Origin of the sequence: Actinomadura chokoriensis (genome assembly GCF_039529475.1) — a bacterium.
Classification (GTDB): Bacteria; Actinomycetota; Actinomycetes; order Streptosporangiales; family Streptosporangiaceae; genus Spirillospora; species Spirillospora bangladeshensis.
This window is the reverse complement of sequence record NZ_BAAAMW010000003.1, coordinates 221,806-337,148: the sequence shown is the minus strand read 5'-3', so window position 1 is coordinate 337,148 and position 115,343 is coordinate 221,806. Positions and strand designations below refer to the sequence as shown.

Sequence of the window (115,343 nt, the reverse complement as noted above, 5' to 3'; positions counted from 1 at the left end):
CCTCCCGCAGGCGCCGGACGAGCACCTGCGCAGGTTCGTCGGCGCCGCGGCGGGTGACGGCGGCGCGCAGGTCGGCGACGTGCAGGCGGCTGTAGTGCTCGTGCTCCTCCGGCGGATACGCCGCCCGGACGAACGGGTCGGTGAACCACCGCCAGATGATGTTGCGGTCCGGCCCCTCGACCGTGCAGACGCACCCGAAAAGGGATTCGGCCATCGCGTTCTGCGCGAGGAGGTCACCGAGGTCGCCGATGATCTGCGCGGGCGTCTCGTCCAGCCGGTCCAGGAGGTAGAGCAGTCCCGGCCGGACGTGCTCGCCGGCGAAGGGGCCGACGGGCGGCCGGTGCCCGGCGAGGACGTACAGGTGGTCGCGCTCGTCCCCGGTCAGCCGCAGCGCGCGGGCGAGCGCGGCCAGCACCTGGACGGACGGCTGCGGGCTCCGCGCCTGCTCGAGCCGCATGTAGTAGTCGGCGGACATGCCCGCGAGCTGCGACACCTCCTCGCGGCGCAGCCCCGGCGTCCGGCGCCGCGGGCCCGGCGCGAGGCCCACGTCCGCCGGGCGCAGCCGCTCCCGCGAGCGGCGGAGGAAGTCGGCGAGATCGCGGCGGTTCATCTCCATGCCCTCATGATCCGTGCTCGGTCCCGGGTTGAGACTAGGACCGTTCGTCCTAGTAAGAGCGGTCCGCTCCTCATGCCGTCCGCGCGCTGGCAGCGTCGGTGGCATGACGAACCTGACCATTGGAAACACCCGGATCGGCTACCGGACGGAGGGCTCGGGGCCCGCGCTCGTCCTCGTCCACGGCGTCGGCCCCGGCGCCGGCATGTGGGACGCGCTCGTCGACCGGTTCAGCGACCGGTACACCGTGATCCTGCCGGACCTCGGCGGCTCCGACGCCGCCGAGGACGACGGCGCGCCGCTGACCATCGAAGCCCTCGCCACCCAGGTCAACGCCGTGATCGAGGACGTCGGCGGCGGCCCGGCGGACCTGGTCGGCTTCTCGATGGGCGCGCCGACGGCCGCCGCGGCCGCCGCGCTGCGTCCCGGCCTCGTCCGGCGCCTGGTCACCGTCGCGGGCCTCGCGCACGGCGGCGACGAGTACCTCCGGCAGCTGGTCGACGCGTGGCTCGGCCTCACCGGCAGCCCCGAGGGATTCGGCCGCCTCGGGACCCTGACGTCCTTCACCCCGCCCTTCCTGGCCGGCCTCGGGCACGAGGCGGTCGAGCAGTTGCACGGCTTCATGAGCCCCACGGACGCCCGGCTGCGCCAGCTCGACCTCCTCCGGCGGCTCGACATCCGCGAGCTGCTCCGCAAGATCGAGGCGCCGACGCTGGTCATCGGCTGCACGCAGGACAGGACGGTCCCGGTCGCCAACCACCGGGAGCTGGCCGCGGGCATCGCCGGCAGCGAGTACGTCGAGCTGGACGCCGGGCACGTCGTGCCGATGGAGCGGCCGGACGAGTTCGTCGACCTCATCCGGGACTTCCTCGCTCGTCCTTGATCGGCACTGTCGGTCGGGGCGCGCGCCGAGCACGATGGAGGACATGCGTCCCATCGATCAGCAGACGATTCTCATCACGGGCGCGACCGACGGCCTCGGTCGCGCCCTGGCCGCGCGACTGGCCGCCGAAGGCGCGACGGTCCTCGTCCACGGACGGGACGACCGGCGCGGCAAGGCGGCCCTCCAGGAGATCGGCGGCCGGGCGGCCTGGTACCGCGCCGACCTGGCGTCGCTGGCCGAGACCCGCGCGCTCGCCGAGGCCGTCCGCGCCGACCATCCGCGGCTGGACGTGCTGGTCAACAACGCGGGCATCGGCGGGCCGGACGACTGGACCGCGAGCGCGGACGGCCACGAGCTGACGTTCGCCGTGAACTACCTGTCCGGATATCTGCTGACACGGCTGCTGCTGCCGACCCTGATCTCCTCGGCCCCGGCCCGGATCGTCAACGTCAGCAGCCTCGGCCAGCAGGCGATCGACTTCGACGACGTGATGCTCGAACACCGTTACCGCGGCTTCGGCGCCTACTGCCAGAGCAAGCTCGCGCAGGTGCTGTTCACGATCGATCTGGCCGACGAGCTGGCCGGGACGGGCGTCACCGCGAACGCCCTGCACCCGGCCACCTTCATGCCGACCAAGATGGTGTCCACTCCGGCCAGCACCCTCGAAGAGGGCGTCGAGGCCACGCACCGCCTCGTCACCGACCCGGCCTTGGACGACGTCTCCGGCCGCTTCTTCAACGGCCTTCGGGAGGCCCGCGCCGACGACCAGGCCTACGACCCCGCAGCCCGAGCCCGCCTGCACGCTCTGTCCGAGACGCTCACGTCGCCGTGACCCGCCCGGCGGCGTTCGCCACCTCCCAGACCGGACGCGCCTGGATCCGGGAGAGGCGCCAGCCGTCCGGCGTCCGGGCGGCCCGCAGGTCGTAGCGTTCGCCGAGCAGGCGCGGCCCCTCCTCGTGCGCGAAGACGACGAGGAGGTTCGCGCTGATCGCGGCCTCGTCGCCGTCCACGTCGATGAGCGGGCCGGTGATGAAGTGCTGGGTCGGCACCGTGTGGTTGCGGCGCGCCTGCTCGATGAGGGCGTCGGCGCCCTTAGAGACGCCACCGGGGGTGTGCGCCTCGGCGTCCTCGGTGAACAGGGCGCGTCCGTCGCCGAAGTCCTTGTCGTCCAGCCACCGCCCGAGGCGGCTGACGAGCGCGGACAGCTGCTGACGATCGTCCATGACCACTCCTTCATTGGCTCAACCAACATTGGTGCAACCAACATTAGCTGTTCGTTGGCCATGCCAACAAGCCCGTAGACTGAGCGGCATGATGACGGCCGACGCCCGGACGCCCGCGCGCCTCCGGCATGCCCCGAGCTGGCTGATCGGTCTCGTCTCGGCGCACAGCCACCGCCTGGTCGGCGCCGGCTTCGCCGCGGCGGGCGCCCGCGGCTACCACTACCGGCTGCTCGCCGCCCTCGCCGAGTACGGCCCGTCCAGCCAGGCGGACCTCGGCCGCACCACCGGAGTCGACCGCAGCGACGTCGTCGCCGCCCTGAACGAACTCGCCGCCAAGGGCCTGGTCGACCGCTCGCCCGACCCGTCCGACCGGCGCCGCAACATCATCACCCTCACCCCGGACGGCACCCGCCACCTCCAGGAACTGGACGGGGTCCTGACCGGCATCCAGGACGAGCTGCTCGCGCCGCTCTCCCCGGCCGAACGCGAGCAGCTCACCGGCCTGCTGGCCCGCCTCGCCGACCACCACGCGAAGAGCCGGTAAATCGCTCGCCCCCGCCGAACACCCGGCCGTAGGCTCGGCTCCCCCTCGAAAGGAGCCGCCTATGCCTCCCGCGATCAGGCTCGCAGAACTCCCGCCCGCCGCGATGACCGCCCTCCTGGACGCCGACCTGCCGCGCGCCAGCGCCGCAGCCGGAATCCCCCTCACCGGCTACTTCACGACCGACGAGGCGAAGTCGCTCTGGGCCTTCCGCCTCGCCCAGCTCGGCCGGGACCCGTCCCACGCGCCCTGGATCGTCCGGGCCGCCGTCGCGGAACCGGACGGGCACGTCGTCGGCCACGCCGGCTTCCACGGCGCACCGGAGAACGGCACGCTGACGATCGCCTACTCCGTCGACCCGGCCCACCGCCGCAAGGGCTACGCCCGCGCCATGCTCGCCGCCCTCCTGGACCGCGCCGCCGCCGAGCCCACCGTCACGACCGTCCGCGCCACGATCAGCCCGGACAACCGGGCGTCCCTCGCCACGATCGCGGGCCAGGGCTTCACCTACATGGGCGAGCAATGGGACGAGGACGACGGCCGCGAACTGATCTTCGACCGCCCCGCCCGCTGACCCCCGAGTGAGACTTACTACGGCTCCGCCACCGCCTCCTGTGCGCCGGACGCCTCACGTTCGATCTGGTCGAACTGGGCGCCCATGGCCTCGGCGAGGGCCTTGGCGGCCGAGAGCGGGCGCACCATCACGGTGAGGTCGTCGATCAGGCCGTCCTCGTCGAGGTGCAGGAAGTCGCAGCCCTGCACCTGGAGGCCGTTCACCGTCGCCTGGAACATGAGCGCGTGGTCGCGGCCGTCCGCGCTGACGATCTCCCGCACGTAATGGATGTCCTGGAACACCCTCGCCGCGCCCCGCACGATCGCCGCGGTGATCGCCTTCCCCTCGTACGGCCTGAACACCACCGGGCTCGTGAACACGGCGTCCTCCGCGAACAGCCCCTCCAGGGCCGCGACGTCGCCGGCCTCCACCGCTCGGCGGAACGGATGCATGGGAGCCCCCCGATATGAAACTAGTTGACTAGGTGCGGATAACACTAGTCGCGGTCGGGCCCGGCGGTCCAGCGCGCTGTAGTCACAAAATTGATTAATGGCCGAAGCACCCATCGCCGCCGCTAGGCTCGGAGCCATGTCGCTGCGCAACGCGGTCCTGGCCACGCTCCTGGAGGGCGAGGCATCGGGGTACGACCTGGCGAAGAGCTTCGACGCCGGGGTCGCCAACTTCTGGATGGCCACCCCGCAGCAGCTCTACCGGGAACTGGACAAGATGGCGGTCGAGGGCCTCATCCAGGCCCGCGTCGTCCAGCAGGAACGCCGCCCCAACAAGCGCCTGTACTCGCTCACCGTCGCCGGCCGCCGCGCCCTGCACGACTTCACCGCCACGCCGCCCCGGCCGGGCGCGATCCGCGAAGAGCTCATGGTGCAGGTGCAGGCCGTGGACGCGGGCGACGCCCGCGCGGTCATGAACGCCATCCGCGAGCGCATGACGTGGGCCGAGTCCAAGGTCGCCCGCTTCGAACGCCTCCGCGCCCGCCTCCTGGACGGCCGCACCGAGGACGAGTACCTCGCCACCGCCGACCGCATCGGCCCCTACCTGACCCTGATGCGCGGCCTGGCCTTCGAACGCGAGAACCTCCGCTGGTGCGAGCAGGCCCTCGCGATCCTGGCCCGCCGCAGCCCCACGACCTGCCCGTCCGGCCTCGACACCTAGCCCCCGGCCCCGGGCCTGCCCGCGCACGCCTACCCACGGCCCCGCCTGCCCGCGCACGCCTGCCCGCGGCCCCGCCTACCCGCGCACGCCTGCCCGCGGCCCCGCCTGCCGCGGGGCCGCGAACGCTCGCTCAGCGGCCGGCCCCTCGCTCAGCCGCCGGGCCCCTCGCCTAGCGGCGCTGCCGCTCGCTCAAGGGCGCTGGCCCGACTTCCCGACGACCCCGATGGCGACGCGGACCATGAGGCGCTGCAGCGTCCCCGCCTTCACCGTGACCGTGGGGTCGCCGTCCGACACGAACGTGCGGGTCTTGACCGCGATCGCGCGTTCCCCGAGGTAGGCGAACGTCTCCGGGTCGAGCAGCACCTCCTCGTGCAGCCACCCTTCCACCGTCAGGCCCAGGGCGATCGCCGGCCGGCCGGCGATCTCGACCTCGCCCTCCACCGGCGTCACACCGGGGATCAGCTTGATCGCCTGGAAGGTCGCCGCTCCGTCTCCGGGGCGTGCAGGCTGTCCCGCAGGATGGTGACCAGCGTCTCGTAGGCCATCTGGTCACCGCCCCCGCCCCTGGGCCCCCTGCGGATCTTCCGCAGCAGCGCTCCCGGATCACTGGGCAGCGGCTCGAACCCGCTCGCGACGGCGGAGGACACCACTTCGTGCCCGGCCCGCGGCCGTCCGTTCTCGTAGGCGGTGTACTGCTTGCCGTCGCCGCACCGCCACACCACCCAGGTCTCCGTCCTGTACGGGCCTCCGGTGACGAGCCCGGCGGGCTTCGCCGACGACGTCAGCCGCATCTTCGTGTACACCCACTGGCGCGGCTCGGCCCCGGCGGACGGCCTGGTCGCGGCGACCGCGGCGGCCCGGTCGAGGACGTGCGCCGCCTCGGCGGGAGTACCGAGCGCGATGTCCGCGGGCGGTCCGGCGTCGTCCGCCCCGCGCAGGGCGACGCCGGCCACGGCGACCGCCGCCAGCGCCCCGACGGCGGCGAGCCGCACGCCCAGCCGGAAGCGCGCCGGCCTCGCCACCCGGACCGGGGACCCGGTCCCGGTGCCGGTCCGGACGATGTCCTCCCTCAGGTCCCGCGCGGCGGGCCGGTCGGCGAATCCCGCCAGGGACTCGTCGCGGACGCGCGCCATCGACCGCACAGCTCATCGGTGGAATGGGACTTCATGTCAGGGACCTCCGTTCGGTGATGGGACGCTGGGCGGCCGCGGGCCTGGCATCGGAGCGCAGCGCGCGGTCGAGGCGCTTGCGCGCGCGATGCAGCCGGACGCGGGCGGCGCCCACCGAGCAGCCGAGGACCGCCGCGATGGCGGCATGGTCCAGCCCCTCCCACGCGACCAGCCCGAGCAGCTCGCGGTCGTCGTCGGACAGCCGGCGGAACGCCGCGGCGATCGCCGACGCCTCCACGGGGTCGGTCTCGACCGCCGCGATCTCGTCGCGCAGGCGCGTCGTGCGCCGCCGGTGCCGCTCCTCACCCCGCCGGTGATCGGCCGGCACCCGGCGCGCGACGCCGTACAGCCACAGCCGCGCCCTTCCCCCGGGCGGGATCTCCTCCAGCCGCCTCCACGCGATCGTGAACGTCTCCGCGACCACGTCGGCGGCATCGTCCGGGGACGCGCAGCGCCGCAGCACATACCCCAGGATCGGCTCGTAGGCCGCGGCGTAGATCGCCTCGAACCTGGCCTCGCGATCATCCATCGAAGCCCCGATGGCGAGGTCTCTCATGACGCACGGGTCTCCCCTTCACTGGGTGACACCCCATACGTGTCGAGACCCCCGCCACCGTTACCGCCGCCGACGAAGTGCGGACGTGCGGCCCGAGGCGGTTACTGCGCCATGTCGACGAAGCGGCTGTAGTGGCCCTGGAAGGCGACGGTGACGGTGGCCGTCGGACCGTTGCGGTGCTTGGCGACGATCAGGTCGGCCTCACCGGCGCGCGGCGACTCCTTCTCATAGGCGTCCTCGCGATGCAGCAGAATCACCATGTCCGCATCCTGCTCGATACTGTTATGGAGAGAGATTCCGTTCGCCACGAAATTATGAAGGCCGAGCACCGTGGCATCGTAGACGTCCTGTTCACCGATGCTCTCGATCTCTACTATCTCATCCCAGAACACGTCGTTGGTGCATAGCAGTTCCAGTTCGGCGCTGCCCAGTACAGTCGCAACGCGCCCAAGCCGCTCACGGCTCGGTGCACGCTTCCACAGTGCACTGCCACAGAACTGGGTGCCGATTGCGGCAGAGAACTCCCTATGGGTCATGCCACGATCGGCGAGAATACTCCGGACGTCGTCCCACACTTCTCGGGGAACGGTGTCACGATTGGTGTTCGATCGGATTCCTCGGAGCAGGTCGGCGGCGGACGCGGCTACGACACCACGCGCCCCATGGACCCCGACGGACTCGAAGAACGCGAGTTGGTTCTCCGCGCCGTACAGGTGGAGCTGATACCCGCGGCGATGGGAACCCTTCGTGACGCTCTTGATGCGCGAGAGAATGCCGAATCGCAGCAGCAAGGTGGAGACGTCTTCCACGAGTTGTCTGCTCGTGGAGGCGTAGTAGACACGGCATTGGCCGTTCTTTGCATCCCAGTGCACGCAGCCGTCCGTGGCCCAGAGATGCTTGAGGAAAAGCGCCACCTGCTCCTTGGGAAGGCTGAAGACCGGCGCCGGGACGAACTTCTCATGCGAACGCCTTCCGAAGAGTCCGAGTTCGTCAAGCCACTCGGCGATCGGATTCCGGCGACCGTGGGTCAGGCGGTACGGCGCCGGCAACCGGAGCGTGGTGACCCGTGCTGCCTCGTAGTCGTCCCGGACGGCGGTGATGCCGAAGTGCCCGGCCGCTTCGGTGACGGCCCGGAGACACGCCTCGTCCTTACTGGCGTAGCGGATCGGTTGACGCCTGACGAAAGATCCGTCGCCGATGAGGTGCGCCAACATGACCACGCGCGCCTCGGGCCATGCCGTTGGCTCCAGCGGCGGTGGCACGTGCCTGGAGGTTGCGACGCGCGAACCGGGCGCGAGCTCACCGAGCGGCTGCCAGCCGTGATAGGTGAGGAAGGGATGGTTGGCGGTGGCCTCGACCTCCTTACCGGAGGCGAGCGTGACGCGGAAGACTTCTCGACGTCCACTGGAAAACGCGTGGGTCATGGTGCGGGGCACGTACTTCAGGCGCTCATCAAGCGCCCACACGGGCACGTCCCTCGCGCCGCTCGCCACGAGCTCGCCAATGGTGACCTGCTCATTGGTGTCCGCGCGCATGATCCGCGTGGAAGCCGTGACACATCCCGATTCGCGTAGGTCGGACACCATGGGCTTTTTGTCCGTTCGCTGCTCGGGGCCTCGGTTGAGCTGGGAGAGGGCGATGACCGGGACGCCCAGTTCCTTGGCGAGGAGCTTCAGTGAGCGGGAGAACTCCGAGACCTCGACCTGGCGGCTCTCGACCCGCTTGCCGGACGTCATCAGCTGCAGGTAGTCGATGATGACGAGGCGCAGGTCGTGCTGCTGCTTGAGCCGCCGGCACTTCGCGCGGATCTCCATCATCGACATGTTGGGCGAGTCGTCGATGAACAGCGGCGCCTCGGCGACCTCGCTCATGCGGCGGGCGAGGCGGGTCCAGTCCTCGTCCTGCATGGTGCCGGACCGCATCGCGTGCAGCGCCACCCGCGCCTCGGCGGACAGCAGCCGCATCGTGATCTCGTTGCGGCCCATCTCCAGGCTGAAGAACGCCGAGGTCAGGCCGTGCTTGATGGACGCGGCGCGGGCGAAGTCGAGGGCGAGCGTCGAGTTGTGCGTCGGCACGCAGTGCCGCCCCGCGAGGTACATGTGGTCGTCGTTGTCGACCTGGACGCACCGCACCGGCACGCTCTCGATGGGACGGACGCCGACGATGTACCGGACACCGGCGTCTGAGGGGACGGCCGCGCGCTGCCGGGCCGCTTTGCGCGGCAGCCGGAACACCGTCTCGGTAGGGGTGAAGGCGACCTCGTGCACCGGCTCGTCGTCGGCGTCCCCTGCGGGGCCGGTCGTCAGTTCGGTGCGGTGGCCGAGGCTGAGGACGAGTTCGTGCACTCCTTCGGCGAGCCGCGCGGAGGAGAAGAGGAGGTCGACGCGTCCGTCGGCGGAGACGTGCCCGCGGATGTCGAGCAGGCCGGCGAGCAGCGCCCGCCGCTGAGCCGTGGACGCCCGTAGGTATCCGGCCGGGACGTGCGCGTCTGACAGCAAATCGAGAGAGCCCAGGTGGTCGCGCACTCCGGGGAGGAGATAGCAGCCCGGAAGCAGTTCGGGAGCGACCTGCTGGCCGGTCGCCTCGATCTGGGCGATGACGTCGGCGTCCAGGCACGTGATCTGATCGGCGCCGGGTTCTCCCGCGCCGAGCCACACGCCGAGGACGTAGGGGTCGATGGGGAGATCGGCCTCGGGGAGGTCGAAGGCGGCGGCGACCTCCACGGCGTGGAGGAGACGTTCCCCCTGCCGCAGCATCGCGAAGATCTCCTCGGTCGTCCGGATGGCGGCGCGGCCGTCGAACGCCGACCGGCCGCCTTGCGGCGGGCGGGCCATGGTGCCGTCGCGGCCCCGGATCAGGAAATGATGCGCGTCGGCCGACCTGGTTCGGGACGCGCCGGACGCGCGGGTCGTGCTCTCCGCCTCCACAGCGATGCAGGTGGACCGCCCGTGCCCCTGTCCGAGATCCGTACACGTCCCAGCCGCGCCGGTGGAACCAGGTGAGCCGTGAGGGCGGTGCACCCCGCCGGGCGGCAGTGGGCGGCGCCCGCTCGCCCTCCCGGCCTGGGCATTGTTCTCATCCGTCGCGCGGGCGGCCCTGATCTCCCTGGTCGGCCAGAGACCCGCGCTCCTGGTGGTGCCGAAGAAGTCAGTGAAGTCCGAGCCGTTCAGCACTGATTTGTACCCGAGCCCGAATCGTCCGAGCTGCCTGTTCCGCTCCGTGGAGAACGCCATGCGGAGGATCTCGACGAAGCCCCCCGGTATCTCGCCGTCGAACTCGCCTTCACGGACACGACCGGAGCCGAGCCCGATCTCGTCCGCGCGTGGTGACGGGGTCGTGGTGGTGCGCCACTGGTGCTCGGCGTCGGCGATGATGACCTCGCCGTCCGAGAACTCGATCTCGTAGCAGGGACGGCCGCGCATCACCTCGGTGGCGGCGACGACGCGGGTCGGCCGGCCGTCGGGGCCGAGCAGGTGATCGCCGACCGCCACGTCGCCCATCGTCGTCCAACCCGCGGGGGTCGGCAGGGGGGTGGCCAGTGCCAGCGCCTTGCCCATGGCGGGACGGGCGGCGACGACGATCATCTGGCCCGGGTGGAGGCCGTTGGTCAGGGCGTCGAGGTCGGCGAAGCCGGTGGGACAGCCGACCATCTGGCCGCCGCGGCTGCCGATGGCCTCGATCTCGTCCAGGGCGCCGGGCATGATCTCCGAGAGGGCGACGTAGTCCTCGCCGGCGCGCTTCTCGGCGATGGCGAAGACCTCGGCCTGGGCGCGGTCGAGGACGTCGTCGGCGTCGGCGCCGTCGGCGGCGTAGCCCATCTGGACGATGCGGGTGCCGGTCTCGACCAGCCGGCGCAGGATCGAGCGCTCGTGGACGATCTTCGCGTAGTACCCGGCGTTGGCCGCCGTGGGCACCAGGGAGATGAGGGTGTGCAGGTAGGGGGCGCCGCCGATGCGGGCGATCTCGCCGTTCTTGGTCAGCTCGCCGGCGACGGTGACGGCGTCGGCCGGGTCGCCGCGGCCGTACAGGTCGAGGATGACGTCGTAGATGATCTGGTGCGCGGGACGGTAGAAGTCGGGCGTGCGCAGCAGTTCGACGACCTCGGCGATGGCGTCCTGGGAGAGCAGCATGCCGCCGAGCACGCCCTGCTCCGCCGAGATGTCGTGCGGTGGGGTGCGCTCGAACTCGTGCTCCTGCGGTCCGATGTCGGCCACGCTCACCGTCGCACCCCCTTCATCTCGGCCCGCCGACGGCCCCGTCCGCCCATCGCCGACCGTTCACCACACGTCTATCCGACGCGTCGGACATTCTCGCGAGCCCGCGCCTCCCTGAGCAAAGCCGCCTGTGGACAACCCTGTGGACTCCCTGTGCAGACACGCCGCATAGGTTGTGCACGACCTGTGGACAACTCTGTGGATTCTCCGTGGACGACGCGCACGACCACTGCCTGACCTGCGGTAACGTCATCCACCGGCTGTGTGGGAAAGAAAGTCGGCCCGGCGGGGCGATGTAAGGCTTGAAGTCATGAGGACAGTTACGCCGGTGATAGCCTCGACGCGGTGACGACATCCCGGCGGCTCGCGACCGCGCAGGACCGCGAGATCCTTCGCCTGGCCGTGCCGGCCTTCGGCGCGCTCGTCGCCGAACCCCTGTTCCTGCTGTCCGACTCGGCCATCGTCGGGCACCTCGGCACCGCCCAGCTCGGCGGGCTCGGCGTCGCGGGACAGGCCCTCAACACCCTCGTCTACCTCTGCGTCTTCCTCGCCTACGGGACGACCGCCGGGGTCGCGCGGCAGATCGGCGCCGGGAACGTGCCGGCCGCGATCAGGCAGGGCATCGACGGGATGTGGCTCGCGGTCGCCATCGGCGCGGCGCTGATCGTCGCCGGCTGGCCGCTCGTTCCCGGGATCGTGGACGCGTTCGGCGCGTCCCCCACCGTGACGCCGTACGCCGAGACCTACCTCAGGGTGAGCCTCTTCGGCATCCCGTCGATGCTGCTCGTGCTCGCCGGCACCGGCGTCCTGCGCGGCCTGCAGGACACGCGCACGCCGCTCCTCGTCGCCGTCGGCGGGTTCTCGGCGAACCTGCTGCTCACCGCGGTGTTCGTGATCGTCCTGAACTGGGGGATCGCGGGTTCGGCCTGGGGCACCGTGATCGCCCAGACGGGAAGCGCGGCCGTCTACGCGGCCGTCGTCCTGCGCGCGGCGCGCCGACACGGGGCCTCGGTCCGCCCCGATCTGGACGGGTTGCGGACGTCGGCCAAGGCGGGCTTCGGCCTCCTCGTCCGGACGGCGGCGCTCCGCATCGTCCTCATCGTCGGGACGTCCATCGCCGCCCGCATGGGGGACGCGGAGATCGCCGCCTACCAGGTCGGCTTCCAGGTGTGGACGCTGCTGGCGTTCGCGCTCGACGCCATCGCGATCGCCGGGCAGGCGATCACCGGCCGCTACCTGGGCGCGTCCGACATCACGGGCACGCGCGCCGTCACGCGCCGGATGGTGTGGTGGGGCATCGGCTGCGGCATCGTGTTCGGGCTGGGCATCCTCGCCGTGCGCCCCTGGTTGCCGGCCCTGTTCACCGCGGACGGCGACGTCCGGGACCTCCTGCTCGCCTCCCTGCTCCTCGTCGCGCTGCTGCAACCCCTCGCGGGCGTCGTGTTCGTCCTGGACGGCATCCTGATCGGCGCCGGAGACGGCGCCTACCTCGCCGTGACGACGCTCGTCGCGACCGTCGTCTTCCTGCCGGCCGCGATCGGCCTGTACCGGGCGGACGCCGGCCTCATCGGGCTCTGGTCCGCGATCGGCCTGTGGATGCTGACCCGCGGGATCACCCTCGGCCTGCGCGCCCGCGGCGACCGCTGGCTCGTCACCGGCGCCGTCCGCTAGCCCGATTCGGCGAAACCGCACCCGCACCGGCCGCCCCACCCGCTACTATTCGAACATGTGTTCCACACACGGCGAGCGGATGGCCCGGCTGACGCAGGCGATCGACGACCTGGCGGCCGAGGGCCTGGCCGGGCTGCCTCCGGAGACCCTCGTGGAACGGGTGGCGGGCATCTGGTCCCTGATCGAGGGCATCGACCCCGAGATCGCCCGCCGCCGGACCCGCTACACGACCCCGGACACCTGATCCCGTCGACCCCGGGTCAGGTCAGGTCGTCGAGGGACGGGAACAGCGACAGGCCCGGGTCCGTGGTGGCGCCGCTCGAACTCGGGGAGCCCTCCAGACGCGCGGCGACCGCCCGGCGCAGCTCGGGCAACCGGGCGTAGAGCCTGTCTCCCGGGCACGACGTCTTGTTGTAGTCGCGGTGCCCGACGATGGCCTCGGACGGGTCGAGGCCGTACTCCTGGCACAGCCACACGCACACTTCCAGCAGCGACTTCCACAGCCTCCCGGGTACGGCCCGGGACGTGTACGTCCCCTCGTTCTCGATGCCGATCGTGTGGTCGTTGTTGTGCAGGACCTGCGCCCCCACCGCCAGGTCGCCGGCCCGGATCGCCTTCAGGCTGCGGTTGCGCCCCTCCATCACGATGCCGCCGCGGCTGATGGTGAGCTGCTGGCCGGTGTCGTCCCAGCCGTTCTTGTTCATGTGGATGTTCTGGATGCTCCGCGACAGGGCGAACGCATGGGACAGGGACCGGTCGCTGGAGTTCGCCGTCGCGGTGTGGTGGACGATGATGTGGTCCGGTGCCCGGTTGAGGACCTTGGCAGGCCGCCTGGGCGGCCGCGCCTTCCACTGGGCGCGCGTGTAGATGTGCGGGGCCTCCGCCGTGAACAGGGTGCGGCCCGCGGCCGACTCGTCCGCCATGGCCTCATTCTGGAGGGGCGACGCCATGGACAGCATCTCCAGCAGGCCGGCCCCGGCCACCCCGCCGATGATCGCCCGGCGCGTCACCGGCCGGCCGGCACGCTCCCGGTCGTCCGCGCCGTCCCCCGAATGCGCGATCAACACCGTCCCCCCTCGTTCCGGCGATCGACTGATCACGGAACGTAATGGCCGCTCTGCCGATCCCCCAAACACAGGGCGGTTCAGGGACGTTTCACATGAAACCCAGCACGCGCCCCCCGGTTTTGGACAGCCGCCACCCCGCCCTTGTGCAAGTCATTAGGGAATCCAAAGCCGCCTCCCCCGCCCTGCGCACAGCCGAGTGGGCGGTTCGGCCGCAGGAGATGACCGGGACGGTGCTGGTCGCGAGGACGAGTCGCCACCGGCGCCGAGCACGGGCACCGGCGGGACACTCCCGGAGTTCGCGGACATGGAACGGCCCCCGCCCAAGAGAGGACGGGGGCCGTTCGGTGCCGCGTTGAGCGTCAGGCCTCGACGACGTTGACGTCGATCGTGGCGTTGACGTCGCTGTGCAGGCGGACGCTGACCCGGTGGGTGCCGACCGTCTTGATCGGGTTGCCGATCTCGATGCGGCGGCGGTCCAGGTCGGGACCGTCGGCGGCCTTGACGGCCTCGGCGATGTCGGCGGCGGTCACGGCGCCGAACAGGCGGCCGTTGCTGCCGGTCCGGGTGCGCAGCGTGACGCGCAGCCCGCCGAGCTGGTCGGCGACCTCCTTGGCGTGCTCGACGGTCGCGATCTCGCGGGCCGAACGCGCCTTCTTGATGGAGTCGATCTGCTTCTCGGCGCCCCGGGTCCACTGGATCGCGAACCCGCGGGGGACGAGGTAGTTGCGGCCGTAGCCGTCGCGGACCTCGATGACGTCACCGGGCTCGCCGAGCCCGGAGACCTGCTGGGTCAGGATGAGCTTCATGATCTATAACCCCCTGCCTCAGCGCGCGGTGCTGGTGTACGGCAGCAGCGCCATCTCGCGGGCGTTCTTGATCGCCGTGGCGACGTCCCGCTGGTGCTGGGTGCAGTTGCCGGTCACCCGCCGGGCACGGATCTTGCCGCGGTCGGAGATGAACTTCCGCAGCAGGCCCGTGTCCTTGTAGTCGACGTAGGAGATCTTCTCCTGGCAGAAAACGCAAACCTTCTTCTTCGGCTTGCGGGGAGGTGGCTTCGCCATCGTGGTGCTCCTTTGGGAGAGCCCCGCTCACGCGGGAATGGACGTGTACTGGATGGTGCCGTGGTCGTGCCGGAGCGGTGGTCGTTCCGGAGCGGCGCGACTAGAACGGCGGGTCGTCGGAGTATCCGCCGCCACCGCCGCCGGTGGCCCACGGGTCGGCGGGGGCGCCGCCCTGCTGGCCGCCGCCGAAGCCGCCGCCGCCCTGCTGGCCGCCGCCGCCTCCGCCGCCGAAGCCGCCGTCCTGGCCGCCGCCACCGAAACCGCCGCCGCCCTGGCCGCCACCGCCGCCGAAGCCGCCGCCACCGCCCTGCCGCTGGGTCTTGTTGACCTTCGCGGTGGCGCTGCGCAGCGACGGGCCGACCTCGTCGACCTCGATCTCGAAGACGGTGCGCTTCTCACCCTCGCGGGTCTCGTACGACCGCTGCTTGAGGCGTCCCTGGACGATGACCCGCATGCCGCGCTGCAGGGTCTCGGCCACGTTCTCGGCGGCCTGCCGCCAGACGTTGCAGGTCAGGAACAGCGCCTCGCCGTCCTTCCAGTCGCCCGACTGGCGGTCGAAGAACCGCGGGGTCGAGGCGATGCGGAAGGACGCGACCGCCTGGCCGCTGGGGGTGAAGCGGAGATTCGGGTCCTCGACGAGGTTCCCGACGATCGTGATTACGGTGTCGCCTGCCATGGGGCTCGCTCCGGCTGCTTAGAGGGCTGAGCCCGGGCTCAGTGGACCTCGGGGCGGATGACCTTGGTACGCAGGATCGACTCGCTCAGGTTGAGCTGCCGGTCGAGCTCCTTGACCGTGGCAGGCTCGGCCGACAGGTCGATCACCGCGTAGATGCCTTCGGACTTCTTCTGGATCTCGTACGCCAGGCGCTTGCGGCCCCAGACGTCGACCTTCTCCACGGTGCCGCCGCCGTCCCGGACGACCTTCAGAAACGGGTCGAGCGCCGCGTTCGCGGTGCGCTCGTCGATGGCGGGGTCGAGGATGGTCATGAGTTCGTAACGACGCATGCTGTGTCCCTACCTCCTCTGGACTCAGGCGGTCACGGTCTCTCCGTGACAGGAGGGCTGTTGCGTCCCTCGCGGCGGCGCCGGACCCGGATCGCCGGGCGCACCTGCCACGAGACCGGTACAGGCTACCAACAGTCGGCAGCGTACGGGCCGGTTCGCGGTGCGGGGCGCCGGCCGTGCCGGGCGCACCGCGCCGGCGGACGCCTTCCGCGGACGGCGGACGTCAGCGGCGTGCCCGCGCATGGCCGGCCGTCTTGCTGCAGCGGCGGCGTTCCAGCTCCGCCATGATGTCGGCCATGCGGGCGCGCATTCGGGCGGTCTGGGTCGTCAGCAGGGACAGCTCCTCCACGAGCTCGGCGTCCCCGATGAGCCCCAACTCCGCTTTCGTCACCACGGTGTGCACCTCCTGCTCTCCCCCGCTTCCCCTCGGGGGCCGGACCGAGCCGGTGTTCTCGAATCCATGTTCGACAGTACCGGGTGCCGCCGACATTTTCCGCCCGCCCGCGCCGGTTGATCTCCGCTCCGGCAGGGAATCCCTTTACGGGCATGGTCCGACCGGTCCCGCGTTCACCATGCGCCCCAAACGCGGGAGCCATGACCTGAGGAGGTTCCCGATGCCGCAGCAGGCAACCGGCGCGAGGCGGGCGCCCGCCCGCACCGAGCGCACCGAGGCCGCGCAGGAGTCCCATCGGCTGCAGGACGTGCTGGCCGTGGCCGCCATCACCATCGGGATCGCCGCCCTGATCCTGGGCTGGATCCCGGCGACCCACCTCCCCGGCGCCGTGCTCGGCGTGATCGGCCTGCCCCTCGCGCTGTACTCGCAGATGATCTCCGCGACGACCAACGAGCGCTGGCTGAACGTGATCGGCATGGTCGCCTCGTTCATCGGCGCCGGCTTCGCGCTCAGCAACGGAGGCTTCTCGATCTGACCCCCGTCACCTCCCGCCGCGCCGCCCCCGAGACCCCGGGCGCGGTCACGTTCCCCGCCCGCTCCGGCCGCGGCGCGGCGTGCCGGGTGTCGTAGGGCGCGGATAGGCTCGTGGGCATGCGCATCGGAGCCCACGTCGACCAGCACAATCCGCTCGACAACGCCCGCGCGGTCGGGGCGGACGTCGTCCAGTTCTTCCTGGGCGACCCGCAGGGCTGGAAGAAGCCCGTCCTGCCGGAGGGCGTCGAGGCGCTGGCGGGCTCCGGGGTGGACGTCTTCATCCACGCGCCGTACACGATCAACGTGGCGACGTCCAACAACCGGATCCGCATCCCGAGCCGCAAGAACCTCGCCCAGCAGTTGGAGGCGGCCGCGTCGATCGGGGCCAGGGCGCTGATCGTCCACGGCGGGCACGTGCTGAAGGACGACGACCCCGAGGCCGGCTTCGAGAACTGGCGCAAGGTGTTCGAGCGGATCGAGTGTCCGATTCCGGTCTACATCGAGAACACCGCGGGCGGCGGGAACGCCATGGCGCGCACGTTCGACCGGATCGCCCGGCTGTGGGAGGTGCTGTCCGGCGTCCCCGGGCTGGACTCCAAGCTCGGTTTCTGCCTCGACACCTGCCACGCGCACGCGGCGGGGGAGGAGCTCGTCGACGCCGTCGACCGGATCAAGGCCATAACCGGCCGCATCGACCTGGTGCACTGCAACGACAGCCGCGACGCGTTCGGGTCGGGCGCCGACCGGCACGCCAACCTGGGCAACGGCGAGATCGACCCGGAGCTGATCCTCGGCGTGGTGCGGGCCGCGGGCGCCCCCGTGGTGGTGGAGACGCCGGCGGCGGGGCAGGCCGACGACATCTCCTGGTTGCGCTCGAAGCTCTGACCGGGGAAAGTCGGGGGCGTCACTGGAACCCGCAGGGTGTGCGCGACATCTAACCCCCTAGACCCGGCCTGACGACAAAATCCGAAGGTCACGTCACACTGGCATAATCCGGAACCCAGCCCCCAGCGCACGCGCGTTCTCTCCGGCGGCGGGCGCGCGAACCGATCGGGAAGCACATGGCACAGCCCCCTTACGACCCCTACGGCTACGGCCAGCAGGACCCCTACGCCCAGTCGTACTCGCAGCCCCCGGCCGTGCAGCACCACTACTACGGGGCTTCGGTGCCGGTCGCCCCGCCGACGAACGGGATGGCGACCGCGTCGCTGGTGTGCGGGCTCATCGGTTTCTTCGCCTGCGGTGTCACGTCCATCCTGGCGATCATCTTCGGGCACGTCTCGCTGAGCCAGATCAAGCGGACCGGCGAGGGCGGCCACGGCATGGCCGTCACCGGCCTGATCCTCGGCTACCTGGTGAGCGCGGGCTGGCTGATCGTCTGGATCTTCTACATCCTCGGCATCGCGATGTTCGCGGCGAGCAGCGGCAGCACCTACTGACCGTCGCGTCCCGACCGTCGCCCACCGACCGTTCAGACGAGCCGGGGGACGCCCGCCACCTCCGCCCCGACGCCGGCCATCAGCACGACCATGGGGGTAGGGGTGTCCCGCCAGGCCTTGACCGCGTCCCCGAACACGCCGAGGACGACCCGCAGCGCCTTCTGGTCGGTGTCGGCCAGTTCGGCCCACGACTCGTACAGCACCACGTAGCCGTTCTTCGCGGGCGCCCACGACAGGTCGCGCAGGTAGTCGGCGAAGTCGTCCCAGCCGCCGTCCGCGAGCGCCGGCATCTCGAAGACGTCGGCGCACAGCCGCAGGAACGCGTCCTTGCCGCGGGCGCGGCGGCCGTCGAGGTGGAAGCCGCGCCATCCGGCCTCCTCCGCCCGCCGCGTCCAGCCCGTGTCGCCGACCGCGCCCGGCACCGGAGGCGTCCGCCACTGGTAGACGCCCGGCTTCAGCCGTCCCGCGAGCAGCTCGTTCAGTGCTTGGTTCGCGTCCACGTCCTCTCCCGGCAGTTTCCCGCGTCCCCGCGATCGGTTTCCCCGGTCCGCGGAGGGGCCGGCATCTCCCCGCCCGCAGCGATCACTTCCCGGACAGTCGCCACAAAATCCCCCAATACGGGCAGATTCCGGCCACGGACGATCCCGTGGGAGCGTGGGGATCGAATGCGGGGTTGAGTCTCCAGCGGGTGGAGGGCGCAGGGTGAGGGGCATGGACGGCGACACCTTGTTCACGATCGGGGAGCTGGCCCGGCGCACCGGGCTTCCGGTGCGGACGATCCGGTTCTACTCCGACGAGGGTGTCGTGCCGCCCACCTGCCGCACCGAAGCCGGGTACCGGCTGTACGACGCGGACGCCGCAGCGCGCCTCGATCTCGTCCGGACCCTGCGCGACCTCGGCGTCGACCTCGGCACGATCCAGCGGGTCCTGGCCCGCGAGATCGCCGTCGGGGACGTCGCGGCGGCGCACGCGGAGGCGCTGGACGTGCAGATCCGGACGCTCAGGCTGCGCCGGGCCGTGCTGCGGGCGGTGGCGAAACGCGGATCCGACCCCGAGGAGATCGAACTCATGCACAAGCTCGCCCGGCTGTCCGACGAGGAGCGCCGGCGGATCATCACCGACTTCATCGACGCGTCGTTCGCCGGACTCGACCTGAGCCCCGACTTCGAGGCGAAGATGCGGTCCGCGCTGCCGCAGCTGCCCGACGACCCCGAGCCCGAGCAGGTCGACGCCTGGGTGGAGCTGGCCGAGCTGGTCGGCGACCCCGACTTCCGGGCGTCGGTGCGGCGGATGGCCGAGCACCAGGCCGCCGACATCGAGAAGGGCACCTACCCCGAGGACCCCGCGGAGCTCGGCCGGCTCACCGGCGAGAAGGTCGCGGCGGCGATCGCGGACGGGATCGAGCCCGGCTCGGACGCGGCCCGCCCCATCGTCGACGAGCTGGTGGCCGCCTACGCGGCCGCCTTCGGCACGACGGACGGCGCCGAGTTCAGGCGCGAGCTGCGGAGGCGGACGGAGATCGGCACCGACCGACGCGCGGAGCGCTACTGGCAGCTGATCGCCATCATCAACGGCTGGCCGGTCTGGCCCGCGATGACCCCGTCGTTCGAGTGGTTCGCCGAGGCCCTGCGCGACTAGGACCGACGCGATCAGGACGGTGCCGGGACGCCGGCGCGGCGCGCGCCGCGCCAGCGTCCCAGCGAGATCACGTCGGCCGCGCCGTCGAGGAAGCCGCCCGCCGGATCGTCCTCGCCGTCCGAGCGGACGATGTCCGCGGACGGCCGCACGATGTCACGCACCACCAGCACCGCCAGCAGCAGCACGGTCACGAACCGGGCGAGCAGGGCCAGCGAGTAGACGTCCTGGCTGATGCCGCCCTCCGGCGCGTCGAAGCTCAGCACCGCCGACACCGTGCCGGACAGGTCCTGCCCCGGGGTCTGGCCGGACACCGACAGCAGGAACCACCAGATCCCGAAGAAGTAGACGATCTCCCCGAGCTGCCACGCGACGAACGCGGGCAGCTTCGGCCGGGCCATCACCGCGAGCGGCAGCAGCCACAGCACGTACTGCGGCGACCAGACCTTGTTCGGCAGCATGAACGCGACCAGCACCAGGAACAGCAGCTGCGCGAGGCGCGGCCGGCGCGGCGCGGCGAGCGCGAGGACGGCGATGCCGGCGGCGAGGACGAGGAACGTCCCGGTGCCGAGCATGTTGAGCAGGCCGGTGTCGGTCGCCGGTTCCTTCAGCCCGTGGTCCTGCAGGACGAAGAAGATCGAGCCCCAGTCGATGCCGCGCTGCTGGCTGAAGGTGTAGAACTCCTTCCAGCCGTCCCACGCGAAGACCATCACGGGCAGGTTCACGGCCAGCCAGGCCCCGGCCGTGCCGGCGAGCAGCCGTCCCATCGCGCGCCACTGCCCGGCGCGGACGCACAGCAGCACCAGCGGGCCGAGGAACAGCAGCGGGTAGAACTTCGCGGCGATCGCCAGCCCGAGCAGCGCGCCCGCGAGCGCCGGGCGGCGCGCCGACCACGCGGCGACCGCCAGCGCGGACAGCGCGACCGCGAGCAGGTCCCAGTTGATGTAGGCGGTGAGCAGCAGCGCGGGGGACAGGGCCACCATCAGCCCGACGCGCAGCGAGCGCCGTCCCGCCGCGTACGCCGCGGCGAGGACGGCCACGACCGCGAGGACGGCGAGGATCAGCGCGGTCACGTTGTAGAACGCGATCCCGCGCGCGTCCACCCCGAACGGCTGGACGAGCCACGCGACGAGCTGCATGAACCCGCCGCTGAGCACCGGGTACTCGACGTAGTGGATGTCGGATCCGGGGAGCGAGTCGAAGTAGGGGATCTTGCCGTCGCTCAGCCCGCGCACGTAGTAGAGCGGGTAGATGTCGGTGTAGCAGGCGTTCGCCGTCGTCTTGAGGAAGTCGAACCGCACCGACGCGCACGGCTGCTTCTGCAGCCAGCCGAGCAGGCACACCAGCGCGGTGAGCCCCGTCAGCACCGGTGCGAGCCGCATCAGCCGGCCGGGACGGTCCGCCGTGTCGCTGCCGGCGGACATCGCGACCCTCTCAGAAGACGACGACATGGACAGCAAGACTATTCGTCCCGCGGCACTCCGCGATCACAGGGCACTCCGCGATCACAGGGCGCCGCGACGGCCGCACGGGAACGGCCCGGAGCCGCCACGGGCTCCGGGCCGTCCTTCACCGTGCGCGTTCCGCTAGGCGCCCTGGTTCTGGCCCCCGGGCTCCTCGTTCCGGCAGGCGGGGTCGTTGCGGTGCTCGGGCTTCGCGCACCACCAGCTCTTGTCCCCTTCCGGCGGAAGGTTCGGGTTGCAGCCGATCGGCATGTTGATCTCGTTGCAGGGCTGGCCCTCCCCCGTCGGCGGCGACGGCGAGGGCGGCGTCGTCGGGGTCGTCGGCGTGCAGCCCGGCCGCTGCGGGTTCTGCTGCCCCGGGCGGCAGCTCGGCGACGTCGACGGGCTCGGCGTGGTGGACGGGCTCGGCTCCGGCTTCGCCTTGGCCCACGGGGCGACCTGCCCGCCGTTGACCGCCGGCGGGAACTGGCTGATCTCCTTGCCCTCCAGCGCCTTCAGCATGAAGCGCTTGAACAGCTCGGCCGGGACCGTACCACCGTAGACCTGGTTGTATCCGCCGACGCCGATCAGCGACTTGCGGTTGCCCGCCTTGTCCTCCCGCCACATCGCCGACGCCGTCGACAGCTGCGGCGTGTAGCCGACGAACCAGGCGGACTTGTTCTCGTCCGTGGTACCGGTCTTGCCGGCGACCGGACGGGTGCCGAGGCTCGCGCCCTTACCGGTACCGGACGTGACGACCGCCCGCATCGCGTCGGTGGCGTCCGCCGCCACGCCTTCGGAGAAGGCCGTGGTCGGACTCTGCCAGGGCAGCTTCTCCAGCGACTTGTGCTCGTTGTTCATGACCGGGTTGCCCCGGGCGTCGGTGATCTTGGCGATCACGTGCGCCTGGCGGTGCTTGCCGCCGGCCGCGAACGTCGAGTAGACCGACGCCATCGTGACCGGGCTGGCGTCGATGACACCGAGCGGCAGCGAGGTGTAGGTCGGGTTGAGGTTCTCGGTCTCCTTGGGGATGCCCATCTTCTTGGCCATGTCGATGACGTTGGTCAGCTGGACCTTCTGCCCCAGCTCGACGTACGCCGTGTTGATGGACATCGCCGTCATCTGCTTCAGGTTGTAGACGCCGTTCTCGGACGTGCTGTCGTTGGTGAACGTCGCACCGTTGATCGTCCGCTTGTAGCGGCCGTCCATCGTCGTCTTCAGGCTGATGCCCTGGTCGAGCGCGGTGGCCAGCACGATCGGCTTGAACGACGAACCGGGCTGCACGTTGCCCTGGAACGAGTTGTCGAACTGCTGCTTGCGGTAGTCCGCGCCGCCGTAGGCGGCCACCACCCCGCCCGTCCTGTTGTCGATGGCGGCGAGCCCGAACTTGATGTCGGACTTGAGGCCCTTCTCCTTGCGCATCTGCTTGACGAGCTTGTTGGTGTAGGACTGGAGCCCCTTGTCGAAGGTCGTCGTGATCTTCAACCCGCCGGTCTCCAGCTGTGACTCGTCGATGCCGAGGCCCTTCAGCTCCCGGAGCACGCGGTCCTGCAGGTAGCCGGTGTTCGGGTCGTCGGGGGCGTCGCTCCAGTTCTTCTGCGTCTGCGGGAACTTCGCCGACCCGCGCTTGGTCTGGTCGAGCCAGCCCTTCTCGACCATGCCGTCCAGGACGTAGTTCCAGCGGTTGATCAGCGCCTGCTTGGCCGGGTTGGACGCCGGGCCGTAGGTGGCGAAGTAGTTCGGCCGCTGGATCATCGCGGCGAGCATCGCCGCCTGCGACTCGTTGATCTCGGTGACGGGCTTGTGGAAGTAGGCGCGGGACGCCGCCTGGATGCCGTAGGACCGCCGTCCGAACGGGACGGTGTTGAGGTACAGCTCAAGGATCTTCTTCTTGTCCATCTCCTTGCCCATGCGGATGGAGATGAGGATTTCCTTGAACTTGCGGCTGACCGTGCGGTCCTGGCTGAGGTTGGCCCAGTAGTTGCGGGCCAGCTGCTGGGTGATCGTCGACGCGCCCGCGACCTCGCCGCCGGTCGCGGCGCGGAAGATCGCGCCGGCGATGCCGGTCGGCGAGATGCCCGGCTCGGTCCAGAAGTTGCGGTCCTCCGCGGCGAGCACCGCGTTCTGGACGAACTGCGGGACGTCCTTGAGTGCTATGTCCTCGCGGTGGGTGCCGATCCGGGCGAGGGTCGACCCGTCCGCGTAGGTGATCACCGACTCCTGCCGGAGCGCGTCCTGCTGCTTCTTCGTCGGCAGCGGGGTGTTGGCGTAGGCGACGACGACGAGCACCGCCATGCCGAGGATCAGCACGCTGACGGCCGCGACCGTGATCTTCCAGGACGGGACGTACCGCCGCCAGCCGGTCTTCTTGTCGGGGTCGTCGGAACGCTTCTCGCGGCGGCCGCGCCCTTCGGCGCCGCCCCAGAAGTCGTCCCCGCCACCGGGACCGCCCGGACCGCGGCCGCCCGGACCGCGCCCGCCGGGGCCACCCGGGCCTCCGGGGCCGGGGGGACGCCCGCCCGGTCCGCCTGGACCGCCCGGAACACCGGGACCGCCCTGCCCGCCCTGGCCGCGCCGCGGCGGCGGCCCGGACGGGCCCGATCGGGATGCCGTCGGGGCGCCGCGGCGGCGTCCGCCGCCGGCGCCGCCCATCCGCGCGGGCCCTCCGGCCCGTCCGCCGGCCCAGCAGCCGGGACGCGCCGCCCGGCCGGTAGGCGGCGAGCCGGAGGACGGCCCGCCGCGCTGCCCGCCGGACGGCATGCCCGCGGAGCCGGGGCGGGGGGAGCCCCGGCGGCCAGCACTCTCTCCGTAGTCCGGTCCGTATCGGTTACTCACGCGGCCTCATCAACTGGGGGACGGCTATGCGTCGTCCGAGCGTACTGCGCGCCCGTGGCAGGGGAGGCCGATGAGGCGGGGCTGCCCTTCCTCCGGCCGGGCGGGACCGCGCGAACGGTACCGCTGGCATGCGGATACTCGCGAACATGCTTCATGTCACACCCCCGGGTGGCACATGGACGGTACGGGTGGCGGCGGCGGTCCGCCGGTCGGACCGCCGGTTCGGCGCGCCGACCGGGCCGGCGCTGGTCGCGGAGGTCATTCCGGGGGCCTCGCCAACGGCAGCAGTGGCGACAGGCTCCGCGACTCGGTCTCGAAGCCCCGCCCTCCGCGGCGTCCGCGGCAGGCCTGGTCCCCGCGGTGGATCTGGCACCACCAGTCGGGCGGCGGGTTGCTCGGCGGCTTGTTCGGGTCGCAGCCGCCGTTGGAGAACGGCCCCGGGCACGGCGGGAGGTCGCCGGTCTCACCGCCGCCGCCCTGGCAGCGGGGGTCGTGCTGGCCGATCGGGTTGTTGCACCACGGCGGCCTGCGGTCGTCCTTCTTCTTCTCCGGCGGCTTCGCCCACTTCTGCACGATCCCGCCCCACGCGGGCGGCGGGAACGCCTTCGCGTCGATGCCCTGCAGCGCGTTCGACATGTAGGACCGCCAGATGCGGGCGGGGATCGTCCCGCCCTCGACCTGGCCGACCCCCGGCAGGATGACCGACTTCTTCTTCCCGTCCGGGCCGGTCGCGTCGTTGTAGATCGTCACCGCGGTCGAGATCTGCGGGACGTACCCGACGAACCACGACGAGACGTTCCGGTCGGTGGTACCGGTCTTGCCGGCGGCCTGGCGTCCGTCCGGCAGCGCCGCCGCCGTCGCGGTACCGGCCTTGATGACCTGCTGCATCGCATAGGTGGCGTCCGCCGCGACCTTCGGGCTGAAGACCCGGTGCGTCTCGACCTTCGGCTTGAGCCGGACCCGCTTGTTGTCGCTGTACCGGACGACGCGGATCACGTGCGGCTGGTGGTACACGCCGCCGCTCGCGAACACCGCGTAGCCCGCCGCCTGCTCGACCGGGCGGATGTTGTTGACGCCCAGCGCGAGGTTCAGGCAGCACTTGTGCGGTTCGAGCAGGTCGGGCGCGATGCCGGCGTCCGTCTCGGTCTTGATCACTTCCTCGATGCCGACCTTGCCCATCAGCTGGATGAACGCGGTGTTCACCGAGTCCTGCGTCGCCGTGATCAGGTTGATCGCCGGGCCGACGTCATGGCTGTTCGGGACGATCGTGGCCCTCGGGTCGTCCTTGGACACCACGCTGCCGTCCGGGCCGATCGGCGTCTTCGACCGCCCCTCGACCATGCTCTTCAGGCTGTAGTTCTGCTTCAGCGCCGTCGCCAGCACGTACGGCTTCATCGCCGACCCGGCCTGCGCCGAGCCCTGCCACACGTTGTTGAACGACTGGTCCAGGTAGTCCGGCCCGCCGTAGAACGCCACGACCTCGCCGTTCGCCGAGTTCACCGACACGAGCCCGACGCGGATCTTCTTCTTCGCGAGCTTCTTCGGGTTCACCTGCGGGACGGTCTTCTCCGCGGCCCGCTTGGCCATCGCCATCCGCTTGCGGTCGAACGTCGTGTAGACGCGCAGGCCCTCGGTCGTCAGCTCCTTGCGGTCGATGCCCTGCCGGCGCAGCTCCTCCATCGCGCGCGTCAGCATGTAGCCGCGCTGGCCGCCGTACAGCTGCTTGTCGCTGCCCGGCTTGCTGATCTTGGGCAGCCGCTGCATGTACTTGTCGGCGTCCGCCTGGCTCAGCTTGCCCATGGAGACCATGCCCCGGAGCGTGTACTGGTAGCGCGCGGTCACCCACGCCTTGTTCTTCTCGTCGCCCGCGTCCCGGTTCGGGTTCTGGATGATGCCGCCGAGGACGGCCGCCTCGTCGGGCTTCAGCTGCCAGACGTTCTTGCCGAAGTACTCGCGCGACGCCGCCTGGATCCCGTACGTGTCGCGGCCGAGGTAGATCGTGTTCAGGTAGAGCTTGAGGATCTCGTCCTTGGAGTACTTGTCCTCCAGCTTCACCGAGATGAACAGCTCTTTGAACTTCCGGTCCAGCGTCCGGTTGGTCGGGTCGGAGTAGTAGTTCTTCGCGAGCTGCTGCGTGATCGTGGAGCCGCCGCCGGACCCGCCGGTCAGGTTGTCCCACACGGCGCGCGTCGTGCCCTTGATCGAGAAGCCCGGGTCGGTGCGGAAGCTGCGGTTCTCCGCCGCCAGGACCGCGTCCTGGACGAACGGCGGGATCTGCTTCAGCTCGACGCTCTGCCGCTTCTTGCCGATCCGCCCGATCTCGGTGCCGTCGGTGTAGTAGAAGATCGACGCCTGGTCCTCGACGCCAGCGACGGTCGGCTCCGCCGGGGTCGGCGTGTTGGTGTAGGCGACCCAGATCAGCGTGACGAACGCGGCGATGCCGAGCCCGGAGACGCCGGCCACCACCTTCCAGGACGGGATGAACCGCCGCCAGCCGGTCTCCCGGGACCGCAGGTGCCCGAGCATCCCCTTCTTCTGCGGCGGCACCGGCGCCCCCCGCCGTCCAGGCCCACCAGGTCCACCGGGACCGCCGGGGCCGCCCGGCCCACCGGGACCGCCCGGCCCACCGGGTCCCGCGGGCCCGCCGGGCCCACCGGTCCGGTTCGCCACCCGCACGCCTTTGTTCTGGAACTTCGAGGTCACCTTCGACCCGAGCTCCTGCCCGGCCCTGCCGAGCTCGCTGAGCTTCGCCCGCACCCCCGGCTTGGGCACGGCCCCGGGCACACCGGCCGCCCCGAATCCGGCGGCGGCACCGGCCATCCCGGCACCGGCCATCCCAGGACCGGCCATGCCGGGTCCGGGCCTGCCCATCCCGCCCGCACCGGGCGCACCGCCCATGCCCGGCCCGCCAGGAACCCCCGGCCCGTTCAACGCCCGAGGCCCACCGGGCCCGCCGGGCATCCCGCCCATTCCAGACGCGTTCGGCCCTCCGGGCCCGAAACCGCCCCCAGGCCCACCGGGCGCCCCCCTCCCACTGGGAACGACCGCACCACCAGGCCCCGACGCCCCGGGAACACCTTGCCCGCCACCGACGCCGGATCCACCGGGTCCACCGACCGCGCCCTGCCCACCAGAACCGCCAAAGCCACCGGCCATGCCATGCGAGCCCGGACCACCATTACCAACAGGGCCACCCAGCGCACCCTGCCCGCCATGGGCGGCACCAGAAGCACCTTGCCCACCGCCCCCGGCAGGACCGCTCAACGGACCTTGCCCGCCGGTTCCGGAAAACCCGCTCAGCGCATCCTGACCGCCGAACCCAGCTCCCGGGGCGGCCTGCCCACCGGGTCCGGCAGGGCCGCCCAGCGCGCCTTGCCCGCCATGGGCGGCACCAGGAACACCTTGCCCACCGCTCCCGGCGGGACCGTTCAACGGGCCTTGCCCGCCGGTTCCGGGGAATCCGCTCAGTGCGTCCTGACCGCCGGGGCCGGCTCCTGGAGAGGCTTGCCCGCCGAGCGGGCCTTGTCCGCCCTGCGGCGCATGCGCGCCGGGCACGGGCTGCCCGCCGGACGCGGCCGGGCTGCTGGACGGGGCCTGTCCGCCGGGAGTCCAGGAGTCGGAGGCGCCCGGCGTGAACTGTCCGCCGCCGGGCGTGAAGGGGGAGCCCGGCGCGGCGTTTCCGCCGGCGCCCGACGGGGCCGACCAGCTCGATCCGCCGGGGCCGCTCCAGGCGCTGGGCCCCTCCGGGCCCGTCGCGTGGCGGCCGGGGGAGGCGGGGCCCGCGGGGATCGCGGGAGTCGGTGCCGTCGGTGCTGCGCCGCCCAGTGGGGCGGCCGGGCCGCTCGGGACCGCGTGGCCCCCCATGAAACCGGCGTCCGGTGTCCCCTGGGCGCCAGAGTTCTGTGACTCGCCGGGCAGGCCGGAGTCGGCCGGGCGTGCGGAGTCGCCGGGACGGGGGTTCTGCTGCCCGCCCGGCCCGTGCGACCCGGGTTCCGGTCGGGGCTGGCTTGGATTACTCACGCGACCTCATCAACAGGGACAACGGTGGTTGCCAGGGGCCCTGGGGCGGCCCTCCGGCCCTTGTTGCGACTCGTGCGCCGTCCGAAGAGTACTGTGCGGGCTGGTGAGCGGGGGGAGCGCGTGCACCGCGAAAGACCATCCGGGCCGGTCAACGCCCCCGCCGATGGAAACGGCCGGGTTGCTCCTCCTTGTTCGTCCGCCGTCCGGGGCGCCGCGCCCCGTGGCCGAGGACGCTCGACATGGCCGGGTGGTATCAGCCGCAACTTTGGCACACTTCGGCCATATACACCCTGAATTCTCCGCATTCGGCGTCCGACCTCGGCGGTCGTCCCGCCCGCGCGGCTGAAGATCGTCTTCGCGCGGGCCGGCGGCGCGGCTGGATGCGGTCACACCGTCCTGTACGAAGCGGCGCCCGGCCGCGGCTCGATCGCGCGGTGTTTCCGGGTTTGGACGGTCCACTTGCCATGAGGGGACGCCGTACGTATCTTGTCGATGTATCGAGTCGATACATTCACTCGATACATCAGATCGAGACATCGGCTTCTGCGGAAGAGGGAACCGGATGGCGGCCAGGAAGGGCGCGGGCGTGCTGGAGCTCGCCGTGCTCGGCCTGCTGCACGAGGCCCCGATGCACGGCTACGAGCTGCGCAAGCGGCTCAACGCCCTGCTGGGCATGTTCCGGGCGTTCTCCTACGGCTCCCTCTATCCGTGCCTGAAGCAGCTTCTCGCGGACGGCATGATCATCGAGGACCGTTCGGCCGAGGAGAACACGCCCCTGGCCCTGCAGAGCCGCCGGTCGAAGATCGTTTACAAGCTCACCGCCGACGGCAAGGAGCGCCTCCAGCGGCTCCTGACCGAGGCCGGACCGGCGGCGTGGGAGGACGAGGGGTTCGGCGTGCACTTCGCCTTCTTCTCGCACACCCGCGCCGACGTCCGGCTGCGCATCCTCGAAGGCCGGCGCAGCCGGCTGGAGGAGCGGCTGGAGAGCGTCCGGGCCGCATTGGCGCGGACCCGCGAGCGGGTCGACTCCTACACCCTGGAGCTGCAGAACCACGGGCTGGAGTCGGTCGAGCGCGAGGTCAGGTGGCTCAACGAGCTCATCGGGCGCGAGCGGGCCGAGCAGGAACAGCAAGCACTGTCAGCTAAGCGAATTGACCAGGACATGCCTCGGGACGAGGGCCGCTGAGCGGCGACCCGGCGCCCTCGGGGGCGGGTGAAACCACATGTTCCGCAAGAGAGAAGGAGCAACCGGATGGGTTCGGTGCGCGTAGCCATCGTGGGTGTGGGCAACTGCGCCTCTTCACTCGTCCAAGGTGTCGAGTTCTACAAGGACGCGGCCCTCGACACGCGAGTCCCCGGCCTGATGCACGTGCAGTTCGGTGAGTACCACGTGGGCGACGTGGAGTTCGTCGCGGCGTTCGACGTGGACGCCAAGAAGGTCGGGATGGACCTGTCCGAGGCCATCCACGCCAGCGAGAACAACACGATCAAGTTCGCCGACGTCCCGCCGACCGGCGTGACCGTCCAGCGCGGCCACACCTTCGACGGCCTCGGCCAGTACTACCTCGACATGGTCGAGGAGTCCGACGCCGAGCCGGTGGACGTCGTGCAGGTGCTGAAGGACGCCGAGGTCGACGTCCTGGTGTCGTACCTGCCGGTGGGCTCGGAGGAGGCCGACCGCTTCTACGCCCAGTGCGCGATCGACGCCAAGGTCGCGTTCGTGAACGCGCTGCCGGTGTTCATCGCCAGCGACCCCGAGTGGGCCCAGAAGTTCACCGACGCGGGCGTCCCGATCGTCGGCGACGACATCAAGTCGCAGGTCGGCGCGACCATCACGCACCGCGTCATGGCCCGCCTCTTCGAGGACCGCGGTGTCGAGCTGCTGCGCACGTACCAGCTCAACTTCGGCGGCAACATGGACTTCATGAACATGCTGGAGCGCAAGCGCCTCCAGTCGAAGAAGATCTCCAAGACGCAGTCGGTCACCTCGCAGATCCCGCACGAGATGGCGAAGGCCGACGTGCACATCGGCCCGTCCGACCACGTGCCGTGGCTGGACGACCGCAAGTGGGCCTACGTCCGGCTGGAGGGCAAGTCCTTCGGCGACACCCCCCTCAACCTGGAGTACAAGCTCGAGGTCTGGGACTCCCCGAACTCCGCCGGCGTCATCATCGACGCGGTGCGCGCCGCGAAGATCGCCAAGGACCGCGGCATCGGCGGCCCGATCCTGTCGGCGTCCTCCTACTTCATGAAGTCGCCCCCGGAGCAGTACACCGACGACCAGGCGCACGAGGCCGTGGAGAAGTTCATCCGCGGCGAGGTCGAGCGCTGACCCCCGTCCGGTGCTCGATCCTGGCTCGCTGAGAGTCTGATCACAAAGTCTCCAAGGGACGCCCTGACAGTGGACTTCCACTGTCAGGGCGTCCTTACTTCTAGAGAGAAAACGGTGATGTACCGGCCCTTTGTCACTCTGTGGCCCTACTGTGACACTGCCGGTGACTGCGCGCCAGGTTCGGAGTTCGAGGTGGGAACGTGACGGCACGCCAGATGTTCAAGGTGACGGTGGGGCTGACGGGGCTGATGGTGGGCCTCGCGGGATGCGCGGGGGGAGGTGACGACGCGTCCGCGTCGGGCGAGGGCCGCGACGGCGGGACGCTGCGGATCATCGGGTCGTCCGATGTCGAGCACCTCGACCCGGCGGCGGTGGCGAGCGTCGGCGCGTACGGTCTCGCGCGCACGTTCGCGCGGACGCTGTTCGGGACGCGGGCGTCCAACGACTTCCAGGAGACGGTCCCCGTCCGGCCGGACGTGGCGGAGCGGATCCCGACCCGCGAGAACGGCGGCGTCGGCAAGGACCGGCGCACCTACACGGTGCGGCTGCGCGAGGGCGTCCAGTGGAACACCACGCCGCCGCGGCCGGTCACCGCGCAGGACTTCGTCCGCGGCTTCGAGCGGCTGTGCAACCCGGCGGCGCCGTCCGCCGGCAAGGGCTACTTCATCTCCACCCTGAAGGGGATGGACGAGTTCTGCCGCGGCTACGGCGAGGTCGACGGCAAGGACCCGGCGGCCATGGCCGCCTACCAGCGCGACCACGACATCGAGGGCGTCCGCGCCAAGGACGACCGGACGCTCGTGTTCACGCTGCGCCGCCCCGCCAGCGACTTCCTGAACCTGCTGACGCTGCCGTACACCGCCGCCGCGCCGAAGGAGTACGACGCCTACGTCCCGGACGGCCCGGAACTCCGCCGCCACACGATCTCCGACGGCCCCTACCAGATCACCGAGTACCGCCCGGGGCTGTCGTACCTGCTCTCCCGCAACCCGGCCTGGCGGGCGGGCGGCGACCCGCTCCGCGAGCAGCATGTCGCGAAGATCCGGATCACCCTCGGGCAGGACTCGCCCGAGGCCGTCCAGCAGCAGATCGAGCAGGGCACCGCCGACCTCGCATGGGACCAGCCCGTCCCGACGTCGGCGATCCCCCGGCTGCGCGACGATCCCCGGTTCGCGATCAGGGAGACGCCGAACAACAGCCCCTACCTGGTGTTCAACACGCGCAGCCCGAACAACGGCGGCGCGCTCGGGAAGCGGGAGGTCCGGCAGGCGCTGGAGTACGCGATCGACCGCAGCGCGCTCATCAAGATCGTCGGCGGGCCGTCGGTGGCGCGGCCGCTGCACACGGTGATCCCGCCGGGGAACTCCGGATACTCGGCGACCGACCTCTACCCGACGCCCGGCGAGTCGGGCGATCCCGCCAAGTGCCGCGAACTGCTCGGGCGGGCGGGGCGGCCGAAGCTCACGCTGAAGTTCCCGTACCGGACGAACAGCGTCCACAAGCTCATCGCCCAGTCCATCGCGGAGAACCTGGACGCCTGCGGCGTCGAGACCGAGCTCGTCGCCGACTCCGGCGGCTCCTTCTACGCCGGCACCCTCGGCACGCCCGCCCGCGCCCGCGCCGGCGAGTGGGACATCGCCGCGCCCGGCTGGGTGCCCGACTGGTACGGCAACAACGGCCGCTCGATCATCCAGCCGCTGTTCGACGGCCGCACCTACGGGCAGAACTCCACCAACTACGGCGGCTACGACAACCCGCAGGTCAACGCACTGATCGACGCGGCCCTCACCGCGCCGGACGCCGAGCGCGCGGCCGGCTACTGGCAGCAGGCCGACCAGAAGATCATGGAGGACGCGGCGATCGTGCCGCTCCTCGACCGCGCGCAGACGCTCTTCCACTCGTCCCGCGTCCACGGCGCCGTCTACCTGCCGACCACCGCGGGCTACGACTACACGCGGCTGTGGCTGAGCGGCGGCTGACGGCGCATAAGGTGATCGCGTGAAGGCGGGACAGGTGCGGGAGATCCTGCGCGGGCGGGATTTCCGGCGGCTGTACGGCACGCGGCTCGCCTCGCAGTTCAGCGACGGCGTGTTCCAGGTCGCGCTCGCCGGCTACGTGTTCTTCTCGCCCGAGCGGCAGACGACGGCCGGCAAGGCCGCGGCGGCGTTCGCGGTGACGCTGCTGCCGTACTCGGTGCTCGGCCCGTTCGCCGGGGTGTTCATCGACCGGTGGCGGCGCCGGCAGATCCTCGTCTGGACGCCGGTGCTGCGGGCGCTGCTCGTCCTCGTCGTCGCGGGGCTCGTGGCCGCCGGGCAGGACGGCACGGTCTTCTTCCTCGGCGTCCTGGTCGTGCTGGGCGTCAACCGGTTCTTCCTCGCGGCGCTGTCGGCGGCGCTCCCGCATGTCGTGCGGCGCGACCAGCTGGTGACGGCGAACGCGTTCACGGTCACGTCCGGGACGATCATCGCGTTCGCGGGCGGCGGCGCCGGCTACCTGCTGCGCCTGCTCTTCGGCTCCGGGCACGAGGGGACGGCGCTGATCCTTGTGACGGCGGCGTCCCTGTACCTGCTCGCGGGCCTGGTCGCGACGACGCTGCCGAAGGGGCTGCTGGGGCCGGACGTGCCGGACATGTCGCGTGTCCGCGACACGCTGGGCGGCGTCGTGTCCGGCCTCGCGGACGGGGCGCGGCACCTCACCCGGCGGCCGCAGGCGGCGCTGGCGCTCGGCGCGATCTCGTTCCACCGGTTCCTGTACGGCGTCGTCCTGATCATGACGCTGCTGCTGTGCCGCAACCACTTCGCGGACGACCCCGACCGGGGGCTGGAGAAGTTCGCGCTCATGCTCGGGGTGTCCGGCGCCGGGTACTTCGCGGCGGCGCTGATCACCCCGGCGGTGGTGCGGCGGATCAGCAAGCAGGCGTGGACGGCGTGGCTGCTCGCCGCGGCGGCGCTGAGCCTGCTCCTGTTCGCAACGCCGTTCGCGGAGCGTCCCTGGGCGGCCGGCGCCTTCCTGCTCGGCGTCGTGTCGCAGGGCGTGAAGCTGTGCGTCGACACGACGCTGCAGGAGATCATCGACGACGGCTACCGGGGTCGGGTGTTCGCCGTCTACGACATGCTGTTCAACGCGACGTTCGCCGCCGCGGCGGCGGCCGCCGCGACCTGGCTCCCGGCGGACGGCCGCGCCGTCCCGACCCTGCTCGCGGTGATCGCCGCCTACGCCGCCGGCGCGCTCGCCTACCGCACCGCCGCGTCCCGCATCCGCAGCCCCGCCCCGGCCCTCCACTGACCCGCCACCGCACCGGGCACCACCCGGCCGCCGGGCACCCACCGGACTGGCAGGGCAGCCGCCGAATGGCCGGACGCCGCAGTCGGCGGTGCGCCGGACCGGAGGGCGGGCGCCCGCCCGGTCGCCGGGCGCGGGCGTCAGAGGGATTCGGCGATGGCGTGGAGGGCGGCGGCGATATGGAGGACCTCGTCCTCCGTGCAGACGTACGGCGGCATCGTGTAGACGAGCTTGCCGAACGGGCGCAGCCAGACGCCGTGCGCCATGGCGATCTCCTGGACGGACGCCACGTCCACCGGCTCCCGCGCCTCGATGACGCCGATCGCGCCGAGGACGCGGACGTCCGCCACCCCCGGGAACTCGGCGGCACCGTCGAGTTCGCTGGTGAGGATCGCCTCGATGGTGTCGACCTCGTCCCGCCAGTCGCGGGACAGCAGCAGGTCGATCGACGCGGACGCCACGGCGGCGGCCAGCGGGTTCGCCATGTACGTCGGCCCGTGCATCAGGACGCCCGCCTCGCCGGAGGAGATGCCCTCCGCGACGCGGTCGGTGCACAGGGTGGCGGCCATCGTCATGTATCCGCCGGTCAGGGCCTTGCCGAGGCACATGATGTCGGGCGTGACCTCGGCGTGGTCGCAGCCCCACAGCTCACCCGTCCGGCCGAACCCGGTGGCGATCTCGTCCAGGATCAGCAGGATGCCGTGCTCGTCGGCGATCTCGCGGAGCGCGGCCAGGTACTCGGGGGCGTAGAAGCGCATCCCGCCGGCGCCCTGGACGATCGGCTCGACGATGATCCCGGCCAGCTCGCCCGCGTGCGCGGCGGCGAGCCGGGACAGCCCGTCCAGGTAGGACTCGTCGGGGTCGGCGGCGTACCCGAGCGGGGGCGGCGGCGCGAACACGTGCTTCGCGAGGACGTCGGCGAACAGGTGGTGCATCCCGTTCACCGGGTCGCAGACCGCCATGTCGCCGAACGTGTCGCCGTGGTACCCGCCCCGGACGGTGAGCAGCCGGTGCCGCTCGGGCCGCCCCTGCGACCGCCAGAACTGCAGCGCCATCTTGATCGCGACCTCGACCGCCACGGACCCGGAGTCGGCGAAGAACACCTTCGTCAGCGGCTCCGGCGTGATCTCGATGAGCCGCTCGGCGAGCCGCACCGCCGGCGGGTGCGTGAGCCCGCCGAACATCACGTGCGCCATCTTGCCGAGCTGCCCGGTCACGGCCGCGTTCAGCTTCGGGTGGTCGTACCCGTGGACGGCCGCCCACCACGACGACATCCCGTCGATCAGCTCGCTGCCGTCCGCGAGCGTCAGCCGCACACCGCTCGCCGACACGACCGGCAGGACGGGCGCGGACGCGGGCATCGGCGCATACGGATGCCAGATGTGCTCCCGGTCGAACGCCAGCATCCGCTCGGCCTCCCGCGGACTCATCCGCCCGAGCTGCAGCGGAATCACACCGCACCCCCGCCCGCTCCCGCGCCGCCGCCGGCCGCGCCGCCCTCGTTCTTGCCGGGCTCGGCCGTGCCGCCTTCGCACTTGCCGACCTCGTCCGAGTCTGACTCGGCTGCGGCGCCCTCGCTTCCGCCGGGCTCGGCGGGGGCGGTGGGGAGGACGCCTTCGGCGGCGGCCCAGGCGCGGAGTTCGTCGGCGGCGGCCTCCTTGCCGATCATGCCGCGGTCCAGGCGGACGTCCAGGAGGAACTTGTACGCCTTGCCGACGAGGGGGCCGGGCCTGATGCCGAGGATCTCCTGGATCTCGTTGCCGTCGATCTCCGGGCGGATCGCGGCCAGCTCCTCCTCCTGCGCGAGGCGCTCGATGCGCAGTTCCAGGTCGTCGTAGGTGCGGCGCAGCCGGTCGGCCTTGCGCCGGTTGCGGGTCGTGCAGTCGGCGCGGGTCAGCTTGTGCAGCCGGGACAGCAGCGGTCCCGCGTCGCGGACGTAGCGGCGGACGGCCGAGTCCGTCCACTCGCCGGTGCCGTAGCCGTGGAAGCGCAGGTGCAGCTCCACCAGGCGGGACACGTCGTTGATGACGTCCTTCGGGTAGCGCAGGGCGGTCAGCCGCTTGCGGGTCATCTTCGCGCCGACGACCTCGTGGTGGTGGAACGACACCCGGCCGCCGTCCTCGAACCGGCGCGTCCGCGGCTTGCCGATGTCGTGCAGCAGCGCCGCCAGCCGCAGGACGAGGTCGGGCCCCTCCTGCTCCTGCGCGATGGCCTGCTCCAGGACGATCAGCGAGTGCTCGTAGACGTCCTTGTGCCGGTGGTGCTCGTCGATCTCCAGCCGCAGCTTCGGCAGCTCCGGCAGGACCTGCGCGGCGAGGCCCGTCTCGACCAGCAGCGCGAGGCCCTGCCGCGGGTACCGGCCGCAGATCAGCTTGGACAGCTCGTCCCGGATCCGCTCGGCGGAGACGATCTCGATGCGGGACGCCATGTCCTTCATCGCGCGGACGACGTCCGGCGCGACCGTGAAGCCGAGCTGCGAGGCGAACCGGGCGGCGCGCAGCATCCGCAGCGGGTCGTCGCTGAAGGAGTCCTCGGGTTTGCCGGGCGTCCGCAGGACCTTGCGCTGCAGGTCGGTGAGGCCGCCGAACGGGTCGACGAACTCGTGGCCGGGCAGCCGGGCCGCCATGGCGTTCACCGCGAAGTCGCGGCGGCGGAGGTCCTCGACGAGGGACGTCCCGTAGGAGACGTCCGGCTTGCGGGACTTCGGGTCGTAGGACTCGCTGCGGTAGGTGGTGATCTCCAGTTCGACGCCGTCCTTGCGGAGGCCGACGGTGCCGAACTCGATGCCGATCGTCCAGTGCGCGTCCGCCCAGTCGCGGATGATCTCCAGGGTGCGTTCTGGCGGCGCGTCGGTGGTCAGGTCGACGTCCTTGGTGCGGCGGCGCAGCAGCGCGTCCCGGACGGGCCCGCCGACCAGCGCCAGCTCGTGACCGGCCGCCGCGAACAGGGCGCCGAGGTCGTCGGCGACGGGGGCGATCCCGCGCAGCAGCTCGGCGATCGCGGTGCGCCGCGAGGACTCTGGGGTCACGTTCTGGTTGGGCACGGCCATCGAGCGTATTTCCTTGATTGACGGGCTGACAAAGGACTTTCTGGTGATCGCCGCGGCCCCGCGCGGAGCCTTTGCGGGGCCGGAGCCGGACGGGCCCCTTCACATGCCGCGATCTCCGGGTTACGTTCTGGACACCCCGATGACGCCAGCGCGACCGCCGGTGAGCCTCCCGCACGACAACGGTAGCGGGATCCAAAAGGGCCACGGTCCGCCGCACGTGCGGCTGAGGCGCATCGTGAGGGTTTACGTGACGTATGACGCGAGTTAGGCCAGTCGTTCCGGGTATGTGGGGATATCCCCCACAGAGTGCGAAGCACGGGGACTCAGCGAAACCAGTTCCGGGGGTGAGCGGGGAGACCCCCGCGGAATGGAGCCGAAGATGAAGGACGCTCTCGCCATCCACCGCGCGCTGCTCGAATGGGAGGCCGTGCACGAGATCGTGCGGCTGCCCGTCGCGATCTCCCACGCCGACGAACTCCCGAAGGCCCTCGGGCTCCCGGCGGAACGGTGCCTGGTGACGCGCGTCTACGCCTGCGACGGCGGGCGGCGCGGCCGCCGCTTCCTGACCGGCGTGATCGTCCCGGCGGGTGAGCGCCCCGTGGTGGAGGCGGTCCGGCGGACGGTCGGCGCCCGCACCGTCCGGCCCGCGCACCCCGACCTCGTGAACGCGGTCACCGAGTACGCGGCCGGCCTCGTCTGCCCGCTCCTGCTGCCCGACACGATGCCGCTGCTCATCGACCACCGCCTGGCGGACGGTTTGAACTCCGACGACGTCGTCTACACCGCGACCGGGGAGGCGTCCACGGCCCTCGGCATCAGGGGGAGCTCCCTCTACGCCCTCTGCCACGCCAAGCCCGTCGACCCTCTCGCCCCGCCCGCCGTCCCCGCTCCCGCCGCCACCCCCGAGACCACCCATTCCCGGACCTGACCCTCCGCGCTCGGGCACTCTCCATCAGCGTGACGGACTACCATCGACGCCGTGGTGCGGGAAATGTTCGCCCGCCGTCCCGAGGCGGCCGGTAAGGCGTGAGGACGGTCAAACGCGCGGTGGCGCTGGCCGCTCTGCTGCCCTGCATGGCGATGGCGGCGCCGACGACGCTGGCGTCCCCCGCCCGCGCGGGGAGCGCGCCCGTCCAGGCTCGGGCTCAGTCGCCGGCCCAAGCGCAGGCGCGGGCGAAGGCCCAGGTCGCCATGGCCCTCACCAAGGTCGATCCGAAGAGCGTGAACGAGAAGTCGCGCATCCAGATCGCCGGGCTCGCCAAGAACCGCACCGGCCACCAGATGCCCGGCCTCCACCTGCGGCTCCGGTACAGCACGACGCCCGTCCTCAGCCGCAGCCAGCTCGACCAGCTCGCGGCCACCCCGCCGAACGCGCTGCCCAACATCGGCCCGGAGAAGCAGATCCCCGGGGCGTCGGCGCCCGGAGTGAAGCAGAGCTGGCAGTTCCAGACCACGGTCAAGGACCTCGGGCTCCGCGCCCCGGCCGGCACGCCCGGCGTCTATCCGATCGGCGTCGAGGTGCTGAACTCGGCGCGGCAGGTCGTCGGCGGCATCACGACGTTCCTGACGTTCATGCCGAAGAAGGCGGCGTTCACGCCGGTCTCGGTCGGCTGGGTCTGGCCCCTGGTGGACGGGATGCACCGCACCAACGACCAGACCTTCCTCGACGACGACCTCACCGAGTCGGTGTCGGCCGGCGGCCGGCTCAACAGGCTCGTCAGCGCGGCGTCCGCGACCGACACGCCCATCACCTGGGCGATCGACCCGGCGCTGCTGGACGACGTGCGGCGGATGGCGTCCGGCGACTACACCGTCCGGGCGCCCGGCGTGAAGAAGGGCGTCCAGAAGAAGAAGAGCGCCGCCGCGGCCGCCTGGCTGACGGCGCTGAAGAACGCCTCGAAGAAGGACCCCTACTTCACCCTTCCCTACGCCGACCCGGACGTCGTCGCGCTCGTCCGCCGCAAGACGCCCCGCGACATCGGCGTCGCGTTCGACGCGCGGAACACCGGCGTCGCGACGCAGGTCCTCGGACGCGCCGCGGACGCGCAGGTCGCCTGGCCGCCGTCCGGCGCCGCCGGGCCCGGCACCGTCGACCAGCTGGCCAAGAACGCCCTGAAGGGCGGCGGGGCCTTCCTGATGAGCAGCTCGCAGTTCCAGAACCCGGCGGGCGGGGCGCTGCCGAACGCGACGACGACGCTGCAGACGCACTACGGCGCCAAGACGACGCTGCTGTACGACGACAAGCTCAACAAGATCGTCAGCGAGGGGTCGCGGTCGGCCTCCGGGGGGCTGCTGACCGAGCAGCGCTTCCTGGCCGAAACGGCGATCATCGCGGGCGAGGCGCCGAACCGTCCGCGCACCGTGGTCCTCGCCCCCGACCGGCACTGGGACCCGGCGGACGGCGTCGCCAAGAACCTGCTGAAGTACACCAAGGGCGCCAAGTGGCTGCACGAGGTGCCGCTGAGCAAGATCGAGTCGGCCGAGCCGCAGGGCCGGGTGTTCAACGGCTACTCCGACGACTACCAGCAGTACGAGCTCGGCGACGCGCACCTCGCGCAGGTGCAGGCGATCGCCCGGCAGGCCGGGGCGTTCGAGGCCGTGATGACCGGCTCGACCCGGATCTCCTACGAGCGGGCGCTGCTGCGCATGGAGTCGGCGGCGTGGCGGACGTCCCCGCGACACGCCAGGGCGGCGCGCAAGCAGCTGGAGGACGAGCTCACCGCGGACATGGACCTGGTCCGCATCGTCACCACCAAGAGCAAACGGGTGCTGATGGGGGGCAGCTCGGGCCGGCTGCCGGTGCTCGTGGAGAACACGCTGCCCCACCAGTCGGTCAAGGTCCGGCTCGTCGCCACGTCCGAGAACAGCGCGAAGCTGCGGCTCGGGACGCTGGCCCCCGAGGACGCCGTCATCGAGCTGGCGCCCGGGGAGCGGGCCCAGCGCTGGATCCCCGCGCAGGCGGCCGGCAACGGCAACTTCCACGTCTCGCTGGAGCTGGAGATCCCCGGCTCGGGCGGCCGGACGTACGGGGACGGAGAGTCCATCACCGTGACCGTCACCGGCTACGGACGTCTCGCGCTGCTCATCACCGGCGGCGGACTTGCCGTACTCTTCGTGGGCGTCGGAGTGCGGGCCATCAGAGCGAGGCGCCGCCGGAAAGCGGAGGCAGCCGGTGACGGGTCGACCGGAATGGGATCGGCGGGAGCAGGGGAACAGGGGACCGGATTCCCCGGCCCCGGGTTCCCAGGGGCCGGGATACCCGCCGCCGAACTCCCCGGGGTACCCGGGGCAGGGGCGTCCGGCGGGGGGCAACCCGCCGAACCAGGGATATCCGCCGGGCCAGGGATATCCGCAGGGTCCGCCGCCGCAGGGCCCGGGGCAGGGTCCGCCGCAGAGGCCGCAGGGACGTACCGGGCCCCCGCAGGGCCCGGGGCCGCAGGGTCCCCAGGGCCCGCCGCCCAGGAGACCTTCGCAGAGGCCGCCGGGTCCTCCGGGTCCTCCGCAGCGGAACGCGCCCAATCCGGCGGGATATCCGAGTCCGCCGCCGATGGGCAGGCCGGGCGGCGCGGCGAACATCGCCGCCGAGACGGCGATTGACCTCCCCGTCCCCGGCGGGAACGCGCCCGTAGCCGAGACGGTCGTCGACACGCCCATCCCCGCGTCCGGCGAAGGCGGGGACGAGACCGGGGGCGGCAAGGCGTCCGGCGGCATCCTGCGGTCCGGCGCGATCATGGCGGTGGGCACCCTCGCGTCCCGCGTCACCGGCTTCCTGCGCACCGCCGTCATCGTCGCCGCGCTCGGCACCGGGCTGCTCGCCAACGCCTACAACACCGCCAACACGATCCCCAACCAGATCTACGACCTGCTGCTCGGCGGCATCCTGACCAGCGTCATCGTCCCGCTGCTGGTGCGGGCGAAGCAGCGCGACCGCACCTACGGCGAGCAGTACGAGCAGCGCGTCTTCACCCTCGCGGTGATCGGCCTCGGCGTCCTCACCGCGATCGCCGTCCTGTGCGCGCCGCTCTTCATCGACATCCTCGCGGGCAGCTACACCGGCGACCAGCGCAAGGTCGCCATCCTGTTCGCGCAGTTCTTCCTGCCCCAGCTGTTCTTCTACGGCGTCGGCGCGTTCGCCGGGGCCATCCTGAACACGCGCGGCAGCTTCGCGGCGCCGATGTGGGCGCCGGTCCTGAACAACATCGTCGTGATCGCGATCGGCGGCGCGTTCCTGGCGATCACCACGGGCCGCGTCGACCCGTCCAGCATCTCCGACTCCCAGCTCATGCTGCTGTCCATCGGCACGACGGGCGGCATCGTCCTGCAGACGGTGGCGCTGTGGCCGTCGCTGCGCCGCGTCGGGTTCCGGTGGCGGCCGCGGCTCGACTTCAAGCGCGGCGAGATCGGCGAGGTCGGCCGGATGGCCGGCTGGACGCTGCTGTACGTCATCGCCACCCAGGCCGCGCTCGCCGTCGTCACCGCGCTGGCCAACGCGGCCGGCAACCTGGCCGTGGACGAGGGGCTCGGCGAGGGCTACGGCTACACCCCGTACTTCAACGCCTACCAGCTCTTCCAGCTGCCGTACGCGATCGTCGGCGTCTCGGTGATCACCGCGCTGCTGCCGCGGATGAGCCGGTTCGCCGCCGAGGGCAAGACCGCCGACGTGCGCGCCGCGTTCTCCAGCGGGCTGCGCCTCTCCTCACTGATCATCATGCCCGCGGCGGCGCTGATGCTCGTGCTCGGCCCGGAGATCACCACGGTGCTGTTCGCGCACGGCAACACCTCGCCGGACGACGCGCTGGTCATCGCGCGCGTCATGCAGATGTTCGCCATCGCGCTCGTGCCGTTCTCGGTCTACCAGCTCATGCTCCGCGTCTTCTACTCCCACGGGGACACGCGGACGCCCGCGCTGATCGGCCTCGTCGTCACCACGTCCAACATCGCGATGGCGTTCACCGTCTACAACCTCCTCGGCGTCAAGTGGATCGTGGTCGGCATCGCCGGCGGGTTCGCGATCGCCAACGTGGTCGGCACCGTCACCTGCTGGCTGGTGCTGCGCCGCAAGCTCGGCGGGATCGACGGCCGGCGCATCATCGGCGGCCACCTGAAGCTCCTCGTCGCCGTCTGGCCGCTGATCGGGTTCGCCTACGCCGCGCACACCGTCGCCGACGCCGTCGGGAACACCTCGGCGATGCTCCCCGCACTGGTCACCCTCGTCGTCGGGTCCGCCGGCGGCGGGCTCCTGTACGTGGTCTTCGCCAAGCTGATGCGGGTGGAGGAGATCCAGACGGCCATCTCCATGTTCGCGAGCCGGCTGCCCGGCAGGTGACGGCGGGTGCGGTGACGGCGGACGCGGCCCCGGCGGGCGGGGATCACATCGCAAAGTAAAAAGGACGCGCGGCGATAAGGCGGCCACTCAGGCGAGTAAGCACTACCATGTGGGGGACTACGGCTTGCGGGGCGACACCCTGGGGAACGCAAAGAGGAGGGTCGGAGGCGTAAGCTGCCACGCCACGAACATGGGATCTGACCACCTGTGCAGGACGTTGCCGTGAGCACGTCAGTCATCGAGCCCGGCACGCGTCTCGCCGGCCGCTACCGCCTCGAAGAGCGCATCAGCGATTCCGGTGGATCGTCGCTCTGGAAGGCCATCGACGAGATCCTCGCGCGGGCGGTCGCCGTCCGCACCTTCGATCCCGAGTTCCCCCGGATCGCCGAGGCCGTCACCTCCGCCCGGTCGGCCAGCCGGCTGACCGACCCCCGCTGCACCCAGGTGTTCGACGCCGACGACTCGGGCGAGAGCGCCTACGTCGTCAGCGAATGGGTGGCCGGCGAGACCCTCGAGGGCATGCTCGCCAAGGCCCCGCTGGAGCCGGGCCGCGCCGCCACGCTGCTGTACGAGGCGGCCGAGGCGGTCGCCGCCGCGCACGCCGCCGGGCTGTCGCACCTGTGCCTCACCCCCCGCGACCTCGTCTGGACGACCGGCGGCACCGTCAAGATCCTCGGCATCGCGACCGACGCAGTGCTGAACGACCGGCAGTCCGACGACCCCGCCGCCGAGGACGTCCGCGGCCTCGGCCGGATGCTGTACGCGGCGCTCACCGCGCACTGGCCCGGCGACGAGGATGCCTCCGACCTGCCCGCCGCGCCCGCCGCCGACGGGGTCCCGCACGCGCCGCGCCAGGTGCAGGCGGGCATCTCGCACGCGGTCGACGCGATCGTCTGCCGCTGCCTCGGGATCGGGCCGGGCGAGCCGCTCGCGTCCCCCGCCGACCTCGCCAGGGCGCTGCGCGGCGTCCCGCGCACCCCGCTGCCGCTGTTCGCCGGGCTCGGCCAGAGCACGCCGCCGCCGCCGCGTCCCGCGGCGCCCCAGCGTCCCGCCGCCCCCGGGCCGCCTCCGACGCGGCCGCACCGGCAGCCGGCGCACGAGCAGCCGGCGTCGTCGCACGTCCCGCCGCCGCGCACGCAGCACGGCGCGCCGCCACCGCCGTCCACGTCCACCCGGACGGCCCCGGCGCACAGCCCCGGCGCGCCCAAGCGCCCCGCGAACCGGGCGCTGCTCGGCGTCGCCGCCGCCGCGCTGACCGTCATCGTCGGCATCGGCGCGTGGGCGCTGACCGGCACCGGCGGCGACAACGGTTCCGGTAACGGAGGCGCCGTCGACCCGACGAAGTCGTCGGCGCCTCCGAAGCCGTCCGCCACCCCGATCACCGTCCAGGAGGCCGAGGGAGTCGACCCCGCCGGCGACGACGGGGGCAAGGGCAAGGAGAAGGGCCGGCTCGCCATCGACGGCAAGTCCGGCACCACATGGCGGAGCTCGTACTACACGTCGGCGGAGTTCGGCAACCTCAAGAAGGGTCTCGGCCTGCTGCTCGACCTGGGCACATCGGCCAAGATCAAGGAGGTCAAGGCCGATCTGCCCGAGTCCGCCGGAGCGACGATCCAGTTGAAGATCGGCGAGTCGCCCGACCCGGACGGGATGCGCAAGGTCCAGACGATCACCACGACCGGGTCCGGGACCACGTCGATCCAGCTGCCGCAGGCCGTCACCGGGCGGTACGTGCTGCTGTGGTTCACCAAGCTGTCACACGGGACGGACGGGCAGTTCCGCGCCGAGGTCAGCGAGGTGTCCGTCCTCGGCGCGGAGGGCTGATCTCGGCTCGGCGAGCCGATCCCGCGGGGCGTCCCGCAGGGTCAGATCAGGCCCAGTCCATGCACTTGCCGCCCAGGCCGCTGCCCGGCAGCCCCTGAGCGCACACCCGCATCTGGACGTACCGGGTGGGGTGCGTGGCGCGGTGGAGCGACAGGTGCCCGGTACCGCGCGCGGGCGTCACCTTCCCCAGGTTGGACCGGCTGTGCCAGCGCCACTTTCCACCGGTGTACACCTGGTACCTGATCTGCATGAAGGCGTAGGTGTCGGTGGACGTGTTCTTCACCGTCCCCTTGATGGCGACCTTTGTGCCGTTCCAGTAGATGGACAGCCAGGCCCGGCCTTCCTGCTGCTTGCTGTAGGCCGTCCGGGAGTGCTTCGCCTTGATCCCGCCCTTCGCCCAATCGTCCGCCGCCGCGGCGGGAACGGTGGCGAGACCGGAGGTGACGGCGAGCGTGGCCGTGACAACGAGAACGCGCTTCATCCGCGTATGCATGGGACCCCGATTCGAGTTTTTTGATCTTGAAAACGCCGATCATACTGACTCACGTTCTGACAAGAAATCAAGGACCAGTCCAGAAGCGGACGCCCCCGATCACGATGACGGTTCGACGCACGAAGGAGACCCGAAATCCTGCACCAGACCGGTGTCCAAGGGGCTTCAACCTGATGGGCACGGGGTTCTGGACGCCTGCGGTCACGGGGCAGTCGGCCCCGGCCACGACGTTTCGGCGCAGAGCTCGGACGCGAGCGGACGGGCGCTTGGGCGCCGGCGGACGGGCGCTCAGACCCGAGCGGATGGGCGCTCGGACGGTCGCGGGAGCGTGATCTCACGGGCGGGCAAGACGATCCGGACACCGGGTAACAACTTCGACGCGGTTGGAACGCTGCAGAAGTGCCTGTGACGTGGGGTGGCGCTTGTCGGTATCGTGCCTGTGAGCAAACGTCCCCTCTACCCAGGAATCTGTGGTGCTTACCCCAGCAGACGCGGCCGATGCGAGGCGCTCGGCGGCGACTGGGCATTTCGTGCATGGAAGCGGTCGCTCATGACGTCGGTGAGCATGCGGCGTGTGGACGAGGTACCCGACAAGGAGCTCCTGGCCCGGCATGCCCAGGGCGATCCGCACGCTTTCGCCGAGCTTGTCCACCGGCACCGCGATCGCATGTGGGCGGTCGCGCTGCGCACCCTCGGCGACCCGGAGGAGGCGGCCGACGCGCTCCAGGACGCGTGTCTTTCGGCGTTCCGCGCGGCCGGGCGGTTCCGCGGGGACGCCGCCGTCACCACCTGGCTGCACCGCATCGTGGTGAACGCGTGCCTCGACCGCATCAGGCGCAAGTCCGTCCGGCCGGCGACGCCGATGGGCGACGACGCCACGTTCGACGCCGTCGCGCCGAAGATGCCCGACCCGACGGACGCCCACGGCGTGTCCCTCGACGTCCGGACCGCGCTGGAGCAGCTGCCGTTCGAGCAGCGCGCCGCCCTCGTCCTCGTCGACATGATGGGCTATTCCGTCGACGACGCCGCCCGGGTCATGGAGGTCCCGGCCGGAACGATCAAGAGCCGCTGCGCCCGCGGACGCGCCCGGCTCGCGCCCCTTCTCACCCATCACCGGAACCGACGGGATCGCAAAAACGTCGGAGGTGTGGAAGGAGGTGGCATGCCCAAGTGAACCCCGCACACTACGACTACGACGTCCTGGCCGACTTGGCCGAGGGACTGCTCGAAGACGACGAAGCCGCCTCCGTCAACGCGCACCTGGACACCTGCGCCGAATGCCGTGACCTGTCCGCCGACCTTGCGGACGTCTCGCGGATCCTGGCGGAGGCACCCGTACCGTCCATGCCCGCCGAACTGGCCGAGCGCATCGACACCGCCATCGCCGCGGAATCGATGCACAGCGCCACCGTGGTGAGCATGGAGCAGCGGCGCGGAAGGCGGCATTGGCGGATACTGTCGGCGGCCGCGGCGGCGGTGATCGTCGTCGGCGGCGGCGCGACGGTCGGGACGATGGCCCTGGACGGCGTGTCCGGCGACCACGGCCGGGCGTCGACCCCGGCACAGGATAATCCCGACCAATCCGGTTCGGAACACGCGTTGGCACCGAACGCCGCCCCGGCCGCGGCGTTCACGGTCGCCAGCAGCGGCACCGACTACCGCGCCCGGACCCTGGGCACGCAGGTCGACCGGCTGCTCGCCGGCGGCCAGGAGGTCAAGCGCGTGTCCGGCGAACCGTCCGCGCAGCTCAAGGGCTGCGTCAACGGCGTCACCCACGGGCTGGCGCCCGCCCTCGTCGACAACGCGAAGTACGAGGGCCGGCCCGCGACCGTCATCGCCGTCCACGGCGACCAGTCCGGCAAATGGAACATCTGGGTCGTCGGAGCCGACTGCTCCGCCCGCGACCAGCACATCTTGAAGAAGCTGGAGAACGCCTGACGCAGCCGCCGCCGTTCTCGGCCCCGCCGAGAACGCCGCGCGGGCGGTGGGCGCCGGCGGGTCAGAGGGTGTCGAGGAAGGACAGGGCCGTCGCCCAGGCGCTTTCGGCCGCTTCGGCGTCGTAGTCGGGGAGGTCCGGGTCGGTGAACAGGTGGCCGGCGCCGCGGTACCGGTAGACCTCCACGTCCGCGCCCGCCTTGCGCATCTGCAGATACCAGGCGTTCAGCCAGTCGACCGGCTCCCACGTGTCCGGGTCGGCGACGTGCAACTGCACCGGGACCTCGGTGGACGCGTCCTCCGCGATGTCGGACGTGCCGTGCATCAGCAGCAGGCCGCCGGCCTTCTCGTCCGCGAACGCGAGGTTCTGCGCGATGGAGCCGCCGAGCGAGAACCCCGCGTAGACCAGGCCGCCGTCGCCGACCAGGGGCGCGGCCGCGGCGATGGCGCGGCGCAGCAGTTCGTCCCGGCCGATCTCCTCCTTGATCTCGATGCCGGCCTCGGCGTCGTCGACGACCCGCCCGTCGTACAGGTCGGGGACGTGGACGTCGTGGCCCGCCGCGCGCAGCCGGTCCGCCGCCTGGTGCACCGCCGGACGCAGCCCGTACATCGAGTGGAGAAGAAGAATGCGTGCCATGCACCACACCCTAGAGGGGGTAGACCCTGGTGGACGGCCGGTCGGGCTGTCGCGGGAATCCCCGGGGCCTAGGATCGGTTGACGCGACTGGCAGGCCGGGTCGTGCGGCACCGACGGCCAACGAGGAGAGGCGCAGAACAGTGAGCGACGTTCGCAACGTCATCGTGATCGGGTCCGGGCCCGCGGGCTACACGGCCGCCGTTTACGCGGCTCGCGGTGATCTGAAGCCGCTGGTGTTCGAGGGGTCGGTGACGGCCGGTGGCGCGTTGATGAACACCACCGACGTGGAGAACTTCCCCGGCTTCCCGGACGGGATCATGGGGCCTGACCTCATGGACAACCTGCGCAAGCAGGCCGAGCGGTTCGGCGCCGAACTGATCACCGACGACGTCACCGAGGTGGACCTGACCGCCGACCCCAAGGTCGTGAAGGTCGGGGACGAGACCTACCTGGCCAAGACGGTGATCGTGGCGACCGGCTCCGGGTACCGGGAGCTGGGGCTGCCGGACGAGAAGCGGCTGTCGGGACGCGGCGTGTCGTGGTGCGCGACCTGTGACGGGTTCTTCTTCCGCGAGCAGGACATCGCCGTCGTCGGCGGCGGCGACACCGCGATGGAGGAGGCGATCTTCCTGACCAAGTTCGCCCGGTCCGTGACCGTCGTCCACCGGCGGGACGAGCTGCGCGCGTCCAAGATCATGCAGGATCGGGCGTTCGCGAACGAGAAGATCAAGTTCCTGTGGGACAGCGAGGTCACCGCGATCCAGGGCGACGACCGGGTGACCGGGGTGACGGTCCGCAACACCAAGACCGGCGCGGAGTCGGCGCTGGAGATCACCGGGCTGTTCATCGCGATCGGCCACGACCCGCGCAGCGAGCTGTTCGCGGGCCAGCTGGAGACCGACACCGACGGCTACCTGCTGGTGGACGCCCCCACCACCCGGACCAAGATCCCCGGCGTGTTCGCGTGCGGTGACGTGGTGGACCACATCTACCGGCAGGCGATCACGGCGGCGGGGAGCGGCTGCTCGGCCGCCATCGACGCCGAGCGCTGGCTCCAGGACCAGGACGCCGCCGAGACCGTCCCGCAGGCCTGACCGCCCACCGCCGCCTCCCGGACGACCGCCCCCTCGGCGCCGGGGCCGGGCTTGCGCCGTCACGCGGCTCGTCCTGCGGGGCCCGGTTCCGTAGCTCGGCCGACAGCGTCGAAGCCCTGGACGACAGCACCGGGACCGGGACGCCAGAAGCCCGGCCCCGCAAAGTCCCCGCACCGCAGCCTGACCGACGGCGCGGAAACCCATACGACGACAGCACCGGGACCGGGCGCCAACGGCCCGGTCCCACAGGGTCCCCGGCGCCGCAGCCCAGCCCACGGCGCCGGAGCCCTGGACGACAGCACTGGAAGCGGAACACCAGCGGGCCCCGGTCCCGCAAGGTGCCCGCTCCACGGGCCGGGCGGGCGCCGGTGTGACCGCAGGTTCAGTACCCGAGGTCGCACGGGAGTTCCAGTCCGGTTGAACCGACCCGAGTGACGGACGCGAACGGATGATCGGCCGGGGGTCTGGCCGCGTAGAACAGAAGGAGAACCATGAAAGCCGTGACCGACGCCGACTTCGCGATCGAGGTCCTGAAGAGCGACAAGCCCGTCCTCGTCGACTTCTGGGCCGAGTGGTGCGGCCCGTGCCGGATGGTGTCGCCGATCCTGGAGGAGATCTCCAAGGAGCACGGCGACAAGATCGACATCGTGAAGATGAACATCGACGAGAACCCGAAGGTGCCGCAGCAGTACGGGATCATGCAGATCCCGACGATGAACATCTACCGGGACGGCGAGGTCGTCAAGCAGATCATGGGCGCCAAGCCGAAGGCCGCCCTGCTGCGGGACCTCGCCGAGTTCATCTGAGCGGATCCGCCGAGCCGCCTCCCGCCTCCCGCCTCCCGCGGCGAGCGCGAAAGTGTGTGGCCCGCACTCCACGCCGGAGTGCGGGCCACACGCGTCAAAGCGCCTCAGATCCCCTCAGACGGGTCGTAGCGCCCCCTCCGGGGTCATGGAGCCCAGCAGCCGTTCCAGGGCCACCTCGACGTCCTCACGCCACGACAGGGCCGACTTCAGCTCCAGCCGCAGCCGCGGGTACCGGTGATGCGGCCGGACGGTCTTGAACCCGACCGAGAGCAGGTAGTCGGCGGGCACCATGCACCCGCCCTCCTCGCCCTTCAGATCGCCGAACGCCTCGATCGCCTTCACCGCACGCCGGGTCAGGTCCTTCGCGACGCCCTGGACGAGCATCCGGCCGAGGCCGCCGCCCGCGAACTCCGGCAGGATGTGCGCGGTCATCAGCAGCACCGCGTCCGCGCTGACCGGACTCGTCGGGAAGGCCACCGAGCGCGGGACGTACAGCGGCGGCGCGTACATCACGAAGCCCGCCGGCACGTTGTCCACGTACGCGATCTTGCCGCAGCTGCCCCACTCCAGGAGCGTCGAGGAGATCCACGCCTCCTTCTCCAGCCCCGAGTCGCCGCTCTCCAGCGCGCGGTCCCGGCTGACCGGATCCAGCTCCCAGAACACGCAGCCGCGACAGCGGTGCGGCAGATCATCGAGATTGTCCAGCGTGATGTTGACGAGACGACGCGACACCGGGTCGGCACCCCCTGCCTCGATCCTCGCCCGCCCGGACTGGACCCGTGACGGCGGAACTTCCCCGGCAACAAACCGGGACCCGCGGGCATCGTATCGGACAGGAGTTTCCCCGACCGGGCGGCACGCCACACCCGGAACGGTCCAGCGCGGCCGCCATGCCGTAGTTTTCTGGGAAGCCATCACATCTCGGAGGTGCCCTGTGGAACAGCATTCGCGGACGGACGTCTACGCCGATCGCTACGCCGCCCGGGCCGCCGGGATGGTGCCGTCGGAGATCCGGGCCCTGTTCGCGATGGTCGCCCGTCCGGAGATCGTCTCCCTCGCGGGCGGTGCGCCCTACGTGTCGGCGCTCCCCCTCGACGCCGTCGGCCAGATGATCGGCGACCTCGTCGCCGGCAAGGGCGCCGAGGTGCTGCAGTACGGCTCCGCGCAGGGGGACGAACTGCTCCGCGAGCACATCTGCGAGGTCATGTCCCTCGAAGGCGTCCATGCGTCCCCGGACGACGTGGTCGTCACCGTCGGCGCACAGCAGGCGCTCGACCTCATCACCAAGATCTTCGTCGATCCGGGCGACGTCGTCCTGGCCGAGGCGCCGTCCTACGTGGGCGCGCTCGGCACTTTCGCGTCGTATCAGGCCGACGTCGTGCACGTACCGCTGGACGAGGGCGGGCTGATCCCGTCCGCGCTGCGCGAGACGCTGGCGTCGCTCCGCGCGCAGGGCCGCAGCGTCAAGTTCCTCTACACCGTGCCGACGTTCCAGAACCCGGCCGGGGTCACTCTCACGACGGCGCGCCGCGCCCAGATCCTGGAGATCTGCGCCGAGTACGACGTACTGATCGTCGAGGACAACCCCTACGGGCTCCTCGGCTTCGACGCCGAGCCCATGCGGGCGCTACGCGCGGACGACTCCGAGCGCGTCCTCTACCTCGGCTCGTTCTCCAAGACGATCGCTTCCGGTCTCCGCGTCGGCTGGGTGCTGGCGCCGCACGCGGTGCGCGCCAAGCTTGTCCTGGCGGCCGAGTCCGCGATCCTGTGCCCGTCGAACTTCTCCCAGCTCGCCGTCCGCGAGTACCTGGCAACCCAGCCGTGGCGGGAGCAGATCAAGGACTTCCGTGAGCTGTACAGGGAGCGCCGTGACGCGATGCTGGACTCTCTTGACCAGCTCATGCCGGACGGTTGCACGTGGACGCGTCCGGCGGGCGGCTTCTTCGTCTGGCTGACGCTGCCCGAGGGCCTCGATGCCAAGGCGATGGCGCCGCGTGCGATCGCCGAGCGGGTCGCCTACGTGCCGGGGACCGGCTTCTTCGCGGACGGCACCGGCCACCGGCACATGCGGCTGTCGTACTGCTTCCCGGAGCCGCACCGGATCCGTGAGGGCGTCCGGCGACTCGCGACAGTCGTCGAGAAGGAGATCCGCCTCCGGGACATGTTCGGCGGTTCCGTCGGCAGTGCCTCCACCGGCGTCCAGGCTCCCGGCCCGGATGTCGTCTGAAGGTTTCACGTGAAACGCGCGCCCGCCGGCGTTCATCGGCGGGCGCGCACCACACCAGCAAGAGGGGCAGCGCGGTGGAACTCGGACATGTCGTCGTCCTCGCCGGGGGCCTGTCGTACGAGCGCGAGGTGTCGCTCAGGTCCGGCCGACGCGTCACCGATGCGCTCCGCGCCCGCGACATCCCGGTCGAACTACGCGACACCGACGCGACACTCCTGGACTCCCTGACGGACGACCCGCCGGACATCGTCTTCCCCGTCCTGCATGGCGCCGCGGGGGAGGACGGCTCGATCCGCGAAGTCCTCGAGCTCCTCGACGTGCCGTATCTCGGCGCCCGTCCGGACGCCTGCCGTGTCGCATGGGACAAGCCGACCGCCAAGGCCGTCGTCCGCCGGGCCGGGCTGCGCACCCCCGAGTCCGTCGCCCTCCCGAAGGAGGTCTTCCACGACCTCGGTGCCGCGTCCGTCCTCGACCGCATCGTGAGCGCCCTCGGCCTCCCCCTGTTCGTCAAGCCGACCCGTGGCGGGTCGGCCCTGGGCGCGTCCGTCGTCCGCGAGCCGTCCGAACTCTCGGCCGCCATGGTCGGCTGCTTCGCCTACGGCGACGCGGCTCTCGTCGAGCGCTACATCTCCGGCACCGAGGTCTCCGTCAGCGTCATCGAACAGGACGGCGCTCCCGTCGCCCTCCCCGCCGTCGAGATCGTCGCTCCCGGCGGCCTGTACGACTACACGGCCCGCTACGACGCCGGCGACACCGAGTTCGTCACCCCGGCCCGCCTTGCCCCGGACGCGGCCGCCCGCGCCACCTCCGCCGCCATCACCGCCCACCGCGCCCTGGGCCTCCGCGACATCTCCCGGACCGACCTCATCGTCGCCCCCGACGGCGAGGTCCACTTCCTCGAAGTCAACGTCGCCCCCGGCATGACCGAGACAAGCCTCCTCCCCCGCGCCATCAGCGTCGCGGGCCTGGACCTAGGCGAAGTCTGCGAGTCCCTCCTCCAAACCCGCCTAACCTAACCCCGCGGCCCCAGCGCCGGCGCCCGTAGCCACCCGCCGTCGTGCCCCACAAACGCACCCCTGACGCACCAGGCAGCAGCCTCCGGGTTCTGCAGGCGCGGGCTTGCATGGTTGGCGGTGCCGTTCCCGACAGCCCGGCAACGACTAGACACAATCCGCCCCGCGTGCGTCCCCCAGCAGAACCGCACGGGAGCCCGCCCCGCATGCAACGGCACCCCCAACACAACCGCCCGGGACCCCCCTCGAATGCGGCCGCTCCTCCAACAGGAGGCCGCATCCCCCAGCAGAACCGCGAAGGCCGCCCCCACCAGGACCGCGGAGGCCACACCCTCCGACAGGCCGCGGAGACCGCATCCCCCGACAGGACACCGGGGGCGCGCCCCCAACAGAACCGCGGAGGCCACATCCCAGACATGGCCGGGGGGACCGCATCGCGTTCGACGGCACCCCCAACACGACCGCCCGAGGCGTCCCGAAATGCAGCCGCCCCCTCCAACAGGAGGCCGCATCCCCCAGCAGAACCCCGGAGACCGCATCCCCCTGACAAGACGCCCGGTGCGCGCCCCCGGCAGAACCGCGGAGGCCACATCCCAGGCAGGGCCGCGGAGGCCGCTTCCCGTGCGACGGCACCCCCGGCACGATCGCCCGAGGCGTCCCGAAATGCAGCCGCCCCCTCCAACAGGAGGCCGCATCCCCCAGCAGAACCCCGGAGACCGCATCCCCCTGACAAGACGCCCGGTGCGCGCCCCCGGCAGAACCGCGGAGGCCACATCCCAGGCAGGGCCGCGGGGACCGCCTCGCGTGCGACGGCACCCCCGGCATAGTCGCCCGGGGCGTCCCGAAATGCAGAGGCCTCCTCCAACAGAAGGCCGCATCCCCCGACAAGCCGCGGGGGCCCTTCGCGCGAGGCACCCCTGCGGAGTTGCGCAGCGCAGACAACGTCGGCCGGGCCATGGCAGAGGTAGGCGGAGCCCCGGGCAGGCCGTATCCTCCGGCAGGGCCGCGGGGCCCCTTCGCGCGCAACGGCACCCCTGCGGAGCCGCGCGGGGCAGACACCGTGGGCCGGACAGTGGGCAGTGGCAGGCCGGGCCTGGGGCGGCCGCAACACCAAGTCCATGTTTCACGTGAAACCAAGGCCATCCCAGGTATGCGTCGGCCCATCCCATACGGCTCGCGTGCGCGCTTCTGGGCGGTCAGGAACGCTACCCGGGGCGCGTTCGCGGGCCTGGACGTCCTACTGGGCACGCATTTCCCTACACAACGCTGCACCCGTCCTGACCCGCGGCAGAGTCGGCGCCCTCGGCGGCCATTGGCCCGCCGGGGTCGGCGGCACCGAGTGCTACGGACGCGGCCCCTTCAGGAGGGTTGCCCACGTCTCGGCCACTGGACGTCAAGATCTTTCCTCTCCTCCTGCAAGGCGGCCTGCAAACGGGCGGATCGCTGCCCCCCGTCTTGTTTCCATGCGTGGCCTGCTTCAGGGACGTCCTGTTGACTGACCAACTCGCAGAGTTCTCCCGCGAGCAAGACTGGCTTGAGGGCCGTCCAGTCATCGTGGTCGACGCGACAGGGACCGGGCGCGAGGCCGCTCGTTAGTCCGGGACACCGCTGAGCCGGCGCCGGCTGCTACATCGCCGTCTCGGCCCGGCCAAGGCGGGCCGCCAGGACGTCCATGCCGTCCCCCGAAAGATGGGGGAGGGCCGCAGCAACTCGTCCGGAGGTGAGAAGGACGATGGCCTTGAGCGGACCCTGGACAGGCGGCCCGTCACCGCGCGACCACGATGCATCCGTCGATGCGGAGACCGCGCAGGCGCCTCCTGGCGCCGAAGCCGAAGGGCGGCGGAATCTGCCAGATGCGGTCGGCAGCTACGAGAGCGGGGCGCTCTGGCATCGCGAACTCGCGCCCAAGCGGAACGAAGATGTCCTGCGCATGGACGAGAACGTCCAAGAGCGGCTCCCTGGTCGTGGTGCCGGGCACGAGTCGCCGAGAGGAGGCGGCTCTACGCAGGATGGCGATCAGTTCGTCGTTCGGAAGGGCGGCACGCTCGATCGCCGTCTCGCGAATGAACTTGTGGAAGCTCCCGCGCGCCCGCACGAACTCTCGGACTGCCGAACCCAAGGTGATCTCGGTGGCCAGGCCGACATGGGCGACAACGTCCCGGACACGCCAGCCCTCACACAATGAAGGCCGCTCCCATTCCTCCGGGCGAAGCTCGGTGAGGGCCTCCGCGATGGCCAGTCGCTGCTCGGCGATGTGCCACCACATCTCTTCGCGATCCACCAGAATCTCCTCAGCTCGAACCACCGGGAGCCACTCTGCGGAAGATATTGCCCGCCAAGCCCGAACGTCCACAGCCTCCGGACCGCGTCCAGGAGCCGCCCTCGGCATCTCCCACAACATGGGGCAGCAGAACGGTGCCCGCAGAACCACCGAGCGGTGGAAGTAAGGGACGCCCTCAGATTGCCGGTCGCTCGCAGGAGTAGCAGCGCGTTCGGGCAGCGGGCAGCAGTATCCGGCCGATGAGGATCACGCCGGCGGCGGCACTTGCCGCGTCTCCGGACTCGGACTCGCTCCTTGCCTGTAGGCCTCTTGTGAGGGTCGGCACGCTTAACCGGGCCAGGATGTGTGCGCTCGCCGAACACTTCAGGTCGCAAGGGGAGTCTCTTCCATCGCCCAGGACCTGGACGCCGCCCAGTTCGCGACCTGCCTGTGCATGGTCTGCGCCCCGGCGACCCGGCGACGCTGCGCTGCGAGCTGGCGTGCGCCCGGCATCCGCCGCCGCTGCTCGCCCTCCCGGAGGCACGGCGCGGCGGTTCGCGTTCCCGCACGGGCTGCCGCTCGGGGTGTCCGACCCGGCGCACCCGGCCGCCTACGAGTAAGCCGCCGCGCAGATCCCGCCGGGCGCCACCCTCGCTTTCTACACCGACGGGCTGGCGGAGAGCCGGATGCGCAACATCGAGGAGGGCATGGTCGGTCTTGGGTGGGTGAGGGCAGCGCAGCAGGGCCAGCCGCCGGGCCAGGATGCGCGGGGCTGGCGTTAGCGAGCTGCGGGCAGACCATCTGGGCGCCAGGGCTGCATCTGACTTCCGGCTGCATCTTTGCCTACCGGAGGTATCGGCCCGCGGAACGCGGCAACGTACCGGTGGCCGGGTCTGGTCGGGGTCCGGCTCAGCGCGTCCAGTTGAGGGAGACGCTCGAAGGTCGAGGGGGCTTGCGACCACTGTGTCTGGAGCGACGACCCCGGTCGATGTTTCACGAGAAACATCGGGACGGATGTCAGGGCTGTCTCAGTCTCCGAGGAAGGCGAGTACCGGGCACCCGGGGTGCGGCGCGAACTCCTGGCAGTGTCAGGCATTGGCGTGAGGGCGCCTCTTGGTCGGTATGCGCCGCCCGAACCCCCGTACGGCAGCGCCGGCAGCAGTGTCTCGGGGCGTCCGCGACGGTGCACCCATTGCAAGGCGGCGTGCCGTTTGTTGCCTTGCCGTCCGTAACGGCCTGCTGGTGTCCATCGGGCGGCCGAGTCTCTCGATCACGGAGCACGGGCTGCGTTGCTGGGCGCCTGAGCGTTCGATGTTTCAGGGGAAACCTCTAGGGCGGCGCTCAGGCGGAGAGGGCCGGGGTTGTCACTGGGCTGTGCCCGCGCCTTGCTTGGCGAGGGAAGGTCGAGGCGTCGCTGGGAACTGGCGAGAGTGGGGATGTTTCACGGGAAACGTTCGCGTGGCGTCCAAGCGGAGGGGGCGTGTGGTTGTCGGTGTCTTGTGCTGCCGCGCGAGGCCCCAGGGGTGGGCAGGGCACTGCGGCGACCGGACGCGGGTGGGGGATGTTTCACGGAAGGCGTTCGGACGGCGCACAAGGAGAGGGGTGGGTCTCGGCGCTCCCTCGCCGCGCCTTGCCTCCCAAGGTGGAACGCGTGGGCGCTGCCAGGGCCGCGCGGGGCTGTGATGTTTCACGGGAAACGTGGGGGAGCGGGAATGAGAAGCGCCCCGGAGGCGGTGGCTTCCGGGGCGCGGTGGGGTGGTGGGTATCAGGCGTCGTTGACGCCGTCGTCGTCTGGGGCCATTGACTTGATGATGCGGTCCAGGTCTTCGAGTGTGGCGAACTCGACCACGATCTTGCCCTTGTTACGGCCCATGTCCACGCGGACCTTGGTCTCGTAGCGGTCGGAGAGGCGGTCGGCCAGTTCCTTCAGGCCGGGGGCGACCGGCTTCTTCCGGCGGCCCTGCCGTGGTGCCTTCGGCTCGTCGTCGACTTCGCGGAGGGCGATCATCTCTTCGAGGGCGCGGACGGAGAGTCCTTCCTGGACGATCCGCTGCGCCAGATGCTCCTGCGCCTCGACGCTGTCGAGGGAGAGGAGAGCACGGGCGTGGCCGGCAGACAGCACGCCGGCGGCCACCCGGCGCTGGACCGCAGGCGGGAGGTTCAGCAGCCGGAGCGTGTTGGTGATGTGCGGACGCGACCGGCCGATGCGTCCGGCGAGCTGCTCGTGGGTGGCACCGAAGTCCTGCAGCAGCTGCTGGTATGCGGCGGCCTCCTCCAGCGGGTTGAGCTGCTGGCGGTGGAGGTTCTCCATGAGCGCGTCACGGAGCAGATCGTTGTCACCGGTGTCGCGGACGATCGCCGGGATGACGTCCAGTCCGGCCATCTGGGACGCCCGCCACCGGCGCTCCCCCATGATCAGTTCATAGTCGTGCTCGCCCGATGGCGCCTTGCGGACGACGATCGGCTGCAGGAGGCCGACGATGCCGATCGACTCGGCGAGCTCGGACAGCGCCTGCTCGTCGAAGTGCTCACGCGGCTGGCGGGGGTTGACCGTGATGGACCCGACGGGCAGCTCCGCGAAGTGGGCGCCGGCGACCGGCTCAAGGGCCGGTTCATGGACGGCGGTCCCGTTCGAGGCGGGGCCGCCGGGAAAACCGGGCTCTCCCGCGCTGCCGGGTTCGTCCGGCGTCGGCGGGGGCGGGGCGGTGGGGATGAGGGCGCCGAGCCCCTTGCCCAGACCGCGTCGCTGCTGGCTCACTGGACAGCTCCTCCATGGGCCATCTCGGAGGCGGCCTCGCTGTAGGCGAGCGCGCCGCTCGAACCGGGGTCGTAGGTCATGACGGACTGCCCGTAGCTGGGGGCCTCCGACACTCGGACACTCCGGGGGATCACCGTGTTGAGCACGACGTCGCCGAAGTGGTTGCGGACGTCCTCGGCGACCTGCGCGGCAAGGCGCGTTCGCGCGTCGTACATCGTGAGCAGGATCGTGGACACCTTCAGTTTCGGGTTGAGGTGCGCCTTGACGAGGTCGACGGTGCGGATGAGCTGCCCGAGCCCCTCCAGCGCGTAGTACTCGCACTGGATGGGAATGAGCAGTTCGTCCCCGCCGACGAGCGCGTTCACGGTGAGGAGGCCGAGCGACGGAGGGCAGTCGATCAGCACGTAATCGAACTTCTCGGTCTCGTAGGCATCGAGCGCCCGCCGAAGCCGTGACTCGCGAGCCACCTTGGAGACCAGTTCGATCTCGGCACCCGCGAGGTTGAGCGTCGCGGGCGCGCAGTACAGGTTCGGGATCTCGGGCGCCTTGACGACGATGTCGGCCAGCGCCATGTCCTCGATCAGCACGTCGTAGATCGACGGGATCTCCGCATGGTGCTCGACGCCGAGTGCGGTGGACGCGTTGCCCTGCGGGTCGAGGTCGACCACGAGCACCTGCGCCCCGTGCATGGCGAGGGACGCGGCAAGATTCACCGAGCTGGTGGTCTTGCCCACGCCGCCCTTCTGGTTGGCGATGGTGATGACGCGGCATCTGTCCGGCCGCGGCCACTCCCGTTCCCTGCGGCCCGACATCGCTTTGAGTGCGGTCACCGCTGTTTCATGTGAAACCTTGGCGTCCTTGAGCGCCTCGCGCACGAGTTCTGACTCCCCCTGATTCGGTCCTTTGCGCGGCCCCGGCGGCTGTGCGCCGGCGTGCGTCGGAACGTATCCGACGTTCTCCGCGGTACCGGACGTCGTATTTCCCCACATCGCGTGCCCCGAGGGCGTGGTCCCCGGCGCCGTCCCCGAGCCGGAACCCGCCTGCGCGCCGCCTGCGGACGGTGGCTGCGCGTCCTCGTTCGCGCCGGATCCGCCCAGGCCGGACGGCTGCTCGTCGGGGGATTCGTCGGCGCGGTCAGGCCGGCCCAGTCCTGGTCCCGTGCTCATGAAGACCTCTTCCTCGACCCTCTGGCACGCCGGGGCGCGCGCTGTCGTCGCCCGACAACCTCTCCTCGGCCGGCGACCACACGGACGAGTGTTGTCGGCGGGTCGACCATACCGCGCCCGACTTGGAGCAGTTCGGTCGAGCGCGCCCCGAGGCGCTTCAGAACGGGCTCCGCCTCGTCCAACTCGGCCTGCGCCCGTTCCCCCTTGAGTGCGAGGAGCTCGCCGCCCGGACGCAGCAGCGGCAGGGCCCATTTCGCGAGGCGCTCGAGAGGCGCGACGGCGCGTGCTGTGGCCACATCCACCGAGAACTCCTTCACCACCTCCTCGGCCCTGGCGCGGCGCACCTCGACGTTGCCCAGGTTGAGCATCCGAACGCACTCGTCCAGGAACGTGGTTCGACGCAGCAGCGGCTCCAGCAGCGTGATCCGCAGATCTGGGCGGACGATGGCGAGCACGATGCCGGGGAGCCCGGCTCCCGAGCCGATGTCCACGACATGCGCGTCCGCCGGTACGGCCTCGGACACCACCGCGCAGTTGATCAGGTGGCGCTCCCAGAGCCGATCGACCTCGCGCGGCCCGATGAGCCCGCGTTCGACCCCGGCCTCGGCGAGAAACGCCGCATAACGCTCCGCAACCGGCAGCGCGTCACCGAATACCTCACGTCCAATCCCCACCAGACGAATCGTTCCACATGACGGGGCGGCGGCGTACACGCGAAACGTCCCTGTGGATAACTTCGGGCGCCGGGACGGACGGACCCTTGCGTTATGGCAAGAACCACATGACCCCCCGGCATATTCGGGGCCCGTCGGGTAGGGGCTGTGTGTCGCCCGACCGTCCCCCCGGAAGGAGCTCCGACACATGGGAATCGGAGTCAGTCTCGCATTCATCGCCGTGGGCGCGATCCTCGCGTTCGCCCTGCGCGTCGACCTCAGTGGCATCGACATCCACCTGGTCGGCTGGATCCTGATTCTGGTGGGGCTCGTCAGCATGGCCTTCACCTACAAGTACACCCGGCCACGGCAACGCGCCGGCCGGGTCGTCGGCGCCGACCCCGCGTACGGGGACGAGCCCGGAACCATCGTCCGCGAAGAGCACATCATCGAGGACCCCGCTCCCGTGGGCCGTCCGGCGGAGCGAGTCGAACGGGTGATCGAACACCCGGCGGACGAGGGCGTGACGCACGGCCACGTCGCCCAGGACCCGGCGTACGCCCAGGATCCCGCCTACGCGCAGGATCCGGCCGAGGAGAACAACCCGTCGGTCGTGGACTCCGGCGATCGCCTGCCGCCGCGTCGCAGGTGGCGGCGCACCGCGCGCCGATAGCAAGGACTCGGGTACCAGCTCGGTGTGCTCGGGCGGCGGCGCACACCGAGCGACGGGGGCCCCGCGCCTGCCAAGGCGCGGGGCCCTCCCCGTTACCCGCCGCCACGCCGCTCTCGGGTGCTCAGCGCGCTGGATGACTGTCGCATCGGCGAGTTATCCACAGTCCGTCGTTCGCCCTGCGCGGCCTGTTGGGGGCGAACGGCCCGGTTGCGGGTGCAGCCTGTCATGCGAACGGCCCCGGTGCTTCAAGCGCCGGGGCCGTTCGGGAGAGCGTCCGGGTGAGCCGTCCAGATCTGGGCAGACGGACGGCGTCCCGGGGACTGGAGTCAGACCGGGTAGACCACCACGTAGCGGTCGGGCTCCTCGCCCTCCGACTCGCTGCGGAGGCCGGCGGCCGCGACCGCGTCGTGGACGATCTTCCGCTCGAACGGGGTCATCGGCGCGAGCGGCTTCGACTCGCCGGCCTGCTTGACCTCGTCCGCGACGTCCGTCCCGAGCTTGGTGAGCTCGGCGCGGCGGCGCTCCCGGTAGCCGCCGATGTCGAGCATGAGGCGGGTGCGGTTGCCGGTCTGGCGGTGGACGGCCAGCCGGGTCAGCTCCTGCAGTGCCTCCAGGACCTCCCCGCGCTTGCCGACCAGCTCGTCCAGTGAGGCTCCGACGACGGCGACGAGGGCGCGCTCGCCCTCGACGTCCATGTCGATGTCGCCGTCGTAGTCACCGATGTCCAGCAGGCCCTCGATGTAGTCGGCGGCGATCTCGCCTTCCTGTTCGAGCGCCTGGACGTCGACCTCAGTGGTGTCGGTCTGGCTCAACGGGGTCTCCTTCTCCGGCACTTGCTCGGGGTTCAAACTAGCGCTTCTGGGTGCCGCTGCGCTTGCTGCGCGGCTTGCGGGTCGGCTGATTGCGCACGACCTTCGGCTTCTCCTCGGGCTCCGGGGCCGGCTCCGGCTCCTTCTTCAGCCGGGCCTTGGCGCGCGCGCCCGACGGGCTCTGGCCGTTCTTGGACGCGGCGGCCTTCGCACCGGCCGTCTTCGCCCCCGCCTTCGCGGTGCCGCCGGACTTCGCGCCGCCCGCCTTGGTGCCGGCCTTCGCGGTGGTCGTCGCGGTGTCGCCCTCGGTGCCGGGCGGCGGGTACTTCTTGTAGATGTAGTGCTGCTGCGCCAGCGTCCAGCTGTTGGACGTGACCCAGTACATCAGCACGCCCAGCGGGAAGCCGAGGCCGAACAGGCCGAACAGCGGCGCGAAGAAGACCATCATCTTCTGCGCCTGCATCATCGGGTTCGCGTCGTCGGTGACCGGCTGCCGCTTCATGCTGGCCCGGACGGTGAAGAACGTCGTGCAGGAGCTGATCACCACGGCGATGCCGGTGATGATGATCGCGGTCCAGCTCTTGGGGTCGGCGCCCCACGCGTTCAGGAACGTGTCGGGGATGTGGGCGCCGAAGATGCTGGCGTTCTGCGCGCTCGCGACCAGGTCGGACGAGACCGCGAAGACGCTCTGCCCCGGCTTGGCGTCCGAGATCCGCTTCAGCGTCTGGAACAGGCCGATGAAGATCGGCATCTGCACCAGGAGGGGGAGACAGCCCGCGAGCGGGTTGGCCCCGTTCTCCTGGTAGAGCTTCATGACCTCCTGGTTCATGCGCTGCTTGTCGTTCTTGTACTTCTTGCGCAGCGCCTGGACCTTCGGGTTCAGGTCTTGCATCTTCCGTGAAGCGTGGATCTGCTTCACGAAGAGCGGGACGAGGGCGAGCCTCAGCAGGACGGTGAGCAGGATGATCGATCCGCCCCACGCCCATCCGCTGTCCTTGGGGACGACCGTACTGAGCCCCGTGTGAATCCACACGATGAGCTGAGAGACGATCTCGTACAACCAATCAAGCACCGGGCAGCTCCTTGGGCTCTGCTGGGGCGTGGCCGCTTTCGTCACGGCCGGAGTTCGAGGAGACCGCCGCGGATCGCTGCTGAGGGGTCGTCCCCTCAGGATCCCCGGAGAAGACCGACGGTCCAAGTGAGAACGTCTGCCCGGACTCGTCGGATTCCCCGGCGGGGCTCGTTCCGACCGTTCCGGACGTCTTCTTCGGCGGTACCGGGTCATAACCCCCGGGATGGAAGGGATGGCACCGCGCGATCCGGCGAGCCGTCAGCCACGTCCCGCGCAGCGCGCCGTGAACCTGGAGCGCCTCCAGGCCGTACGCGCTGCATGTGGGGTGGAAACGGCACTGCTGCCCGAGCAGGGGACTCAAGAAGCGGCGGTAGGCGCGGACGAGAAGGATCAGCACGGTCGCGACGGGACCGGGGTGGCGGCCCGTCTCGTGCTGTGCGGGGGACGCGGCCCCCTGCCGACTCCTCATCTTCGCCCCTTGGACGCGGGCCGCAGCAGCCGGCCGAGTGCCGACTCCAGATCCGCGGCCAGTTCGTCTGGACGCGCCGTTCCCGCGCGGGGGTTGGCGCGCACTACGAGCAGGCTACCCGCTGGAAGCAGGTCGAGGTGCGGGCGCATCAGATGGCGGAGCCGGCGCCGGGTCCGGTTGCGGACGACGGCGTTGCCGACGGTGCGCGCGACGATGAACCCGACCAGCGGCGGAGCGTCCGCCGCCGGTGCCTCGTCCGGGCGGAGCAGGTGAACTACGACAGTTGGCCGTCCGGCGCGGCGACCGCGCCGGACGGCCAACGTGAAGTCGTCCCGCCGCCGCATCCGGTTGCCGGACGGCAGCACGGCAGTGGTGGCTCAGACCGCGATGCGCGCGCGGCCCTTGCTGCGTCGACCGGACAGGATGGCGCGGCCGGCGCGCGTGCGCATCCGCAGCCGGAAGCCGTGCTTCTTGTGGCGACGACGGTTGTTCGGCTGGAAAGTACGCTTGCTCACTTGGGGCTCCAGTGCTGCGGTCGGTTCCGAAAGGCTCGATAGGTCGCGTCGAGGGCCGCGTCCGGTCCCCCGCAGCGGGGGCCCACCCGGACTCGCCTGGAGGGGCTGCCGGCGGGCACGCGGCATCTCCGTCGATGCGACTCGACCTCAGCACGTTACGGGCTGACCGGCCACCCGGTCAAACGGAGCGACCCTCCGGACGTCCGGGATCGGAAGCCGGAACGGAGGCGGAAACGGAGGCAGGAACGGAAGCGGGAACGGAAGCGGCGGCGGGCCGGGCGGTACTGGGTGAGGTGCGGGCGGGCGGGGAGGGTGGGGAGGGTTTCGTGTTGCGGGTGGGGGCGGCAGCGGTTAAGGTCGTCCGGGCGAGCCGACGCTCCTTCGACGAAATCGACGATCTGATGTCGGCCTTCCGCCCCTTGAGCCCCCCGTTCCGAGAACCGCCCCGCACCGGCCGCACGTAGGCCGGAGTCTTCCCGACCCCGTTTCCAGAGACCCCGCCTCACGGGTTTTACACAGGCGCCGCATGCCTATGCACAGCATGTGGACAACTCTGTGGACAACTCGTGAGAGAGTAAGGCTTCCGCGTCACGGTCGTGCCCTGAGAGGCGATTCGTGTCCCGTGGGAGAGCCGGGTAGTTAGGTACTCCGTACGGCGGAGTCGGTGGGAGGGGGACCTTGCGCATGGACGGTCAGGATCTCGGATCGGTCTGGGCCCGCACTCTCATCGCACTGGCCGAGAGCGATCTGTCTCCGAGCTATCGCGCCTGGCTTCCAATGGTCCGTCCGCTGGCCCTCGTCGAGGGGACGGCCCTGCTGGCCGCGCCGAACGAGTTCGCCAAGGACGCCCTGGAGACGCGCCTCCGGAACCTCATCACGCAGGCCCTTTCCCATGAGCTGGGCAGGGAGATCCGTGTCGCGGTGACCGTCCAGCCGGAGCCGCCGGCGAGTTCGGCCACCGGCCCTGGGCCGGGCCCCGGCAACCGGTCGGGGGAGCCTCTTTCGGCACCCGTTCCCGGCTCCGGTGCAGGGCTCGGCATGCAGGAGCCTCCCTCTTCTTATGGCGAGTCCTACGGTGAACGGCCGCAAGGCGACCGTGACCGGGATCGCCCCTACAACAACGGCGACTCGTCCTATGGGGAGCGGTCCGACCGTCCCTACCCGGAGCAGCCGTACACCGATCAGCCTTACGGCGACCACGGGTACCGGTCGCAGTCGGGAGTTACCCACAGCCCCGGTCCGCCCGGAGGTTATCCACAGGCTGCGGATGACGACCGCGGTACGTATCCCCCTGCCCCGCGTCCACCGTCCTATGGGACGGGCCCTGGGGGACGGAACCCGTACGAGGGTCGCGGCTACCCCGGCTATGGCGGGCAGGAAGGCTTCGGCGGAGGCCAGGAAGGTTTCGGTGGGGGTCAGGAAGGCTTTGGTGGCGACTCCTCCGGACGTCCGCCGCACTCCCATCTCAACGACCGCACGTTGGGTCCGCTTCGGGGGCGCGCAGAGCAACAGGGCCGTGAACCCCAGCACGGCAGCGGAAACGAGCCGCCCCTCGGGCACAACGACGACTTCCAGAGCGGTGAGTTCCCCGGAGGCGAACAGCAGTACCGCGGCGAGGAGCCCTACCGGGGCGAGACCGCCTTCAGGGACGAGGAGAACGCCGGCGCCGCACCGGCCCCACCGCAGGGAGCAGGTGCAGGAGCAGGGGCATCCGAGCACGCCCGCCTCAACCCCAAGTACACGTTCGAGACGTTCGTCATCGGCTCGTCCAACCGGTTCGCGCACGCGGCGGCCGTCGCGGTCGCCGAGCAGCCGGCCAAGGCGTACAACCCGCTGTTCGTCTACGGCGACTCCGGGCTGGGCAAGACACACCTTCTCCACGCGATCGGGCATTACGCGCAGAGCCTCTTCAATGGGGCTCGTGTGCGCTATGTGAGCTCTGAGGAGTTCACGAACGACTTCATCAACTCGATCCGCGACGGAAAGGCCGACGGGTTCCGGCGCCGGTACCGGGATGTGGACATCCTCCTCGTCGACGACATCCAGTTCCTTGAAGGCAAGGAGCAGACGCAGGAGGAGTTCTTCCACACCTTCAACACGCTCCACAACGCGAGCAAGCAGATCGTGATCTCCAGCGACCGTCCGCCGAAGGAGCTGGTCACGCTGGAGGACCGGCTCCGCAACCGGTTCGAGTGGGGGCTGACGACCGACGTCCAGCCGCCCGAGCTGGAGACGCGCATCGCGATCCTGCAGAAGAAGGCCCGCCAGGAGGGCCTCGCCGCGCCGCCGGACGTGCTGGAGTTCATCGCCTCCCAGATCGCGACGAACATCCGCGAGTTGGAGGGCGCGCTGATCCGGGTGACGGCGTTCGCGAGCCTGAACCGCCAGTCGGTGGACATGAAGCTCGCCGAGATCGTCCTCAAGGACCTGATCCCGAACGACTCCGGCCCCGAGATCACCGCCGCGATGATCATGGCGCAGACGGTCGAGTACTTCGGGACGACGATCGAGGACCTGTGCGGGCCGTCCCGCTCCCGGATGCTCGTCACCGCCCGGCAGATCGCGATGTACCTGTGCCGGGAGCTGACCGATCTGTCCCTTCCCAAGATCGGGCAGCAGTTCGGCGGCCGCGACCACACCACGGTCATGCACGCCGAACGCAAGATCCGGTCGCTGATGGCCGAGCGCCGTGCCATATACAACCAGGTCACGGAGCTGACGGGACGCATCAAGCACCAGGCCCGCAAGCGCTGACGCAGCCCGTCGTACACACTGTGGACAGACCCGTGTCGACCCTGTGGACGAGGCGCCGCCGTTCCGTCCACAGGCTGCCGAAGGCAAAGAACCGACAAAATGCGCGCTTCCCCAGAGAACCGCGGCGGCTACTCACAGGTTGTGGAAAACCCTGGGGATTTTCGTGGATAACCCGGTGGACGACCACTGGAAAAGCTGAGGATGAAGGGTGGACGGATGTGGACCGGCCGCGAACCCACGCCGAAGCGCTGGGGAAAACCGGTGGACGACCTGGGGACGCCTTGGGGACGGCCTGGGGACGGGCCTGTGCACCGATCCCGCGAGCACCCGCGCGCTGTACACAGGGCGCCGAATCAGGTGGCATACCCGTGGAGAACTCGTGGAAAACCGGTGGACGACATGAGGATGACCTGTGGGGACGGATTCGCCGTCCCCAGGCGGTCTCGCGCCGTCCACCGGCCGTGCACAGCCCCAGTGGACAGAGAAACGGGGGATGACCTGCGAAAACGAGCTCTGTCCACACTATCCACCGCCCCTATTACTGGTACTGCACTACTTCTCTATCCAAGAAAAGATCCATCTCAAGTCAGGGCCTGGGGACAACGTGCCGCGAGCGCCCCGGCCCGGCAGAGATCACCGCACCCTTGTCCGACACCTGCAGGAGGCTGGTCCCGTTGAAGTTCCGCATCGACAGAGACGCCTTGGCCGACGCGGTCGCCTGGACCGCGCGCACGCTGCCCGTCCGTCCCCCGGTGCCCGTCCTCGCGGGCATGCACCTCGTCGCGGGCGGGGAGGGCAACGACGACCGCCTGAAGCTGTCCGCGTTCGACTACGAGGTCTCCGCCCAGGTGTCCACGGAGATCGACGTTGAGGAGGCGGGGACGGCCCTGGTGTCCGGGCGCCTTCTCGCCGAGATCTCGCGCAGCCTTCCTCCCCACCCTGTGGAGGTCACGACGGACGGCGCGAAGGTGATGCTGCGCTGCGGCAGCGCGAAGTTCACACTCCTCACCATGCCTGTGGAGGACTACCCGACGCTGCCGGAGATGCCGCCCGCCGCCGGCTCGGTCGGCAGCGACGAGTTCGCCGCCGCCGTCTCCCAGGTCGCGATCGCCGCGGGCAAGGACGACACGATCCCGATGCTGACCGGCGTCCGGGTGGAGATCGAGGGCGAGACGGTCACGCTGGCGTCCACCGACCGGTACCGGCTGGCGGTCCGTGAGCTGCACTGGAAGCCGGAGCGTCCCGACTTCTCCGCCGTCGCGCTCGTCCCGGCGCGGACGCTCGCCGACACCGCCAAGTCGCTGACCGCGGGCGCCGAGGTGTCGATCGCGCTCGGCGGGACGGGCGGCACCGGCGAGGGCATGATCGGGTTCGAGGGCGGCGGCCGCCGCACCACGTCCCGGCTGCTGGACGGCGACTTCGTCAAGTACCGGTCGCTGCTGCCGAGCGAGTACGCGGGCCTCGCCGAGATCCAGACGGCGCCGTTCATCGAGGCCGTCAAGCGCGTCTCGCTGGTCGCGGAGCGGAACACGCCCGTGCGGCTCTCGTTCAGCCAGGGCGAGGTCGTCCTGGAGGCGGGCACCGGGGACGAGGCGCAGGCCGTGGAGGCCCTTGAGGCGTCCCTGGAGGGCGAGGACATCGACATCGCCTTCAATCCCGGCTTCCTCCTCGACGGCCTCTCAGCGATCGGCTCGGACGTGGCGCGGCTGTCGTTCACGACGCCGACGAAGCCGGCCGTCCTCACCGGGAAGCCGCCGCAGGACGGGGAGAACCCGAACTACCGTTACCTGATCATGCCGGTACGGCTGTCCGGATAAGGACCGTGCCCTGGGGCATGCCCCGGGGCACGCCGGGGACGACGATCCCCGCGGGGGAGCCGTCCAGGCGGTCGCGCGCGCGGGCAAGGGTGCACGCGTGCGCGCGGTAAGGCGCGGTAAGGCACAGGCAGTTACGCACAGGGAAGTGAGCTTCATGGAGCTTGGGATCATCGGCCTGGGCAAGATGGGCGGCAACATGGCCGAGCGGCTGCGCCGCGGCGGCCACACGGTCGTCGGCTATGACCGTGACCCGCAGGTGAGCGATGTCGGTTCGCTGCAGGAACTGGTCGACCGGCTGTCCCCGCCGCGCGCGGTGTGGGTGATGGTGCCCGCAGGTAAGCCGACTGAGGAGACCGTCCACAGCCTGGGGGAAGTCCTACAGGCCGGTGACCTCGTTATCGACGGCGGTAATTCACACTATGTGGACGACCAGAAGCACGGTGAGGAACTCGCCGCCAAGGGCATCGGGTTCGTCGACTGCGGTGTGAGCGGCGGAGTGTGGGGCCTGGAGAACGGCTACGCCCTCATGGTCGGCGGCGATGAGGACAACGTGAAGCGGCTGATGCCCATCTTCGAGACCCTGAAGCCAGAGGGGGATTACGGATTCGTCCACTCTGGTGAGATCGGTGCGGGCCACTACGTGAAGATGGTCCACAACGGCATCGAGTACGCGATGATGCAGGCGTTCGGTGAGGGCTACGAGCTGATCGAGGCGAGCCCCATCGTCACCCGGGTACCGGAGACGTTCCTCAGCTGGCAGGAGGGCACGGTCATCCGCTCCTGGCTGCTCGACCTGCTGAACCGCGCGCTCGCCGACGACCCCGAGCTGGACGACCTGCGCGGCTACGCCAACGACTCGGGCGAGGGGCGCTGGACGGTGCAGGCCGCGGTCGAGCACGCCGTGCCGCTGCCCGCCATCAGCGCCTCGCTGTTCGCCCGGTTCGCGTCCCGGCAGGACGATTCCCCCGCGATGCGCGTCGTCGCGGCCCTCCGCAACCAGTTCGGCGGCCACGGCGTGGAGACCGCGAAGGGCGCCGACTCCCCCGGCGCCGACGTCGCCCCGCCGAAGGTGTGACCCCCCGCGACCCGGCGCTGCTGCCCGCGAAGTTATCCACAGGATGTGGTTTCCGGGACGGCGCCCCCGCCGTGCCCGGAGGATGGCGGGTGATGGCACGGAGTCCCGCCGCCGGCGGGGCCTGTGCGGGTACTCGCGGGCGGGGGTGCATGGGGCATGGGCAGGGTGTCGAAGGCTCTACGCTCGTGTCTCGTGCACGTCGCCCACCTTTCGCTGCAGGACTTCCGCTCGTATCCGACCGCCGAGGTCGCTCTCGAGCCGGGGGTCACGGCGTTCGTGGGCCCGAACGGGCAGGGCAAGACCAACCTGGTCGAGGCCATCGGATACGTCGCCTCGCACGGGAGCCACAGGGCCGCGACCGACGCGCCGCTCGTCCGGCACGGGGCGCCGCGTGCGATCGTCCGGGCCGGGGTGGTGAAGGACGACCGCAAGGCGCTGATCGAGCTCGAGATCAACCCGGGCAAGGCGAACCGGGCACGGCTCAACCGGTCCCCCGTCCCCAGGCCGCGCGAGATCCTGGGGATGCTGCGGACCGTGCTGTTCGCCCCGGAGGACCTCGCGCTGGTGAAGGGCGACCCGGGGGAGCGGCGCCGGTTCATGGACGAGCTGCTCACCGCGCGGGCTCCCCGCTTCGCCGGCGTGCGCTCCGACTACGACCGCGTCCTCAAGCAGCGCAACGCCCTGTTGAAATCGGCGGCCGCGCACAGGCGCTCCCCCGGCCCCGAGGTGCTCGCGACCCTGGACGTCTGGGATTCGCACCTGGCGCGCACCGGGTCGGAACTGCTGGCGGCGCGGCTGCAACTGGTCGATGTGCTGCGGCCGCTCGTGGCGCGTGCGTATGCCGCCCTCGCCCCGCACAGTGGTGCAGCCGACCTCATCTACAAGAGTTCGCTCGGGGACGTGCAGTTGTCCACAGACCGTGGACAACTCGGCGAGCAGCTCATGGCGGCCGTGGGCGAATCGCGCAAGCAGGAGTTGGAGCGGGGCGTGAGCCTTGTCGGCCCGCATCGGGACGAGCTCGTGCTGCGCTTGGGGGAGCTTCCGGCACGCGGCTACGCCAGCCATGGAGAATCGTGGTCGTTCGCGTTGGGCCTGCGGCTCGGCGCGTACGAACTGCTGCGCGCGGACGGCGACGACCCGGTCCTCATCCTGGACGACGTGTTCGCCGAGTTGGACACGGGCCGCCGTGACCGCCTGGCCGACATGGTGGCGCCGGCGGAGCAGGTCCTCATCACGGCGGCCGTCCCCGCGGACGTCCCGGCCGAATTGACAGGGGGCTCGTATACCGTCTCGGACGGCAAGGTCGTCCGAGACTGAACGCGGAAGGTCGTCGCCGGGCGCCTTTCCGGGATATGGGCGGAAGGGGTGAGCGTGTGAGTGATCATCCACAGGATGTGGACAACTCCCCAGGGAGCGGAGACCCGGGCGGGGCCGCCGACGGCACTCCGGGCGCGGCTCCGGACGGGGCCGTCCCCGCCAAGTCGGGGATCGAGCTGGCGCGCGAGGCGCTCGCCCAGGCGAAGGCCGACGCGCTGAAGCGCGGCACGCTCCCCGGTCACAACGGCAAGCGCCGGGGCGGCGGGCGTGTCGTCCGGGTCAGGGACCCCGGTCGCGGCGGTGACCCCAAGCTGTTCGGCGCGGCGATCCGCGACCTGATGGCGTCCCGCGGCTGGGAGCAGCGGGCGGCCGTCGGCGGCGTCTTCGGCAACTGGGCGGTCATCGTCGGCCCCGACCTCGCCGAGCACACCCGTCCGGACCACTTCGAGGACGGCGTGCTGACCGTCGCCGCCGACTCGACGACATGGGCGACGCAGCTGCGCCTGCTGTCGTCCACCCTCGTCCGGCGGCTGAACGAGGAACTCGGCCACGGCACCGTCCGCCGCGTGAAGGTCGTCGGCCCGTCCTCCGGCCCCCGCCGCACCGGCGCCTGGCGAGTCCGATGACCCCCGCCCCCAAGCCCGCGGCGCCCCCGCCCGCGCCGACCACCCCCGCGCCGACCACCCCCGCGCCGACCAAGCCCGTTGCCCAGCCCGCGGCCACGTCCACAGTCACGCCCGCAGCCAGGCCATCGGCGGCCACGCCTGCAGCCACGCCCGCGGCGGCGACTCCGGCCCCGCCCGCGGCGGCCCCGCCCGGGACGGCGGCTCCGGCGGCGACTGCGGCCCCGCCCGCGGCCACGCACGCAGTCAACCCCACGGCCCCGCCCGGGGCGGCGACTCTGGCCACGCCCGGGGCGGCCACGCTCGGGGCGGCGGCTCCGGCGGCGACTCTGAGGGTGGCGGCTTCGGCGGTGGCGGGTGGGGGGAACATGTGTTCGGGGGGTGGGGTGCCCAGTTCAGCGGCCAGCGGCACGTAGGCCAGAGAACGCCCCGGGACCTATGGGGGGATGTGGCTCCGGGTCAGATCGGCCGCCACACGCGCACACAGCGCTCGTGAGTGCCACTTTTCGCCGCGTCACCCGGTAGAATGTACGCGGGTTCAGGATGCTGCGCCGCCATGGGGTGCCCGGGGCTCTCACCAACGCGAACAGAGCACGACCGGGTGCCCCCATGTGTGTTACGGGGCACACCGCGCCTCCCTCGGGCGCGGAGCGGCAGACATCCCCGGCAGGAGGATCTCCTTTGGCGTACGACGCTAGTTCGATCACTGTCCTTGAAGGGCTTGAGGCGGTTCGCAAGCGCCCGGGCATGTACATCGGCTCGACCGGTGAGCGCGGCCTGCACCACCTCGTCTACGAGATCGTGGACAACGGGGTCGACGAGGCCCTCGCCGGCCATGCCGACAGCATCGTGGTGACGCTGCTGGCCGACGGCGGCGTGAGCGTGGACGACAACGGCCGCGGCATCCCCGTGGGCGAGCACCCGGTGGAGAAACGTCCGGCCATCGAGCTGGTGTTCACCACGCTGCACGCGGGCGGCAAGTTCGACGGCAAGTCCTATGCCGTGTCGGGCGGTCTGCACGGTGTCGGCTCGTCCGTGGTGAACGCGCTGTCCACCCGGCTGGAGGCCGAGGTCCGCCGGAACGGCCACGTGTGGCGCCAGTCGTACACCTGGCGCGGGCCCGAGGCCGAGCTCCAGAAGGGCGAGGAGACCTCCGACACCGGCACCCTCATCAGGTTCTGGCCCGACCCCGACATCTTCGAGACCACCGAGTGGAACTTCGAGACCCTCTCCCGCCGCATGCAGGAGATGGCGTTCCTCAACCGCGGCCTCGCCATCACGCTGCGGGACGAGCGGCCCGACCACTCCAACGGCGAGCCGCACGTCGTCCGGTACCACTACGAGGGCGGCATCGAGGACTTCGTCCGCTACATCAACGCGCGCAAGGACGCCGTCCACGAGTCGGTGGTGTACTTCGACGACCACACCGAGGGCATGTCGGTCGAGATCGCCATGCAGTGGAACTCGTCCTACGCCGAGTCCGTCCACACGTTCGCCAACACGATCAACACGGCGGAGGGCGGCACCCACGAAGAGGGCTTCCGGGCGGCGCTCACCACGATCGTCAACCGGTACGCCCGCGACAAGGGCCTGCTGCGCGACAAGGACGACAACCTGACCGGTGAGGACGTCCGCGAGGGCCTCACCGCGATCATCTCGATCAAGCTGGCCGACCCGCAGTTCGAGGGCCAGACCAAGACCAAGCTCGGCAACACCGAGGCCAAGTCGTTCGTGCAGCGGGCGTGCAACGAGCACCTGCGCGACTGGTTCGAGGAGAACCCGGGCGAGGCCAAGGAGATCATCAACAAGGCGTCGCAGGCGGCGCGCGCGCGGGTCGCGGCGCGGCAGGCGCGCGACCTGACCCGCCGCAAGAGCCTGCTGGAGTCGACGTCGCTGCCCGGCAAGCTGTCGGACTGCCAGTCCACCGACCCGGCGAAGTCCGAGCTGTACATCGTCGAGGGCGACTCGGCGGGCGGCTCCGCGAAGGGCGGCCGCAATCCGCACTTCCAGGCCATCCTGCCGATCCGCGGCAAGATCCTGAACGTGGAGAAGGCCAGGATCGACAAGATCCTGAAGAACAACGAGGTGCAGGCGATCATCACGGCGCTGGGCACCGGCGTGCACGACGAGTTCGACATCAGCAAGCTCCGCTACCACAAGATCATTCTGATGTCGGACGCCGACGTCGACGGCCACCACATCAACACGCTGCTGATGACGCTGCTGTTCCGGTTCATGAAGCCGCTGATCGAGGCCGGCCACGTGTACCTGTCGCAGCCGCCGCTCTACAAGATCAAGTGGGACGCGCGCGGCAACGAGGCCGACTACGCCTTCTCCGACGCCGAGCGCGACGCGATCATCGAGGCGGGGATCGCCGCCGGCAAGCGCGACCCGCGTCCCCGCGACCAGGTGCAGCGCTTCAAGGGCCTCGGCGAGATGAACGCCAACGAGCTGTGGGACACCACCATGGACCCCGACAACCGGGTCCTCCTGCAGGTCCAGCTGGACGACGCCGCCCAGGCGGACGAGCTGTTCAGCGTGCTCATGGGCGAGGAGGTCGAGCCCCGCAGGGAGTTCATCCAGCGCAACGCCAAGGATGTGCGCTTCCTCGACATCTGAGATATCCGCCGCGCGCCGAGCTCCCAGCGACCTGACCATGACGGCCACCCGGCCCAACGGCCCACCGGCCCGCCCGGCCTTCCGGGCCCCGGCCCACCGCCATCCGGCTCCCAGGCTCCCGTGAACTCCCGCAGGCAGGCGTACTTCTCACCCACTGAGCTTCCCACCGAGCAGAAGAGGTTTTGAGAGTGACGGACGTGACCACAGAGGGCGGCCACCCCGGCGAACGGATCGAACCGGTCGACATCCAGGTCGAGATGCAGAAGAGCTATCTCGACTACGCAATGTCGGTCATCGTCGCGCGCGCGCTGCCCGAGGTACGCGACGGTCTCAAGCCCGTCCACCGCCGCGTCCTCTACGCGATGTACGACGGCGGCTACCGGCCCGACCGCGGCTACTTCAAGTGCGCCCGCGTCGTCGGCGACGTCATGGGGAACTACCACCCGCACGGCGACTCCGCCATCTACGACGCGCTCGTCCGGCTGGCCCAGCCCTGGTCGATGCGGTACCCGCTGGTCGACGGCAACGGCAACTTCGGTTCGCGCGGCAACGACCCGGCCGCGGCCATGCGGTACACCGAGTGCCGCATGGCGCCCCTGGCGATGGAGCTGCTGCGCGACATCGACAAGGAGACCGTCGACTTCTCCCCCAACTACGACGGCCGCTCGCAGGAGCCGGACGTCCTGCCGTCCCGGTACCCGAACCTACTGGTCAACGGGTCCGCCGGCATCGCGGTGGGGATGGCGACGAACATCCCGCCGCACAACCTGCGCGAGGTCGCCGACGGCGTCCGCTGGTACCTGGAGAACTACGGCGCGTCCGACGACGAGCTGCTCGAGGCGCTGATCGAGCGGGTCAAGGGCCCCGACTTCCCGACCGCCGGCCTGATCGTCGGCCGCAAGGGCATCGAGGAGGCGTACCGCACCGGGCGCGGCTCCATCACGATGCGGGCCGTCGTCGAGGTCGAGGAGATCCAGGGCCGCACCTGCCTCGTCGTCACCGAACTCCCATACCAGGTCAACCCGGACAACCTCGCCCTCAAGATCGCGGACGGCGTCAAGGACGGCAAGCTCGACGGCATCGCCGACGTCCGCGACGAGACGTCCGGCCGGACGGGGCAGCGGCTCGTCATCGTGCTGAAGCGGGACGCCGTCGCCAAGGTCGTCCTGAACAACCTGTACAAGCACACCCAGCTGCAGGAGACGTTCGGCGCGAACATGCTCGCGCTGGTGGACGGGGTGCCGCGCACCCTGCGCATCGACCAGTTCGTCCGGCACTGGGTCGCGCACCAGATCGACGTCATCATCCGCCGCACCCGGTTCCTGCTCCGCAAGGCCGAGGAGCGCGCCCACATCCTGCGCGCGCTGCTGAAGGCCCTCGACCGGATCGACGAGGTCATCGCGCTGATCCGGCGCTCGCCGTCCGCGCAGGAGGCGCAGCAGGGCCTGATGGGGCTGCTGGAGATCGACGAGATCCAGGCGCAGGCCATCCTCGACATGCAGCTGCGCAAGCTCGCCGCCCTGGAACGCCAGCAGATCACCGACGAGTACGACAAGCTCATGGCGGAGATCGCCGACTACAACGACATCCTCGCCTCGCCCGAGCGGCAGCGGCAGATCGTCGGCGACGAGCTCGCCCCCATCGTCGAGAAGTTCGGCGACGAGCGGCGCACCGAGATCGTCCCGTTCGACGGCGACGTGTCCTACGAGGACCTCATCGCCGAAGAGGGCGTCGTCGTCACGATCACCCGCGGCGGCTACGCCAAGCGCACCAAGACCGACCTGTACCGGGCGCAGCGGCGCGGCGGCAAGGGCGTCCGCGGCGCGCAGCTCAAGCAGGACGACATCGTCGACCAGTTCTTCGTCACCTCGACGCACAACTGGATCCTGTTCTTCACCAACAAGGGCCGCGTCTACCGGGCCAAGGCCTACGAACTGCCCGACTCCGGGCGCGACTCGCGCGGCCAGCACGTCGCGAACCTGCTGGCCTTCCAGCCGGACGAGCGCATCGCCCAGGTCATGACGCTCCGCGACTACGACGTCGCGCCCTACCTCGTCCTCGGGACGAAGAAGGGCCGCGTCAAGAAGACGGCGCTGCGCGACTTCGACTCGCCGCGCACCGGCGGCATCATCGCCATCAACCTGGTCGAGGGCGACGAGGTGATCGCCGCGCGGCTCGTCTCCGCCGACGACCGGCTGCTGATGATCTCCTCCGGCGCCCAGGCGATCAAGTTCCGCGCCGACGACGAGTCGCTGCGGCCGATGGGGCGCGCCACGTCCGGCGTCATCGGCATGCGGTTCGACGAGGACCAGGAGGTCCTCAACATGCTCGTCGTCCACAACGGCTCGGACGACGTCCTGGTGGCCACCCGCGGCGGCTACGCCAAGCGCACTCCAGTGGACCAATACCCGCTCCAAGGTCGTGGGGGTAAGGGCGTCCTCACCGCTAAGATCGTTGAATCGCGCGGGATGTTGGTAGGGGCGCTGATGGTCGGCCCCGACGACGAGGTGTTCGCGATGACGTCGAACGGCGGCGTGATCCGCACCACCGCCGCGGAGATCAAGCAGTCCGGCAGGCAGACCATGGGCGTCCGCCTGATGAACCTCGCGGACGGGGACAGCGTCGTGGCGATCGCGAGGAACGTAGAGTCCATTGAGGACTCCGAGTCCGCCGAGGGCTCGGACGACGGCGAAGGGGGCGACGGTGAGTGACGTATCCTGCATCGTCACCGAGCCGCTAGGCCAGGAGGACACGTGAGCACCGAGCCCGGCAAGAACAAGGGCGGGCCGCCCGGCGCGTCAGGCGCGGCGGGCAGTGGAACGGGCGGCTCCGGCAAGAAGCCGGGTGCGGGGTCGGGGTCTGGGTCGTCGTCGGCAGCGTCGTCGTCCAAGTCCGGGACGAAGCCGTCGAAGACCGTCGCCGCCGCGTCCGCCAAGTCCGGGGCGCGGGACGAGACGACCGTCGACCTCGACACCTCGGACACCGCCGGTAAACCGGGCTCTTCCGACACGTCGGATTCGTCGAGCGCCGACACGACGCGGATCGACCTGGCGAAGATCGAGGACAAGCCGGCGAAGGACTCCGGCGGCTCCGAGATCGCCCCGGTCAGGGACACCGCCGCGGACTCGCCGGCCGCGCCGGCGAAGTCCGCCGCCTCCTCCTCTCCGTCGTCGTCTCCGTCGTCCTCCTCCGGCTCGGCGGGGTGGGCCAAACCCGCCGAGCCGTCCGGTTCGGTCTCGGCAGGACGTACGGAGAGCGCGGGCAAGCCGTTCAGCATGTCGTCCGGCAACTCGTCCGCCGCGGGGAACTCCGCCGCCTCGTCGCCGTCCTCGCCCTCTTCGGGCGGCTCCGGGCGCGGTTTCGCCGGTACCGTCCTGAAGGACCGGCCGTCCACGGCCGTGGCCCCGGCGAACTCGTCCAAGCCGGCGAACGGCAAGCCGGCCCGCAAGGCCCAGCTCCAGCTGTCGCGGCTCGAGCCGTGGTCGGTGATGAAGTTCAGCTTCGTGATGTCGCTGGTCTGCTTCGTCGTCCTGCTCGTCGCCGTGATCGTCCTCTACGCGATCCTGTCCGGCCTCGGCGTGTTCGACGCCATCAGCGACACGATCAACAGCCTCACCAAGGAGCAGGGCGAGACCACCGGCAGCGTCGACGCCGGCAGCTGGTTCTCCTTCTTCCGCATCTTCGGCTACACCGTCCTCGTGGGCGCCCTGAACGTCATGCTCATCACGGCCCTGTCCACGGTCGGCTCCGTGATCTACAACCTCGCCGCCGACCTGGTGGGCGGCGTCGAGGTCACCCTGAAGGAGGCCGAGTAGCCCCGTCCCGCCGCCGCCCGGCAATCGATTTCCGGTTGTCCGCCCAGATGGGGTAACCTCTCGTTGCGCCGCCAGGGGCGGCGGCACACTCCGGGCCTATAGCTCAGTCGGTTAGAGCGCATCCCTGATAAGGATGAGGCCGGTGGTTCAAGTCCACCTAGGCCCACCAGTTTCACAGACCCCCGCCGGGCACCGGCGGGGGTCTTTTTGACGGCGGCCGTGATGGCAACGGCCGTGGCTCTGCGAGCTGCCGGACAGTTCCCCGGCCGCGCCCTGCCAAGGGCGGCGACGCTGAGGCCACTACGCGTCCTGCGGAAGGCTGCTCGGAGCGTGCGACGTGGGCCACGGTCACCGGACGGCCGTGTCGGACCGCGCATCGCGACGCCCCTGCCGGGCACCCGAACCGGCCGCCACGGGGTCGCACACCAGCGCGTAGGGCGACGATCTCATCAAGGGTGGTGAGGGGATCATCAGCGCCACATCTCATGGCTCGTCTTGGCCGTGGTCGGCAGAGAGCGACCGCCGCTCCTTCGTCATTTGGGCCTGAGGGACCGGCCTGCCGACGGACTGGGGGAGGCCGTCGGCAGAGCGGCGTGGTCGGGGTCAGTCCCTCGTCCAGAAATGCCAGTCCTTTTCCGGGATGTCCCAGGAGGGGGCGGGCAGCCAGTCGGGTGCCGGCGACCAGCCGGGCTGAGGCTGAGGCCAGCCCGGCGGGGCGTTGAACCGCCAGGACGCCGCCGAACCGGGCGCGATCTGCTCCAACTGTCCGGCGGCGATTCGCTGGCTCTCGATGGCGGCGTGCCAGGAGGACCGCCACCGATCGTGCGAGTCGGTGAGTTGCGTCTGCAGAAACTCGATGCCCAGGTCGGCCGCCCTTTGGAAGGTCTCCAGTCCTTCGCTGTATTCGGCCGGGAGCCACCGTTTCAGCTCCGACAATGTGGCTTGCCGCTGTTCGGCGAGGGGCTGCAGCGCATCGAGTTGGCGCAGCAGTGCAGTCGCCTCGACGATCTCCAGTTCGTAGGCGTAGCGGATCCGCAAGGTCACCAGTGCCGAGGTCGTCTCCGCGTGCCGCCGGTCGCCTTCGACTGACGAGCCGGCGGCTCCGATGGCGCCGTAGACGTCGTTGAGCGCGTGCAGCTCCGCCTGGATGAGCTGTCGCTGCTGCGTCAGGCGGACAAAGTCCCCGAGGTCGCTGAGATAGTCCTCGGCCGCCTTGTCCCATGCCTCGAAGAGGCGATCCCGCTCAAGAATCAGTTCGTCCAACGACATGGCGCTCCCTTTCCGTCAAGACTCCGACGGATAGGAGGGCCGGTCGGTTCGCTCGGAAAGCGAGAAAAACGGAATGCTGCGCTCTTGGGGCTCCTGGCTGGCTGAGGTGCCGCCTGTGCGGATGGGCTGTGTCCGCTGTGTTCGACTCGAGTGCTCGGCGACCGCGGTTATCCAGAGAACGGGCAATTTCTCCACAAGCTGTGGATAACTGAAGTCGCGGCCATGGTTCTTGATTGCGGGGTCGGGCGCCGACGCGCTCGGGGCACTCTCCTATTTTCGCCTGCGGGAGCGGGGTTCCGGTGAAAATCTGGGGCTTGGGCAAGGCCGGTTTCGCGAGGCCGGCCGGGCGTCGGAGCACAGCACCAGGATGGGCGTCCGTCCAGGCTAAGCCTGCTCTCCGGCCAGGACGAGGTCGACCGCGGCGTGGCGGAAAGGGGCTCGAACGTCATTGCGCGCGGTGGGCTCGCAGTCATGCGAGTCCAGATAGGGGCTGCCCGAGCGCCTGCGCGATGAAGTGAATGTGCGCGGGACGGCAGGGGCGCCGCCTGGTGGCGTTGAGGAGCCGGCTGGCCCATCTGTGGGTGGGCAATGGCTGAGGGACGCTGGTGTGGGGCTGAAACGTCCCTCGACGCCGGTTCGGAAAGGCTGCGGCCGTTGCCGGAACGTAGCGCAGCCGGCCGCTGGACGTCGCAGGATCCCTTCTCGTCGCACCGTCCCGCACGAACGCCTGCAAGTGCGGGTCATCGCCGTCAGCGGTTCCCGGAGGCGGCGTCCGGGGTCGCGCTGAAACTGCCCTGGGCAGCTTCCGTGGCGGTGTGCTCGTTGGAGTACCGCGATGTCCCGACGTCACTGTCCACAGTCTGTGGAAAAGTGCTGCGATTGTGCGGCCACCCGTGCCGAACGGGCGCTGGGCACCTTCGTGCGGTGAGAACGCCATGTGGTTGCGTCCGGGCGACTTCATCATCCTCCATGGCGATGGCGCTGGGAGGTGAAGACACTTCGAATGCTTCCGTGGCGGCGGTCCGGCGCGGCGCCATCGAGGGTAGTCAAGTTTGACTAACGTCGTACGCCGCTCCTACGCTTCGGGAATGAGCGAGAAGGCGATCCCGATCTATCCGTGCCGTTCGATTGACGCGACCTGGGACTTCTACAGTGTCCTGGGCTTCGAGCAGACCGCCTGGCAGACGCGTCCGAACCCCTATCTCGGCGTCCGGCACGGCGACGTCGACCTGCACTTCTTCGGATGGAAGAAGCACGACCCGGCGGCGTCCATGAACATGTGCTACATCGCCACCGCTGCCGTCGACGAGTTGCACGAATCCTTTCGTGGGGGCCTGAAGCAGGCGCTCGGCCGTGTTCCCACGCGGGGGCTCCCGAGGATCAGCGCTCTGCGGAACATGTCCTATGGCGTCCGACAGTTCCTCCTCAGCGACCCGGACGGTCTGCAACTCCGCATCGGCCAGCCCATCTCGGACGACCTGCGGCATTCGCCGATCCCGACGGAGAAGGTGGCCAAGGCACTCCACATGGCCGCGCTGCTGGGCGGTGACTCAAAGGGGGACCATCCGGCCGCCGCTCGGATCCTTGATCGCCTGCTGGCGTCCGATGAGCCCTTGGCTCCGTCCGAACGTCTCAAGGCTCTGGTGCTGCGGGCCGACGCCGCCGTTCAGATGGGCGAGCCGGGCCGCGCTCGCACTCTCCTCGCCGAAGCGCGAAACGTCTCCGCCGCGAACCCGTCCAGCGAGCCGGACGACCTCCGCCGCCTCGCTGACCTGGAGGAGTCACTCCCCGCCGAATGAACGAGCATGGTGTCGCCGGCTGCGTCGGAGGCCTATCCGCGCCCTGCGGGCGGGTGGGGCGGCTCAAGTCGCGGCAGTACACGGATGGATTGTCCGGTCGTAACCGCGCTTCTACGGCGGATGCCGTGCGGTCGGCCCCATGGGCAGGACGGTGGCCGGGCCTGGGGACGTGGCTGGGGATTACCGGTGGGCAGAGTTGTCCACCGTTGCACCGGAGTTGTGGAGGGTACTTGCCCACAGGCTGTGAACGGGGTGTGGGCAGTGATGATCCATAACAGGTGTCCTCCCTGGTCAGCAGCTTTTCCACCACGTGGACAACCGAGCGAGCCGGTTGGGGGTTGGCTGGGGAAGAATGGTGGACAGAGCGTCGGCCGGTCGTACCCAGGTTGTGCACGGAAGTTATCCACAGGTTGTGGATTCTGTGTATGGGGTCGCGGCGGTGTGGATGATGGGGAGAACGGCGCCCGACGCGTCGTGGAGGCGGTGGAAAGCCCGGCTGTTCTGGGGATCCTGCTGTGGACACGGCCTCCTGATCGCCTGCTGTCAGGGAAGAAGAGATGTGCGTGAAGGTTGCACACAGCCTGTGGATTACTGCCTTCAAGGCAGGTTCCCGGGGGCGTGTTGCCGCAGATCGTCCACAGCCGGTCTTCCACTGGCGAGGATCCCGTCGGCCGGCCGGGGGCCGGTGGAAGGAGGCCGCTGTGACTACCTCACTCCGACGCCTTCGCCACTGTGCCCTGCGCTTCGGCGCCGATGCCGGTGATGAGGTTGTCGCCGGACGTCGGCGGTCGTCCTCAGGCGACGTGCCCGTGAGCACCGACGTGTGCCCGGCGGCGCGCGGGCACCCAACGCAGCATGCAGTCTTCCCGCGCCTCCTGGCCGCCGCGGAAGGGATGAGAGCCGGGATCTGTTGGGTCGTCGTGTCCGCGATCCACTGGTTCCGGCTGGAATCGACTGCCGCGCCACGCCCGGCGCAGCGGGTGCGGAGAGGCCTACGATGGCCTGGGCGCAGGGCCGGGAGAGGCCGTCCGACCTGCGAACATCAGTTCGAACGCGTGCTACGCTCCGGGCATGGGGCAGTTGCTGAACGAGCCGGTCCGGACGGAGCACGACCCGGCGGGACGGCTCACCGCGTACGAGTGGCGGGGGTCGCGCTACGCGGTGGACGAAGTGCTGAAGACCTATGGGACGGCCCGCGAGGGCAGGGTCTACCGAGTGCGGATCACCGGCGCCGAGGGCGTGGCCGTCGCGGAGCTCGGCCGTGACGAGGACCGCTGGCGGCTTCGCCACATCTTCTCCGCCTGACCAACATCCCGACCGCCCCAACCTCGGCCCCGTTCCGGCGCCTGGCGGCATTCCGGTACGCAGCGGCGGTTCTAGTACGCGCCGTCGCGAACTGTCGGCCTGGCCCGCCGCCGATTCCCGTCCCGGCCTTGGTGGTCGCGCCGACGACGGGTTCAGCTCCGCCAGCCCTCAACCGGATGACGGTGCGCTCCGTTCAGGTCGTCGACCGGGCTCGGGAGGCACCCGTGGCGCAGGCCGTGGTCATGACTCCCCTCCTGCTCACGGCCCTGCTCTCGGTTCCGGCCCTGGATCTGCACATGACCCACTGGGCTTGGTCGCACCTCCGCTTCCAGTAGGGCCTTCGGTTCCGGCCGTGCCCCCGATGGCGTCCCAGACATCGTCCCCGAGGTGCGCCGCCGAGCCGAGGGGTAGCTCGGGCCTGATTTTCCATCTTGGGTCCGGCTCCCATCGTTGTCCGGGGCGACTCTCGGGTCAGGTTGATGTTGCAAGTTCGGCGTGTATCCCCAGTCCAGACCGTGTTGCCAGGCCAGGGCGCGTTGCGGGCACAGAACTCGTTGTACCTGCTACGCGTGCCTCAAGATCGGGGCGCCTTGCGGGCTCAGGGCCCGTCCGGGGTGCGGGGCGCTTTGTCAGCCTGAGGCACGTTGTCAGTCCGGGATGCCTTATGGGTTCGACGAAGTGGGTCTCAAGACCGGGGCGCGTTGTAGGTGCGGAGCGTGCTTCTGGGACGGGCCCGCTGTGGGTGCGGGCATGTCTACAGGCCAAGGCGTGTTGCCTCTGCGGGGCGTGTTTCCAGCCCCAGGTGCATTCTGGTTTCGGGGCGTCCTGTGGAGGTGGGACCGGCGTGGTCGGTGTCGGGGGGTGGTGTGATGGCCGCTGATCAGGCTCTTTGGACGCGGGTCGGTGGGATCCAGGGGGCGCCGCTCGATCTGCTGACCGCCAGGATCGGCAGCCGGCACTACGCGCCGCACACCCATGACGAGTACGCCATCGGGGTGACCGTCGACGGCCTCGAGACGATGCGCTACCGCGGCGAGAAGATCTACTCGGCGGCGGGCAGCGTCGTCGTGGTGGAGCCGGGGGAGGCGCACACCGGGGGCCCGGCACGTCCGGAAGGGTTCGCCTACCTGTGCCTTTACCCGGGTGCCGAACTGCTGGGCGCCGCAACGGCCGCAGAGCCCGGACTCGTCCTGGCGGAACCTCACTTCCGGGAGCCGATCATCGACGATGTCCGGCTCGGCGAGGAGTTGCGGCTGGCGCACCGCGCCCTCCGGCACGGCGAAGATCCGCTGGAGGGCGAGTCAAGGCTGCTCGGAGTGCTCGGCGCCCTCGTCCGACGGCATGCGGTGCAGGGGCCGAAGACGGCGTCGCAGCGCGCGCGAGCCGATGCGGCGCACATCGCACGCCAGGTCACGACCCGCCTCTCGGACGAGCTGATCGACCCGCCGACGCTCGCCGAGATGGCCGCCGACCTGGAGCTTTCCCGCTACCAACTGCTGCGCGCGTTCCGTGACGCAGTCGGCATGCCGCCGTACGCGTGGCTCGCCCAGCACCGGGTGGCGCGGGCCCGTGCCCTGCTGGACGTCGGGCATCGTCCGGCCGAGGCGGCGACGCTCGTCGGGTTCGCCGACCAGGCGCATCTCACCCGCTGGTTCCGCCGCGTCGTCGGGGTGACGCCGGGTGCGTACCGCAATAGCGTTCAAGACATCACAAACCTCCGTCCCGCATCCTGAGTGTCGTCCGCCCCGATGAGGCCGGCCGAACGCACTGAAGACGGTGGGGTCTTCACGGCGTGGAGCATGGCCGGGCAGCGAGGCCGCTGCGGACGGCTCGCCGTCCCATGCCGAGAGATCGAGGGCGGCCGAGGCGCGGGGCCGCGGCCGCGGGGATGGGGCGGACGGGAACGGAGGTTGTCGTGAGTCGCCGGGGCTGGGTTCTGTTCGCGCTGATGAGCGTGCTGTGGGGCATCCCCTACCTGATGATCAAGGTGGCGGTCGAGAGCGTCTCGGTGCCGATGATCGTGTTCTCGCGGACCGCGCTCGGCGCGCTCATCCTGCTTCCGCTGGCGCTGCGGGCGGGGCAACTGGACGTGGTCCGGCGGCACTGGCGTCCGCTGCTGCTGTTCACCGCGGTGGAGATCCTCGGCCCGTGGGCGCTGCTGTCGGACGCCGAGAACCGGCTGACCAGCTCCATGACCGGCCTGCTGATCGCCGCCGTGCCGATCGTCGGGGTGGTGCTGGCGAGGCTCACCGGCGACGCCGAGCGGCTCGGCCCGGTGCGCTGGGCGGGACTGCTGGTCGGGCTCGCCGGCGTCGGCGTCCTCGCCGGGCCGCATCTCGGCGGCGGCAGCGCGTGGGCGATCGGCGAGGTCATGCTGGTCGCGCTCGGATACGCGATCGCCCCGATGATCGCCACCCGGCGCCTCCAGGAGTTGCCGAGCCTGCAGATGTCCGCGTTCGCCCTGGCCATCGCCGCGCTCGTCTACACCGGCCCGGCGATCGCCACCTGGCCGGACGCGATGCCGAGCGGACGCGTGCTCGCCGCACTCGTCGGCCTGGGCCTCATCTGCACGGCGCTGGCGTTCATCGTGTTCTTCGAGCTGATCCGGGAGGTCGGCACGTCCCGGGGGATGGTCTTCACCTACGTCAACCCGGCCGTCGCGGTCGCCGCCGGGGTCGTGCTGCTCGGCGAGCCTCTCACCGGGACGATCATCGCCTCGTTCGCACTCATCCTGGGCGGCTCCGTCCTCGCAACGGCGCACCGCTCCCCGTCCCCTGCCCCGGCCGCCAACGACCCCAAGGACGCCGACCAGGAGACCGCCCCCGAGCCGGCCTCCGGTTGACGAGCACCGCGAGCCCGATGCCCCGCCGAACCAGACGACCGCCCAACACAACGCGCCCGGCAAGACTCGCGAGCGAGATGCGGGACAAGACGCGTGGGCAGGGTGCGCGCGACGCGATGCGCACGGCAACAGCAGGCAGGATGCGCGGAGCGAGGTGCGTGCTACGAGGGCATGCGGTGAGGAGCGTAGGGCAAGGTGCCCACGGCAACACACGCGGGCGCGGGACCTAGGGGTGCGCGATGCGCGGGGCGGGATGCGCGGGTTGGATGCCCGGGGCGAGGCGTGTGCAGCGAGAGGCATAGGGCGAGGTGTGCACGGCAAAACGCGCGCGGCTAGGGCGTGGGGGACGATGCGCGTGCGGCGGGGCGGTCACGAGCCCCGGTCGGTCCCACGACGGCGCCCCGCGCTCGTCGATACAGCTGGCCGGGCCACGTCGCCGCGGAAGCCGGTGGTCGCGGTAGGGCGTCGCGGCCGGCTGCCCGCGTGCTCCGTCGCGCGTCTCTCATCGCGCGCGCTCACCATGGCTGGGAGCAGTGTGGCGAGGGTACGGGGAAGTGTGGACGCAACCACCGCGCGACGTCCGCGCCGTGGGTGAGGTTGCGTTGAAGGGCCATGCGGAGAGGGCCCTGGGCCGGTGTGTGGTCAGTGCAGGGTGACTGTGAAGTGTTGGGGTTTGCTCGTGTTGCCGGACGGGTCGGTGGCGCGGTACTCGATGGTGTGGCGGCCCTTGCCGAGCTTGCCGTAGGTGAGGCCGTCGATGACGGTGCCGTCCGCGGTGAACAGCCAGGGGGCGGACGAGTTGGTCGGCCAGCCGAAGTAGTTGAACCAGCCGTCGCCGTCCACGCGGAACTCTGAGACGACCACGCCTGGACGGTCGTCCGCCCCGGTCAGCCGCATGGTGAACGGGCCGTCGAAGACGTATTCGGACGTGTGCCCGGTGCGAACCCGGCTCTGCGCGGCCTTGGACAAGGCGTAGGTCACCGTCGGACGTTCCGCGTCGATCGTCCATGTGCGGCTCTTGGAACCGACACGCGCGACCAGCGTGTGCGTGCCCCTGGACAAGCGGAACCGTCCGAGATCGATGTCTCGGTCGCCGGCGCGTACGGGGCGTCCGTCGAGCTCCCAGCGGACCCGGGGCGCGAACCGTGCGGGATGGGTCGTCTCCACGTACACGACTGATTCGGCGCCGACCGGCTTATCGGTCGGTGTGGACGAACTGAAGTCGACGGGCACGGCCGTCGAAGCCGTCTTAACGCTGGTGTCCACCGTCCATGTGCGGATCTGCGTGAGGGCTGCCGACGACCGTATGGCCGGGTCCCGGACGAAGCTGGTGGGGTCGGTGACCGTCACCTTGACCGTGTGCGTGCCCTTCTTGAGGTGCAGCCGGGACAAGTCGAGATTGGCGCCCTTCCCAATGGTCTTCCCATCGACCGTCCACGTGACGGACAACCGGTGACCGGCCGGGTGCATCGTCTCCACCCACAGGACACGGTCGTTACCCACCGGACTATCCGTGGGCGTGTGCGCCTGGACGAGGTCGACCTTGGCCGAGATCCGCTCTGTCATGCGCTCACGCGCGACCTGGTCGTAGTAGTAGCCGAGCGTTTTCATCATCGAGTGCTGGCTCGGCCTCCACACGCCCTTACTGGAGTAGAGCCCACCCTCGTAGCGGCCGATGGTGCCTCCGGACTCGCTTCGTTCACCGAGCCACCGCCACCACTTCTTCTTCTGCGCCTTCATCTCATGCTCGGTCAGCAGTGTGTGGTGGATGGAGTCAGGCTCAGGACCGGTGTACGTCCCGCCAGGCACGCCCCGCTGGTAGTAGTCGTACTCGTCGTGCAACCCACCCAGCGAGTGCCCGAGTTCATGCGGCGCTATGAGAGCGGACATCGCGTTGCCGCCGGAGGCCGTCGCGTACGTCCCGCCTGCACCGCCATAGGTGTCGCTGTTGGCCAGTGCAAGGATCTGACGGTTTTGCTGTGTCGCCCCTTGGACGAGGTCCGCATACGCCTTGGCCGCCGCAGAGTCCATGACGAGAAGCCGCTGGATGCCGTCCGAACGGCATCCGCTCCAGAAGGCCATGCGCAGCGGTGTCGTGCGACGAGGCGACGACAGTGCCGGGTCACAACTGACCCCGGACTCACCGGACGGTATCTCCACCGCGTACACGTTGATGTAGCTGCGGTACGACTTGAACGGCTCCATCGTCCACAGGTCGTTCAGGTGCTTGGCGAGATCGGTCCGGAACTTCGGCATGTCGGCCGGCGTGTAGCCGTCGCCGAGCACCACCAGGTTGAAGCGCTTCGCGGGGTCGCCGGTCACCTGGATCGGCACGACCGTCGCCTCCGCGGGCTCCGCCGCCCGCGCGGGCGCCGCCATGAGCGGCAGGACGGTCGCGGCCGCCGCCCCGATCACGATCGTCCCGGCCGTCCACATGCGCAGCCCTCCTCCGCGGCGGCGCACGCGGCAGGCGAGGGTGTGCGGCCCGGACGCAGCGCCTGACTCGTCCCGCTGATCAAGCAGGACACGCCCGGATTATCGCCGCAGTATCCAGATTTGTCGCTACCTCGTGGCGTGCTACCGCTTGTCGCGTTGGCCGTCCGCGAGGCCCGCCGCGATGCGGTGACCGCCCGCGCGTCGCTGCACGGCCGCCGACAGGACCGGTGCGATCCCGCCGATCCGGGCACCGAGCCGCAACCCGAGCGGCGCGACGTCGATCTCCGCGATGTTCCGCTCGATGGCCCGGACGGTCGCGCGGGCCACGTCCTGCGGCGACCGGGTCCCGACGCCCTTCGGCAGCGTCACGCCGGCGTCCGCGAACATCCCCGCATCCCGGATGAACCCCGGGAAAACGGTCGACACGCCGATGCCGAGTGGGCGCAGATCCTCCCGGAGCCCCAGGGCGAACCCCCGCATACCGAACTTCGTCGCGTTGTACAGCGACGCCTGGCCGGACGCCGCCTTCCCGGACAGCGACGACACGAACACCAGATGCCCGCGGCCACGATCGGCCATCTGCGCGGCGGCGAGCTTCGCCATCACGATCGGCGCGCGGAGGTTGACGTCCAGTGTCCGGTCGACCTGCGTGATCGAGTACTCGCTCAGCAGCCCGGACGCCGGCAGCGCCGCGTTCGCGACCAGGACGTCCACCCGTCCGGCCTCGTCCAGCAGTTTCTCGGCCGCGTCCCGGTCGGCCAGGTCGGCGACGATGGCGCGGCCGCCGAGCCGCTCGGCCAGCGGCTCCAGGACGTCCGCCCGCCGGCCGGTCAGCACGACCCGTCCGCCCCGTCCGGCCAGCGCCTTCGCCAGCGCCTGACCGATCCCGCCGGTCGCGCCGGTCACCAGGACGTTCGCTCCGCGCAGTTCCATGCCGAGATGATGGCGGATCACATCCCGATCCGCCATAGCAGCAGGATGACCGACGACAGCACCAGCCCGGCCGCGCCCAGCGGCACGTCGCCCATCACGATCAGCGCGGCGCACCCGATGGCGGTGGTCCCCGCGATCAGCACGAGCACGCGGCCCCCGGACCCGCCCTCTTCCGGCGCGCCGCGGTCCAACTCGCGTTCCCATCGCCGGAAGTCGTCCTCTGCCATGGCACTCCCGAAGGTCGTCACTTCGGATTATGCGCCGCCCGGGCGTCCCGGCGAGGGACCGTCCATCAGACGCGCAGTCCGATAACGGTGATCGGGGTGCGGACCGCCCGGCAACGGTTGCTAGGCTTCCAAGAACCTGGGGGAAGCAGGCACTGATCCGCGATCCCCGGGTTTTGACTTCATAGTCGAGGTGAAGGGGTCCCACCGTGAAGAAGCTGCTCATTCTCGCCGTTGTCGCTCTCGGCGGCTTCGCCGTCTGGCGCCGGATGCAGCAGGATCGCGCCGAGCTGGACCTGTGGACCGAGGCCACGTCGTCCGACAGCTGACGCGCCGGCGACAGGGCCCGGCGTGACCGACGCAGTCGCCTGCATCGATCTCGCCGGGACCACCGTCGCGGACGGCGACATCGTCGAAACCGCTTTCGCCGAGGCGATCGCCACCCTGGGGATCGTCTCCGGCACTGCGGCGTTCCGGCGTGCCGTCGCCCGCTTCCACGACGCGCGCGGCCAATCGAAGATCGCGATCTTCCGCTCGCTCTTCGACGAGCCCCGCGCCCAGGCCGTGCACCTGGCGTTCGAGCGGTCCTACGGCCAGCTCATCGACCGGCACGGCCTCTTTCCCGTGCCGGGGGCCGATGACGCCCTGAAACGCCTCCGCTCGTCCGGCGTCCGCGTGTGCCTGCTCACGGGCTTCGGCCGCAGCACGCACGCCCGCGTCCTCGACGCCCTCGGCTGGTGGGACCGCGTCGACCTGACGCTGAGCCCCGAGGACGTCACCCGCGACCGTCCGCTGCCCGACCTCGTCCTGACGGCCGCCCTGCGCCTGGGCGTGGACGACGTCCGCCACATCACCGTCTGCGGCGCCACCGCCCCCGCCCTCGAGTCGGGCCGCCGCGCCGGCGCCGCCATCACCGCCGGCGTCCTCACCGGCCCCCACCCCCGCGACCGCCTCCTCGCCGCCGGCGCCACCCACATCCTCCCGACCATCGCCGACCTCCCCGCCCTCCTCGACACCGATGCCACGCCCACCCCCGACCCCAGGTAAGCTTTGACCCGCCCAGCACGGGGCCTTAGCTCAGTTGGTAGAGCACCGGCTTTGCAAGCCGGATGTCAGGGGTTCGAATCCCCTAGGCTCCACCCACCCAAAACGCCCTCATCCCGATCATGGGTGAGGGCGTTCGTGCGATTAGGCCACCGGGACGAGCGCGCCGGTAGGGCCGTCGTCTCGTCGTCGCCGCCGCGCTCCGCTTCAGTCCCTCGCGTTCAGCGGGGCGGCGATCCCGCGGCCAGCCCCAGGGGTAGCGTGCTGATAGATCGTCGTTGCTCGGACGCTGCCATCCCCCATCCCGTCAATGATGGTCGCGGAGGCTAGCCCCGCTCTGGGCTGCGAGCGCGTGCCGCAGATCATGGAAGTAGATGTTGGGGAGCCCGAGCGTTTACATTGCCAGAGCCACCGCGACACCCCCGAAAGTTGTGCCGCCGCAGTACCCCGTCGTTCGGCGCGTGCTGCTTGGGCACAGGTCACGAACCGGCGGCCCGGATGGTCGCGCGCCGCAGCACCGGGCGCCGGCCTACGGCCAACTGTGGTCCCGAAGTGCGCGCCGCGCTAAGGCACGGATACGCTCGCCCGGACTACTCCAGCGCATTGGGAGGGGCCTTGCCCACGATCGGCCTCGCCGAGCTCGTCATTATCCTCGTGATCCTTGCGATTCCGACGGTTCTCATCGTGGGATGGATCGCCATCTTCAGGAAGAGCATGAAACGCCCTTGACGCTTCCTGCGGGGACTCCGAGTCCGGGAAGCCTCGTCCGTGTTCGTATCGGTTGGCGAGGGCTCGGGGCGCCGTGTGCGTTGCACGCATGCGTGGATGCACAGGCCGGCGGTCGGGAGCCGCGTAGTTAGAGGCGGTTATGAGGGCAGGAGCGGTCGTTTGGGGATCATGGTTCGCCCAGGTAGAGCCGAAGTTCTTGGCCTGGGCTTTCGCCTGCCTCCGCAATGTACGGGAACTTCGTCTGGAGGAGCCTTCACGGAAGGAATGAGGTTCAGTATCGGCGCGATCCGGACCGCTCGTGTCGGTTCTTGCGGGGGGTGGTTGGATGGCTGGGCGCCATGCGTGAGGGTGGGCGTGCCCGGGTCAGGATCGGCCTAGGACGCAGAACTCGTTGCCTGCGGTGTCGGCCAGGACCGTCCACGGGACTTTGCCCTGGCCTAGGTCGACGTCGGTGGCGCCGAGATTTCTGAGGCGGGCCACCTCGGCTTCCTTTGTTTCCCAGGGTTCTGGGATCAAGTCGACGTGAATGCGGTTCCACCAAGCCCTCTCCTCGGGCTTGCGGAGGAATTCCAAGTAGGGGCCGGTGCCGTCGGCCGAACGCAGTACTGCGTGGTTGTCGGTCACCTCTTGCAGGGTCCAGTTGAGGGCTTCGTCCCAGAACTGGGCCATGGCACGCGGGTCCGCGCAGTCGACCACCACTGCGGCGATCGGGCCGGTGTTCTGGTACGTCTCCCGCGGCTCCAGGACGCAGAAGACGTTGCCCTCCGGGTCGGCCAGGACGGTCCACGGGACGTCGCCTTGGCCGATGTCCGCAGGTGTCGCGCCGAGATCCTGCAGGCGCGCGATCATCTCCGCCTGGTGGGCCTCGGAGGTGGTGGCGAGATCGAGGTGGACGCGGTACTTCACCGTTTCCGGGTCCGGGACGGCGACGAAATCGATGTAGAAGCCGGCGGGATCGGGCCATTCGAGGCCCTGCGGCGCGATGTTGGTGACTCCGGGGCCCTCGCTGTCGAGGTCCCAGCCGAGTGCCTCCGCCCAGAACTGGCCGAGGGCTGAGTCGCTCCCGGCCTTGAAGTTCACCTGAGCAAGTCGTAGCGCCATGCCGTCGATCATAGGGGCGGGTGAACGGGACTTGTCGCCGCGCAGCCGGGGTTGCTCGTGCGGGGATGCTGTTAGCGTCGATGTGCGAGCGTCCATCGCAGTAGGCCGAAGAGTCCTGCACCAACCCAGAGGGCGCCTGGGCCTGCTGTGGGATCCGTCCACCACAGCACTCGACCGATGATGAGGATGAGCCCCGCCACCAGGACGAGAATCGAGATCAAGGCGGCGGTGCGAGTAAGGGCGAAGGACCTCCTGCGGAGACGTCCCTCAGCGTTGTAAAGCAGACGATCGTCAAGGTGCATGAGCGCATCCCATAACCGCGCCACGTCTGCCTCCTCTGCCGGTACTTGACCGCAGGTGTGCCCGTCAGAGCCTGCGTAGCGTAACTTTCTGGATGAACGGAAAAGTATGGCCTGGTGCTCGCAAGTGTCCGGTGATCACGACGTCACTGACCGTCGTAGTCTTGGCAGCACCTGGACGGCGGCGAGCCGCACCGCTGGACCTCACCCTCGGCCAACTGTGGATCCGCGGTGCGCGCTGTCGGGAGGCCACATGTACGCTCACCCGACTACTCCAGTGGCATAGGAGGCACCTTGCCTGAGATCGGTCTTGCCGAGATCGCAATCATCCTGGTCATCTTCGGTATTTTTGCGGCCCTCGTCGTGGGCTGGATCGCCATCTTCAGGAAGAGCTTGAAGCGCCCTTAACATCCTCGGCGGGAGTCTCTGATTCGGGGCGGCTCAGCTCGTCCCCGTGATGGAGGCTTGCGGCTTGGGGTTGTTCGCGATCTTCGCCTGCGCCCGTCCTGATCGGGGCTCGGCGGGAAGACGGACGTGCTGGGGAGGGTGTTCTGTGGTGGGTGATCAAGAGGGCCTCGCATGTCGGCCTGTTCGTGTCTACTTCCTCTCGAAATGGACCTCAACTTTGTTCAGTCGAGCCTGTCTTTCGGTCGTAGTTGGTCTCTTTGTGCTGGGTGCCGCCGGGTGTGGAGGAGAGACTCACGAAAAGAGCGTTGGGGCCTCGGCGAAGCCGGTGTTATCGGCTTCGGGGGCGGCTCGAGGGCGTCGGTGTGTTGCCGGGGACATCCCGGCCATTCCTCATACGGCGCCGAGGCAGATGTATTGGAAGCGTTTCAAGGGTGTTGCGCTGCCATTTTCGCCGTCGGTCGGGCCGCTGTTCGTGGAGGGTGACATAGCACACTGCTTTGCGCACACGCCGCGTGGGGCCTTGTTGGCCGCGGTGCAGATCAGTGTGCGGCTCGACCGGTCGGACAGGTGGCAGGCGATCCTCGAGCGGCAAGTTGTGGCGGGTGAGGGTAAGGCGGCCTACGCGCGGGTGCGGGCCTCCAGCAAGGTTGTGCCGGCCAAGGAGGCTGCACAACTTAGGGGCTTTCGGATCGTCTCCTACACAGCGGAAACCGCGGTGGTCGGAACGGTCTCGCTGGATCCGGTGCGCGGTGGGCGCGTGGCCAGCGAAACAACTGTGCAGTGGGACGGCGAATGGAAGCTCGTGCCGACTGCGGATGGCCATTCCGGGTCGGCACCGCGCGCCGTTGACTCGCTGGCCGGGTATGTCTTTTGGGGCGGATTTTGAGCTTGTGCGGGCAGGGCTGACTCGGGCGTCGGGGCTGGTGGGTCAGGTGCGGGTGCGGCCTATGTAGAGGTTTCGGGCTCTGTAGTAGGTGTCGGTTGTCGGGCCGGGGGTGCCTGAGGAGCCTTCCATTTGGAGGTTGATTATCAGCCACATCGGGTGGCCTACGAAGTTGGCTCCTCGGTGGCGGCCTACCCAGGTGCCGTCCAGGTAGTAGTGGATGTCGACGTCGGTGCTGTTCACCTTGGTGATCCAGGCTCGGTAGCCGTGCCAGGAGTTGGGGGAAGAGACGTTGACGATGGTGTTGGACCATCCGCCGGACGCGTTCCGGTAGGTGTTGAACCAGTTGCGGGCGTCGCCCTTGTATTCGAGGATGTCGCTTTCCGGTGGCCAGGTGTCGGCGCCCGTCAGCCAGAAGGCCGGCCAGGTTCCCCGGGTGGAGGGGGCCTGGAACTCGCCTTTCACCTCCCAGTTGGGGAACTGGTCGTTGACCAGTACTTGTTGTTTGGCGTGGACGGCGCCGGAGTGGTAGCGGATCGGTAGGTGCGGGTCTGCTGAACTGGTGCCTTCGTCCCAGGTGATTCGGGCGGCCTTGAGGGTCAGGACGCCTGAGGTTTCGAGGTAGACGTGGTTGTGGTCGGACGGGCTTCCGTACATGCGGGCGCTGCCGTTGTGGTCCGAGCCCCATGGGTAGCGGTAGTTCCACGCCGATTCGAGCGTGGCGTAGTTCGTGAATGAGCCGTCGATCACCGTTTCCCAGGTCGCTGCGGCCGCTGGGCGCAGGCCGCCTAATGCCGCGGCGGCCACGCTGGTTCCGCTGGCTATGAGGAATGTGCGGCGGGTGTGCGATGTCATCGGCGGTCTCCTGGAGGCGACTGGGGGCGGTCAGTCGAGGGGGAGCAGCGTTTCGATGCCGCGGGCGGCCAGGTAGGCGGGGTCTGTGGTGCGGCTCTTGAGGACGATGGCGGGGCGGGTTCCTTCGTCGATGAGCTTCATGAACGGGTCGAAGAGGTCGCCGAAGTCCTTTACCGGGATCATGTCGTCCGGTAGTACCAGGGCCGTGGCGCGGCGGGGTGGTTCTGGTGGGTGCCTGTCGAACTCGGCGATCAGTTTGCGGATGGTCCTGCCGATCGGCTTGAGTTTCCGTTCGTTGGTGAAGAGGCCGAGGTCGTATTCGAGGTCGACGTATCCGCTGAGCTTCGGGTTCAGGTCGTGGGAGTCCCACCAGGTGATGCCGAAGAGGTCGCTGCATGAGGCCATCGCGCGGATCGAGTTCTCCGTCCAGGACGGGATGTCGGCGGCGTCCATCCAGACGGTCGAGACGCCGGTTTCCTCGATCCAGACTTTGCGGTTCAGGTCGGTGTGGAACGCCTTGATGAGTTCGATGAAGAACTCGGAGTAGTGCGTCGATGATGTCGAGAGGGCGCCGTAGCGCTGGATGGCCTGCGTCCATCCCGCCCAGGTGTGGTTCGCGGTCATCGTGCCGGACGTGGCCAACCCGTGCCGCGTCCAGTAAGCGTCGTTCTGCCAGGGCCAATGGTCGATTCCGGATACGTGGATCTTGCCGGGCGCGACCTTCTCGCAGGTGTCGAACAGGGCGGTGTGGCAGGCGTCGCCCTCGGCTTGGGTGGCCTTCATGCCCAGCGGGATCGCGAACCAATGGATCTCGTTGGACAGGTCGAAGCCCATGAATCTGCGATGCCGTCCGATGCGGTCGGCGATCTGACCGAGCAGCCACTGTTCTCGCTCGATCGCGACAGGGTCGGTGAGCACGTTGCGTACTTGGCCGTTGCCGTTGCTGATGAGGTACGGCGGGACGAACAAGACGCCGCTCACCGCGCCGTTGAAGACGGTCACCTCTACGTCCAGGTCACGCCGGTCGGCGAGGTCGAGAAGTTCCTCCAGGCGGTCGAGGAGTTCGCCGCGCACGTAGGTGGCGTTCGGTTGCAGTTCGGACCAGATCAGCATGATGCGGATGTGGTCCATGCCGAGGGACGCGATGTCGTCGAGGTCGGCGGCGATCGACCCGCGGTCCCAGTCCGACCAGGAGAACCACCAATTCTTGCTCGGGACGTAGTTCACGCCGAACCGGACCCTGCGGCGCCTGAATCGGGAGGGCGGTGGGTGATGCGTGTCGGCACGCGCCGTGGTGGAGCTCAGGAGTGTGGACGCTGCCGCGGTTCCCGCGGTCACGCCGAGGAATCGTCTGCGGTCGATGGCGGAGGACGCGGCGGGGAGCTGGGGCATGAGGCGGCCCTTCAGGATTCATCACCGGACTCCGGAGCATAAGAAGATCTTCTTCGCGAGGCCAGGGATCTTTCATGCTTTCCATCCTCATGGCGGTGGAGTCGATCTCCTTCATGGTCGCCGTCAGAGTTGTTCGTGTGACTAACTGTGAGCAATGTGGATCGTTTGTTTCGGAGCGGTATCGCTTCGCGGGAAGTCCTTGTGCTCGGCCGGGTGCGAGGTGGTAGAACTGCGTCCGGCCTGCTCATATGGTCCGTTCGGATGCCGGCGGCGCAGTTGGATGGTGTCTATCGCCGCCCGATATGAGCTTGGCTTGGCAGCCGCCGATGAGTCCTTCCGGCACGGGTTCTCGTGACTGCCCGGAAGTGCGGGAGGATTCAGTGAAAGAGAAGCGCGTACGGCAGGTCTTCGAGGTGGCGGCGCCGTTCCTGGCGCCGGGCGAGCATGTGCAGATCGCCACCATCGCCGACGTTGGGACGGTGTCGGTCGCGCGGAAGGCCGCGTTCGCGATACTGGTCGGGGTCGTCTCGTTGGGGACGATGATCGGCAACGTGAAGCCCCGCCGCCTGTACATCGCGGTGACGGAGAGGTGGCTGCTGTTCTTCGAGGGCAACACGCCGTCCGGGCGCCCCGGCCGGGAACTGCTCATGCGTCTCGACAAGCGGCGGCTCACGGCGTCCGAACCCAAAGAGGGCTGGATGACGCTGTCGACACTCCTCAGCATCGGCGACCCGTCGAACGCGCTCAAGGTGAAATTTCCCCGGCCGTGCCGCGAGGACGCACGGTTGCTTCTCGCCGGCATCGCCCGCACCGTCCGCACGGTCCGTCCGCAAAGCCCGCACCCCGGACCCGGTGCTGGCCCGGGTTCCGGTTTCAGTGACCGTCAGTACGGCGTCCGCCCTGGAGGCCGCCAGTACGGCCCCGGCCTGGACGGTCGTCGGTACGGCCCTCGCCCCGGTGGTCGGCAGGACAGTCCCGTGTCTGACGATCGCCGGTACGGTCCGGGTCCGGGAGCGGGTCAGTACGGTCCTGCTCCCGGGGCTGGTCCCCGTGATCGCTGGTACGGGCCTGGTCCGGGCGGTGGTCAGTACGGTCCTGCGGCTGGGGACCGGCGGTACGGGCCGAGTCCTGGTGATCTTCAGTACCGTACGGGGCCTGGAGTTGGGCGCGGAGACCGTCAATACTGCGACGAACGGTATGGCGCCGGCCCTGGTGATCGGCGGCAGGGTTAGGGCTTTCCGGCAGTCAAGTGGCCCCTTGTGTCGACTGACTGCTTTAGGCCGATTACGGAACCTTGGCCGGGGTGCGTTCCCGGTCCCAGAGGGAGCGGTACAGGCCCGGACGCGAGACCAGGTCGGCGTGCGTTCCCCGGTCGGCGACGCGCCCCTCGTCCAGGACGATGATCTCGTCGACGGCGTCCAGGCCGGCGAGGCGGTGGGTGACCAGGAGGGTCGTCCGGCCCTCGGTGGCGGCCAGGAGGTCGGCGGTGAGCTCGTCGGCGGTCGCGATGTCGAGGTGCTCGGCGGGCTCGTCCAGCAGCAGGATCGGGAAGTCCGCCAGGAGGGCGCGGGCCAGGGCGATGCGCTGGCGCTGTCCGCCGGAGACCTGTGCGCCGTGCTCGCCGACGTGTGTGTCGAGCCCCTTCGGCAGGGAGTCGACCCAGTCGAGGATGCGGGCGCGGCGCAGCGCGTCCCGGATCTCGTCGTCGGTCGCGGACGGGCGGGCCAGGCGGATGTTCGCCCCGATCGTCGAGTCGAACAGGTGCGCGTCCTGCGCGCACAGGCCGATGACCTCGCGGACGTCGTCCCCCGCCAGGGATTGCAGCCCGATGCCGTTCAGGGACGCCGCACCTGAGGTCGGCTCCAGGAACCGCAGGAGGACGGACGTCAGAGTCGTCTTCCCCGACCCGGACGGCCCGACGATCGCGCAGCGGCGGCCCGGCGCCAGCTCCAGGGAGACGCCGTCGAGCGCGTAGGCGGCGGTCGGCGTCCACCGGGCGCGGAGGTTCTCCACCTTCAGCGTGTACGGGGACGCAGGCAGCGGCGCCGGGTCGGCCGGGTCCTGGACGGGCGGCGGCGCGTCCAGGACGGCGAAGATCCGCGCGGCCGAGCGCCGCACCCGCTGCAGGTACTGGGCGGCCAGGGGCAGCCCGGCGACGACCTCGAACGCGGCCAGCGGCAGCAGGACGATCACCGCGAGCAGCACCCCGTCGAGCGCGCCGGAGCGGACGGCGGGGACCCCGACGGCGAGGCTGCTCCAGACGGCCAGGCCGCCCGCGAGGGCGGAGATGGCCGCGCCGAGCCCGGCGGTCGCGGCGGATCGGGCGGTGGCGCGGGTGAAGTCGCGGTCCAGGCGGGCTGCCTCGGCGAGCTGTGCGGGGGCCGCGCCGTAGGCGATGAGTTCCGGTGCGCCCTGGAGGGTGTCGACGACGTGGGAGGTCAGTTCGCCGCGCAGGTCGGTCGTCCGGCGCTCGGCCCGGCGCGCCATGGCGGACGAAAGCCAGGGCGCGACGACCCCGGCGACCAGCAGGGCGACCAGCAGGACGGCGCCCGCCGACGGGAGCAGCGCCCACGCGACGCCCACCGAGGCGCCGCCGACGACGGCGGCGACCGTGCAGGGCAGCAGGACGCGGAGGAAGAGGTCCTGGACGGCGTCGACGTCCGCGACCAGCCGGTTGAGCAGGTCGCCGCCGCGGAAGGCGGGCAGTCCGCCGGGCGCGAGCCGCTCCAGCCGCTCGTACACACGTGCGCGCAGGTCGGCCAGGATGCGGAAGGTCGCGTCGTGCCCGACGAGGCGCTCGACGTAGCGGAACACGCCCCGTCCGAGCCCGAACGCGCGGACCGCCACGATCGCGACCATCAGCATCAGGACGGGCGGATGCTCCGCCGCCCGCGAGATGAGCCACGCGGACGTCCCCATGAGCCCGACCCCGCTGCCGAGGGCCAGCACCCCGAACAGCACGGCGAGCAGCAGCCGCCCCCGAGCCGGCCGCGCGAACCTGATGAGCCGCAGAATCACGCCCCCGCCCCCGCCACGATTGAGGCCCCGCCGCACCTCTGTGACGAGAGAGGTTTCACGTGAATCATCGACGCTCCTGCCGACACCTCCATGGGAATCACGGCTGGTCATGCCGGCGCCCCCGTGTGAGTCACGGCCGGTCGAGCGGGCACCCTCGCGTGGATCATCAGCGATGATGCGGGCACTCCCACGTGAATCACGGCCGGTCACGCTGGCATCTCTGCGGGAGCGTTGGCGGTCGTGCGGGTGCTGTAGTGGCGCTTCGGCGGCCATGCGGGCACTCTCATGTGGATCATGGCTGGTCATACCGGCATCCCCGCGGGGGGCGTTGGTGGTCATGCGGGCACCTCCGCGGGGGTGAGCGTGATGACGCGGTCGGCGAGTGTCATCAGGGCCGGGCGGTGGGCTACCAGGAGGACGGTGCGGCCGGTCTTCAGGCGCTCTACGGCGTCGATGACGGCGGCCTCGCTCTCCACGTCCAGGTTCGAGGTCGGTTCGTCCAGCAGGAGGAGCGGGGCGTCGCGGAGGAAGGCGCGGGCCAGGGCGAGGCGCTGCCGCTGGCCGGCCGACAGGCCGGCGCCCCGGTCGCCGAGCGGGGTGTCGAACCCGGCGGGCAGCGCCTCGATGAACTCCAGCGCGTTCGCGGCCTCGGCGGCCGCCCGCACCGACTCCGGCGACGCGGAGGGGCGGCCCAGCAGGATGTTCTCGGCGACCGTCCCGGCGAAGAGGTGCGGACGCTGCGGCACCCAGGCGATCCGGGCGCGCCAGGCGTCCGGGGAGAAGTCGGCGAGGTCGTCCCAGTCGACCAGGACGCGTCCCGTGTCCGGCTGGACGAACCCGAGCAGCACCGACAGCACGGTCGACTTCCCCGCGCCGCTCGGCCCGACCAGGGCGACCGTCTCCCCGGGATGGACGGTCAGCGAGAAGTCGGAGAGCGCCGGCCCCCGGTCGTAGGCGACCGTCACGCCGTCCAGGCGCAGGGTCGCGTGGGCGAGGTCGGGGAGGTCCGTGCGCGTCCCGGCGTCCGGTAGCGGCGTTTCGAGGACCTCGAAGATCCGCGACGCGGCGGTGAGGCCCTCGACGCTCGCGTGGTACTGCGCGCCGACCTGGCGCAGCGGCAGGTACGCCTCCGGCGCCAGGATCAGGACGAGCAGCGCCGTCTCCAGCCCCAGCCCGCCCTCGACCAGCCGAAGCCCGATCGACACGGCGACCAGCGCGACCGACAGGCTCGACAGCAGTTCCAGCACGAGCGCCGACAGGAACGCGATCCGCAGCGTCGACATGGTCGCGCGCCGGTGCCGGTCGGTGACCTCGCGGATCTTGTCCGCCTGCGCCCGTGCCCGGCCGAAGATCTTCAGCGTGGGCAGCCCGGCCACGACGTCCAGGAAGTGGGCGGCGAGGACGGACAGGGTCCGCCACTGCCGGTCCATCTTCCGCTGCGTGGTGAGCCCGACGAGGATCGCGAAGATCGGGATGAGCGGCACCGTCGCCGCGATCGTCACGGCCGACAGCCAGTCGCCGAGCAGGATCCGGAACCCGACCGCCGCCGGGACGATCACCGCGAGGACGAGCTGCGGCAGGTAGCGGGAGAAGTAGTCGTCGAGCGCGTCGATCCCGCGGGTGGCGAGGGTGGCGAGTTCGCCGCTGCGCTCGCCGGACAGCCAGCGCGGGCCGAGCCCCAGCGCGCGGGCGAGGAGCCGCCCGCGCAGCTGGGACTTCACCGCGGCCGACGAGCGGTGCGCCGCGACCTCCTGCAGCCAGGCGACCAGCGTCCGCGCCAGGACGACGGCCAGCAGGAGCAGCAGCGGCGTGCGCAGGTCGGCGAGCGAGGCGCCGCCGAGGAACCCCCGCGCGAGCATGTCGGCGAGCAGCGTGGCCTGCGCGATGATCAGCCCGGCGGTGGCGGTGCCGAGCGCCACGGACGACAGCAGGAAGACCCGTGTCGTCCGGGCGTAGGTCAGCAGCCGCGGGTCGAGGGGTTTCACGGCACCGGCTCGGGCTTCTTCGCGGCCGGGATGTGGGCCGTGCTGATCCGCTTCCGGAACACCCAGTACGTCCACCCCTGGTAGATCATCACGATCGGGGTGAACACCGCCGCGACCCACGTCATGATCTTCAGCGTGTAGGCCGTGGAGGCGGCGTTCACCGTGGTCAGGCCGCCGGAGCCGAGCGTGGACGGCATGACGTCCGGGAACAGCGCGGTGAACAGGGTCGCGACGGCGAGCACGATCGCGGCGCCGGTGCCGATGAACGCCCAGCCCTCGCGGCCGGCCCGGTTGGCGGCGGCGGCGAGCAGCAGCCCGGCGGCGGCGCCGAGCGCGGTCAGCCAGGTCACCGGCTTGCCGTGCTGCAACTGCGTGATCAGCAGGAACGCGCCGCCGGCGGCGATGGCGGCGACCACGGCGATCTCCGCGACGCGCCGCGCCTGGTACCGGATGGTGCCGGACGTCTTCAGCGCGACGAACACCGCCCCGTGCAGGACGAACAGGATCGTCGTGGTGAGCCCGCCGAGCAGCGCGTACGGGTTGAGCAGGTCGAAGAGCGTCCCGACGTACTCGTGCGAGGGGTCCAGCGGCACGCCTCGGACGATGTTCGCGAACGCGACGCCCCACAGGAACGCGGGCACCAGGCTGCCCCAGAAGATCGCCTTGTCCCAGCGGGCCCGCCACCGCGGGTCGTCCCGCTTGCCGCGGAACTCGAACGCGACGCCGCGGATGATCAGCGCGAGCAGGATCAGCAGCAGCGGCAGGTAGAAGCCGCTGAACAGGGTGGCGTACCACTCGGGGAACGCGGCGAACGTGGCGGCGCCGGCGACGATGAACCAGACCTCGTTGCCGTCCCAGACGGGCCCGATGGTGTTGATCAGGACGCGGCGCTCGACGTCGCCGCGGCCGAGGACGGGCAGCAGCATGCCGACCCCGAAGTCGAATCCCTCCAGGAAGAAGTAGCTCGTCCACAGGAAGGCGATGATGATGAACCAGACGGTGGTGAGTTCCATGGCTCGGCTCCTCAGTAGGCGAACGCGAGCGAGCGCTCGGCGTCGGGGTCATCGGAGTCGTCGGACGGCGGCGGGGGCAGCACCTCGTCCTCGGACGGCGGCCCGGCCTTGGCGTACTTGAGCATCAGCCCCGCCTCGATGACCATGAGGAAGCCGTACAGCGCGGTCAGCGAGACGACGGAGATGAGCATCGACGTCGGGGACACGCCGGGCGAGACGCTCGCGGACGTCTTCAGCACCCCGAACACCGACCAGGGCTGCCGTCCCATCTCGGTGAAGATCCAGCCGGCGGAGTTGCCGACGAAGGGGAGCGCCAGCGACACCACGCCGATCCGGTACACCCAGGGGTTGGACGGCAGCCGCCCGCGCCGCAGCAGCCACAGCCCGGCGAGCGAGACGAGCGCGGTGAGCATCCCGACCCCGACCATGATGCGGAAGTTCCAGTAGGCGATCGGGATGTTCGGCCGGTAGTCGCCGGGCCCGTAGCGGGCCTCCTCGGCGGCCTGGACGTCGTTGATGCCCTTGACCTCGCCGTCGAAGGTGCCGGTGGCGAGGAACGACAGGACGCGCGGCACCTTGATCCCGAAGACCTCCTCGTCGCCGTCGAGAGTCCCGACGCTGAAGATCGAGAACGCCGCGGGCTGCTCGGTCTCGTAGAGGGCCTCGGCGGCGGCCATCTTCATCGGCTGCTGCTCGGTCATGACCTTGCCCTGGATGTCGCCGCTGATGGCGACGCCGATGGACGCGACCGCGGTGACGGCGAGGGCGAGCTTCAGCGACGGCCGGAAGACCTCGATGTTCTTGCGGCGGGCGAGGTGCCAGGCGCTGACGCCGGCCATGAACATGCCGCCGGTGACGAACGCCGCGGTGATGGTGTGCGGGAACGCGACGAGCTGCGTCGAGTTGGTGAGGACGGCCCAGAAGTCGGTGAGGACGGCCCGCCCGGACTCGTGGTCGATGCGGTAGCCGACGGGGTGCTGCATCCACGAGTTGGCGGCGAGGATGAAGTACGCCGACAGCAGCGTCCCGATGTGGACGATCCAGATGCAGGCGTTGTGGAGCTTGCCGTTCAGCCGGTCCCAGCCGAAGATCCACAGGCCGAGGAAGGTCGACTCGACGAAGAAGGCGAGCAGCCCCTCGATGGCGAGCGGCGCGCCGAAGATGTCGCCGACGAAGCGGGAGTAGTCACTCCAGTTCATGCCGAACTGGAACTCCTGCACGATGCCGGTGACGATCCCCATCGCGAAGTTGATCAGGAAGAGCTTGCCCCAGAACTTCGTGGCGCGGAGGTACTTGGTCTTCCCCGTCCGCAGCCAGGCCGTCTCCAGGCCCGCGACGAGCGCGGACAGCCCGATCGTCAGCGGGACGAAGAAGAAGTGGTACACGGTGGTGATCCCGAACTGCCACCGTGCGATGTCGACCGAATCCATGGCGCTGTGCCTCTCCGGCTTATCTACTACAAGCTGTAGTACTACGTCCTGTGGGACATACTACGGCCTGTAGTACTACGAGAGGTCGTTACGTCTCTCACAGCGCCGGCGCGGGCGCCCGGGGGTCCTCGCCCGGGGCGCCCGCGCCGCCGGTCGGCCTCAGTAGTGGAAGGCGGAGGTTACGCGGGCGCCTGGTGCGCCCAGGTTGACGATGGAGGCGCCGCCGGACGGGACGGCGCGGCAGAAGGCGCCGCCGTAGCCGTCCGGGAAGACGAAGAGGCCCCAGACGCCCATCCAGTCCTCGACCGCGCCGGTCTCGGCGTTCAGCATCGGCTCCGTCGCCGGTATGACGCGGCGCTGGACGATGTAGTCCTCCTTCAGGCAGTCGGCGACCGTTTCGGCCCATTCGCGGTCGGTCTCGTCCCAGCCCACGCGGATGCCGCTGCCCGACAGGCCCGCGAACGGCTTCAGGATGAGGTGCTCGCGCTCGGCCCGGACCTGGTCGGCCAGCTCGGGGGTGAGCGTCCGCGTCCACGGCAGGATCCGGTCGAGCAGGGCGTTCTCGTCCGCCGAGAACTCGGCCCGCGCCTCCGGATCGGAGACCATTGCCAGGCAGCTCTTGTAGGAGAACATCGACGCGGTCAGGGGAGTCCACAGGACGACCTGGCCGTCCGCGTAGGCGCGCATGACGGTTTCGGCGGGCTCGTCGTTGCGCGGGTCCCGGGCGATCTGGTGCGCGGAGAAGTACCGCAGGACGAGGTCGATCTCGCGGCCTTGCAGGCAGAGCCGCCCGTTCTTGACCTCCACCTGGCCCAGCTCGCCCAGCAGCAGCTCGATGCCGTACCGCTTCATCGTCTCCTGGAAGGAGAGGTGCAGCGACTGGTACGCCGCCATGCCGCCGATGGCCTCCAGCGTCGCGACGACCGGCGCCTCCTTGCCGGTGGCCTGGACGAACTGGCGCGCGATCGCGGCCGGGGTGTCGACGGTCGACAGGCCGGCGGCGTCCGCGAACTCCGCGAACTCCTCGTCCGCGAGCAGGCCCCGGTTGAGCTCGCTCATGTCGACGCCGCCCAGTTCGCTGCCGATGTTGAACTCCAGCAGTCTGAACTGCGATCCGTCGTCGTAGAGGTCGGCCCGCCCGTACAGGACGGGCTCCCCGTCGAACTGCGTCATGAGCGAGGTGCGGCGGGCGTCCGCGCCGATCGCGGCGCAGAACCGGCGCCGGTCGCCGTCGAACAGCCGGTCCGGCAGGGACGCCATCAGCCGGAACAGCCCGGCCAGGTCGCCGGCGGCCTGCCGCGTCCGCTCGGCGGAGGAGAACAGGGGACGGGACCCCAGGTACTTGCCCCACGCCGAGCGGAACACCGGCGCCAGCGCGGCGCGCGCCACGACATCGCCGAGGTTGCCGTCGGCGCACGCGTCCAGGTACGTGCGGGTCACCATCACGAGGCCCCTTCGGAGGTATCGACGACGAGATCCTTCTCGATCTTGCGGATGGCCTCGCGGTCGGCCTGGATCTGCTCCGGGTCCTCGTGGGCGAGGATGATGTAGCCCATCGTCATGCTGGCGAAGATGTCGGTGCTGGCGTCCACGTGGTCGCCGGTCCGGACGACGTGCACGGGCGAGTGGTAGCTGGGCAGGTCGCGGGCCTGGTCGTAGATCTCGGCGTTCCGCACGATGCCCGTCGAGTGCGACATCAGGAAGACCGCCATGACGTTGCGCCGCAGCGTGTAGCCGGGCGGCATGTCCGGGCCGAGTCCGCGCACCAGGTCGATCGTCCGGGTCACCTGGCTCTCGCCGGACGCGATGAACGTCACCGCCGGGTTGCCCGCGCCGGACAGCCGCGCGTTGACCTCCAGCAGCCGCGGCCCGTCCGGCGTCATCATGATCTCGGTGTGCGCGGCCCAGTTGCGCAGTCCGACCGCGTCCAGCGAGGCGAGCCCGTAGTCGATCAGGTCGCCGTAGGCGTCCCGGTCGTAGGGGAGCCACTCGACGCTGTCGTACACCGCGATGCCCTCGCCGAACGGCACCCGCCGGTACTTGATCATGTCGGTGATCGAGTGTCGCCCCTGGTGGCTGATCGTGTCGATCGCGTACTCGGTGCCGGTCAGCTGCTCCTGGACGAGCACCTCCTCGGCCAGGACGCCGAGCTTGTCGTGCGTGCCGAGCATCGCGTCGACCAGCTCGCGCCAGCCCTGCCCGGCGGGCGCGCGGCTCACCCCGACCGTGCCGGCGCTGGCGGGCGGCTTGACGACGAGGTCCACGCCGTCCAGGCCCTCGCGGTCGATCCACGCGGCGACCTCGGCCGGGTCGGCGGTGCAGATCTGCCGGGGGACGGGCAGGCCCGCGGCGGCGACGGCCTGGTGCATGGCGTACTTGTGGCGCCGGGCGTCCATCAGCGCGGGGTCGTTGGACAGCGCCGGCGCGAGCGCGTCGGTCAGCCGCTGCGCCAGTTCCAGCGCGGCCTCGGCGCCGTGGAAGACCGCGACCGGCTTCAGCGCGCCGAGCCGCTCGATCGTCTCGTCGGTGTCGCCGTGGTGGTTGATCACCGCGTCGTAGGCGGACGGGTCGTAGGCCGACTGCATCGGGGCCAGCGCGGGTCCGTCGTAGTCCATGACGGCGACGGGGCTGAACCCGGCCTCGCGCAGCGCGGGCGCGAGCAGCGCCGACGAGCTGAACGGCCGGACGACGGCGACGACGGGTTTGTTCATGGTGTCCATCACCTTCATGTCGGTTGGTCCGTCGGTTGGGTCGCGGCCATCGCGGGCGGGTCGGCGTCCGGCTCCGCGTCCGGGCGGCGGCGCGACACGCCCGTCCCCGCGAGGACGAGCACGGCGGCGACGAGCCCGCACCCGCCGGTCAGCACCCAGACGCCCGAGCCCCACGCGTGCCAGGCGGCGATGCCGATCATCGGGCCGATCGCGTACCCGACGTGCTGCGGGACGGTCGCCGCCGCGATGTAGCGGGCGCGCAGCGCGGGCGGCGCGACGAGCCCGGGGTAGGCCATCATCGACGGCGCCGCGATGATCTCCCCGGCCGTCCACACGGCGGTCGCGAGGACGAGCATCGCGACGGGGGTCGGCCCGGTGTAGGCGAGGTGGCCGATCCCGAGCACGGCCATGCCGATCGCCATCGGCAGCCCGATCGGCAGCCGCTGCGTCCACTTCGACAGCAGCACCTCGAAGGCGATGACCATGAACCCGTTGACGCTGAGCAGCGCCGCATAGACCTTCTCGGTGTGGCCCGAGCCCGTGACGAACAGCGGCAGCGCCGCCGAGCTCTGGATGTAGGCGATCGCGGTGACGAACAGGCCGAGGACGACGAGGAGGAACCGCCGGTCGGCGAAGACCTGCCGGTATCCGACGCGCTCCCCGGTGGCCTGCTTCGCGGTTCGCCCCTCCGGCTCCGGGTTCGAGCGCAGCGCCACGTAGGCGATGACGCCGAAGGCCAGCGACGTCGCCGCGTCCACGTAGAACAGCGCGTCGTAGGACGCGTAGGCCAGCAGCAGCGCGGCGCCGATCGGGCCGACCGTCGTGCCGACGTTGAACGTTAGCCGCAGCACCGAGAACACGATGACCTGCCGGTCGTCCGGCGTCAGCTCGACGACCCATGCCAGCGCGGCCGGCCGGTACGCCTGCGCGGACAGGCCCGCTCCCCCGGCGACCAGCGCGCCGACCCACACGTTCGGGACGTGCACGAGCGCCGCGGTCAGCACCGCCGTGGCCGCCATCGCGCCGATGATCGCGCGCCGGTACCCGAACCGGTCGGCGGCGGCGCCGCCGGCGGCCGACCCGGAGATCCGCCCGATCATCAGCGCGGTCAGCACCACGCCGCTCTCCCACGCGCTGAAACCGCGGTCGGTGAGGAACAGCACGAGGAACGCGTTGAGGAACGCGGCGAGGTTGATGACCAGGTTGCCGAGGACCAGGATCCGGACGGTCCCGCTCATCCCCCGCAGCGTGGCGAGGATCGTCGGGTGCTCGCCGGCCGTCATGGCGCCGGCTCCAGCGGGGTGCCCTTGAAGGTGAAGAAGCGCCCGGCGTCCGGGACGGCGGCCCGGGTCTCGTCGAGCGTCTCCCCCAGCGCGATGACGTAGCCGGTGCGGGCGAGGCCGTGCGGCGGCAGCCGCACCCGCGCGCCGGGCTGCGTCCCGACCTCGACCTCCGTGATCGGCGGGCGCATCAGCTCGCGGTGCGCGGTCGCCGAGACGATCTCCATGTCGTACGGGGGATAGGCGAACCGGATCGACGCGGCCTTGCGCGGCTTCGGGAACGCCGCCTCGGGAGGACGTCCGACCGCCACGTCCGCCGCCGCGAGCGGGGCGTCGACGCCGGACGTCAGCATGCCGAGGTAGGGGATCATCCCGCCGCCCAGCCGGACGTTGATCTCGATGACGTGCCTGGCGCCGTCCGGGGTGAGCTTGAACTCGATGTGCGTGACCCCGTCGGTGAACCCGACCGCCGCGTGGACGCGGGTCAGCGTGTCCCGGAACCCGGCGTCGAACAGCAGGGGGTCGTTGGCGTCGACGTCGTGGCCGATCTCCTCGAACGCCAGGTCGCCGGTGCCGCCGAGCACCTTCCGCGCCACGATCAGCGGCGTGCACTCCCCCTTGAACAGGACGCACTCGACGGAGATCTCCGGGCCGTCGAGGAACTCCTCCACGATCACGTAGTCGTCGAACTGGCGGATGCCGCCCATCCGCGTCCCGTCGGTGAGGGCGAACGCGGCGTCCAGGTCGTCCGGCCGCTCGACCTTGCTGAGGCCGAGGCTGCCGCCGAGGTTCCGGGGCTTGACGATGAGCGGGTAGCCGACGTCGGCGGCGAACGCGCGGGCCTCCGCGAGCGACGACACGGCACGCGACGCGGGCTGCGGGAACCCGGCGTCCGCCAGCGCCGTCCGCGTCGCGGACTTGTCGCGGCACCGCGCCACCGCGTCCGGGTCGAGGACGGGGAACCCGAGCGCGGCCGACAGGTGCGCGGACGTCTCGATGTAGACCTCGTCGTAGCAGAAGACCCCGGCGACGTCGTGGTCGCGGGCGACGTCGCGCGCCGCCGCCGTCAGCTTCTCCAGGTCGAGGCAGTCGACGGCGGTGTGGCCGACGATGTAGGGGTCCTCCCAGGTGGCGGGGGTCGGGTTCAGCAGCCAGAGCCGGTACCGCGCCGACACCGACTCCAGGATGTACTTGCGGTAGACCCAGTAGCTGCTCGCGACGAGCAGGAGGAGCGGGCGGTCGTCGCCCGCCTGCGGGTGGTGCGTCATGCGGACCTCGATCCGGGGCGTCAGGAGCCGAAGTAGTCTTCGAGCCCGCCGCGGCGGCGGACGTCGAGGGTGGCGCAGTGGAACCCGCCGCCGAACGTGTTGACCGTGCGGAACGGGACGGGGATGGGCGTGAAGCCCTCCTTCTCCAGCAGCCGCAGCAGCTCGGTCTCCTGCGCCTCGACGAAGATCCGCTCGGGGTCGAGCATCAGCGTGTTCATCGCGATCCAGCGGCTGCAGAAGTACATGGTCTGGTCGGCGGGGATGGCGGGCTCGGGGCACACCACCGTGTCCCAGCCGGCGAACATCTCCGGCAGCTCCCGCACCCGCTCCGGGTTGATCATGACCCGGCCGGGGCGCAGCGGCACGAACGTGGCGTTGAGGTGCATCGGGTGGTCGTCGATGAACGCGACCTCGTGCACCCGGAACGTGTCGCCGAGCAGCCGCCGCGTCCACTCGATCCCGAACCGGTTGGTGACGTGGCTGCGCTGGACGAGGATGTCGCGGCCGAACCGCATGAAGTCGCCCGCGTCCAGGATCGGCTCGAACTCGGTGATGACGGACGTCGCGTCCGGGAATGGGTCGTCCGCCGACGGGCTGTCCGGCTTCGCCGCCGCGTAGCCGGAGTTGTAGGACGCGTCGGTGAGCTGCGGCTTCGGCGCGGCGACCCAGCCGGCGCCGCGCCGGAAGTAGTCCTTGAAGATCGTCCGGAACGGGTGGGTGGCGAAGTAGTACGACCGCCAGCCCATCGTCGCCTCGACGATCCGGTCGCCCGCGACGAGCGCGATGTCGCGCGGGAAGGTGTGCGACGACCCGCCGGTGGACGACCAGTCGGCGGTGCCGAACGACCGGGACTGGTCGACCGGGTCGGGCCGCCGGACCGTCACCCCCTCGCCCTCCAGGATCGACACGAACCCTTCGAGCTCCTCGCGGGCCGCCTCGATCTGCTCCTGCGGGAACCCGCCGCCGCCGTTGCGCCGGTAGAAGTCCCACGCCTCGGGCGGCACGGTCGCCTCGATCGCCGGATGCCACGGCGGGACGGCGGCGCCGTCGATGACGCCGACGATCACCTCTTCGAGCGGATCCCACTCGTTGTACGAGCCGACCGGATTCGCGGGGGTCGCGGGGCTCTCAGTCATCGCGGGACGTCCTTTCGATGGTCCGTACGGTCACGCGCGCCTCGGGGGAGGCGGCCTTCAGGCCGTGCAGCCGGCTGCGCGGCACCAGCAGGACGTCGCCCGTCCCGAGCCGGTGGGGGTGGTCGGTCGCCCACGCGTACACGTCCACGTCGCCGGCCGTGACCTCGACGAGGCGGTCGGTCTCGTACACGTCGGTGCAGAACGGGCCGTCCGGGCGCAGAGTGGTGGTCACGGCGTCGTCCAGCGCGGCGGACGCCAGCGACGCGCCGGCCTCGGTGTGCTCGTCGAGGGTGTCGGCCCAGGCGATCTGGGCGCGGAAGTCGGCGTCGCCGAGGCGCAGCAGGAGCTTGGTGTCCTCGATGCCGCGCACCAGCTCGGGGATGACCAGCTCGCCGTGCGCGCGGGCCAGGCCGAGCAGCAGGTTCTCGTAGGTCATCCGCCCGTGGTGGACGTCGATGTGCGCGTGCTCGTCGCAGTACTTGGCGTCCACCCGGTCGCCGTAGACGGCGCGGAGCATGGCGCCGGTGTCGGCGAACCCCTGCGCGAACAGCCACTCCAGGTACGTCACCGCGGCCATGTAGCGGAACATGCCGCGGTGGTCCTCGGTGAGCCAGTTGAAGTAGTTGACGCCGACCAGGGAGCTCGTCAGGTAGAAGTTCCAGTAGGCGTGGACGTCGGTGCGCAGCCCGACGCTGGCCAGCATCTCCTTGAAGATCGTGCTGTGCTTCGCGCCGTAGACGCCGTAGCCGAACTCGTCGTTGAAGATCTTGAACAGCTCGGACTGCTCGACGCCGTAGGACCCGCCCAGGTTGCGCGCCATCGCGGACGCCTCGGTCAGCGCGTCCAGCGCGAGCTGGATCAGGTGCAGCGCGGCCGCGTCCTCGGGGCGCCGGCACTCCGTGATGGCCCGCATGGTGCCGGCCACCGGCGCGGACGCGTCCACCGCCGGGTTGACCCCGGACGCGTCGGCGGGCGCGCCGGCCCCGCCGACCTCGGTGAGGAAGTACTCCTGCAGCTCGTCGAGCGTCCGGACGGGCGGGACGGGCACGGCGTCGTCCAGGAAGGAGAACGCGTACCGCTCCAGGTCCGGGCGGACGAGGTCGCGCAGCCGCCGCACCTCGTCGCCGTAGAAGAGGTCGAAGTCGTCCTTGGCAGTGGCCAGCCCGGCGGCGGGCAGCAGGATCATGTCGCTCTCGTAGGCGTTGCAGAGCACGCGTCCGGCGATGAGCTGGCCGCGGCCGAGGAACCCGGCCTCGGTCGCGGGGACGGAGAAGTCGTGGCGGGCGGCGTCCGGCGGACCGACCGGACGGCGGAACGGGTTGCCGTCGATGTAGATGTCCGGTCCGGGCTGGAAGATGGGCTGCGCGCAGTACGCCGCGAGGGCGTCGTGCGTGGCGGGGACGGCGGCGATGGTCATGACACCACCTCGAAGACCAGGTCGTCGATCGGTTCCCCGGCGGGCTCGCCGGTGGCGACCTTGAACCGCACGCACTCGCCGTCGTGCATCGCGTCCAGCACCACGGGTTCGCCCGGCTGGACGCGCTGGACGGCGGGCAGGCACTGGATCGCCTGCTTCCAGTGCGAGTCGTGCCCGGGGGGATTGCCCACGGTGATCCCCGGCAGCAGCTCCATCTCGAACCAGAACACGACCGCGTGCAGCCGGCCCGGCGCCGTCGGGCGGATCCGCAGCTCGGTGCGCTGCGGGCGGGCGTCGGCGGTGCGGAAGTCGAAGTCGAACACCGTCACCGGCTCGGACAGGACGCGGTGCTCGTGCCGGTGCAGCCGCGAGTCGAAGTACTCCAGCGTCGACAGCCGGTTGAAGGGCGCGAGGTCGAAGCCGTACAGCTTGCCCACGTGGTTCTTGCGGTGCAGCGCGTCGCTCTCGACCAGCTGCGCGACGATCCGGCCCCGCGACGGCATGATCGTCGCGTCCGGGGCGAGCAGGTGCTCGCGGGCGTGCGCGATCGTGCCGAGGATGCCCTCGCCGAGCAGCCCGCAGTCGACGATCTCGGTGACGAGCAGGCCGGCGCGCCGCGGCAGGTCCGCCGGCACCGACATCCGGGTCGACATCTTCGACACGACGGTGACCGCGTCGTTGTATCCGGCCGCGCGCACCACCCGCGCCGTGGTCTCGGCGACGGACGGCTGCCCCTCGCACGCCACGACCTGCCGGGCTCCGGCCCGCGCCGCCATCATCGCCAGCAGCCCGGACCCGGCGCCGATGTCCAGCACCAGCGCGTCCGGGTCGGCCGCGACCGCCTGCCGGATCGCCCGGTCGTACAGCTCCGCGCGCTCCTCGTCGTGCAGCATCTCCCAGTGCCAGCGGGGGACGGCGCGGCGGACGGCCCGGTTCCGGCCGATCAGCGCCTCCTCGTTGCCGCGGTCCACACCCAGGATCAGCTCGAACGCCTTGACGGCGTCCTCGTAGCGCCCCTGGTGGTGCAGGTCGCGGCCCCAGTCGAGGAACGCGCCGAGCTCCAGGCCGGTGCCCTCCGGGCCGGTGCGGGCCGCCGGGCCGGGATCGGCCGGGTCGCGGTCGTGCGTGCTGGTCACGACGGTGCCTCCTCGGTTCGCATGGGTGGTCATCGGCCCGCGGCCTCCTCGGAGCGGACGGCGTCCGCGGCGCACGGCGCGCCGTCCGGCCCGTCCGGGGGGAGGTTCGCGAGGATCTCCCGGCGGATCACCGAGACCGGCGCGCCGTCGTCGTCCGGGAGCACGACGACGGCCTCGTCGCCGCTGCGCACCATCGGCAGGCAGGTGCGGCACACGGCGGCGATCCCGACCCGCGTGCCGTGCCAGGGGCAGATCAGCCGCCGCTCGTCCGGGGTGCGGCGGGCCAGGCTGAGCGGCCCGCCCCGGTGCGGGCAGTGGTCGTGGACGAGCAGTGACCGGCCCTCCGACCGGAGGACGAAATAGCGGTCGTGGCCGACCATCAGGGTGTTGTGTCGGCTCAGATCCATGACGATGACGCGGCCCATGGGCTCCTCGTGTCGGTCGGCCGGCGGCGGGGCGGGTGGCGCCGCGGCGTTGCGGGCGTTGCGCGGGTCGGCGGGCAGGGGAGCATGGCGAGGTGGCGGGCGGCCTCGCCGTCGTGCGGGGGAGGGAGTCAGCCGGGAGCGGCGGTGTGCAGCAGGCAGGCGGTCCCGTCCGCGACCGCCCGCACGCCGTAGAGCCGGCCGGCGGGGATCAGCACGGTGTCGCCGCGTCCGAGCCGTTCGGGAGTTCCGGTCGGCGTGGTGACCAGGTCGGCCTCGCCCTGCTCGATCTCCAGGACGGTGTCGTCGTCGTGGCAGCGCGTCCCGAACGGGCTCTCGGGCGTCAGCGCGACCCGTCGCGTCCCGGTGACCCGGGCGGCGCCCGCGAGTTCGCGGTACCGGGGGAGGTCGTCGGCCCAGCGGATCTGCGCGGCGGTGTCCTCCTCGAACCAGCCGCCGATCAGCCGCGCCTCGGCGACGCCGCGCATCAGCTCCGGGACGACGCGCGGCCCGTGCCGCTCGGCCAGGGCCAGCAGGACCTGCTCCCGGGTGATGCGGCCGTGGTGCTCGTCGATATGCGCGTGCTCATCGCAGTAATGCAGGTCGACGGCGTTGCCGAATATGCCGCGGAAGACCTTCACCATCTCCACGAACCCGGGCGCGAACACGGCTTCCGCATAGGTGACCGCGCCCGCGTACCGGAAGAACTTGGCGTGGTCGCGGGACAGGTAGTAATAGTAGTTGTTCGTCGCCAGCGGGCCGGTCAGATAGAAATTCCAGTACGCGTGCACATGCGTGGCCATCGACCGGCTGCGCAGCATTTTGGCGAAGATCGTGGTGTGCTTGGCGTCGTAGACGCCGTACCCGAATTCATCGATGAAGATCTTGAACAGGGCGGACTGCTCGGGGCCGTAGGCGCCGGCCAGGTTGCGCGACATCGCGGACGCCTCGGTGAGCCCGTCGAGGGCGAGCTGGACGAGGTACAGGTCCGCGGCGCGCTCCCGGTCCCGGGCGGCGGCGACGGCGGCCAGCGCGGGCGACGGCCCGTCCGCGGCCTCGGCCACCACGTGCTGGAAGTAGGCGTCCAGCACCTCGGGGGTGGCGGAGCCGCTGACGTCCACCGCGTCGTCCAGGCAGGCGAACGCGAAGCGTTCCAGCTCCGAGACCGCCCCCTCGCGGAGTTCGCGCAGGTCGCGACCGTAGAAGAGGTCGAAGTCGTCGTGCAGGCCGGCGAGGCCCTGCTCGGGGAGCAGCACCGTCTCGGCCTCGTACCAGGTGCCGAGCAGCCGGTGCGCGGCGAGGGAGCGGTGCGCCGGCCACTCGTCGGCGCGCAGCGGCCGGCCGAAGTCGGCCTCGGCCAGCGCGGCGGGGAGCAGCATCCGGCGGTAGGGGTTCGGGCCGTGCAGTACTCCGGCGTCGCCGCGGAAGAGCGGACTGGCCGCGAACGCGCGGATCCGCTCCCCCAGAGTGCCGCCGACACGTGTTTCGGCAGAATCTGCCTGAGGTTGGACTGTCATTTAGTTGGACCGTTCACCTGACTACTTCAAGGGTCGGGGTGTAGAAGGGTGCGCCGGGCCGATTGTGTCGGTCCGAAACATGAAGAACGGTGGGTTGTGCGTTGGCGGGGGTGGTTGGCGGGGTGGGTGGACAACGCAGTGAGAACGCGTTCTCACGATAAGTGAGAGCCGCACTCGCCCTGCGCGGTGGGCACGTTAACAAAGGCCACTGGGATGATCAATGATCGAAAACGACTTTGTGCGTCCGCTGATCAACTCGGTGGTGCGGTGGTGAATATCGGTCATGTCCGGAAACCCGGGCGCAGGTGGCCGCCGCCCGACGGCTCCGGCCGCCCGGAACGCCGCCCTCATCCGCTCCCTGAACTGGGCGTCCGCATGCTCCGGCGGCCGGCCGGCGCGGGCGCCGGAACCGGGGCGGTGGAATCCGATTCGATCTGACTTCTTGTCAAGCCGAAGAGTCGGCGATAAGCGGCGACACTCCCCGGTTCGGTGTCCGTATCCGGCCGTCACCGGTGCATCACCGGCCGGACGGCCGCGTGGCCGCGCCGGCCGCCGGCCCGCGGCGTCACCCGCGCGGTCCGCGCCCCTGCCCCGGCCCGGACCGCGCGTTTAGACTGCGCCGCATGGAACTCAGCGACGCGGCGCGCATGATCCTCTCCGAGTCGGCGGGGCATCCGGATCTGCTCCGGGTGACCCGGGACGCCCACGACCGGCTGTCCCGCGGCGACCGGGTCGCCCACACCGACCTGAGCTGGATGCTCAGGGAGGCCGCGCGCAAGAACGTCTACCCCGCCCTCCATGCCCGCTACGGCGCCTCCGCCTTCAACGAGATGGTCGTCGTCCTGGGGCGCGAGATCGACCACCAGGCCCCGGTCCCCACCCGGTAAGCGGAACCTCAGGCAGAAGGCCGACCAGTGCGCACCAAGGGCAAGGGGGCACCGGACGCCGAACACCCGTGGAACGAGATCGTCCCCGGCTTATGGATGGGCGGCCACCACTACACCCCGCCGTCCGGCGAGCGGACGCCCGCGGTCGTGACGGACGAGTTCGACGTCGTCATCAGCATGTACCGGCGCGACGGGCACGGCCCGCCCGACCACGTCGAGCACCACTACGAGGCCATGCCGGACCGTCCGCTGACCGCCGACCAGTTGGAGGCCGTGGCCCGGCTCGCGGACACGGCGGTGGCGGCGGTGCGGCAGGGGCGGCGGGTGCTCGTCCGCTGCCATTCGGGCTACAACCGGTCCGGGCTGGTCATCGCGCAGAGCCTCATCGAGATGGGCTACTCGGCGGACGACGCGGTCTACCTCGTCCGCTACCGCAGGTCGAAATGGGCGCTGAACAACAAGGTGTTCGTCGACTACCTCACGACAGGGCTCGACGTCGCGCGGCTGCTGAGCGGTCTCGACAGCTTCTCCGAGGACGGCGGCCTCACGTAGGCGTGGCAGTGTGAAAGGTGCGCCTGTAGCGGGACGGTGACGTTTTCATCGCCCGGACGAAATGGTGCCGGAACGTCGCCGGGCTCTCGAAACCGACGGCCGCGCCGATCTCCTCGACCGGCGCGGTGCCCTCCTCCAGCAGCGGCAGCGCCGCCAGGACCCGCTGGCCGATGACCCAGCGGAGCGGGCTCGTCCCCGTCCGCCGGTGGAAATGCCGGAGGAACGTGCGGGGCGCGAGGCACGCCTCGCGCGCCATCCGCGCGACCGTGATCGGCTCGGCGAGGTGGGCCAGCGCCCAGGCCATGCTGCGCGCGACGGGGTCGTCCTCGCCGGGCGGGCTCACGGCGGCCTCCACGAACTGCGCCTGCCCGCCCTCCCGGTGCGGCGGGACGACCAGCCGCCGCGCGACCATGGTGGCGATCCGGGCGCCGTGGTCCTTGCGGACGAGGTGCAGGCACATGTCGAGCCCGGCGGCGCTGCCCGCCCCGGTGAGGACGTCGTCGCCGTCCACGTAGAGGACGTCGGGGGTCACCCGGACGTCCGGGTAGCGCCGGCGCAGCAGGTCGGCGTACTGCCAGTGGGTGGTGGCCTCCCGTCCGTCCAGCAGGCCGGCGGCGGCGAGGGCGAACGCGCCCGAGCAGACGGACACGACGCGGGCGCCGCGCGCGTGCGCGTCCCGCAGCGCGGCGACGACCTCGGGCGGCGGATCGCGCCGGACGTCCGGGACGGCGACGACCATCACGGTGTCCGCGGACGCGAACACCTCCAGCCCGTGCTCGGCGGTCATCGTGAAACCGCCGACCGCGCGCATCGGGCCGCGCTCCACCGAGCACACCCGCAGGTCGTACCAGGGGACGCCCAGCTCCGGCCGGGGCAGCCCGAACACCTCGACGACCGAGCCGAGCTCGAACGGCGCCATGCCGTCGAACGCCAGCACCGAGACCGTGTGCCGGCATGCCGGGGGAGTGACGAGCATGGCGAGATCTTAGCGATGCCGGGCATTCGCGCCACTCCCGGAACGGCACCCGCCCGCGGGACGATCGGTCCCATCCCCAACTGACAAGGAGCCCGAGATGACCCACGACTCGGCCGTGAACGCCGTTCCCGCGGCCGCCCCGGAGGAGGCGCGGCGGCACTTCGCCGCGCGCCTGGCCCTGGAGACCGATGTGTCCGACGTCGCCGCGGACCTCGCAGCGGGGGCGCCCGGCATCGTCGTGGTCGACACGCGCAGCACCGAGAGCTGGGCGCAGGGCCACGTCCAGGGCGCCGTCCACCTGCCCACCGCCGAGATCGCGGAACGCGCCGACGCCCTGATCCCCCGGGACGCGACCGTCGTCGTCTACTGCTGGGGGCCCGGCTGCAACGGCGCCCAGAAGGCGGCGCTGGAGTTCGCGCGGCTCGGCCGTCCGGTCAAGGAGATGATCGGCGGCTTCGAGTACTGGGCGCGCGAGGGGTTCCCCGTCGAGACCGGCGACGGCGCCGTCGCGCGCCGCTCCCCCGACCCGCTGACGGCGCCGGCCACGGGCGTCACGTGCGCCTGCTGAAGCCTGCGGGTTCGCATGTTCCCCCGGGGACGGGGCATAACGAGGTGCCCCGGCGACGTTAGACTCTAGG

The 115,343-nt window shown here is 70.6% G+C and carries 97 protein-coding genes and 2 tRNA genes (1 of these 99 running past the window's edge); 46 read left to right on the top strand and 53 right to left on the bottom strand.

The genetic code is table 11. The annotated features are described in order from the left end of the window. Positions 1-616: the 5' portion of a helix-turn-helix transcriptional regulator gene (locus tag ABFX46_RS09550; RefSeq protein WP_346041092.1), read on the bottom strand. The gene continues 245 nt to the left of window position 1, outside the view; 616 of the gene's 861 nt are visible here — the first part of the coding sequence; the start codon lies at positions 614-616; the stop codon falls past the left edge of the window. Positions 617-719: 103 nt separating this feature from the next. Here ABFX46_RS09550 and ABFX46_RS09545 point away from each other — a divergent pair, with 103 nt between their 5' ends. Both ABFX46_RS09545 and ABFX46_RS09540 read left to right on the top strand, forming a co-directional pair. Continuing rightward, a complete protein-coding gene (locus tag ABFX46_RS09545) occupies positions 720-1,496 on the top strand; it encodes an alpha/beta fold hydrolase (RefSeq protein ID WP_346041090.1) in 777 nt (258 codons plus the stop codon). Between the two features lie 43 nt (positions 1,497-1,539). Next, a complete protein-coding gene (locus ABFX46_RS09540) occupies positions 1,540-2,328 on the top strand; it encodes an SDR family NAD(P)-dependent oxidoreductase (protein ID WP_346041088.1) in 789 nt (262 codons plus the stop codon). Here ABFX46_RS09540 and ABFX46_RS09535 read toward each other — a convergent pair. After that, the gene (locus ABFX46_RS09535) at positions 2,315-2,719 is read right to left on the bottom strand and encodes a nuclear transport factor 2 family protein (protein ID WP_346041087.1); all 405 of its coding nucleotides are present in this window, start codon (positions 2,717-2,719) and stop codon (positions 2,315-2,317) included. The genes ABFX46_RS09540 and ABFX46_RS09535 overlap by 14 nt on opposite strands. A gap of 88 nt (positions 2,720-2,807) precedes the next feature. On the opposite strand from ABFX46_RS09535, the gene ABFX46_RS09530 reads away from it, so the two are divergent. Then, the gene (locus ABFX46_RS09530; protein WP_346041085.1) at positions 2,808-3,263 is read left to right on the top strand and encodes a MarR family winged helix-turn-helix transcriptional regulator; all 456 of its coding nucleotides are present in this window, start codon (positions 2,808-2,810) and stop codon (positions 3,261-3,263) included. Positions 3,264-3,324: 61 nt separating this feature from the next. Continuing rightward, the gene (locus ABFX46_RS09525) at positions 3,325-3,834 is read left to right on the top strand and encodes a GNAT family N-acetyltransferase (protein ID WP_346041083.1); all 510 of its coding nucleotides are present in this window, start codon (positions 3,325-3,327) and stop codon (positions 3,832-3,834) included. A gap of 17 nt (positions 3,835-3,851) precedes the next feature. Here ABFX46_RS09525 and ABFX46_RS09520 read toward each other — a convergent pair whose 3' ends face one another. Beyond that, the gene (locus ABFX46_RS09520; protein WP_346041081.1) at positions 3,852-4,265 is read right to left on the bottom strand and encodes a nuclear transport factor 2 family protein; all 414 of its coding nucleotides are present in this window, start codon (positions 4,263-4,265) and stop codon (positions 3,852-3,854) included. A 97-nt stretch (positions 4,266-4,362) separates the two neighbouring features. On the opposite strand from ABFX46_RS09520, the gene ABFX46_RS09515 reads away from it, so the two are divergent. Next, positions 4,363-4,983 carry a PadR family transcriptional regulator gene (locus ABFX46_RS09515; RefSeq protein ID WP_487046962.1) on the top strand — a complete coding sequence of 207 codons (621 nt, stop codon included), beginning with the start codon at positions 4,363-4,365 and terminating at the stop codon, positions 4,981-4,983. Between the two features lie 189 nt (positions 4,984-5,172). On the opposite strand, the gene ABFX46_RS09510 is transcribed toward ABFX46_RS09515, so the two are convergent. The 4 genes from ABFX46_RS09510 to ABFX46_RS09495 form a co-directional block, all read right to left on the bottom strand. Then, a complete protein-coding gene (locus ABFX46_RS09510) occupies positions 5,173-5,433 on the bottom strand; it encodes a hypothetical protein (protein ID WP_346041079.1) in 261 nt (86 codons plus the stop codon). Between the two features lie 8 nt (positions 5,434-5,441). Next, on the bottom strand, positions 5,442-6,116 hold the full coding sequence (locus ABFX46_RS09505) for a hypothetical protein (protein WP_346041077.1): 675 nt from the start codon (positions 6,114-6,116) through the stop codon (positions 5,442-5,444). A 31-nt stretch (positions 6,117-6,147) separates the two neighbouring features. After that, complete coding sequence (locus ABFX46_RS09500; protein WP_346041076.1) at positions 6,148-6,681, bottom strand: RNA polymerase sigma factor; 534 nt, start codon at positions 6,679-6,681, stop codon at positions 6,148-6,150. A 128-nt stretch (positions 6,682-6,809) separates the two neighbouring features. Beyond that, positions 6,810-10,928, bottom strand: coding sequence for a replicative DNA helicase (locus tag ABFX46_RS09495; protein ID WP_346041074.1), 4,119 nt, complete (start codon positions 10,926-10,928; stop codon positions 6,810-6,812). Between the two features lie 339 nt (positions 10,929-11,267). Here ABFX46_RS09495 and ABFX46_RS09490 point away from each other — a divergent pair, with 339 nt between their 5' ends. Both ABFX46_RS09490 and ABFX46_RS09485 read left to right on the top strand, forming a co-directional pair. Then, complete coding sequence (locus ABFX46_RS09490; RefSeq protein ID WP_346041072.1) at positions 11,268-12,593, top strand: MATE family efflux transporter; 1,326 nt, start codon at positions 11,268-11,270, stop codon at positions 12,591-12,593. 55 nt (positions 12,594-12,648) lie between these two features. Further along, positions 12,649-12,837 carry a hypothetical protein gene (locus ABFX46_RS09485; protein WP_131944373.1) on the top strand — a complete coding sequence of 63 codons (189 nt, stop codon included), beginning with the start codon at positions 12,649-12,651 and terminating at the stop codon, positions 12,835-12,837. A 16-nt stretch (positions 12,838-12,853) separates the two neighbouring features. Here the strand turns inward: ABFX46_RS09485 and ABFX46_RS09480 are convergent, their stop codons facing one another. The 6 genes from ABFX46_RS09480 to ABFX46_RS09455 all read right to left on the bottom strand — a co-directional run bounded on the left by ABFX46_RS09480 (position 12,854) and on the right by ABFX46_RS09455 (position 16,120). Then, on the bottom strand, positions 12,854-13,552 hold the full coding sequence (locus ABFX46_RS09480) for a peptidoglycan recognition protein family protein (protein WP_428831235.1): 699 nt from the start codon (positions 13,550-13,552) through the stop codon (positions 12,854-12,856). A gap of 467 nt (positions 13,553-14,019) precedes the next feature. Further along, on the bottom strand, positions 14,020-14,466 hold the full coding sequence (rplI, locus tag ABFX46_RS09475) for a 50S ribosomal protein L9 (RefSeq protein ID WP_163063546.1): 447 nt from the start codon (positions 14,464-14,466) through the stop codon (positions 14,020-14,022). A gap of 18 nt (positions 14,467-14,484) precedes the next feature. After that, positions 14,485-14,721, bottom strand: a complete 237-nt coding sequence (gene rpsR / locus ABFX46_RS09470; RefSeq protein WP_019631633.1) for a 30S ribosomal protein S18 — start codon at positions 14,719-14,721, stop codon at positions 14,485-14,487. A gap of 100 nt (positions 14,722-14,821) precedes the next feature. Next, positions 14,822-15,397, bottom strand: a complete 576-nt coding sequence (locus ABFX46_RS09465; RefSeq protein WP_346041069.1) for a single-stranded DNA-binding protein — start codon at positions 15,395-15,397, stop codon at positions 14,822-14,824. Positions 15,398-15,435: 38 nt separating this feature from the next. Continuing rightward, positions 15,436-15,726: a 30S ribosomal protein S6 gene (rpsF, locus tag ABFX46_RS09460; RefSeq protein WP_163061065.1), complete on the bottom strand. Its 291-nt coding sequence runs from the start codon at positions 15,724-15,726 to the stop codon at positions 15,436-15,438. Positions 15,727-15,949: 223 nt separating this feature from the next. Beyond that, positions 15,950-16,120, bottom strand: coding sequence for a hypothetical protein (locus tag ABFX46_RS09455; protein WP_346041067.1), 171 nt, complete (start codon positions 16,118-16,120; stop codon positions 15,950-15,952). A 220-nt stretch (positions 16,121-16,340) separates the two neighbouring features. Here ABFX46_RS09455 and ABFX46_RS09450 point away from each other — a divergent pair, with 220 nt between their 5' ends. The 3 genes from ABFX46_RS09450 (at position 16,341) to ABFX46_RS09440 (ending at position 18,093) form a co-directional block, all read left to right on the top strand. Next, positions 16,341-16,655 carry a hypothetical protein gene (locus tag ABFX46_RS09450; RefSeq protein WP_346041065.1) on the top strand — a complete coding sequence of 105 codons (315 nt, stop codon included), beginning with the start codon at positions 16,341-16,343 and terminating at the stop codon, positions 16,653-16,655. Positions 16,656-16,771: 116 nt separating this feature from the next. Beyond that, a complete protein-coding gene (locus tag ABFX46_RS09445) occupies positions 16,772-17,539 on the top strand; it encodes a deoxyribonuclease IV (protein WP_346041063.1) in 768 nt (255 codons plus the stop codon). 176 nt (positions 17,540-17,715) lie between these two features. Then, complete coding sequence (locus ABFX46_RS09440; RefSeq protein ID WP_346041062.1) at positions 17,716-18,093, top strand: DUF4190 domain-containing protein; 378 nt, start codon at positions 17,716-17,718, stop codon at positions 18,091-18,093. A 32-nt stretch (positions 18,094-18,125) separates the two neighbouring features. Here the strand turns inward: ABFX46_RS09440 and ABFX46_RS09435 are convergent, their stop codons facing one another. Further along, positions 18,126-18,593 (bottom strand): barstar family protein, encoded by a 468-nt coding sequence (locus ABFX46_RS09435; RefSeq protein ID WP_346041060.1) that lies wholly within the window; start codon positions 18,591-18,593, stop codon positions 18,126-18,128. 211 nt (positions 18,594-18,804) lie between these two features. Between ABFX46_RS09435 and ABFX46_RS09430 the strand changes: the two genes are divergently transcribed. Then, positions 18,805-19,731 (top strand): MerR family transcriptional regulator, encoded by a 927-nt coding sequence (locus ABFX46_RS09430; RefSeq protein ID WP_346041058.1) that lies wholly within the window; start codon positions 18,805-18,807, stop codon positions 19,729-19,731. An 11-nt stretch (positions 19,732-19,742) separates the two neighbouring features. Here the strand turns inward: ABFX46_RS09430 and ABFX46_RS09425 are convergent, their stop codons facing one another. The 3 genes from ABFX46_RS09425 to ABFX46_RS09415 all read right to left on the bottom strand — a co-directional run bounded on the left by ABFX46_RS09425 (position 19,743) and on the right by ABFX46_RS09415 (position 26,552). Further along, positions 19,743-21,179, bottom strand: coding sequence for a glycosyltransferase family 87 protein (locus ABFX46_RS09425; RefSeq protein ID WP_346041056.1), 1,437 nt, complete (start codon positions 21,177-21,179; stop codon positions 19,743-19,745). A gap of 135 nt (positions 21,180-21,314) precedes the next feature. Next, the gene (locus tag ABFX46_RS09420) at positions 21,315-24,005 is read right to left on the bottom strand and encodes a transglycosylase domain-containing protein (protein WP_346041054.1); all 2,691 of its coding nucleotides are present in this window, start codon (positions 24,003-24,005) and stop codon (positions 21,315-21,317) included. Positions 24,006-24,263: 258 nt separating this feature from the next. Continuing rightward, the gene (locus tag ABFX46_RS09415) at positions 24,264-26,552 is read right to left on the bottom strand and encodes a transglycosylase domain-containing protein (RefSeq protein ID WP_346041053.1); all 2,289 of its coding nucleotides are present in this window, start codon (positions 26,550-26,552) and stop codon (positions 24,264-24,266) included. A 2,035-nt stretch (positions 26,553-28,587) separates the two neighbouring features. On the opposite strand from ABFX46_RS09415, the gene ABFX46_RS09410 reads away from it, so the two are divergent. The 4 genes from ABFX46_RS09410 (at position 28,588) to ABFX46_RS09395 (ending at position 33,642) form a co-directional block, all read left to right on the top strand. Further along, positions 28,588-29,211, top strand: a complete 624-nt coding sequence (locus ABFX46_RS09410; RefSeq protein ID WP_163053650.1) for a PadR family transcriptional regulator — start codon at positions 28,588-28,590, stop codon at positions 29,209-29,211. 66 nt (positions 29,212-29,277) lie between these two features. After that, the gene (locus ABFX46_RS09405) at positions 29,278-30,357 is read left to right on the top strand and encodes an inositol-3-phosphate synthase (protein ID WP_131944739.1); all 1,080 of its coding nucleotides are present in this window, start codon (positions 29,278-29,280) and stop codon (positions 30,355-30,357) included. A 200-nt stretch (positions 30,358-30,557) separates the two neighbouring features. Beyond that, entirely contained in the window at positions 30,558-32,336 is a 1,779-nt protein-coding gene (locus ABFX46_RS09400; RefSeq protein WP_346041051.1) for an ABC transporter substrate-binding protein, read from the top strand. 19 nt (positions 32,337-32,355) lie between these two features. Continuing rightward, positions 32,356-33,642, top strand: a complete 1,287-nt coding sequence (locus ABFX46_RS09395; RefSeq protein WP_346041049.1) for an MFS transporter — start codon at positions 32,356-32,358, stop codon at positions 33,640-33,642. Positions 33,643-33,779: 137 nt separating this feature from the next. On the opposite strand, the gene ABFX46_RS09390 is transcribed toward ABFX46_RS09395, so the two are convergent. Both ABFX46_RS09390 and ABFX46_RS09385 read right to left on the bottom strand, forming a co-directional pair. Beyond that, positions 33,780-35,069, bottom strand: a complete 1,290-nt coding sequence (locus ABFX46_RS09390) for an adenosylmethionine--8-amino-7-oxononanoate transaminase (protein WP_346041047.1) — start codon at positions 35,067-35,069, stop codon at positions 33,780-33,782. Between the two features lie 20 nt (positions 35,070-35,089). After that, positions 35,090-36,688, bottom strand: a complete 1,599-nt coding sequence (locus ABFX46_RS09385) for a CCA tRNA nucleotidyltransferase (RefSeq protein ID WP_346041045.1) — start codon at positions 36,686-36,688, stop codon at positions 35,090-35,092. Positions 36,689-37,067: 379 nt separating this feature from the next. On the opposite strand from ABFX46_RS09385, the gene ABFX46_RS09380 reads away from it, so the two are divergent. The 4 genes from ABFX46_RS09380 to ABFX46_RS09365 all read left to right on the top strand — a co-directional run bounded on the left by ABFX46_RS09380 (position 37,068) and on the right by ABFX46_RS09365 (position 43,838). Further along, positions 37,068-37,616, top strand: coding sequence for an aminoacyl-tRNA deacylase (locus ABFX46_RS09380; protein ID WP_346041043.1), 549 nt, complete (start codon positions 37,068-37,070; stop codon positions 37,614-37,616). Positions 37,617-37,714: 98 nt separating this feature from the next. Then, on the top strand, positions 37,715-40,285 hold the full coding sequence (locus ABFX46_RS09375) for a DUF6049 family protein (RefSeq protein ID WP_346041041.1): 2,571 nt from the start codon (positions 37,715-37,717) through the stop codon (positions 40,283-40,285). Further along, positions 40,236-42,014, top strand: a complete 1,779-nt coding sequence (murJ, locus tag ABFX46_RS09370; protein WP_346041039.1) for a murein biosynthesis integral membrane protein MurJ — start codon at positions 40,236-40,238, stop codon at positions 42,012-42,014. The genes ABFX46_RS09375 and murJ overlap by 50 nt, the downstream gene beginning before the upstream one ends. 222 nt (positions 42,015-42,236) lie before the next feature. Continuing rightward, on the top strand, positions 42,237-43,838 hold the full coding sequence (locus tag ABFX46_RS09365) for a protein kinase family protein (RefSeq protein ID WP_346041037.1): 1,602 nt from the start codon (positions 42,237-42,239) through the stop codon (positions 43,836-43,838). Positions 43,839-43,884: 46 nt separating this feature from the next. On the opposite strand, the gene ABFX46_RS09360 is transcribed toward ABFX46_RS09365, so the two are convergent. Then, complete coding sequence (locus tag ABFX46_RS09360; RefSeq protein ID WP_346041036.1) at positions 43,885-44,319, bottom strand: hypothetical protein; 435 nt, start codon at positions 44,317-44,319, stop codon at positions 43,885-43,887. 562 nt (positions 44,320-44,881) lie between these two features. On the opposite strand from ABFX46_RS09360, the gene sigM reads away from it, so the two are divergent. Both sigM and ABFX46_RS09350 read left to right on the top strand, forming a co-directional pair. After that, positions 44,882-45,505, top strand: coding sequence for an RNA polymerase sigma factor SigM (gene sigM / locus ABFX46_RS09355; protein WP_346041034.1), 624 nt, complete (start codon positions 44,882-44,884; stop codon positions 45,503-45,505). After that, on the top strand, positions 45,502-46,269 hold the full coding sequence (locus tag ABFX46_RS09350; protein ID WP_346041032.1) for an anti-sigma factor family protein: 768 nt from the start codon (positions 45,502-45,504) through the stop codon (positions 46,267-46,269). Before sigM ends, ABFX46_RS09350 begins: the two co-directional genes overlap by 4 nt. Positions 46,270-46,330: 61 nt before the next feature. Here the strand turns inward: ABFX46_RS09350 and ABFX46_RS09345 are convergent, their stop codons facing one another. Continuing rightward, on the bottom strand, positions 46,331-46,903 hold the full coding sequence (locus ABFX46_RS09345; protein ID WP_346041030.1) for a dienelactone hydrolase family protein: 573 nt from the start codon (positions 46,901-46,903) through the stop codon (positions 46,331-46,333). A gap of 140 nt (positions 46,904-47,043) precedes the next feature. On the opposite strand from ABFX46_RS09345, the gene trxB reads away from it, so the two are divergent. Both trxB and trxA read left to right on the top strand, forming a co-directional pair. Then, positions 47,044-47,997, top strand: coding sequence for a thioredoxin-disulfide reductase (gene trxB / locus ABFX46_RS09340; protein ID WP_163057236.1), 954 nt, complete (start codon positions 47,044-47,046; stop codon positions 47,995-47,997). Positions 47,998-48,488: 491 nt separating this feature from the next. Next, positions 48,489-48,803, top strand: a complete 315-nt coding sequence (trxA, locus tag ABFX46_RS09335; RefSeq protein ID WP_346041028.1) for a thioredoxin — start codon at positions 48,489-48,491, stop codon at positions 48,801-48,803. Between the two features lie 114 nt (positions 48,804-48,917). Here trxA and ABFX46_RS09330 read toward each other — a convergent pair whose 3' ends face one another. Continuing rightward, positions 48,918-49,535 carry a GNAT family N-acetyltransferase gene (locus tag ABFX46_RS09330; protein ID WP_131943541.1) on the bottom strand — a complete coding sequence of 206 codons (618 nt, stop codon included), beginning with the start codon at positions 49,533-49,535 and terminating at the stop codon, positions 48,918-48,920. Between the two features lie 262 nt (positions 49,536-49,797). On the opposite strand from ABFX46_RS09330, the gene ABFX46_RS09325 reads away from it, so the two are divergent. Both ABFX46_RS09325 and ABFX46_RS09320 read left to right on the top strand, forming a co-directional pair. Then, positions 49,798-51,030, top strand: coding sequence for an aminotransferase-like domain-containing protein (locus ABFX46_RS09325; protein WP_346041422.1), 1,233 nt, complete (start codon positions 49,798-49,800; stop codon positions 51,028-51,030). Positions 51,031-51,104: 74 nt separating this feature from the next. Beyond that, positions 51,105-52,046, top strand: a complete 942-nt coding sequence (locus tag ABFX46_RS09320; RefSeq protein ID WP_346041026.1) for a D-alanine--D-alanine ligase family protein — start codon at positions 51,105-51,107, stop codon at positions 52,044-52,046. 1,762 nt (positions 52,047-53,808) lie between these two features. On the opposite strand, the gene ABFX46_RS09315 is transcribed toward ABFX46_RS09320, so the two are convergent. The 4 genes from ABFX46_RS09315 to rsmG all read right to left on the bottom strand — a co-directional run bounded on the left by ABFX46_RS09315 (position 53,809) and on the right by rsmG (position 58,901). After that, positions 53,809-54,324, bottom strand: a complete 516-nt coding sequence (locus ABFX46_RS09315; protein ID WP_346041024.1) for a maleylpyruvate isomerase family mycothiol-dependent enzyme — start codon at positions 54,322-54,324, stop codon at positions 53,809-53,811. Between the two features lie 1,744 nt (positions 54,325-56,068). Next, on the bottom strand, positions 56,069-57,061 hold the full coding sequence (locus ABFX46_RS09310; protein WP_346041023.1) for a ParB/RepB/Spo0J family partition protein: 993 nt from the start codon (positions 57,059-57,061) through the stop codon (positions 56,069-56,071). Beyond that, positions 57,058-57,873: a ParA family protein gene (locus tag ABFX46_RS09305; protein WP_131944956.1), complete on the bottom strand. Its 816-nt coding sequence runs from the start codon at positions 57,871-57,873 to the stop codon at positions 57,058-57,060. Before ABFX46_RS09305 ends, ABFX46_RS09310 begins: the two co-directional genes overlap by 4 nt. Before the next feature lie 350 nt (positions 57,874-58,223). Next, positions 58,224-58,901, bottom strand: a complete 678-nt coding sequence (gene rsmG / locus ABFX46_RS09300; protein ID WP_346041420.1) for a 16S rRNA (guanine(527)-N(7))-methyltransferase RsmG — start codon at positions 58,899-58,901, stop codon at positions 58,224-58,226. Positions 58,902-59,088: 187 nt separating this feature from the next. On the opposite strand from rsmG, the gene ABFX46_RS09295 reads away from it, so the two are divergent. After that, positions 59,089-59,553, top strand: a complete 465-nt coding sequence (locus ABFX46_RS09295) for a DUF6458 family protein (protein WP_346041021.1) — start codon at positions 59,089-59,091, stop codon at positions 59,551-59,553. Positions 59,554-59,879: 326 nt separating this feature from the next. Here ABFX46_RS09295 and ABFX46_RS09290 read toward each other — a convergent pair whose 3' ends face one another. From ABFX46_RS09290 to rpmH, 5 genes are read right to left on the bottom strand one after another with little or no spacing between them, the layout of a single operon-like run. After that, on the bottom strand, positions 59,880-60,365 hold the full coding sequence (locus ABFX46_RS09290; protein ID WP_346041019.1) for a Jag family protein: 486 nt from the start codon (positions 60,363-60,365) through the stop codon (positions 59,880-59,882). Positions 60,366-60,402: 37 nt separating this feature from the next. Continuing rightward, positions 60,403-61,434 (bottom strand): membrane protein insertase YidC, encoded by a 1,032-nt coding sequence (yidC, locus tag ABFX46_RS09285; RefSeq protein ID WP_346041017.1) that lies wholly within the window; start codon positions 61,432-61,434, stop codon positions 60,403-60,405. Continuing rightward, positions 61,427-61,903, bottom strand: a complete 477-nt coding sequence (gene yidD / locus ABFX46_RS43450) for a membrane protein insertion efficiency factor YidD (protein ID WP_163054015.1) — start codon at positions 61,901-61,903, stop codon at positions 61,427-61,429. The genes yidC and yidD overlap by 8 nt, the downstream gene beginning before the upstream one ends. Then, positions 61,900-62,268: a ribonuclease P protein component gene (rnpA, locus tag ABFX46_RS09275; RefSeq protein WP_163054017.1), complete on the bottom strand. Its 369-nt coding sequence runs from the start codon at positions 62,266-62,268 to the stop codon at positions 61,900-61,902. Before rnpA ends, yidD begins: the two co-directional genes overlap by 4 nt. A 12-nt stretch (positions 62,269-62,280) precedes the next feature. Continuing rightward, positions 62,281-62,418 carry a 50S ribosomal protein L34 gene (gene rpmH, locus ABFX46_RS09270; protein WP_067450744.1) on the bottom strand — a complete coding sequence of 46 codons (138 nt, stop codon included), beginning with the start codon at positions 62,416-62,418 and terminating at the stop codon, positions 62,281-62,283. A 684-nt stretch (positions 62,419-63,102) separates the two neighbouring features. On the opposite strand from rpmH, the gene dnaA reads away from it, so the two are divergent. From dnaA to ABFX46_RS09225, 9 genes are all read left to right on the top strand, one after another. Next, entirely contained in the window at positions 63,103-65,172 is a 2,070-nt protein-coding gene (gene dnaA / locus ABFX46_RS09265; protein ID WP_346041014.1) for a chromosomal replication initiator protein DnaA, read from the top strand. A gap of 674 nt (positions 65,173-65,846) precedes the next feature. Then, positions 65,847-66,989 (top strand): DNA polymerase III subunit beta, encoded by a 1,143-nt coding sequence (gene dnaN, locus ABFX46_RS09260; protein WP_131941105.1) that lies wholly within the window; start codon positions 65,847-65,849, stop codon positions 66,987-66,989. Positions 66,990-67,086: 97 nt separating this feature from the next. Beyond that, positions 67,087-68,064, top strand: coding sequence for a phosphogluconate dehydrogenase (NAD(+)-dependent, decarboxylating) (gnd, locus tag ABFX46_RS09255; protein ID WP_346041012.1), 978 nt, complete (start codon positions 67,087-67,089; stop codon positions 68,062-68,064). A 192-nt stretch (positions 68,065-68,256) separates the two neighbouring features. Then, on the top strand, positions 68,257-69,381 hold the full coding sequence (recF, locus tag ABFX46_RS09250; protein ID WP_346041010.1) for a DNA replication/repair protein RecF: 1,125 nt from the start codon (positions 68,257-68,259) through the stop codon (positions 69,379-69,381). 56 nt (positions 69,382-69,437) lie between these two features. Next, on the top strand, positions 69,438-70,007 hold the full coding sequence (locus ABFX46_RS09245; RefSeq protein WP_346041008.1) for a DciA family protein: 570 nt from the start codon (positions 69,438-69,440) through the stop codon (positions 70,005-70,007). Between the two features lie 678 nt (positions 70,008-70,685). Further along, positions 70,686-72,623 carry a DNA topoisomerase (ATP-hydrolyzing) subunit B gene (gene gyrB / locus ABFX46_RS09240; protein WP_346041006.1) on the top strand — a complete coding sequence of 646 codons (1,938 nt, stop codon included), beginning with the start codon at positions 70,686-70,688 and terminating at the stop codon, positions 72,621-72,623. A 188-nt stretch (positions 72,624-72,811) separates the two neighbouring features. After that, on the top strand, positions 72,812-75,334 hold the full coding sequence (gyrA, locus tag ABFX46_RS09235; RefSeq protein WP_346041004.1) for a DNA gyrase subunit A: 2,523 nt from the start codon (positions 72,812-72,814) through the stop codon (positions 75,332-75,334). A 42-nt stretch (positions 75,335-75,376) separates the two neighbouring features. Then, complete coding sequence (locus ABFX46_RS09230; protein ID WP_346041002.1) at positions 75,377-76,438, top strand: DUF3566 domain-containing protein; 1,062 nt, start codon at positions 75,377-75,379, stop codon at positions 76,436-76,438. A gap of 92 nt (positions 76,439-76,530) precedes the next feature. Next, a tRNA-Ile gene (locus ABFX46_RS09225) sits at positions 76,531-76,607 on the top strand. 434 nt (positions 76,608-77,041) lie between these two features. On the opposite strand, the gene ABFX46_RS09220 is transcribed toward ABFX46_RS09225, so the two are convergent. Further along, positions 77,042-77,707: a hypothetical protein gene (locus tag ABFX46_RS09220; protein ID WP_346041000.1), complete on the bottom strand. Its 666-nt coding sequence runs from the start codon at positions 77,705-77,707 to the stop codon at positions 77,042-77,044. Positions 77,708-78,795: 1,088 nt separating this feature from the next. On the opposite strand from ABFX46_RS09220, the gene ABFX46_RS09215 reads away from it, so the two are divergent. The 4 genes from ABFX46_RS09215 to ABFX46_RS09200 all read left to right on the top strand — a co-directional run bounded on the left by ABFX46_RS09215 (position 78,796) and on the right by ABFX46_RS09200 (position 83,653). Then, positions 78,796-79,506: a bleomycin resistance protein gene (locus tag ABFX46_RS09215; RefSeq protein ID WP_346040998.1), complete on the top strand. Its 711-nt coding sequence runs from the start codon at positions 78,796-78,798 to the stop codon at positions 79,504-79,506. 1,071 nt (positions 79,507-80,577) lie between these two features. Then, the gene (locus ABFX46_RS09210) at positions 80,578-80,811 is read left to right on the top strand and encodes a hypothetical protein (protein ID WP_346040997.1); all 234 of its coding nucleotides are present in this window, start codon (positions 80,578-80,580) and stop codon (positions 80,809-80,811) included. Positions 80,812-81,680: 869 nt separating this feature from the next. Then, positions 81,681-82,544 (top strand): helix-turn-helix transcriptional regulator, encoded by an 864-nt coding sequence (locus ABFX46_RS09205; RefSeq protein ID WP_346040995.1) that lies wholly within the window; start codon positions 81,681-81,683, stop codon positions 82,542-82,544. Between the two features lie 182 nt (positions 82,545-82,726). Then, positions 82,727-83,653 carry a DMT family transporter gene (locus ABFX46_RS09200; protein ID WP_346040993.1) on the top strand — a complete coding sequence of 309 codons (927 nt, stop codon included), beginning with the start codon at positions 82,727-82,729 and terminating at the stop codon, positions 83,651-83,653. A gap of 642 nt (positions 83,654-84,295) precedes the next feature. Here ABFX46_RS09200 and ABFX46_RS09195 read toward each other — a convergent pair. The 3 genes from ABFX46_RS09195 to ABFX46_RS09185 form a co-directional block, all read right to left on the bottom strand. Then, on the bottom strand, positions 84,296-85,987 hold the full coding sequence (locus ABFX46_RS09195; RefSeq protein WP_346040991.1) for a M64 family metallopeptidase: 1,692 nt from the start codon (positions 85,985-85,987) through the stop codon (positions 84,296-84,298). Between the two features lie 243 nt (positions 85,988-86,230). Next, entirely contained in the window at positions 86,231-87,022 is a 792-nt protein-coding gene (locus ABFX46_RS09190) for an SDR family NAD(P)-dependent oxidoreductase (protein ID WP_346040989.1), read from the bottom strand. A 17-nt stretch (positions 87,023-87,039) separates the two neighbouring features. Continuing rightward, positions 87,040-87,249 (bottom strand): hypothetical protein, encoded by a 210-nt coding sequence (locus tag ABFX46_RS09185; RefSeq protein WP_346040987.1) that lies wholly within the window; start codon positions 87,247-87,249, stop codon positions 87,040-87,042. 206 nt (positions 87,250-87,455) lie between these two features. Between ABFX46_RS09185 and ABFX46_RS09180 the strand changes: the two genes are divergently transcribed. The 3 genes from ABFX46_RS09180 (at position 87,456) to ABFX46_RS09170 (ending at position 88,385) form a co-directional block, all read left to right on the top strand. Next, positions 87,456-87,575: a DLW-39 family protein gene (locus tag ABFX46_RS09180; RefSeq protein ID WP_217711122.1), complete on the top strand. Its 120-nt coding sequence runs from the start codon at positions 87,456-87,458 to the stop codon at positions 87,573-87,575. A gap of 22 nt (positions 87,576-87,597) precedes the next feature. Continuing rightward, positions 87,598-88,293 carry an HAD family hydrolase gene (locus tag ABFX46_RS09175; RefSeq protein WP_346040985.1) on the top strand — a complete coding sequence of 232 codons (696 nt, stop codon included), beginning with the start codon at positions 87,598-87,600 and terminating at the stop codon, positions 88,291-88,293. A 19-nt stretch (positions 88,294-88,312) separates the two neighbouring features. Beyond that, positions 88,313-88,385: transfer RNA gene (locus ABFX46_RS09170), tRNA-Ala, on the top strand. A gap of 997 nt (positions 88,386-89,382) precedes the next feature. On the opposite strand, the gene ABFX46_RS09165 is transcribed toward ABFX46_RS09170, so the two are convergent. Further along, positions 89,383-90,120: a VOC family protein gene (locus tag ABFX46_RS09165; RefSeq protein WP_346040983.1), complete on the bottom strand. Its 738-nt coding sequence runs from the start codon at positions 90,118-90,120 to the stop codon at positions 89,383-89,385. A 756-nt stretch (positions 90,121-90,876) separates the two neighbouring features. Here ABFX46_RS09165 and ABFX46_RS43750 point away from each other — a divergent pair. Then, positions 90,877-91,713 (top strand): DUF8175 domain-containg protein, encoded by an 837-nt coding sequence (locus ABFX46_RS43750; RefSeq protein ID WP_487046963.1) that lies wholly within the window; start codon positions 90,877-90,879, stop codon positions 91,711-91,713. Positions 91,714-91,755: 42 nt separating this feature from the next. Here ABFX46_RS43750 and ABFX46_RS09155 read toward each other — a convergent pair whose 3' ends face one another. The 16 genes from ABFX46_RS09155 to ABFX46_RS09080 form a co-directional block, all read right to left on the bottom strand. After that, positions 91,756-92,565, bottom strand: a complete 810-nt coding sequence (locus ABFX46_RS09155; protein ID WP_346040979.1) for a glycoside hydrolase family 16 protein — start codon at positions 92,563-92,565, stop codon at positions 91,756-91,758. A 30-nt stretch (positions 92,566-92,595) separates the two neighbouring features. Then, positions 92,596-93,792 (bottom strand): cellulase family glycosylhydrolase, encoded by a 1,197-nt coding sequence (locus ABFX46_RS09150; RefSeq protein WP_346040977.1) that lies wholly within the window; start codon positions 93,790-93,792, stop codon positions 92,596-92,598. A 409-nt stretch (positions 93,793-94,201) separates the two neighbouring features. After that, positions 94,202-94,705 carry a hypothetical protein gene (locus ABFX46_RS09145; RefSeq protein ID WP_346040975.1) on the bottom strand — a complete coding sequence of 168 codons (504 nt, stop codon included), beginning with the start codon at positions 94,703-94,705 and terminating at the stop codon, positions 94,202-94,204. Positions 94,706-95,241: 536 nt separating this feature from the next. Then, a complete protein-coding gene (gene cydC / locus ABFX46_RS09140; RefSeq protein ID WP_346040974.1) occupies positions 95,242-96,975 on the bottom strand; it encodes a thiol reductant ABC exporter subunit CydC in 1,734 nt (577 codons plus the stop codon). A 335-nt stretch (positions 96,976-97,310) separates the two neighbouring features. Then, a complete protein-coding gene (gene cydD, locus ABFX46_RS09135) occupies positions 97,311-98,960 on the bottom strand; it encodes a thiol reductant ABC exporter subunit CydD (protein WP_346040972.1) in 1,650 nt (549 codons plus the stop codon). Further along, positions 98,957-99,973, bottom strand: coding sequence for a cytochrome d ubiquinol oxidase subunit II (cydB, locus tag ABFX46_RS09130; protein WP_346040970.1), 1,017 nt, complete (start codon positions 99,971-99,973; stop codon positions 98,957-98,959). The genes cydD and cydB overlap by 4 nt, the downstream gene beginning before the upstream one ends. Before the next feature lie 11 nt (positions 99,974-99,984). Then, a complete protein-coding gene (locus ABFX46_RS09125; RefSeq protein ID WP_346040968.1) occupies positions 99,985-101,403 on the bottom strand; it encodes a cytochrome ubiquinol oxidase subunit I in 1,419 nt (472 codons plus the stop codon). 159 nt (positions 101,404-101,562) lie between these two features. Continuing rightward, on the bottom strand, positions 101,563-102,846 hold the full coding sequence (locus ABFX46_RS09120; protein ID WP_346040966.1) for a hypothetical protein: 1,284 nt from the start codon (positions 102,844-102,846) through the stop codon (positions 101,563-101,565). Continuing rightward, on the bottom strand, positions 102,846-104,114 hold the full coding sequence (locus ABFX46_RS09115) for an ATP-grasp domain-containing protein (protein ID WP_346040964.1): 1,269 nt from the start codon (positions 104,112-104,114) through the stop codon (positions 102,846-102,848). Before ABFX46_RS09115 ends, ABFX46_RS09120 begins: the two co-directional genes overlap by 1 nt. A 14-nt stretch (positions 104,115-104,128) precedes the next feature. Then, complete coding sequence (locus tag ABFX46_RS09110; RefSeq protein WP_346040962.1) at positions 104,129-105,397, bottom strand: MFS transporter; 1,269 nt, start codon at positions 105,395-105,397, stop codon at positions 104,129-104,131. Continuing rightward, positions 105,394-106,662 (bottom strand): ATP-grasp domain-containing protein, encoded by a 1,269-nt coding sequence (locus ABFX46_RS09105; RefSeq protein WP_346040960.1) that lies wholly within the window; start codon positions 106,660-106,662, stop codon positions 105,394-105,396. The genes ABFX46_RS09110 and ABFX46_RS09105 overlap by 4 nt, the downstream gene beginning before the upstream one ends. Before the next feature lie 20 nt (positions 106,663-106,682). Further along, positions 106,683-107,798: a serine/threonine protein kinase gene (locus ABFX46_RS09100; protein WP_346040958.1), complete on the bottom strand. Its 1,116-nt coding sequence runs from the start codon at positions 107,796-107,798 to the stop codon at positions 106,683-106,685. Further along, positions 107,791-109,215, bottom strand: coding sequence for an iron-containing redox enzyme family protein (locus ABFX46_RS09095; protein WP_346040956.1), 1,425 nt, complete (start codon positions 109,213-109,215; stop codon positions 107,791-107,793). Before ABFX46_RS09095 ends, ABFX46_RS09100 begins: the two co-directional genes overlap by 8 nt. Continuing rightward, positions 109,212-110,351, bottom strand: a complete 1,140-nt coding sequence (locus ABFX46_RS09090; protein ID WP_346040954.1) for a 50S ribosomal protein L11 methyltransferase — start codon at positions 110,349-110,351, stop codon at positions 109,212-109,214. The genes ABFX46_RS09095 and ABFX46_RS09090 overlap by 4 nt, the downstream gene beginning before the upstream one ends. Positions 110,352-110,380: 29 nt before the next feature. Further along, positions 110,381-110,776, bottom strand: coding sequence for a Rieske 2Fe-2S domain-containing protein (locus ABFX46_RS09085; RefSeq protein ID WP_346040952.1), 396 nt, complete (start codon positions 110,774-110,776; stop codon positions 110,381-110,383). A 128-nt stretch (positions 110,777-110,904) separates the two neighbouring features. Further along, positions 110,905-112,290: an iron-containing redox enzyme family protein gene (locus tag ABFX46_RS09080; RefSeq protein WP_346040950.1), complete on the bottom strand. Its 1,386-nt coding sequence runs from the start codon at positions 112,288-112,290 to the stop codon at positions 110,905-110,907. A 623-nt stretch (positions 112,291-112,913) separates the two neighbouring features. On the opposite strand from ABFX46_RS09080, the gene ABFX46_RS09075 reads away from it, so the two are divergent. Next, positions 112,914-113,177: a hypothetical protein gene (locus tag ABFX46_RS09075; protein ID WP_346040948.1), complete on the top strand. Its 264-nt coding sequence runs from the start codon at positions 112,914-112,916 to the stop codon at positions 113,175-113,177. Positions 113,178-113,204: 27 nt separating this feature from the next. Beyond that, positions 113,205-113,729: a protein-tyrosine phosphatase family protein gene (locus ABFX46_RS09070; RefSeq protein ID WP_346040946.1), complete on the top strand. Its 525-nt coding sequence runs from the start codon at positions 113,205-113,207 to the stop codon at positions 113,727-113,729. On the opposite strand, the gene ABFX46_RS09065 is transcribed toward ABFX46_RS09070, so the two are convergent. Continuing rightward, positions 113,722-114,705, bottom strand: coding sequence for a helix-turn-helix domain-containing protein (locus ABFX46_RS09065; RefSeq protein ID WP_346040944.1), 984 nt, complete (start codon positions 114,703-114,705; stop codon positions 113,722-113,724). The two genes, ABFX46_RS09070 and ABFX46_RS09065, sit on opposite strands and share 8 nt — an antisense overlap. A 97-nt stretch (positions 114,706-114,802) precedes the next feature. On the opposite strand from ABFX46_RS09065, the gene ABFX46_RS09060 reads away from it, so the two are divergent. Further along, a complete protein-coding gene (locus ABFX46_RS09060) occupies positions 114,803-115,273 on the top strand; it encodes a rhodanese-like domain-containing protein (protein ID WP_346040942.1) in 471 nt (156 codons plus the stop codon). Positions 115,274-115,343 lie beyond the last annotated feature (70 nt).

Bases quoted from the DNA above. Each gene is read 5' to 3' on its own strand.
- ABFX46_RS09390 (WP_346041047.1), bottom strand. From the start codon at position 35,069: ATGAGTCCGCGGGAGGCCGAGCGGATGCTGGCGTTCGACCGGGAGCAC.
- ABFX46_RS09360 (WP_346041036.1), bottom strand. From the start codon at position 44,319: ATGAAGCGCGTTCTCGTTGTCACGGCCACGCTCGCCGTCACCTCCGGT.
- ABFX46_RS09305 (WP_131944956.1), bottom strand. From the start codon at position 57,873: ATGTCGGGCCGCAGGGAACGGGAGTGGCCGCGGCCGGACAGATGCCGC.
- ABFX46_RS09480 (WP_428831235.1), bottom strand. From the start codon at position 13,552: ATGCTGTCCATGGCGTCGCCCCTCCAGAATGAGGCCATGGCGGACGAG.
- ABFX46_RS09190 (WP_346040989.1), bottom strand. From the start codon at position 87,022: ATGGAACTGCGCGGAGCGAACGTCCTGGTGACCGGCGCGACCGGCGGG.
- ABFX46_RS09545 (WP_346041090.1), top strand. From the start codon at position 720: ATGACGAACCTGACCATTGGAAACACCCGGATCGGCTACCGGACGGAG.
- ABFX46_RS09120 (WP_346040966.1), bottom strand. From the start codon at position 102,846: ATGGTGACCCGCACGTACCTGGACGCGTGCGCCGACGGCAACCTCGGC.
- ABFX46_RS09105 (WP_346040960.1), bottom strand. From the start codon at position 106,662: ATGACGCACCACCCGCAGGCGGGCGACGACCGCCCGCTCCTCCTGCTC.
- ABFX46_RS09430 (WP_346041058.1), top strand. From the start codon at position 18,805: ATGGACGGCGACACCTTGTTCACGATCGGGGAGCTGGCCCGGCGCACC.
- ABFX46_RS09325 (WP_346041422.1), top strand. From the start codon at position 49,798: ATGGTGCCGTCGGAGATCCGGGCCCTGTTCGCGATGGTCGCCCGTCCG.
- yidD (WP_163054015.1), bottom strand. From the start codon at position 61,903: ATGAGGAGTCGGCAGGGGGCCGCGTCCCCCGCACAGCACGAGACGGGC.
- ABFX46_RS09100 (WP_346040958.1), bottom strand. From the start codon at position 107,798: ATGACTGAGAGCCCCGCGACCCCCGCGAATCCGGTCGGCTCGTACAAC.
- trxA (WP_346041028.1), top strand. From the start codon at position 48,489: ATGAAAGCCGTGACCGACGCCGACTTCGCGATCGAGGTCCTGAAGAGC.
- sigM (WP_346041034.1), top strand. From the start codon at position 44,882: ATGACGTCGGTGAGCATGCGGCGTGTGGACGAGGTACCCGACAAGGAG.
- ABFX46_RS09215 (WP_346040998.1), top strand. From the start codon at position 78,796: ATGAGCGAGAAGGCGATCCCGATCTATCCGTGCCGTTCGATTGACGCG.
- ABFX46_RS09440 (WP_346041062.1), top strand. From the start codon at position 17,716: ATGGCACAGCCCCCTTACGACCCCTACGGCTACGGCCAGCAGGACCCC.
- ABFX46_RS09115 (WP_346040964.1), bottom strand. From the start codon at position 104,114: ATGAACAAACCCGTCGTCGCCGTCGTCCGGCCGTTCAGCTCGTCGGCG.
- ABFX46_RS09405 (WP_131944739.1), top strand. From the start codon at position 29,278: ATGGGTTCGGTGCGCGTAGCCATCGTGGGTGTGGGCAACTGCGCCTCT.
- cydB (WP_346040970.1), bottom strand. From the start codon at position 99,973: ATGGAACTCACCACCGTCTGGTTCATCATCATCGCCTTCCTGTGGACG.
- murJ (WP_346041039.1), top strand. From the start codon at position 40,236: ATGGGCAGGCCGGGCGGCGCGGCGAACATCGCCGCCGAGACGGCGATT.
- rpsR (WP_019631633.1), bottom strand. From the start codon at position 14,721: ATGGCGAAGCCACCTCCCCGCAAGCCGAAGAAGAAGGTTTGCGTTTTC.
- ABFX46_RS09295 (WP_346041021.1), top strand. From the start codon at position 59,089: ATGGGAATCGGAGTCAGTCTCGCATTCATCGCCGTGGGCGCGATCCTC.
- ABFX46_RS09465 (WP_346041069.1), bottom strand. From the start codon at position 15,397: ATGGCAGGCGACACCGTAATCACGATCGTCGGGAACCTCGTCGAGGAC.
- ABFX46_RS09155 (WP_346040979.1), bottom strand. From the start codon at position 92,565: ATGACATCGCACACCCGCCGCACATTCCTCATAGCCAGCGGAACCAGC.
- ABFX46_RS09095 (WP_346040956.1), bottom strand. From the start codon at position 109,215: ATGACCATCGCCGCCGTCCCCGCCACGCACGACGCCCTCGCGGCGTAC.
- ABFX46_RS09380 (WP_346041043.1), top strand. From the start codon at position 37,068: ATGAAGGACGCTCTCGCCATCCACCGCGCGCTGCTCGAATGGGAGGCC.
- ABFX46_RS09165 (WP_346040983.1), bottom strand. From the start codon at position 90,120: ATGGCGCTACGACTTGCTCAGGTGAACTTCAAGGCCGGGAGCGACTCA.
- ABFX46_RS09385 (WP_346041045.1), bottom strand. From the start codon at position 36,688: ATGGCCGTGCCCAACCAGAACGTGACCCCAGAGTCCTCGCGGCGCACC.
- dnaA (WP_346041014.1), top strand. From the start codon at position 63,103: ATGGACGGTCAGGATCTCGGATCGGTCTGGGCCCGCACTCTCATCGCA.
- ABFX46_RS09210 (WP_346040997.1), top strand. From the start codon at position 80,578: ATGGGGCAGTTGCTGAACGAGCCGGTCCGGACGGAGCACGACCCGGCG.
- ABFX46_RS09065 (WP_346040944.1), bottom strand. From the start codon at position 114,705: ATGCTCGTCACTCCCCCGGCATGCCGGCACACGGTCTCGGTGCTGGCG.
- ABFX46_RS09525 (WP_346041083.1), top strand. From the start codon at position 3,325: ATGCCTCCCGCGATCAGGCTCGCAGAACTCCCGCCCGCCGCGATGACC.
- ABFX46_RS09185 (WP_346040987.1), bottom strand. From the start codon at position 87,249: ATGGCAGAGGACGACTTCCGGCGATGGGAACGCGAGTTGGACCGCGGC.
- ABFX46_RS09515 (WP_487046962.1), top strand. From the start codon at position 4,363: ATGGCCGAAGCACCCATCGCCGCCGCTAGGCTCGGAGCCATGTCGCTG.
- ABFX46_RS43750 (WP_487046963.1), top strand. From the start codon at position 90,877: ATGGAGGCTTGCGGCTTGGGGTTGTTCGCGATCTTCGCCTGCGCCCGT.
- ABFX46_RS09345 (WP_346041030.1), bottom strand. From the start codon at position 46,903: ATGGCACGCATTCTTCTTCTCCACTCGATGTACGGGCTGCGTCCGGCG.
- ABFX46_RS09520 (WP_346041081.1), bottom strand. From the start codon at position 4,265: ATGCATCCGTTCCGCCGAGCGGTGGAGGCCGGCGACGTCGCGGCCCTG.
- ABFX46_RS09540 (WP_346041088.1), top strand. From the start codon at position 1,540: ATGCGTCCCATCGATCAGCAGACGATTCTCATCACGGGCGCGACCGAC.
- ABFX46_RS09535 (WP_346041087.1), bottom strand. From the start codon at position 2,719: ATGGACGATCGTCAGCAGCTGTCCGCGCTCGTCAGCCGCCTCGGGCGG.
- ABFX46_RS09505 (WP_346041077.1), bottom strand. From the start codon at position 6,116: ATGGCGCGCGTCCGCGACGAGTCCCTGGCGGGATTCGCCGACCGGCCC.
- ABFX46_RS09110 (WP_346040962.1), bottom strand. From the start codon at position 105,397: ATGACGGCCGGCGAGCACCCGACGATCCTCGCCACGCTGCGGGGGATG.
- ABFX46_RS09205 (WP_346040995.1), top strand. From the start codon at position 81,681: ATGGCCGCTGATCAGGCTCTTTGGACGCGGGTCGGTGGGATCCAGGGG.
- rpsF (WP_163061065.1), bottom strand. From the start codon at position 15,726: ATGCGTCGTTACGAACTCATGACCATCCTCGACCCCGCCATCGACGAG.
- ABFX46_RS09500 (WP_346041076.1), bottom strand. From the start codon at position 6,681: ATGGATGATCGCGAGGCCAGGTTCGAGGCGATCTACGCCGCGGCCTAC.
- ABFX46_RS09220 (WP_346041000.1), bottom strand. From the start codon at position 77,707: ATGTCGTTGGACGAACTGATTCTTGAGCGGGATCGCCTCTTCGAGGCA.
- rplI (WP_163063546.1), bottom strand. From the start codon at position 14,466: ATGAAGCTCATCCTGACCCAGCAGGTCTCCGGGCTCGGCGAGCCCGGT.
- ABFX46_RS09085 (WP_346040952.1), bottom strand. From the start codon at position 110,776: ATGGGCCGCGTCATCGTCATGGATCTGAGCCGACACAACACCCTGATG.
- ABFX46_RS09125 (WP_346040968.1), bottom strand. From the start codon at position 101,403: ATGGATTCGGTCGACATCGCACGGTGGCAGTTCGGGATCACCACCGTG.
- ABFX46_RS09080 (WP_346040950.1), bottom strand. From the start codon at position 112,290: ATGACAGTCCAACCTCAGGCAGATTCTGCCGAAACACGTGTCGGCGGC.
- ABFX46_RS09410 (WP_163053650.1), top strand. From the start codon at position 28,588: ATGGCGGCCAGGAAGGGCGCGGGCGTGCTGGAGCTCGCCGTGCTCGGC.
- ABFX46_RS09425 (WP_346041056.1), bottom strand. From the start codon at position 21,179: ATGTCGTCGTCTTCTGAGAGGGTCGCGATGTCCGCCGGCAGCGACACG.
- ABFX46_RS09075 (WP_346040948.1), top strand. From the start codon at position 112,914: ATGGAACTCAGCGACGCGGCGCGCATGATCCTCTCCGAGTCGGCGGGG.
- ABFX46_RS09485 (WP_131944373.1), top strand. From the start codon at position 12,649: ATGTGTTCCACACACGGCGAGCGGATGGCCCGGCTGACGCAGGCGATC.
- ABFX46_RS09530 (WP_346041085.1), top strand. From the start codon at position 2,808: ATGATGACGGCCGACGCCCGGACGCCCGCGCGCCTCCGGCATGCCCCG.
- ABFX46_RS09445 (WP_346041063.1), top strand. From the start codon at position 16,772: ATGCGCATCGGAGCCCACGTCGACCAGCACAATCCGCTCGACAACGCC.
- ABFX46_RS09060 (WP_346040942.1), top strand. From the start codon at position 114,803: ATGACCCACGACTCGGCCGTGAACGCCGTTCCCGCGGCCGCCCCGGAG.
- ABFX46_RS09450 (WP_346041065.1), top strand. From the start codon at position 16,341: ATGCCGCAGCAGGCAACCGGCGCGAGGCGGGCGCCCGCCCGCACCGAG.